The 92,886-nt window shown below is 69.7% G+C and carries 81 protein-coding genes and 4 pseudogenes (1 of these 85 cut by a window edge); 32 read left to right on the top strand and 53 right to left on the bottom strand.

What is annotated here, in order from left to right:
- Positions 1-23 precede the first annotated feature (23 nt).
- The 4 genes from HBB12_RS32535 to HBB12_RS32520 are packed head-to-tail and all read left to right on the top strand — an operon-like array spanning position 24 to position 5,881.
- Positions 24-1,706 carry a hypothetical protein gene (locus HBB12_RS32535; protein WP_236993210.1) on the top strand — a complete coding sequence of 561 codons (1,683 nt, stop codon included), beginning with the start codon at positions 24-26 and terminating at the stop codon, positions 1,704-1,706.
- Positions 1,703-3,028, top strand: a complete 1,326-nt coding sequence (locus HBB12_RS32530; RefSeq protein WP_236993209.1) for a radical SAM/SPASM domain-containing protein — start codon at positions 1,703-1,705, stop codon at positions 3,026-3,028. Before HBB12_RS32535 ends, HBB12_RS32530 begins: the two co-directional genes overlap by 4 nt.
- Before the next feature lie 15 nt (positions 3,029-3,043).
- Positions 3,044-4,822 carry a ferritin-like domain-containing protein gene (locus HBB12_RS32525; protein WP_236993208.1) on the top strand — a complete coding sequence of 593 codons (1,779 nt, stop codon included), beginning with the start codon at positions 3,044-3,046 and terminating at the stop codon, positions 4,820-4,822.
- Between the two features lie 9 nt (positions 4,823-4,831).
- Positions 4,832-5,881 carry an FAD-dependent oxidoreductase gene (locus HBB12_RS32520; protein WP_236993207.1) on the top strand — a complete coding sequence of 350 codons (1,050 nt, stop codon included), beginning with the start codon at positions 4,832-4,834 and terminating at the stop codon, positions 5,879-5,881.
- Between the two features lie 153 nt (positions 5,882-6,034).
- Here the strand turns inward: HBB12_RS32520 and HBB12_RS34590 are convergent, their stop codons facing one another.
- From HBB12_RS34590 to HBB12_RS32495, 6 genes and pseudogenes are all read right to left on the bottom strand, one after another.
- Positions 6,035-6,733 (bottom strand): ABC transporter ATP-binding protein, encoded by a 699-nt coding sequence (locus tag HBB12_RS34590; RefSeq protein WP_442919391.1) that lies wholly within the window; start codon positions 6,731-6,733, stop codon positions 6,035-6,037.
- 103 nt (positions 6,734-6,836) lie between these two features.
- A pseudogene (locus HBB12_RS34585) lies at positions 6,837-7,109 on the bottom strand (ATP-binding cassette domain-containing protein); the annotation flags it as partial.
- A 23-nt stretch (positions 7,110-7,132) separates the two neighbouring features.
- Entirely contained in the window at positions 7,133-8,176 is a 1,044-nt protein-coding gene (locus HBB12_RS32510) for an ABC transporter substrate-binding protein (protein WP_236993206.1), read from the bottom strand.
- 43 nt (positions 8,177-8,219) lie between these two features.
- Positions 8,220-8,405 (bottom strand): annotated as a pseudogene (locus tag HBB12_RS32505) (peptide ABC transporter substrate-binding protein); the annotation flags it as partial.
- Between the two features lie 28 nt (positions 8,406-8,433).
- Positions 8,434-9,280, bottom strand: a pseudogene (locus tag HBB12_RS32500) (ATP-binding cassette domain-containing protein); the annotation flags it as partial.
- Between the two features lie 886 nt (positions 9,281-10,166).
- Complete coding sequence (locus HBB12_RS32495; RefSeq protein WP_236993205.1) at positions 10,167-10,841, bottom strand: beta/alpha barrel domain-containing protein; 675 nt, start codon at positions 10,839-10,841, stop codon at positions 10,167-10,169.
- Positions 10,842-11,965: 1,124 nt separating this feature from the next.
- On the opposite strand from HBB12_RS32495, the gene HBB12_RS32490 reads away from it, so the two are divergent.
- Positions 11,966-12,538, top strand: coding sequence for a helix-turn-helix domain-containing protein (locus tag HBB12_RS32490; protein ID WP_236990882.1), 573 nt, complete (start codon positions 11,966-11,968; stop codon positions 12,536-12,538).
- The gene (locus HBB12_RS32485; RefSeq protein WP_236993204.1) at positions 12,514-13,041 is read left to right on the top strand and encodes an IS630 family transposase; all 528 of its coding nucleotides are present in this window, start codon (positions 12,514-12,516) and stop codon (positions 13,039-13,041) included. Before HBB12_RS32490 ends, HBB12_RS32485 begins: the two co-directional genes overlap by 25 nt.
- Before the next feature lie 252 nt (positions 13,042-13,293).
- Here HBB12_RS32485 and HBB12_RS32480 read toward each other — a convergent pair whose 3' ends face one another.
- The 9 genes from HBB12_RS32480 to HBB12_RS32440 form a co-directional block, all read right to left on the bottom strand.
- Positions 13,294-14,232, bottom strand: coding sequence for a dihydrodipicolinate synthase family protein (locus HBB12_RS32480; RefSeq protein ID WP_236993203.1), 939 nt, complete (start codon positions 14,230-14,232; stop codon positions 13,294-13,296).
- The gene (locus tag HBB12_RS32475; RefSeq protein WP_236993202.1) at positions 14,232-15,677 is read right to left on the bottom strand and encodes an FAD-binding oxidoreductase; all 1,446 of its coding nucleotides are present in this window, start codon (positions 15,675-15,677) and stop codon (positions 14,232-14,234) included. The genes HBB12_RS32480 and HBB12_RS32475 overlap by 1 nt, the downstream gene beginning before the upstream one ends.
- Positions 15,678-16,316: 639 nt before the next feature.
- Positions 16,317-17,792, bottom strand: coding sequence for a dihydropyrimidinase (hydA, locus tag HBB12_RS32470; protein WP_236993201.1), 1,476 nt, complete (start codon positions 17,790-17,792; stop codon positions 16,317-16,319).
- A gap of 16 nt (positions 17,793-17,808) precedes the next feature.
- Positions 17,809-18,468 carry an aspartate/glutamate racemase family protein gene (locus HBB12_RS32465; protein ID WP_236993200.1) on the bottom strand — a complete coding sequence of 220 codons (660 nt, stop codon included), beginning with the start codon at positions 18,466-18,468 and terminating at the stop codon, positions 17,809-17,811.
- Positions 18,469-18,516: 48 nt separating this feature from the next.
- Positions 18,517-19,830, bottom strand: coding sequence for a hydantoinase/carbamoylase family amidase (locus HBB12_RS32460; protein WP_236993199.1), 1,314 nt, complete (start codon positions 19,828-19,830; stop codon positions 18,517-18,519).
- 62 nt (positions 19,831-19,892) lie between these two features.
- Complete coding sequence (locus HBB12_RS32455; RefSeq protein WP_236993198.1) at positions 19,893-20,558, bottom strand: amino acid ABC transporter permease; 666 nt, start codon at positions 20,556-20,558, stop codon at positions 19,893-19,895.
- Positions 20,558-21,232 (bottom strand): amino acid ABC transporter permease, encoded by a 675-nt coding sequence (locus HBB12_RS32450; protein ID WP_236993197.1) that lies wholly within the window; start codon positions 21,230-21,232, stop codon positions 20,558-20,560. The genes HBB12_RS32455 and HBB12_RS32450 overlap by 1 nt, the downstream gene beginning before the upstream one ends.
- A gap of 10 nt (positions 21,233-21,242) precedes the next feature.
- Entirely contained in the window at positions 21,243-22,040 is a 798-nt protein-coding gene (locus tag HBB12_RS32445; RefSeq protein WP_236993196.1) for an amino acid ABC transporter ATP-binding protein, read from the bottom strand.
- Position 22,041: 1 nt separating this feature from the next.
- The gene (locus HBB12_RS32440; RefSeq protein WP_236993195.1) at positions 22,042-22,875 is read right to left on the bottom strand and encodes a transporter substrate-binding domain-containing protein; all 834 of its coding nucleotides are present in this window, start codon (positions 22,873-22,875) and stop codon (positions 22,042-22,044) included.
- A 133-nt stretch (positions 22,876-23,008) separates the two neighbouring features.
- Here HBB12_RS32440 and HBB12_RS32435 point away from each other — a divergent pair, with 133 nt between their 5' ends.
- Positions 23,009-23,896 (top strand): LysR family transcriptional regulator, encoded by an 888-nt coding sequence (locus HBB12_RS32435; protein ID WP_236993194.1) that lies wholly within the window; start codon positions 23,009-23,011, stop codon positions 23,894-23,896.
- Positions 23,897-24,199: 303 nt separating this feature from the next.
- Here the strand turns inward: HBB12_RS32435 and HBB12_RS32430 are convergent, their stop codons facing one another.
- The 3 genes from HBB12_RS32430 to HBB12_RS32420 all read right to left on the bottom strand — a co-directional run bounded on the left by HBB12_RS32430 (position 24,200) and on the right by HBB12_RS32420 (position 26,892).
- Positions 24,200-24,553 carry a hypothetical protein gene (locus tag HBB12_RS32430; RefSeq protein ID WP_236993193.1) on the bottom strand — a complete coding sequence of 118 codons (354 nt, stop codon included), beginning with the start codon at positions 24,551-24,553 and terminating at the stop codon, positions 24,200-24,202.
- Positions 24,554-24,863: 310 nt separating this feature from the next.
- Positions 24,864-25,763, bottom strand: a complete 900-nt coding sequence (locus HBB12_RS32425; RefSeq protein WP_236993192.1) for a DMT family transporter — start codon at positions 25,761-25,763, stop codon at positions 24,864-24,866.
- 88 nt (positions 25,764-25,851) lie between these two features.
- A complete protein-coding gene (locus HBB12_RS32420) occupies positions 25,852-26,892 on the bottom strand; it encodes a hypothetical protein (protein WP_236993191.1) in 1,041 nt (346 codons plus the stop codon).
- Between the two features lie 263 nt (positions 26,893-27,155).
- Here HBB12_RS32420 and HBB12_RS32415 point away from each other — a divergent pair, with 263 nt between their 5' ends.
- On the top strand, positions 27,156-27,761 hold the full coding sequence (locus HBB12_RS32415; protein WP_236993190.1) for a TetR/AcrR family transcriptional regulator: 606 nt from the start codon (positions 27,156-27,158) through the stop codon (positions 27,759-27,761).
- Here HBB12_RS32415 and HBB12_RS32410 read toward each other — a convergent pair.
- From HBB12_RS32410 to HBB12_RS32375, 8 genes are all read right to left on the bottom strand, one after another.
- Positions 27,715-28,152, bottom strand: coding sequence for an acyl-CoA thioesterase (locus HBB12_RS32410; RefSeq protein ID WP_236993189.1), 438 nt, complete (start codon positions 28,150-28,152; stop codon positions 27,715-27,717). The genes HBB12_RS32415 and HBB12_RS32410 overlap by 47 nt on opposite strands.
- Positions 28,137-28,316, bottom strand: coding sequence for a glutathione S-transferase family protein (locus tag HBB12_RS32405; protein WP_236993188.1), 180 nt, complete (start codon positions 28,314-28,316; stop codon positions 28,137-28,139). The genes HBB12_RS32410 and HBB12_RS32405 overlap by 16 nt, the downstream gene beginning before the upstream one ends.
- 910 nt (positions 28,317-29,226) lie before the next feature.
- Positions 29,227-30,516: an LLM class flavin-dependent oxidoreductase gene (locus HBB12_RS32400; RefSeq protein ID WP_236993187.1), complete on the bottom strand. Its 1,290-nt coding sequence runs from the start codon at positions 30,514-30,516 to the stop codon at positions 29,227-29,229.
- Positions 30,513-31,268 carry an ABC transporter permease gene (locus HBB12_RS32395; RefSeq protein ID WP_236993186.1) on the bottom strand — a complete coding sequence of 252 codons (756 nt, stop codon included), beginning with the start codon at positions 31,266-31,268 and terminating at the stop codon, positions 30,513-30,515. The genes HBB12_RS32400 and HBB12_RS32395 overlap by 4 nt, the downstream gene beginning before the upstream one ends.
- Positions 31,265-32,062: an ABC transporter permease gene (locus HBB12_RS32390; RefSeq protein WP_236993185.1), complete on the bottom strand. Its 798-nt coding sequence runs from the start codon at positions 32,060-32,062 to the stop codon at positions 31,265-31,267. Before HBB12_RS32390 ends, HBB12_RS32395 begins: the two co-directional genes overlap by 4 nt.
- Positions 32,059-33,072: an ABC transporter substrate-binding protein gene (locus tag HBB12_RS32385; RefSeq protein ID WP_236993184.1), complete on the bottom strand. Its 1,014-nt coding sequence runs from the start codon at positions 33,070-33,072 to the stop codon at positions 32,059-32,061. The genes HBB12_RS32390 and HBB12_RS32385 overlap by 4 nt, the downstream gene beginning before the upstream one ends.
- Positions 33,073-33,087: 15 nt before the next feature.
- Positions 33,088-33,873 carry a class II aldolase/adducin family protein gene (locus HBB12_RS32380; protein WP_236993183.1) on the bottom strand — a complete coding sequence of 262 codons (786 nt, stop codon included), beginning with the start codon at positions 33,871-33,873 and terminating at the stop codon, positions 33,088-33,090.
- Complete coding sequence (locus HBB12_RS32375; RefSeq protein WP_236993182.1) at positions 33,870-34,706, bottom strand: ABC transporter ATP-binding protein; 837 nt, start codon at positions 34,704-34,706, stop codon at positions 33,870-33,872. Before HBB12_RS32375 ends, HBB12_RS32380 begins: the two co-directional genes overlap by 4 nt.
- A 234-nt stretch (positions 34,707-34,940) precedes the next feature.
- Between HBB12_RS32375 and HBB12_RS32370 the strand changes: the two genes are divergently transcribed.
- The 6 genes from HBB12_RS32370 (at position 34,941) to HBB12_RS32345 (ending at position 40,773) form a co-directional block, all read left to right on the top strand.
- Positions 34,941-35,660, top strand: a complete 720-nt coding sequence (locus tag HBB12_RS32370) for a GntR family transcriptional regulator (RefSeq protein WP_236993181.1) — start codon at positions 34,941-34,943, stop codon at positions 35,658-35,660.
- Positions 35,661-35,721: 61 nt separating this feature from the next.
- On the top strand, positions 35,722-36,501 hold the full coding sequence (locus tag HBB12_RS32365) for an SDR family oxidoreductase (RefSeq protein ID WP_236993180.1): 780 nt from the start codon (positions 35,722-35,724) through the stop codon (positions 36,499-36,501).
- Positions 36,501-37,637: a pyridoxal phosphate-dependent aminotransferase gene (locus HBB12_RS32360; RefSeq protein ID WP_236993179.1), complete on the top strand. Its 1,137-nt coding sequence runs from the start codon at positions 36,501-36,503 to the stop codon at positions 37,635-37,637. The genes HBB12_RS32365 and HBB12_RS32360 overlap by 1 nt, the downstream gene beginning before the upstream one ends.
- Positions 37,638-37,673: 36 nt before the next feature.
- A complete protein-coding gene (locus HBB12_RS32355) occupies positions 37,674-38,552 on the top strand; it encodes an alpha/beta fold hydrolase (RefSeq protein ID WP_236993178.1) in 879 nt (292 codons plus the stop codon).
- Positions 38,553-38,554: 2 nt separating this feature from the next.
- The gene (locus HBB12_RS32350; protein ID WP_236993177.1) at positions 38,555-39,817 is read left to right on the top strand and encodes a hydantoinase/carbamoylase family amidase; all 1,263 of its coding nucleotides are present in this window, start codon (positions 38,555-38,557) and stop codon (positions 39,815-39,817) included.
- On the top strand, positions 39,814-40,773 hold the full coding sequence (locus HBB12_RS32345) for a cupin domain-containing protein (protein WP_236993176.1): 960 nt from the start codon (positions 39,814-39,816) through the stop codon (positions 40,771-40,773). The genes HBB12_RS32350 and HBB12_RS32345 overlap by 4 nt, the downstream gene beginning before the upstream one ends.
- A 255-nt stretch (positions 40,774-41,028) precedes the next feature.
- On the opposite strand, the gene HBB12_RS32340 is transcribed toward HBB12_RS32345, so the two are convergent.
- Complete coding sequence (locus HBB12_RS32340; protein WP_236993175.1) at positions 41,029-41,673, bottom strand: hypothetical protein; 645 nt, start codon at positions 41,671-41,673, stop codon at positions 41,029-41,031.
- A 10-nt stretch (positions 41,674-41,683) separates the two neighbouring features.
- A complete protein-coding gene (locus HBB12_RS32335) occupies positions 41,684-42,310 on the bottom strand; it encodes a glycosyltransferase family 29 protein (protein ID WP_236993174.1) in 627 nt (208 codons plus the stop codon).
- Between the two features lie 199 nt (positions 42,311-42,509).
- Between HBB12_RS32335 and HBB12_RS32330 the strand changes: the two genes are divergently transcribed.
- Positions 42,510-43,508 carry a glycosyltransferase family protein gene (locus HBB12_RS32330; protein WP_236993173.1) on the top strand — a complete coding sequence of 333 codons (999 nt, stop codon included), beginning with the start codon at positions 42,510-42,512 and terminating at the stop codon, positions 43,506-43,508.
- 3 nt (positions 43,509-43,511) lie between these two features.
- Here the strand turns inward: HBB12_RS32330 and HBB12_RS32325 are convergent, their stop codons facing one another.
- Together HBB12_RS32325 and HBB12_RS32320 are read right to left on the bottom strand one after the other, a co-directional pair.
- Complete coding sequence (locus tag HBB12_RS32325; protein ID WP_236993172.1) at positions 43,512-44,696, bottom strand: glycosyltransferase family 4 protein; 1,185 nt, start codon at positions 44,694-44,696, stop codon at positions 43,512-43,514.
- A complete protein-coding gene (locus HBB12_RS32320) occupies positions 44,696-45,736 on the bottom strand; it encodes a glycosyltransferase family 4 protein (RefSeq protein WP_236993171.1) in 1,041 nt (346 codons plus the stop codon). Before HBB12_RS32320 ends, HBB12_RS32325 begins: the two co-directional genes overlap by 1 nt.
- A 60-nt stretch (positions 45,737-45,796) precedes the next feature.
- Here HBB12_RS32320 and HBB12_RS32315 point away from each other — a divergent pair, with 60 nt between their 5' ends.
- The 5 genes from HBB12_RS32315 to HBB12_RS32295 are packed head-to-tail and all read left to right on the top strand — an operon-like array spanning position 45,797 to position 52,013.
- Positions 45,797-47,848 (top strand): HAD-IIB family hydrolase, encoded by a 2,052-nt coding sequence (locus HBB12_RS32315; RefSeq protein WP_236993170.1) that lies wholly within the window; start codon positions 45,797-45,799, stop codon positions 47,846-47,848.
- The gene (locus HBB12_RS32310) at positions 47,838-48,722 is read left to right on the top strand and encodes a glycosyltransferase family 2 protein (RefSeq protein ID WP_236993169.1); all 885 of its coding nucleotides are present in this window, start codon (positions 47,838-47,840) and stop codon (positions 48,720-48,722) included. The genes HBB12_RS32315 and HBB12_RS32310 overlap by 11 nt, the downstream gene beginning before the upstream one ends.
- A gap of 8 nt (positions 48,723-48,730) precedes the next feature.
- Positions 48,731-49,930, top strand: coding sequence for a glycosyltransferase (locus HBB12_RS32305; RefSeq protein WP_236993168.1), 1,200 nt, complete (start codon positions 48,731-48,733; stop codon positions 49,928-49,930).
- Positions 49,931-49,974: 44 nt separating this feature from the next.
- A complete protein-coding gene (locus HBB12_RS32300; RefSeq protein WP_236993167.1) occupies positions 49,975-50,922 on the top strand; it encodes a galactosyltransferase-related protein in 948 nt (315 codons plus the stop codon).
- Positions 50,919-52,013: a glycosyltransferase gene (locus HBB12_RS32295; protein WP_236993166.1), complete on the top strand. Its 1,095-nt coding sequence runs from the start codon at positions 50,919-50,921 to the stop codon at positions 52,011-52,013. The genes HBB12_RS32300 and HBB12_RS32295 overlap by 4 nt, the downstream gene beginning before the upstream one ends.
- Here HBB12_RS32295 and HBB12_RS32290 read toward each other — a convergent pair.
- From HBB12_RS32290 to HBB12_RS32280, 3 genes and pseudogenes are all read right to left on the bottom strand, one after another.
- Complete coding sequence (locus tag HBB12_RS32290) at positions 51,950-53,188, bottom strand: iron-containing alcohol dehydrogenase (RefSeq protein ID WP_236993165.1); 1,239 nt, start codon at positions 53,186-53,188, stop codon at positions 51,950-51,952. The two genes, HBB12_RS32295 and HBB12_RS32290, sit on opposite strands and share 64 nt — an antisense overlap.
- 2 nt (positions 53,189-53,190) lie before the next feature.
- Positions 53,191-53,360, bottom strand: a pseudogene (locus tag HBB12_RS32285) (allophanate hydrolase); the annotation flags it as partial.
- A gap of 90 nt (positions 53,361-53,450) precedes the next feature.
- Positions 53,451-54,137, bottom strand: coding sequence for a GntR family transcriptional regulator (locus HBB12_RS32280; RefSeq protein WP_236993164.1), 687 nt, complete (start codon positions 54,135-54,137; stop codon positions 53,451-53,453).
- A 173-nt stretch (positions 54,138-54,310) separates the two neighbouring features.
- Here HBB12_RS32280 and HBB12_RS32275 point away from each other — a divergent pair, with 173 nt between their 5' ends.
- The 6 genes from HBB12_RS32275 (at position 54,311) to HBB12_RS32250 (ending at position 61,512) form a co-directional block, all read left to right on the top strand.
- A complete protein-coding gene (locus HBB12_RS32275; protein ID WP_236993163.1) occupies positions 54,311-55,345 on the top strand; it encodes a 4-hydroxythreonine-4-phosphate dehydrogenase PdxA in 1,035 nt (344 codons plus the stop codon).
- Between the two features lie 260 nt (positions 55,346-55,605).
- Positions 55,606-56,895 (top strand): MFS transporter, encoded by a 1,290-nt coding sequence (locus tag HBB12_RS32270; RefSeq protein WP_236993162.1) that lies wholly within the window; start codon positions 55,606-55,608, stop codon positions 56,893-56,895.
- 8 nt (positions 56,896-56,903) lie between these two features.
- A complete protein-coding gene (locus HBB12_RS32265; protein WP_236993161.1) occupies positions 56,904-57,836 on the top strand; it encodes an amidohydrolase family protein in 933 nt (310 codons plus the stop codon).
- A 62-nt stretch (positions 57,837-57,898) separates the two neighbouring features.
- Complete coding sequence (locus HBB12_RS32260; protein WP_236993160.1) at positions 57,899-59,203, top strand: MFS transporter; 1,305 nt, start codon at positions 57,899-57,901, stop codon at positions 59,201-59,203.
- A gap of 75 nt (positions 59,204-59,278) precedes the next feature.
- Positions 59,279-60,553, top strand: a complete 1,275-nt coding sequence (locus tag HBB12_RS32255) for an MFS transporter (protein WP_236993159.1) — start codon at positions 59,279-59,281, stop codon at positions 60,551-60,553.
- Positions 60,554-60,564: 11 nt separating this feature from the next.
- Positions 60,565-61,512: an amidohydrolase family protein gene (locus HBB12_RS32250; protein WP_236993158.1), complete on the top strand. Its 948-nt coding sequence runs from the start codon at positions 60,565-60,567 to the stop codon at positions 61,510-61,512.
- Between the two features lie 50 nt (positions 61,513-61,562).
- On the opposite strand, the gene pchP is transcribed toward HBB12_RS32250, so the two are convergent.
- From pchP to HBB12_RS32220, 6 genes are all read right to left on the bottom strand, one after another.
- Entirely contained in the window at positions 61,563-62,618 is a 1,056-nt protein-coding gene (pchP, locus tag HBB12_RS32245) for a phosphorylcholine phosphatase PcpP (RefSeq protein ID WP_236993157.1), read from the bottom strand.
- A 235-nt stretch (positions 62,619-62,853) separates the two neighbouring features.
- A complete protein-coding gene (gene betA / locus HBB12_RS32240; protein WP_236993156.1) occupies positions 62,854-64,548 on the bottom strand; it encodes a choline dehydrogenase in 1,695 nt (564 codons plus the stop codon).
- A 52-nt stretch (positions 64,549-64,600) separates the two neighbouring features.
- Positions 64,601-66,079 (bottom strand): betaine-aldehyde dehydrogenase, encoded by a 1,479-nt coding sequence (betB, locus tag HBB12_RS32235; RefSeq protein WP_236993530.1) that lies wholly within the window; start codon positions 66,077-66,079, stop codon positions 64,601-64,603.
- Positions 66,080-66,121: 42 nt separating this feature from the next.
- Positions 66,122-67,360, bottom strand: coding sequence for a choline ABC transporter ATP-binding protein (choV, locus tag HBB12_RS32230; protein WP_236993155.1), 1,239 nt, complete (start codon positions 67,358-67,360; stop codon positions 66,122-66,124).
- Between the two features lie 10 nt (positions 67,361-67,370).
- On the bottom strand, positions 67,371-68,228 hold the full coding sequence (gene choW / locus HBB12_RS32225; protein ID WP_236993154.1) for a choline ABC transporter permease subunit: 858 nt from the start codon (positions 68,226-68,228) through the stop codon (positions 67,371-67,373).
- A gap of 70 nt (positions 68,229-68,298) precedes the next feature.
- Positions 68,299-69,249, bottom strand: a complete 951-nt coding sequence (locus tag HBB12_RS32220; protein WP_442919390.1) for a choline ABC transporter substrate-binding protein — start codon at positions 69,247-69,249, stop codon at positions 68,299-68,301.
- A gap of 313 nt (positions 69,250-69,562) precedes the next feature.
- Here HBB12_RS32220 and betI point away from each other — a divergent pair, with 313 nt between their 5' ends.
- Complete coding sequence (betI, locus tag HBB12_RS32215; RefSeq protein WP_236993153.1) at positions 69,563-71,593, top strand: transcriptional regulator BetI; 2,031 nt, start codon at positions 69,563-69,565, stop codon at positions 71,591-71,593.
- 46 nt (positions 71,594-71,639) lie between these two features.
- On the opposite strand, the gene HBB12_RS32210 is transcribed toward betI, so the two are convergent.
- The 14 genes from HBB12_RS32210 to HBB12_RS32145 all read right to left on the bottom strand — a co-directional run bounded on the left by HBB12_RS32210 (position 71,640) and on the right by HBB12_RS32145 (position 84,955).
- Entirely contained in the window at positions 71,640-72,599 is a 960-nt protein-coding gene (locus tag HBB12_RS32210) for a TorF family putative porin (RefSeq protein WP_236993152.1), read from the bottom strand.
- Between the two features lie 422 nt (positions 72,600-73,021).
- Positions 73,022-73,360 (bottom strand): hypothetical protein, encoded by a 339-nt coding sequence (locus HBB12_RS32205; protein ID WP_236993151.1) that lies wholly within the window; start codon positions 73,358-73,360, stop codon positions 73,022-73,024.
- Positions 73,361-73,664: 304 nt separating this feature from the next.
- On the bottom strand, positions 73,665-74,408 hold the full coding sequence (locus HBB12_RS32200; RefSeq protein WP_236993150.1) for a Phenylacetic acid catabolic protein: 744 nt from the start codon (positions 74,406-74,408) through the stop codon (positions 73,665-73,667).
- Between the two features lie 31 nt (positions 74,409-74,439).
- Positions 74,440-75,516: a 1,2-phenylacetyl-CoA epoxidase subunit PaaE gene (gene paaE, locus HBB12_RS32195; protein ID WP_236993149.1), complete on the bottom strand. Its 1,077-nt coding sequence runs from the start codon at positions 75,514-75,516 to the stop codon at positions 74,440-74,442.
- A 120-nt stretch (positions 75,517-75,636) separates the two neighbouring features.
- Positions 75,637-76,161: a 1,2-phenylacetyl-CoA epoxidase subunit PaaD gene (paaD, locus tag HBB12_RS32190; protein WP_236993148.1), complete on the bottom strand. Its 525-nt coding sequence runs from the start codon at positions 76,159-76,161 to the stop codon at positions 75,637-75,639.
- Between the two features lie 6 nt (positions 76,162-76,167).
- On the bottom strand, positions 76,168-77,022 hold the full coding sequence (gene paaC, locus HBB12_RS32185; RefSeq protein WP_236993147.1) for a 1,2-phenylacetyl-CoA epoxidase subunit PaaC: 855 nt from the start codon (positions 77,020-77,022) through the stop codon (positions 76,168-76,170).
- Complete coding sequence (gene paaB / locus HBB12_RS32180) at positions 77,022-77,306, bottom strand: 1,2-phenylacetyl-CoA epoxidase subunit PaaB (protein ID WP_236993146.1); 285 nt, start codon at positions 77,304-77,306, stop codon at positions 77,022-77,024. The genes paaC and paaB overlap by 1 nt, the downstream gene beginning before the upstream one ends.
- Before the next feature lie 61 nt (positions 77,307-77,367).
- Positions 77,368-78,369: a 1,2-phenylacetyl-CoA epoxidase subunit PaaA gene (gene paaA / locus HBB12_RS32175; RefSeq protein WP_236993145.1), complete on the bottom strand. Its 1,002-nt coding sequence runs from the start codon at positions 78,367-78,369 to the stop codon at positions 77,368-77,370.
- A 201-nt stretch (positions 78,370-78,570) separates the two neighbouring features.
- Positions 78,571-79,500 (bottom strand): PaaX family transcriptional regulator C-terminal domain-containing protein, encoded by a 930-nt coding sequence (locus HBB12_RS32170; protein ID WP_236993144.1) that lies wholly within the window; start codon positions 79,498-79,500, stop codon positions 78,571-78,573.
- A 376-nt stretch (positions 79,501-79,876) separates the two neighbouring features.
- Positions 79,877-81,253: an amidohydrolase family protein gene (locus HBB12_RS32165; RefSeq protein ID WP_236993143.1), complete on the bottom strand. Its 1,377-nt coding sequence runs from the start codon at positions 81,251-81,253 to the stop codon at positions 79,877-79,879.
- Entirely contained in the window at positions 81,250-82,128 is an 879-nt protein-coding gene (locus HBB12_RS32160) for a polysaccharide deacetylase family protein (RefSeq protein WP_236993142.1), read from the bottom strand. Before HBB12_RS32160 ends, HBB12_RS32165 begins: the two co-directional genes overlap by 4 nt.
- A gap of 339 nt (positions 82,129-82,467) precedes the next feature.
- Positions 82,468-83,295, bottom strand: a complete 828-nt coding sequence (locus HBB12_RS32155) for an ABC transporter substrate-binding protein (RefSeq protein WP_442919389.1) — start codon at positions 83,293-83,295, stop codon at positions 82,468-82,470.
- A gap of 35 nt (positions 83,296-83,330) precedes the next feature.
- A complete protein-coding gene (locus tag HBB12_RS32150; protein ID WP_236993141.1) occupies positions 83,331-84,101 on the bottom strand; it encodes an amino acid ABC transporter ATP-binding protein in 771 nt (256 codons plus the stop codon).
- Positions 84,098-84,955 (bottom strand): amino acid ABC transporter permease, encoded by an 858-nt coding sequence (locus HBB12_RS32145; RefSeq protein WP_236993140.1) that lies wholly within the window; start codon positions 84,953-84,955, stop codon positions 84,098-84,100. Before HBB12_RS32145 ends, HBB12_RS32150 begins: the two co-directional genes overlap by 4 nt.
- Positions 84,956-85,255: 300 nt before the next feature.
- On the opposite strand from HBB12_RS32145, the gene HBB12_RS32140 reads away from it, so the two are divergent.
- From HBB12_RS32140 to HBB12_RS32120, 5 genes are all read left to right on the top strand, one after another.
- Entirely contained in the window at positions 85,256-86,146 is an 891-nt protein-coding gene (locus HBB12_RS32140; protein ID WP_236993139.1) for a LysR family transcriptional regulator, read from the top strand.
- A 258-nt stretch (positions 86,147-86,404) separates the two neighbouring features.
- A complete protein-coding gene (locus tag HBB12_RS32135) occupies positions 86,405-87,793 on the top strand; it encodes a hypothetical protein (protein ID WP_236993138.1) in 1,389 nt (462 codons plus the stop codon).
- Between the two features lie 12 nt (positions 87,794-87,805).
- The gene (locus HBB12_RS32130; RefSeq protein ID WP_236993137.1) at positions 87,806-89,134 is read left to right on the top strand and encodes a hypothetical protein; all 1,329 of its coding nucleotides are present in this window, start codon (positions 87,806-87,808) and stop codon (positions 89,132-89,134) included.
- A 41-nt stretch (positions 89,135-89,175) separates the two neighbouring features.
- Complete coding sequence (locus HBB12_RS32125; RefSeq protein ID WP_236993136.1) at positions 89,176-91,257, top strand: hypothetical protein; 2,082 nt, start codon at positions 89,176-89,178, stop codon at positions 91,255-91,257.
- A 94-nt stretch (positions 91,258-91,351) separates the two neighbouring features.
- Positions 91,352-92,886 carry the 5' portion of a peptidoglycan-binding protein gene (locus HBB12_RS32120; protein ID WP_236993135.1) on the top strand. Its footprint extends 556 nt past the window's final position, so only the first 1,535 of its 2,091 coding nucleotides appear in the window; its start codon is at positions 91,352-91,354; the stop codon falls past the right edge of the window.

Below are 92,886 nucleotides of genomic sequence, written 5' to 3'. Positions count from 1 at the left end.
CTCGAACGCGCGAGGCAACTCCGATGCCGGCTCGCATTCAGGCGCTCTTCGTCACGCCGGCGATTGCGTTCGCCCGATTGGGCGGCAGCACCGTTCCGGTGGATTGCTACAAGTGGGTGGACGTCGAGGAGCCGCGCTACGACGGCGAGACGACGCTTGCGCCGGATTGGACTCTCGCCGTCGAGCCCGATGCCAGTATCCGGCCCTTCATGCCCGATGCCGTCGTGTTCCGCGACGGCGAGCGGATCCGGCCGGTTGCGCCCTTCTTCGAGGTCTGGGCACGCCTGGGCGAGGACGGATCCGATCCGGGCACCTGGAGTGAGACCCCGCTCACGCCGGCCCTGATGCAGGCGGAGGGATTGGCGCCGACGGCCCTCACGCTTCAGGTCTCGGCGTTCAACCGCAAGGCGGCGCGACGCACCGGCAATCCCGCCCTCGCCTTCGGAACCTTCGCGCCGGTCATCGTGACGGCGGACGATCACACGAGGACCCCCATCGCGGCGACCAGTCCGCCCGGCACGCCGGTGCCGATGATCCCGCTGGATCGCAGCATCGCCATGGGCTCCGTGCAGTGGATGCGCAGCGTGCCGCAGCCGACCGACCGGGCGTGGTCGCAGGCGGTCGATATCGAGGTCATGCGCTTCCGCTACTGGCCGGCGCCGGGCGCCTTCTACGGGCCGCCGCAGGCCGCTGCCGCCGCGCCTGCCCAGGGGCGTCCGGCGCCCGCGGTACGCCCTGAAAATGCGTTCCTCGACGCCAATGCAGGATGGTTCAACGTGGGGGCCGACCTCGGTCGTTCGTCGTCCCCGGGCGACACCTACGACGTCGTCGATCAGCGGACCCCGGAGGGCCGGGTCGGTCCCTCGCTCGGCGTGGTCGACGACACCTGCGAGGTGCATTTCTCCGTCGTTCTCACGACCAGCATCGAGCGGAGCCTCGACGCGCGCGCCGTGGCTTTCGTCGGCCCGCCCGACTTCGCACCGGACCGGCGGCCCTTCCTGTCCGTGGCCGACGAGATCAACGACCGCTGCGGCGACGCCGCCACCCGCAACGCCGCGATGGACGAGGGCCAGCTCGACCGCTGGGTGGAGGACCTGTTCGAGCGCATCTACGAGACCGTCTCCCTGTTCAACGTCGACCTTTACCGTGCGGTCGGCACCCGGCCCAACCGCGCCGCCGAACTGCCGCAGGACGCGGATCATCGTCGCGACGAGGACATCGATGACGGGCAACGCCCGCTGCCCGACTACGCCATGGGCGGGCAGGACCGTCTGCGCGACCCGGACCGCAAAATTCCCGCCGCGACCCCGCCGAACCCGCTGCCCCTGAGCGAGCACGCGCGTGCGCGGCATCGCAACCTCTCCGACCTCCAGAACCTCGAGGATCTGGCGGCCCGTGCCCCCGGGCGGATCAGGGAGATCGTCCGGGAACCGTTCCAGGTGGAGCCCTTCGAGACTTCGAATGTGTCCTCGATGCGCATGCCTCCCTTCATGCGCCAGTCCAACGCGCTGCCGCTCACCGTCGCGGCCTGGCAGCACGACCTTCTGATGCGCTGGGTCGCCAAGACCGAGGCCAGGCGCGCCGGCCGGCCCGCGATGGCCGGCCTGGCGTTGGCACCGGGGGCGCCGCGCCCGCTCTCGGCATCCGCCGCGTCCCGGCGGCACGCGGTGCTGGCACGGCTCGACGCGGCGGGGCGCAGGCCATGATCCGGACCGTGGCGCGGGTCCCGCCGGATCCCGAGGCGCCGCTCTACAAGCGCTTCGCCTCCGCGCTCGGCGAGCACGTGCTCGTGGTGCCCTACAGCCGCGTCTTCGACCTGCCGCCGGACCTCGCGCGCGCCTGGGACGGCGACCCGGGGGAGGCACGGCGTCTGGCGCTCGCCCTGGCCGAACCGTCGTCCGGAGAGGGCGATCTCGACGCGGTCGCGCTGCCCTCCGCCCAAAGCCTGTCCCTCAACGTCTCCTCGTCCTGCAACCTCTCCTGCGGCTACTGCTATGCCGATCGCGGCCGCTTCGCCGGCGCCCAGGACCGCCGCATGACGCGCGAGACCGCGCTCGCCGCCATCGACCGGCTCCTCGCCGGCGCCGACCCGGGCGCGCCGGTGACCGTCGGCTTCCTCGGCGGGGAGCCGCTGACGAACCGCGCGCTCGTCCACGAGGTGGTCGGCTACGCGCGGGGAGCCGCCGCGCCGCGCGGCCTCGACCTGCGCTTCTCGATCACCACCAACGGCACCCTGCTCTCGCCCGCCGACATCGCCCTGATCCGCGCCGAGCGCTTCGCCGTCACCGTCAGCCTCGACGGCGATGCCGCGATCCAGGATCGCCAGCGGCCGGCCGCGCGCGGCACGGGCAGCTTCGCCGCACTCGCGCAAAGCCTCCGCCCGCTCCTGGCCGATCCGGGCCGGGCGAAGATCGCCGCCCGCATGACGGTGCGGGCCGATTGCCTCGACCTCGAAGCCCGGATCGCGGCGGTGCTGGCGCTCGGCTTCCCCGAGGTCGGCGTATCGCCGCTGCGGCGCGCGGCCGACGGCACCGCCCTGACCGACGCGCATTGGCCCGCCTATCTCGCCGCGCTGATCGCGGCGAGCCGGCGCGAGATCGCCCGGGCCTGCGCGGGCGGCACGATCCGCCTGACGAACCTCGCCGTCGCACTCAAGCAGATCCATGCCGGCGCCAGCATGCCCTATTCCTGCGGCGCGGGCGGGGGCTATTTCTCGGTCTCGGCCGACGGGCGCTGGTATGCCTGCCACCGGGCGGTGGGCGAGGCCGGGTTCGAGCTCGGCGATTCGGGCGGCCTCGACGAACGCCGCCGCCTGGACTTCCTCGCCGGACGCCACGTCCACGCCCAGGCTCCCTGCCGCACCTGCTGGGCACGCTACCTCTGCTCGGGCGGCTGCCACCAGGAAGCGCCGACGCGCTCGACGGCGGCCTGCGACTTCGTCCGCGATTGGCTGAGCTTCTGCCTGTCGGCCTATTGCGAGATCGACGCCCAGCGGCCCGATCTTCTGCGACCCGGAACCCCTCACTGACGCCAGGAGACTGCTATGCCGACGGATGCCGCGCCGAAGATCCTGGCCCGCAACGTGGCGGCCGTCCGGCGTTTCGCCGACCCGGCGCGGGTGGCGGCTTCGGTCACCGGCAATCCCGCCTCGACGCGGCTGGAATCGGGGGTGGGCAATTGCTTTCCGGGCCTCGAATGCGACCTGCGCAACCTCGAACGCCGCTTCCTGCCGTTTCTGGAGGTCGATATCCTCGACAGCGGGATCCGGCTCGTCGGGGTCGACACGGACGGCATCGACGCGGCCCGCAACGACGGCACCCTTTCGAGCGAGGAGGCCAAGGCCTACGACGATCTGGCGGCCGCGCTCGCGGCGGGTCTCGCGATCGTCGTGACCGATCTTGCCGGAACCTTCGGGATCCTGGGTCCGCTGTCGTTCGATCCGCGCACGCTGCCCGTGAGCGGCGTCAGTACGGGCGAGGGCCGGCTGCCGTCCGACACCTGGACGGCCGTGCGGCTGCTGACCGAGGGGACCGACGTCGAGGTCCGCTTCGAAATCTCCGTGGTCGGGACGTCGGTGACGGTGAAGACCAGGCGCGCGCGCTATCTCGACGACAACGGCGCGCTCTCGGCCGCCTTCCTGCCGGGCGAGCTCACCCAGTCGCTGTGCAGCCCCTGGACCCATGATTTCCGCGATTGCGGCTGCTTCTACTGGGCCACCAACCATCCCGACATCGTCCAGCCGGTCTATCCGGCGGCCGGGCCGCCCGCCGATCCGCAACCCTGGCAGGCCGCGGTCCCCTGGCAACGGCTCGATCGGAGCAGGCTGCCCGATCCGCCCCTGCCGGCCACCGGCGACGCCCGCCCGAGCGAACTGCGCCATTACGAGATCAACCAGCGCTGGGAGGAGCTGCATTTCGTCGTCGGCCGGCGCGAGATCACCGCGCCCTTCGTCGCCGAGGCCGTCAGGGGCGAGCCGTTTTCGAGCCTCGCCGTCCTCCTGGCTCAGCTGCATTACGCCGTGGGCGTCGAGCTGGCCGTTGCCCAGGAATACCTGTCGGCGGCCTACTCGCTCAAGGCCGACGACGACCCCACCCTGGGCGGGACACCCGGCCTGCGCGACGACGTGCGCGCGACCCGTGCGGAACTGATGCGCATCGCCATCGGCGAGATGCGCCACACCCGCGCGGTCAACGACGTGATCCGGGGGCTGATGCCGGCGGGAACCTACGCACCGGCGTTGCGGGTCGCCCGCGCGGTGCCCCATGCCGGTCCCGGCTCGTACCGGCCGGTGCAGCCACGCGCGGCAACGCGCCAAGCGATCACCGACTTCATCGAGATCGAGGCGCCCTCGGCCGGCGTCGACGGTCTCTACGTCGACATCCTGGAGACCCTGGTCAATCCGCCGGCCGATCTGCGCCCGGTCGCGATCCCGGAATGGTCCGAGGCGATCGGTTCCGTGATCGCGGAGGGCGAGGACCACTACCAGACCTTCCTCGACATCCAGGAGTGGCTCGGCGCGCATCCCGAGGCGACCTACCTGCGCGCCGTGAATCCGCCGCGCCCGACCCCGGGGCAACCGGAGCACGATGCGCTGCAGGGCAGCTATGCCGGCGTGCTGGAACTCCTCCATTCCGGCTACGCCAAAGGGCGCTTCGAGGGGGCAACGGAGATCAACGGGGCGCGAGCGGCGATGGTCAGGCCCGGCGGCCTCGACACGCTCGCCCATGCGGTCGCGCAGAAGGGCTTCCTCGTGGCCTTCGACGACATCGCCGACCCACGCTTCGCGCCGATCGATCCGCCGCCGGCCCCGCCCGTCGCCTGACGGCGCGCCGTGTCCGCTCGGCCGCCGCTCATCGTCCTCGGGGCGGGCCCGGTCGGGCTGGCCGCAGCTTTGGAGGCTCGGCGGCGCGGACGCGCCGTCGAGGTCTGGGCCGACCGGCTTCCCGCATGGGCCGATCCGCCGAGCATCGAATGCGTGCCCGCACAGGCCCTCGCGCTGCTGGTCGAGCTCGGCGTGCATCCGGGCATCCTGGGCGTCGATGCCCTGTTCGAAGGGCGGCGGGTGCAATGGGAGACGCCGCAGCCGACGCTCGTGAGCGGGCCGCGCGTCGCCCATCTCGGACGGCCCGGCCTCGACTGTGCGCTCCTCGGACTCGCCGAGCGGGCGGGCGTGCGATGGAAGGCCGGTACGCCGGTGACGCGGGACGCGCTTCGCGACCTCGATCCACGGGTAGCGATTCTCGACGCGACCGGCCGCGCGGCCGTCAGCGCGGCGCGGTGCGACCGGCCGAGGCCGCCGCTGGTGTCGCGCCTGTTCCATGTCGGCGGCCGCTTCCCCGAACCGGCCCGCGCCTTCGGGATCGCCGCCGGCCCGTCCGGCTACGCCTACCGCCTCGGGAACGCGCAGGGGCTCGTCCTCGGTGTCGTCGGGCGCGGCGAGTGGGTCCGGGCCGGAATCGATGCGGTCCTCGCAGGGTTGGCGGAGGTCGCACCCTGGATGGTCGCGGACGTTCCCGCAGGTGCGGTCGCCCCGGGCCGGTCCGGGGCCGCCTCGACCCAATGGGCCGTGCCCGGCGCGCGCGCCCTGCTTCTGGGCGACGCCGCCCTGGCGCGCGATGCTCTCGCCTCGCAGGGGCTGGCTGCCGGGCTGTGCGATGCGGTCCGCGCAGCGTCTCTCGTGTCCGGTGGGTCCGAGTCCGGTCCGCCGAAAGACCAGGCCACCCTGCCGACGGCCCACATCCGCCACGTGCTGCATGCCGTCGACTCGAGCCCCTTCCGGCAGTCGCCGGGATGGCGCGAGTATCGCGCATTCCTCTACGCCGTTTCAGCCGAGCCCTCTTCACCTGTGTCGCTGGATCAACGAAATTCAAACACCTTGTAGGTCATCCATTACCGATAGTCAGGATTTCGACGTTCGCCCTGTTACGCGCCAAGATGGAGGTGACGAGATCCGGGTTGCTGGCAACGACGTTCCGGGCGTCGCGGCAGGCCTCGACTTGGCCCCGCCGGGCGCGCCGAATCGGTCGCCCGACTGTCACGACGCGGCGGTGAGGCTTCGCCCCATCCTCGCGCCGATCAGGCGGCCTCCCGCAGCCAGTGCTCCGCAATGGCATCGCGGCGGGCGAACCACGTGCCCGCGCGGGCGGCCGCATGGGCGGTCGGGGCCGGCGAAGAACAGGTGGGCGCGGGCGCCCTGGAAGGCGACCTCGACGAGGGCGGCCTCGACCGTGTTCGGCCCGTCGCCACCGAGGCGGATCCGCTCGGGCCGCACGCCGAGGAGCACCGGGCTCCCCGGCAGGAAGCGTCTCGGCGCCCGCACCGTCCCGAGCGGGGTCTCGACCCGGAGCATCCCGCCGCCCTCCTCCCGCACGATGCCGGCAAGCCGGGTCGACAGGCCGACGAAGCCGAGCGCGAAGGCGGTGGCCGGCCGGCGGTAGAGCGTGACCGGATCGGCGAGCTGCTCGATCGCGCCGCGATTCATCACGGCGATCCGGTCGGACATGGTCAGCGCCTCGTCCTGGTCGTGGGTGACGAACAGGGCGGTGATGCCGAGCTCGCGCAGCAGGCGCTTCGGGTCGATCTGCATCGCCTCCCTGAGCTTGCGGTCGAGGGCCGAGAACGGCTCGTCGAGGAGCAGGAGCTTCGGCTGGACGGCCAGCGCCCGGGCCACCGCCACCCGCTGCTGCTGCCCGCCCGAAAGCGCCTGCGCGCGGCGGTCGGCGAAGGGCGCCATCTGGACGAGGTCGAGGAAGCGCGCGACGGTGCCGGCGATCCCGGCCCGGGGATGCCCCTTGGCCTTGAGCCCGAAGGGCGACGTTCTCGGCCACCGTGAGGTGCGGGAACAGGGCGTAGTTCTGGAAGACCACGCCGACGTCGCGCCGGTGCGGGGGGTTGCGGGTGATGTCGCGCCCGTCGAGCACGACCCGGCCGCGATCGGGGGCGACGAAGCCGGCGATGATGCGCAGCAGGGTCGTCTTTCCGCACCCGGAGGGGCCGAGCAGGGAGACGAACTCGCCGCGGGCGACCGCGAGGTCGACGCCGCCGAGCACCGTGCTCGCGCCGTAGCTTTTCCCGGCGCCGGAAATCGCCAGGAAGCCGGGATCCGACATGCTCGGATTCGCCATGGCGTGCCTCAGATCGCCATCTCGCGGTCCCAGCGCCTGATCCAGCCGTCGCGCTCGCGGGCGACATGGGCCCAGTCGATCTGGTGCACCACGAGATCCGCAGGCAGGCCCGCCGGGCGTGGCACCGCCCGGTTGGTCGGCAGCGAGAAGGTCGGGCCGACGAGGCGCTGCTGCAACTCGGCGCCGAGCAGCATGTCGACATAGGCGAAGGCGAGGTCCGCTTGAGGGCTGCCTTTCACCACGGCGACGCCCGACGGCATCGCGAACACGCCCTCCTTGGGCGCCGCGAGGTCGATCGGGGCGCCGGCGGCCTTGCGCTCCAGCGCGTAGGACGACATCGCGGACGAGATCATCCACGCCGCGCCCTGCTCCAGCAGGTTATAGGCCTGGGGCTGCTGGGTGTAGACCGTCAGCAGGTTCGGCTTGAGCGTCGCGAGCTTGCGGAAGCCCGGCTCGACGTCGCGTTGCGCCGCCTCGAGCGGATGGCCGGTGGCGAGGGCGGAAGCGACGAAGAGGTTGGGCAGCCCTTCCGTGTTCTGCAGCGAGGGCACGATCACCCGGCCCTTGTCCTTCGGATCGTAGGGGTCGGCCCAGGAGGTCGGGGCCCGGCGCATCGCTTCGGTGTTGTAGGCGATGCCGAGCCAGGGCTGGAGATAGTTCGCCCACATCCCCTCCATATGAACGGTCCCGGGGACGAGGGCGGCGAGGTTCGGCACCCGCGCCGGGGTCAGGGGATCGAGGAGGCCCTCCTTGACGGCCAGGATGATCACCGGGTCGTCCATCTGGACGACCGACAGGTAGGGCCGGTCGCGGTTCTTCTGCATCTTCTCGAGGTTCACGAGCGAGCGCGTGCCCTCGAAGATCACCTTGGCGCCGTGCTTGCGCTCGAAGGTCGGGACGACGATCTCCTCGACCCAGCCCTTGTGGCCGGCGGCCCCGCCGACGACGAGCTCGCGGGTCTGCGCCCGCAGGATGGCGGGCGCCGCCACCAGGGCGCCGAGCGTTGCCGCCCCGCGCAGCACCGAACGACGATCGGGAGAGAAGGACGGCATGGCGGGAAACCCTCCGGGCGGGGCGGACGACGCTCAGGAATACGGCCGCCATCTCGAGGACGTGCTTGGGAACGATGAAGGTCTCGGTCAGGAACGACAGGTAGGGCGAGAAGGGTTTTTCCATCCGCCAGGTGATCTCGGACGGCGACACCACGGTGATGTCGCGCACGAGCGAGTGGCCGGCGGTGCGCCAGGCGCGGAAATTCGGCTTGGTGATCAGCCGCACGGACCGACTTCTTCCGGCTGAGAAACCTGCCGGGCAGAACCCTGCTCAGCAGGTTTCTGCCGCCGCCATAGGTCTTCATCAGGCCTTCGCAGACGAGGACGGGCTCGCTCCGCGCGACGTCGATCGGCGCGCGGTCGGTGGCGGTCAGGTGCGGCACGGCGGCGATCAGCCGGCGGGTATAGGGATGCTGCGGCGATTTCAGCACCTGCCCGGCGGTGCCCTGCTCGACGATGTAGCCCTTCTCCATCACCACGACGTGGTCGGCGATCTCCGCCACCACGCCGAAATCGTGGGTGACGAAAACGATGCTCATCTCCTTGCGCCGCTGGATGTCGCGGATCAGCTTGAGGATCTGCGCCTGGGTCGTCACGTCGAGGGCGGTGGGTCGGCTCGTCGGCCAGCAGCACCGTCGGCTCGAGCGCCAGCGCCATGGCGATCATCACCCGCTGGCGCTGCCCGCCCGAGAGCTGGAACGGGTAGCGGTGCAGCATCTGCGCCGGGTCGGGCAGGCCGACCTCGGTGAGCAGTTCGAGGGAGCGGCTTCGGCGGGACGCGCGGGTGCCGACCTCGTGCGCCGTCGTGACCTCGTCGATCTGCGCGCCGACGGTCATCAGCGGGTTGAGGGCGGAGAGCGGGTCCTGGAAGATCATCGACACCGCCCGCCCGCGCAACGAGCGCAGGGTCTCGGCCGGCATTCCGACGATCTCGGCGTCGCCGAGGCGGATCTCGCCCGCCCGGACCGTGATCGCTTTCGGCAGCAGCCCCATGATGGCGTTGGCGGTGATGGACTTGCCCGACCCCGACTCTCCGATGATGCAGAGGATCGTGCCTTTCGGGAGATCGAAGGAGAGGCCCGTGACCGCGTTGGCACGCTCCATCCCCACCGGCAGGCCGATCTCAAGACCGCGAACGGAGAGTGCCGTCTGCCCGTCGGTGTCGGCGGGGGGCTGTCTGAGGAATTGGCTGACATCGGTATCCCTCGGGCGTTTCTCGAAGCGCAGTGGCAGGATGTCTCGGAAAGACATGGTCCTTGGCGATCTCAACACGACATCTTGCGGCAATCCGGGAGCGACCGAGAGAAATTCCGAATATTCGAGCAATCTGACTGGACGTATTTCTGCGCACCCGCAATGCGCACCGATCCCCGCCATGTGTCGACGCCGAAAAAATTCTTCCTAATGGCCAATGGATGCAACATTTAATACTATCCCTCTCATGATCCATCCGTATTGTCATAATATAAACTATTTCATATGGTATTACACAATATATAGAAAATCAAGATCTTAACTCAACGGGAAAATCTAGGCAGATGTTTGAGAAATTTGTTTAATTTTTTATCGCAACCGCACCGATTAAGCGCATCACTAAGAGCTGTACCACAATCACGATTCCCGCCCCGGGCGCAAATTGCCGTTTTTATATTGGGAACACTGCGCGATCATTGCCCTGCGAATATGCCGTTTCCATCGGCCGAGACGGCAGGATGTTGCGAGAACGGCCGGCAAGGAAGCCGAACAGGGTCGCCGAAGCGCGGCATCCATGGAAAGGGACGCAGCCCGTTCCGGTCCCTCCCTCGCAGTCACCGCGCAGGGTCCTCCTCGGAGGTTGCCGGCCGTGATCCATGGCGCTTTGCGTCCGACGACGGATCGGACGGGTCATCGCTGCGCCCGGCCCCGACGCCCGCGCCGCCTCGGGCGGATCGTCCCCGGATGCGGGCGCGCTCGCGGATCGCCCGCGCCACCGCCGCATCGGACAGACTCCTCATGCGGCCGCCGTTTCGATCGCTTGAAGCTGCAGATCGAGTGTCGGGCCTGCGGCCGGGAATCGACCGTCGAGGGCGGAGGTCCCGATCGTGAAGGCGGCGGCACCGGCCTGCCGGATCAGCCTCACCTGTTCCGGGCTGTCGACCGAACCCGCCACGACGACCGGCTTCGGCACCGCCCGGCAGACCGCGGCGATGAGCGCCGGGACGTCGAGCGACGATCGGTAGGCCAGGAGGTCGAGACCGGCGACGCCCTCGCGCGATGCGAGCGCGACGGCACTCGCGACGATCTCGCCTTCCGTCCCTTCGAGCCGGCTCGGATGGCCGACGATCCGTCCCGGGAACGGGTAGTAGCGGATGCCGGTCCCGGCCAGGAGCGGCAGGACATCGTCGACGCGGGTGCCGCCGAGCAGGTAGTCGACACCGAGCTCGACCGCAGCCTTCACCGAGCGGATCTCGCTGTCCCGGTCGAGGGAGACGACCTCCAGGTAGGTCGCCGCGCCGCCGCCCCGGATCCGGCGGGCGAGGTCGTCCAGGGCCTCGAAGGGCAGGCCGATATCCTTGAAGCCGATGTGCCGGATCCCGGCGGCGAGAGCCGTCGCGACGTGCACGGCGGCATCCGTCACCGTGCGGTCGTTCCGGGTCAGCATGAAGATGAAGTCGAACGAGGTCATGAGGTGCGGCTCTCCACTGGAATACGCCTCGACGGCATCGACGATGATCGCCGGGTGAGAGTGCGGCCTGATCAAAGGGAAACGGTGGCGTCTGCCGATCGCAGGCCCCCGCGCGGCCCGCCGGTGCGGCTGGCGATCAGCCGTTCGGCATAGTCGAAGGCGGTGCCGTGATCCGGAGATCGACATCCATCTGTCCACCGGAGGCGGGAGCCTGGATTTCGGGCGAGGGCGTGACGCCGGCGATACGACGCCTCGATTTCACGCTCGACCCGGCCTGGACCGTGCGCGAACTCATGCCCGAACGGGTCGGCCCCGTCATGGCTCCGAGCCTGCAGGGCCGCTTTGCGCTCGTGGACTACGTGGCGCCGGGATCGCGCACCCGTCCGAAGGCCTGGTCCGCCTGGCACGATGCGCATCCGGATGTCCCGCGCGCCCCGGAGCATGTAGATCCTCGACCACCATCTTCTGATGACGGAAGCCGCTCTCGGAGGCCTCGGCGTCGCGCTCGCCATCGTAGTGATCGTGAGCCATGACGTGGATCTCGGCAAGCTTGTGGCGCCCTATGGGTTCGCCCCGGACGGAGCCCGATACGGCGTGATCCACCCCAATTCCTATGTGCCGACCGGATCGGCAGAGACCGTTTGCACTTGGCTGGAGAATATCGTTATTACGGATAATAGTCATACAATATAACAATTATTTATAATTTTCTCTCAACAAGTTCGATTAGCTCCTAGTATCCACCCGTTAAACCAAGCACGGACATGACAGCGAATTCTTACTCATAATTCGAGATTCGCGCCCGATTATTACCGCATTTATTGACACATCCCCATCCTCATTCCGGGCGCTGATGCGCGGCCCCGAAATGGACACGGTAGGCTTGAAATCTGCACGGACCAATCAAACAGACTCTCATACGGTTTCCGATTGATCGCTTCGCGATGCGGAAACCGGCTTCGCTCAGGCGCCGCGCGGGCTGATGATACGGCGTCCGGAAGGAATCTTCCGGAAGCCGTATCAGACGTTTGATACGATTTCCGTATGATTCGATCAGCTTAGCTGTGAACTGACGGGTGTGCTGGCGCATTGGTCGGGCATGCTGTTTGTCGAAGGAGGCGGCGATGGCTGGCCCGGTAGCCCACCTGAGCGTGTCGGAGTTGGCGGAGCGCTTCACGGCCTGCCGTGACGCGCGCACCGCCCGCCAGACCCAGGCGATCTGGCTTCTGGCCAAGGGCCACAGTTTCGCAGAAGCCGCCGCGGCGACCGCCTTCAGCGAACGCTGGGTGCGCCGTTTGTGCGAGCGCTACAACGCTGAGGGGGTCGAGGCGCTGGGTGATCGGCGCCGCCACAACGGGGCCGCGGCCAGCCTCCTGACGCCAGATGTCCTCGAGCGATTGCGTCAGCGCCTGGCCGAGCCGCCGCCGGACGGGGGCGTGTGGACGAGCCGCACGGTGGCGGACGTCCTGGCCCAGGACCTGGGGCGCGAGCAGGTGGCGGTGCAGCGCGGCTGGGAGGCGCTCAAGGCGCTGGGCTGGTCGCTGCAACGGCCGCGCCCGCGCAACCCGCGCGCGGCCACGCCCGAGGCTGCGCAGGCTTTTAAAAAAAGTTGGCGCAGGCCGTCGACGAGGAGGAGGCCCGTGAGCCGCGCCTGCCGGTCGTCGTCTACGCGATGGACGAGCACCGCCTCGGCCTGAAGCCGGTCACGCGACGGGTCTGGGCGCCGGCGGGAGAGCGGCCGGTGGCGCTGGGCCAGCATCGCTTCAAGTGGCTGCACGTCACCGCCTTCGTGGCGCCGGCCATGGGCGAGACGGTGTGGTACCTCTCCAACGGCCTGTCCAAGCCGTTCTTCGAGCGACTCTTGGCCGACTTCGCGCGCGAGGTCGGAGCCGGCACGCGCTGCCGGGCGGTGGTGATGCTCGACAATGCCGGCTGGCACACGCAGCCCAATCTAAGCGTGCCCGAGGGTGTGCGGCTCGTCTACCTGCCGCCCTATACGCCCGAACTGCAGCCGGCCGAGACGTTGTGGCCGCTGGTCGATGAGCCGGTGGTCAACCGGTACATCGCCAACCTGGATGAGTTGGAACGCGTGGTCGAGCAGCGGTGCGCGACCTTAAGCGAGCAGCCCGACCTCATCAGCTCACGCACAAGCTTCCACTGGCTACCCAAAACCGCAAAGCCAAAGCCCAAGCTGGCCTAATCAACCGGAAAGCGTATGAGAGCCTGTTCGATTTGCGAGGCCGGCATCACGACGAATTTTCTTCCAATCCACGACCTCATCCTGAGGTGCGACCGAAGGGAGCCTCGAAGGAGGGCTCCAGATGTCGTCGTGATCTCTGGAGCCCTCCTTCGAGATCGGTCGATCTTGAATCGACTGACACCTCAGGATGAGGTTGTGAGTGGAACAGATTACCGCAATCGGTTGAACAGGCTCCGAGACTTCAGTCGAGGCCTACAAACCCCGATCGAGCTCGCTCAATCGGCGCTCCTGACGCGCAATCAGCACGTCGATCTCGGCGATGTCGGCCTGCGACAGCCCAGAGGCCGGCTTCCGGGCCGCCGCCGACGCGATGGCGCCGCGCCTGGCCAGGATGTGCTTCCTGATCGCCAGGCCGTGGCCCGGTTGCTGCTCGTACCGGGCGAGGGGCAGATACGCATCGAAGATGTCGCGGGCTTTGTCCGCATCGCCCGCCGCGAAAGCCTTGCAGACCTCGATCATCATCTCAGGATAACCGAAGCCGGTCATCGCACCGTCGGCGCCGCGCCCAAGCTCTTCCGTGAGGAAGAGGCCGCCATTCCCGGCGAGGATCGCGATGCGGCGGGATCCGGCGGCGCTCGCGTTGCGCAGGGCCGTGATCTTCGCCAGCCCCGGCCAATCCTCGTGCTTGAGCATCACGCAGGTGGGGTGAGTCTCGACGATCTTCAGGATGACGCCGGGCGAGATCTGCACCGTGGTCGAGAGAGGGAAGTCCTGTAGGACGAACGGCGTGTCGGGTCCGAGGGTCTCGGCGACCATGCCGTAATAGGAGACGATCTGATCGTCCGTCCGTACCGTCGAGGGGGGCGCCACCATCACGCCGGATGCGCCGTCGCCCATGACGCTCGCGCTCAGTTCCCCCATCGCGGCGAAACCCGGGGCGGAGACGCCGACGACGACCGGCACGCGGCCGTCGACGCGAGCCAGCACCCTGCGGACGAAGGTGCGCGATTCCTCCGCCGTCAGCTTCGGCGCCTCGCCCATCATCCCGAGGATGGTCAGCCCAGAGGCCCCCTTGTCGAGGTAGAAATCGACCATCCGGTCGGTGCTGGGCAGGTCGAGCGCGCCGTTCTCCGCGAACGGGGTCACCGCGATGACATAGACGCCCTTGGCGGCTTCGGTCAGACGCGACATCAGTTTGCTCCTCTTGCAAGATCGGTGGTCGTGCGGGTCCCCGGCAGCAGCTTGCCGGGATTCAATCGTCCGCGCGGGTCGAGCAGGGCCTTGATCGACGCCATGAGGTCGAGTTCGATCGGGGACTTGCAGCGTTCCATCTCGGAGACGCGAAGCTGACCGATGCCGTGTTCCGCGCTGATCGAACCGCGCTGGCGGCGCGTCTCGTCGTGGACCAGCCGGGTGAGGGCCGGCATCTCGGCGATCCACCGTCCCTTGTCGAGGGCCAGGGGGGGCAGCAGGTTGTAGTGGAGGTTGCCGTCGCCGAGATGCCCGAACACGATCGGTCGCACGCCGGGCAGCGCGGCCTTCACCCCGGCATCGGCCAGCGCCACGAACGTGCCCAGGGCCGCCGTCGGCACCGAGACGTCGTGTTTCGCCGCCACCCCCTCCCGGACGAGGGCCTCGGACACGCCTTCGCGGATCCGCCAGAAGGCCTTGGATTGCGTGCCGTCCTGCGCCAGCGCGCCGTCCAGCACGAGGCCCGACTCGATCGTGCTCGCCAGGACCTCCTCCAGGCGCCCGATCAGGGCCGCCTCGTCGTCGGTGTCGGACAATTCCATCAGGACGGCGGCGGGCGGCAGAGTGTCGAGCGGCAGGCGCGCGCCCGGCACGTGCTTGAGGATCAACGCGAGCGTGTCGCCGGTCATGAACTCGAATGCCGTGAGGCGGTCGCCGCCCCTGGCTCTCACGATGGAGAGAAGGGCGAGCGCCGCATCGACGTCCTGCACCGCCACGAAGGCGGTCGCGCGGGCGCGCGGCGCCGGAAACAGCTTCAGCACCGCGCCGGTGATGACGCCGAGGGTGCCTTCCGAGCCGATGAACAGGTCGCGCAGCGCGTAGCCGGTGTTGTCCTTGCGCAGGGCGGTCAATCCGTCCCACACCCGCCCGTCGGACAGGACGACCTCCAGCCCGAGCGTCAATTCTCGCATCGTCCCGTAGCGCAGGACGGCGACGCCGCCGGCATTGGCCGCCAGGTTTCCGCCGATCGTGCAGCTTCCCTCGGCGCCGAGGCTCAAGGGAAAGAAGCGGTCGGCCGCGCTCGCGGCGCCATGGACGTTCGCCAGGACGATCCCGGCATCGACCGTGATGGTGTTCCCGACCGGGTCGACCGCCCTTACCCGGTTCATCCGGGCCAGGGACAGCACCACGGCCTCCCCCGTCCGGTCCGGGGTCGCGCCGCCCGACAGGCTGGTATTGCCTCCTTGGGGAACGACCGGAACGTCCCGTTCGGCGCAAAGCGCCATGACGGCGGACACCTCGTCGACCGATCCCGGCCGCACGACGGCAAGCGCGCTCCCCCGGTACTTGCCGAGCCAGTCGGTGAGGAACGGTGCCTGCTCCTCCCCGAGTATGACATTGTGCTCGCCGACGATGGCAGCGAGCCGCGCGATCACGTCACTCACGGTATTGTCTCCTTGGACCATGTTATGATGCAAAATGTGCGAGAGAATTCATTGAATAATTATGGGCAATACGCTCGACAGATCTGCATCGATCGCGCAATTATTACCACGCAAAGATGATATGCGTGTTGTACTTTTTACCGCAAGACCGGAATCGGCCGCCGAAAGATCGTTTCAGGCCTCACGCTATACAGGACAGTCCAGGGGAAGACATCGCACAGGCTTCCCCCCTCCCCCCTGCGCATGGCTGTCCGGGGAAAATCAATGGCGCGGGTCCCTCCTCTCCCCGCGGGCGGGGCTATCGCATTCACACATCTCGGTTCGAGAGCATTCTCCGTTTAAAGGCAGCGCGCCTCCCCTCCCCCTTGCGGGGAGGGGCTGGGGGTTGAGGGTGGTGCCGGACAAAGCTCGCGCTCTCCGCGGCACCACCCCCACGCGGGATCTTCGATCCCCATAACCCCTCCCCACAACTTGCAGCGATACCGGGCAAGCCCGGGATCGCCGGGGGGAGGGGAAAGCGCACACCTTTTCAGAGAGTTAGTACTCGAAGGAGATGCGTGACTCCGCCAAGCGGGCGGGGAGAAGGGGAAACCGGCATCTCGTTCTTTCCCCGGACGGCCCTTCACGCTGTGGGGTCTGTCACAGCAGCTCGGCCCCGAAGTTTCGGCGGGGGTCCATGTCGGCGACGAGCCGGCCGGTCGGCTCGGCCGCCCAGCCGCCCCGGCGGCCGAGCCACCGGCCGGATCCGGGGGCGGCCTTGCAGGCGCCGTCGGCGACGATCTCCTCGCCGCGCCGCAGGACCCGCTCCGGCCAGCCGCGGACGACCGTGCCGGAAAAGGGGGTGAATCCCGTGCGGTCGTGCATCAGGTCGTCGCTGATCGTGACGGTCCGCTCCGGATCCCAGATGGCGATGTCCGCATCGTAGCCCGGGAGCAGGGCGCCCTTTCCCGGCAGGTTGTAGATGGAGGCCGGCGCGGTGGCGGTCAGCTGGACGAAGCTCTCGAGCCCCCTCCCCTCGAATTCGGGCCGGCCGCGGGACACGAGCGCGTCGAAGAGCAGCGGCAGCCGCGTCTCGAGCCCGGGCATGCCGTTCGCGATCTGCTTGAAGGTCGGGTTCGGCCCGGCCGCGAGCTTTCCGGTCTCGTCGAGGCGGTAGGGGGCATGATCGGAGGTGACGGTCTGGAGGTCGCCGAGCGCCAGCGCCTGCCAGAGCGCATCCTGGTCGGCCGCCTCGCGCGTCGGCGGCGAGCACATCCACTTCGCCCCCTCGATGCCGGGCCGGTCGAGATCGTCCTTCGTCATGAACAGGTATTGCGGGCAGGTCTCGGCGAAGACCTTCAGCCCGCGCCCGCGGGCCTGGCGGATGACGGCGGCGCCTTCCGCCGTCGAGACGTGGAAGACCATGATCGGCTGATCGAGCAGCTCGGCCGCGGTGATGAGCCGGTTGATGGCCTCGGCCTCCGATCCGCGGGGATGGCTGATCGCATGGTATTTCGGCGCCGTGTACCCCTTCTCGACCAGCCGTTTCCCCATCCAGGCGATCATCCCGTGGTTCTCGGCATGGACGCAGACCAGGGCGCGGTTCTGCCGCGCGGTGAGGAGCAGGTCGAGCAACGGCTCGTCGTCGACCTTGATGAGGTCGTAGGTCATGAAGACCTTGATCGAGGCGTGCCCCTCGCGGATCAGCGCCGGCAGGTCGGTCTCGATGGTCTTGCGGTCGGGATTGGCGACGATCAGGTGGAAGGCGTAGTCGATCAGGGCACCGCGCCGGCCGAGCGCCGCGTAGTCGTCGACGACCTTGCGCAGGTCGAGGCCCCGGTGCTGCGCGGCGAAGGCGATCAGCGTCGTATTGCCGCCGAAGGCGGCCGAGGTCGTGGCGCTCTCGAAGGTGTCGGCGTTCAAGAGGCCGTTGGCGGAGACCTGCTCGACATGGGCATGGGTGTCGATGCCGCCGGGCAGGACGAACTTGCCGGTGGCGTCGATCTCGCGGGCACCGGCCGGCAACCCGAGGCCGACCGCCGCGATCCGGCCGTCCTTGACGGCGACGTCGGCCGGGAAGGAGGCGGTCGCGGTCCCCACGGTGCCGCCGCGAATGACAAGGTCGTAATCGGACATCGTTGTTCCCCCTTCCTCAGGACACCGACACGGTCCCGACGGCCATGGCGACGGCCGCCTGGGTCGGGTCGATCACCGGCACGCCGAGCGCGTCTTCCAGCGGGCGGCGGTGGCGGGCCATGCCGGCGCACCCCATGACGATGACGCCGGCGCCATCGCGGTCCTTCAACTCGGTGCCGACCTCGATCATCCGGGCCAGCGTTCCTTCGCCGGACGCGCTCTCGGCGACCGACATCTCGAGCGGACGTTCTCCGGCCAGGCGATCGACCAGACCCATCTGGCGCAGGTAGCGGATATGGCGCGGGATCGAGCCCGACTTGATCGCGATCACGCCGAACCGGTCGGCGCGGGTCAGGGCGGTCAGCACGCCGCATTCCGCGATGCCGAAGACGGGCTTCGCCGTTCCCTCGCGCGCCACATGCAATCCGGGATCGGAGTAGCACGCGATCACAAAGGCATCGACGCCGGTGGCGGCCTCGATCCGGCGGCGCAGCGGCAGGGCGACGCCGTCGACATGCGCCTGCGTCTCGATTCCGGGGGGGCCGTCCGGCAGGCTCTCGCACACGATCTCCGGTCCTTGCGCGAAGGACAGCGGCAGCAGGGCCTGGCGCAACCCCTCGGTCACGACCTCGTTGGAATTCGGGTTGATCACCAGGATCCGGCGACGGCTCGACATCGTCACGTCCTTCATTGGAATGCGTTCACGGATGGAGGAGTCGCACGATCAGCCGATCTCGCGCGACACCCAATCCGCGAGGACCGTGCAGGCCGCCAGGAAATCGTCGGTCTCCATGGCCTCGTCCGGATTGTGGCTGCCGTGCTCGTTGCGCACGAAGAGCATCGCGATCGGGATGCCGGCCGCCGCGAAGGCCGCGGCATCGTGCGAGGCCGGGCTGCCGAGCGGCATCGTGCGGATTTCCAGGCGCTCGGCACCGGCCGCGAGGGCGGAGGAGATCGCGGGATCGACCGGTCCGACCGCCGCGCTCGCCCGCGTCCCCAGTTCGAAGCGCACGTTCCGACGCGCCTCGATCTCGCCGATCCGCGCCAGCATGGCCGCCTCGAGCCGCGCGAGCACGTCGGGATCGTAGGCGCGCATGTCGAGGCTGAAGTGGAAGCTGCCGGGCACGGTGGTGAGCCCGTGCATCGCCGGGTCGGTGTGAAAGCGGCCGAAGGTGATCGCCATCGGGATCCCGGCTTCCTCCTCGCGCGCCCACAGGTCGTCGAGCGACGCGGCGAGGTCGATGGCGGCCATGGCGGCGTCGCGTCGGAAGCGGCGCGGCGTGCCGACGTGATCGTGGCGGCCGACCACGCGCGCCTCGGGGTAGCGGACATTGCCCGGCACGCCGGTGCAGATCGCGACGGGAATACCGGATTCGACGAGCGTGGCGGCCTGCTCGATATGGACTTCGACGAAGGCCCGGATGGTGGCGGGATCGAGATGGCGTGCGCCGGCCCGGATCGCCTCCGGATTACCACCCGCCGCCGCGATGTGATCGGCCAGGGTCCGGTCGCCGTCGATGCGCAGCGCCGCGAGCGCCGCCGCCGGCAGCGTGCCGAGGGCCGAGCGGCTTCCGATGTAGGAGACCTGGAACCAGACGCTCTCCTCCGCCCGGATGCCCATCACGGTGAGGTCGCAGCGCGGCGTGATGCCGAGCCGGCTCAACACCTCGATGGCGACGAGACCCGCCACGACCCCGGCGGCCCCGTCGTAGTTGCCGCCATGCGGGACGCTGTCGAGATGCGAGCCGATCACCAGGCGCGGCGCCGTCCGGTCGCGGCCCGGCAGCGTGACGTAGGTGTTCGCCGCAAGGTCCCGCTCCACGAGGAGGCCGCGGGCCCGGCCATGCTCGGCGAGCAGGCGATGGGCGAAGTCCTCGCCCGGACCGTAGGTGTCGCGGGTGATCCCGGGATCGCCGCCGGTGGCGAGGGCGAGGGCGTTGAAGAACGCCTCGACGAGCCCTCGCTGCGCCTGGACCGCCGCGACGAGGTCCGAATCGGCAGGGGCAGCCCGGGGGATCGATGATCGTGTGGATGGCATCGTGAATTCCAGGTTGCGGCCGGAGCCCTCCGACCCGTTTTGGCTCGTACGGCTGGCGACGGTCATTTCGCCGAAGCGTTCTCCAGCCGGCTCACCAGTCGCACGACGGGCCACAGCAGGACGATGTAGAGAAGGGCGGCGAGGACCAGGGGAGAATTGTTGAAGGTCAGGGATCGCGCCATGTCGGCCGAGTAGAGCATCTCCTGCAAGGACACGACGCTCGCGAGCGAGGTCAGCTTCACGACCTCGACCGTGTTGGAGATCAGATCCGGCAGGACGTTTCTCAAGGCCTGGGGAAGGACGACCCAGGTGAAGGTCTGATCGGCCCGCAGCCCGGTCGATCGCGCCGCCTCCCACTGCCCGTTGGGGACGCTCTCGATCCCGGCCCGGATGACCTCGCCGTAATACGCCGCATTGTTGAGGAAGAACGCGATCGAGACGGCGATCAGGGGCGACAGCTTGAGCCCGAGGAACGGCAGGCCGGAATAGATCAGGATCAGCAGGACGAGGGGCGGCAGCGCGCGCATCAGATCGACCATGAGCCCCAGCCCCCGGCGCAGGATGACGCTGCGGGCCATGCTGCCGATCGCCACCAGGATTCCGCCCAGGATCCCGAGCGGGATCACCAGCACGCAGATTAGCAGCGTGGTCTTCAGTCCCTGCAGGATCAGCGGCAGGGCCTTCGCCATGATGTCGAGGTTGAAGAATTGCTGCGCGAGGATGTCCATCAGTGACGCCTCCAGGCGAACCGCCCCTCGACCCAGCGGCCGAAGCCGATGATCGGGATGAAGAGGACGAGATAGGCGACGGCGCCCATCATGAGTGGCGTCGCGTTGCCGGAGAACGAGACGGCGGTGGTGGCCTGGTTGATGATCTCGGGCACGCCGATGACGGTTCCGAGCGCCGTGTTCTTGGTGATCGAGATGGTTCTGTTGGTCAGCGGCGGAATGGCGAGCCGCAGGGCCTGGGGCAGGACGACGTGGAGCAGGGCCTGGATTTCGGTCAGCCCGGTCGATCGCGCGGCCTCGCGCTGCCCCTTCTTGACGGAGATGAGGCCCGCCCAGACGATCTCCTCGACGAAGGCCGTCAGCACGGCGGACAGCACGAGCCAGATGACGGCGAAGCCCGGGATGTCGATGCCGACGCTCGGCAGGCCGAAATACACCAGGAGAACGAGGACGAGGGGCGGGACGGCCCGGGCGATATCGACGAAGACCAGCAGCGGCCACTTGATCCAGCGGCCGCCGATCCAGCGAAGGACCGCGAGACCGATCCCCGCGGTGATCCCCGTGACGACGACGAGCGCCGCGATCTCCAGCGTGACCACCGCGCCGGTGAGAATCGCGGGCCAGGTCGCCAGGATCTGCTGGGGATTGAAGAAGGTATCGATGAAGCGATCCATCGGCGATCCTTCAGCGGTCTTCGTTCGAGACGAAGGCGCGCGTGCGGGCTTGAGCGTCCGGCCCGAAGATCCGGCTCGGCGGACCCTGCTCGACGACGACCCCGCCCTCCATGAAGACCACCCGGTCGGCCGCCTCGCGGGCGAACCACATCTCGTGGCTCACGACCAGCATGGTCATGCCCGCCTCCCGCATGCTGCGCATCGTCGCCAGCACGCTGCCCACCAGTTCCGGGTCGAGCGCGGAGGTCGGCTCGTCGAAGAGCATCATCTTCGGCTCCAGCGCCAAGCCCCGGGCGATTGCGACGCGCTGCTGCTGCCCGCCGGAGAGCTCGGCGGGATAGGCGCCGGCCTTGTGCGCCAGGCCCACCCGTTCGAGTGCCGCCATGGCGATCGCCTTCGAGTCCGACCGCGACTTCCCCAGCACCTTGCGCAGCGCGAGCGTCACGTTCGACAGCGCGGTCATGTGGGGATAGAGATTGAAGGACTGGAACACCATCCCGATGCGCCGCCGCAGGGCGTTCACGTCGAGCGCGGGGTCCAGCACCTCCGACCCGTCGAACCGGATCGAGCCGCTCGTCGCCTCCTCGAGGCGGTTGCAGCAGCGCAGCAGCGTGCTCTTGCCGGAGCCGGACGGCCCGATCAGGAAGACGAGCTCGCCCGGAGCGACGTCGACGTTGATGCGCTTGAGAACCTCGAGGCTCCCGAACTTCTTCGACACGTCGCGGATCCGCAGGAGCGGCTCGCCGCGCCAAGACTCGGCTGCCGCATCCGGAGCGCGGATCGGGCTGAACGGCTCGACGCTCTGCATGTCAGCCTCGGCACGCCGCGGCGTGGGGCGTGGAATCGTAGTTCGGCATGCCCGGAACGCCGTAGCCCGGGTCGACCGTGACGGCCACCGAGCCGGCCGCGGGCTTGATGCCGAACCACTTCTCGTGGAGCGCCGCAATGGTGCCGTCGGCCTTCAGGCATTCGAGGGCCTGGTCGAGATCCTTGCGCAAAGCGACCTCGTCCTTGCGCAGGGCGATCGACCAGACGAAACCGGTCGAGTGAAGCAGCGAGAGCTGGATCTGCGGGTTGTTCTTCGCGGCCCATTGCAGGACGGTGCTGCCGGCGACGTTGGCGAAGGCCCGGTTCGCCAGCACGGCCTGGACGGCATCGGTCTGGGTCCCGTACGACTCGACCTTCCAGCCGATCTTGTCGGCCATCTCGCGGGCCCAGCTGTCGTACGACGACCCCTTGTTCACCGCGACGACCTTGCCGCGAAGGTCCTCGAGCTTCGTGATCGGGGGCGCGCCCTTCTTGATCACGAACTGGAAATCGCTGTTCAGGTAGCCTTCGGTAAACAGGAGGTTCTCGGCACGCTCCTTGTTCACCGTCACGGGGGCGACGAGAAAGTCGTAGGTGCCGGCCTGGAGCGCCGGGATCAGGCCGGAGAACTGGGCGGTGTCGACCGTGACCGGCCGTCCCAGCGTCTTGCCCAGGGCCTCCGCCAGATCGACGTTGAAACCCTCGATCCCGCCCGACAGCTTCGGCATCGCATGCGGCGCGAAGGTGCCGTCGACGGCGGTTCTCAGAGGGGTCTGGGCCACCGCAGCCTGTGCGGCCAGCATCGCGAAACCAGCGGCCGCCAGCATGCTTCTCATCGCAACTCTCCGTGTTGTCTCTCGCGAGGATTGAGCCGCGATCCGAGTTCGTGCAACCGCCTCACTATAAAGAAACTTGCGTTTCTATAGCCCCTAGCTATAGTCGGCTAAATTCAAGGCATGTGCTGATAAAATGCTCAACCTGCGACAGCTCCAAATTTTTCGCGAGCTGATACAATGTCAGACGACTGTATCGGTTGCGCAAAGCCTCGGATTATCCCAGCCGACGGTCAGCAATGCGATCAAGCACATGGAGAGCCAGCTCGGATTCGCGCTTTTCGAGCGGAGCGGCAACCGGCTGGTTCCGACGCAGGAGGCGATGGATATCTATCGGGACAGCGAACCGATATTCAAGATGATGCTGTCTTTCTCCAGAAGACTTGCCGATGTCCGCGATACTCGCGTCGGCTCCTTGCGCCTGCTGGCGACACCTCCGATCGCGAACGCCGTCGTTCCGTCAGCGCTGAGAAGCTTCAAGAGCACGCGCCCGGATGTCAGCGTGACATTCGACGTCCATCGCACCGATGGGGTGATCGACGGTGTCGAGAGCGGTCGTGCCGATCTCGGGGTTTCACTCGAGCCCTACATGCGGCCCGGCCTGGAATTCGAGCTGATCGGGACCGGGCAGATGGTGTGTGCCTTCCAGCCCGGGCACCCCATCGGAGCCAATCACGAAATATCCGAGGACGTGATCAGGTCGTATCCGCTCATCTGCTACGCGTCGGATACCCGTTTCGGCTCCCTTCTGCGGAGAGAATTCTTCAACGAGCCGCCTTCGGAGGGCTCCATCGAGGTCCAATACTCGTATACGGCCTGCCTGCTCGCGGAAGCCGGGCTCGGCGTCGCGCTGGTCGACTCGTTCACCAGCATCCATGGCAGCCGATACAAGATCGACGTCCGGCCGCTGCGACCCGGCGTCAGTGTCGATGCCTACGTGATCTATCAGAAGTCGCGTGCTCCGAAGCGGCTGGTCCGCGCCTTCATCGATCAGCTCAAACTGGCGATCGCGGAACTGGCATGACGCCGTGAGCGAGAGGCGCACCGGGCTCGCATCGGGGCAGGTCGCGAAGACGACCATGCGCCACCTGGTCCGCCACTGAAAGCAGATCCCAGCGGGAGCGGAGGATTGCGTCCGTATTATCTGCTATCGCAGACTTATGCAGGCCTATGATCGACATAAATACAGGCATTTATCGTTTAATTGATACTCTATTGGGCAAAATACTAGATGTAATATCGATAAATTCCAATTTTTGTACAGTAATATCCATATTATGCCATGCCATGCTATGGCCGTCTGACATCCCGAAAATTGGAATGTAATTCATTCGACGAATTCCCTGTTCTTCGAATACTCCGAGCGATGCTGCGGCGCCATAGCGTCCTGCGTGATCGCCGGTTTCGGGGTGATCGTCTTCGGGGATTCGTACGGATCAAGGCTGCACGCACGAAACAAGCGTATCAGCAACGCCTCGAACCGGTCGTCCGGGAATTGACGATGATAGATCTCGACGATGCCGGCGGCCTCACCGAAGCTCAGCGGCGTCTCGACCGAGGAGAGGAAGCATTCGCATCCCCGCGTCGGCGTGAACCGGCAGTTGCCCTCGAGCCCAGGAGCGTCATCGCTCGCAGGAAACACGAGAAGCCGGGCCACGAGCATGGCGGACCAGAGGTTCATTGCCGGCATTCCTCAAGCACAGGAGAATTCCGTCCAACCGAGCTGCCGTGGTGAGCTTCACGCTGCGACGATTTTCGCGATCGGGCTCATGCCGATGACCGCCGGAAGGGCAGAAAGATGAGAGGATGGAGCCGTCAGCAGGGATCCGACCGTCTTCCGCGGTCGTCCGGCGCAGTGACGCCCGTCGGTGTCGCGCACCTACGATCGAACGGCATGACCTTCGTCGGGCCCGGAGCTGCGAGCCGGATCGCGCCTCCGCCATGAGGACGGGGGAGAGGATCGTCGGCGGGAGCCCGGTCCAAGTGGCGGATCAGGTGGCGGATGCGGCCGGTCGGGACGCTTCGGTCGATCGCGAGGGCGCGAGCAGGACGGCCCCGATCCCGAGCGTCGACATGCCGAGTCCCAGCGCCGAAACGGGGGACGGCACTTCACCGAGCAGGAGAAGCCCCCCGACCATGGCCATGGCGGGCACCAAGGCCGCGAAGCATGCCCCGATCGACGCCCCCAGCAGCAGGACGGCCTTGCTGTAGCAGAACAAGGCCACCACCGAGACGAGAGCCCCCTGGTACAGCGCCTGGACGACGAGGCCCTGCCAGGGATGATCCAGGAACGCAAATCCTCGAATCGTCAGGTAGGGCAGCCCATAGGCGACCATCGACGTGGCGGAGACGGCCGCCGTCGCAACCCAGGCATTGAGGCCCGCCCCCTTCGCCACGACCGTGTAGAGCGCCCAGAGAGCCCCTCCCGCGATGAACAATCCCAGTGCGGACGAACTGCCGCGAAACCCGGTCAGGGCCGTCGCGGCGATCGTGCTGCCGATGCAGATCGCCGCGATACCGCCGAGTTGCCAGCGACCCAGGCGATCGCCGAGGGCCCACGACCCCAGGCAGGCGGAGAACAGCACCATGCTCGTGGGGGTCAGAACCGCGAACAGGGCCACCGGTGCCCGGGCCAGGCCATCCGACACCACGAGGATGTAGGGAGCACCGATGCCGAGGGTGAGCAGGCCCGTCACCCTCCAGTCGGGCCATCGTCCCTTGACCAGAACCGGGAAGGTCAGGAGCGAGGCGACGGCGAACCGGATGAAGGTCACGTCGTACATGTCGAGGCCGGAATTGGTCACCCCGAACCGGGTGACGACCGGGAAGCCTCCCCAGATCACCGCCGCGCCGAGGCCGTAGAGCAAGCCGGCCAAGCGTTCCGACTTCATGCAGCCTCCCCTTCCTGGTTGACGAAAGATCGACGAGGACCATCCGAGCCCCGGCCGATGCCCGCACGGCATCGGCCGGGGCTCGGCATCAGAGATGGCCGATCGAGATCGTGTCGGTCCGCCCGCGGCGACGCAGATAGGCGTACTCGATGTCGTTGAGGATCATCTGCGCCCGCGGAGCGCTCCGCGACGCGTAGCTGATGCTGGTCAGGAAGTGAGCCAGTTCCTCGTTGCCCTCGCCTTCGACCTTCGAGAGATCGAGGTTGGAGCGGTCGCGCAGCGAGTCGAGGTAGCTCGTATCGATGACCCGGAACGCCGCCCCGAGCGTGAAGCCGCGCGCGTTGAGCACCTTGTGCCACTCGAAGGGTGGGTTGATGAGGACGTCGCCGGGCGTGATGTACATGATGTCGCTGTCGAACTGCCCAGCCGGCGCTTCGCGGCCGCTGCTCGTATCGAACATCTTGTCGAAGTCGCGATACTGGTCGCCGGGGTGGGGAGGCCGTGTGTACCAGCGCTTCACCCCGGCGATCATCACGAAGATGTTCAGCGTCGGGAACATGTGCCAGTCGCTTCCGACGGCCCCGTGGCTCGGCTCACCGAATTCCTGGGTGCTGTTGCCGAGGAACATGTGGCCTGTCACGGACCAGTTCGGGATCGCGAGCCAGCCGCTGTCGAACACGTCGGCCCTGATCTTGCGGAAGGCCGACTTCCCCCACTCGTAAGGGTCGTTGTAGCCCGACGAGATCGTCCCGAGATGCGAATAGACGTCGAGCTTGTGTTCGAAGATATCGTCCAGGAACTCCTTGCCCGTCCCGGTGCGACCGGTCACGTAGTTGTAGTCGGACTTGCCGTCCTTGGAGCGCATCGAGACCGCATGGTCGGTCGTCTTGACCCGCCACTGCAGGGACTGCGACGGATCGATCGCATCGAAATAGGCGCGCGAGGCGAAGCGATCGTCGATCGGAGCCAGCGACTTGAACAATGCAGGCTTCGAGAAGTCGTCGGTCTCGCGGACGACCGTGTCGAAGGTCAGCTTTCCGCCATGCCGGCCGGGCGGTACGATGTTGACGTAGCGGTTTGGCAGGATGTCGCTCGGAACGATCTGTGCCCGCTGGAGAACACTCGACATGATAACCTCCCACTGCTGATGAGGATGGGTTCGATCCGGCCGATCCTTGGACTTGCAGGTCAGGTTGGTGTCCGCGAGGAAATAGCCTGGATGCCGGTTGGGCGCGCGGATCCGGCCAGGGCCGGACCCCGACATGTCGTCTTTGCGCCAAGTTTTCGAGCTGACTGTCCCGTGCCTCGCGAGGGGCCGAGGATCGTGTTATGTTCGACATGGTTGTCAAACTTGACGCAGATGTCAATCATGAATTTTGCAGGTCATAGAAAATGGTCGGCGTTCGGCAGTTCGATGAGCAGGCGGTCCTCGAAAAGGCGCTCGATTTGTTCTGGCAGCAAGGGCCTGCGGCGACGTCCATGCCGGCTCTCGCCCAGGCAACGGCCGTGCAGCGCGGATCGCTCTACAATGCCTACGGCGCCAAGGAGACCCTGTTCCTCAAGGCGTTCGAGCTCTATACGTCCCGGTTCCTCGGCGCGGTCCGGATCAGTCTCGCCGGCACGGGTGCAGGCGAAATCCTGACCCGCTTTTTTGACACGGCGATCGCCAACATGACCTCGGGCTCACCCTCGCGAGGGTGCCTGACGACCAAGACCGCCAGCGACGGCAGCCTGGCCGAGCCGGCCATCCGCGCGCAGGTGCAGCGGCTGATCCTGGACCTCGAAACCCTGATCGCCGACGCGCTCGCACCGTTCGAGAGCGAGCTGAGCCTGTCGAGGGCCGAAACGGCGAACCTCGTCGTTGCCGTGACGCGCGGCCTGGCGGTCATGGAGCGCATCCACGGTGATCCGCAGCAGTTGCGGGCGACGGCCTCGTCACTCGTTCGCTCGGTCACACGTCCGCGGCCGGACCCGGCCCGAAAGCGGAAAGCCGGGTGACCGCCGCGGTCGATAACGGCCGCGAGCGGCGCGTCGCTTCATCCATCAGCACGATCACGGTCCGGGCGAGCGCCGCGCACCGATCGTTCTGGAACAGCGCCTGCCGCAGTTCGATCGAGCTGCGCCCGATCGATTCGACCCGGGTTCCGATCGCGATCTCCCCAGGCCACGTGATCTCGCTGCGGAAGTCCAGTTCGAGGCGGGCGATCACGAAGGCCGAGCCGGGCTCGGCCAGCGGCAGGCCGGGATCGTAGAGCACGGCGACGCGGCCGGTCTCGAGGAAAGTTGCAAAGAGTGCATTGTTGACGTGCCCCTGCCGGTCCGTATCGGCATACCGAACCTTGTCGGTGGTCCGCAGCGGAAAATCTGTCAGGATTACGGGCTGGTCCATCGGCGCTCATCTTTCCCCTGGTGAGCCGTCGGCGCGTTTCGGGCGAGACCGTCGAAGGCGTCGAGAAGGCGTTCGCGCCAGCCGAACACGGGGTCGTCCTCCTCCACGAGTTCGACGCTGCCGACCCGGCGCGCCCACATGAACAGGCCGAAACCCGCAGTCATCGGCGTTGGCCGGCTCTGCGCCGGACAAGAACGGGCGATCATCGCGGGCGAGGCGCAGAGGTGCGGTTGCGTGGCGCCAGTCGGCGACGTGTCCGGATCGTCCGACCACGAACTCCTTGAGACGGACGCCGGACCGCGCCTCGCGCGAAGTCCGGACGTACGGCTGATCGTCCGGTGCCAGACGACGGTAGACGGTCAGGGCGGTCACGATGTCCTCCCGCCGGCATGAGCGACCAGCCAGTTGAACCAATACAGTCGTGCGAGGCGTCGCATCCAGGCTGCGGAGCAGCACTGTCTGACGTAAGAGGAGGATCCTGGCTTTGACAGAGATGTCAATGATCCGGATGCGCCCGACAGGACCATTCGATGACGGCCGCGACGTGCCGTTTGGATGGTGCGGCGCGGTCGGCCGCCGACGATGCAGGCGAGGTGACGGTTGATCCGCCCGTGCGGCTGCGCCGCGGAGGTGCGGACGTCGCTCGACCCTGGCCGAGGCCGCTTCTTTACTCAATAATATTATTTTTGTGATTGAAATAGACCGGCGTGAGATCGAAACCGTCCCATCTGAGCCGGAGGCGGAATCGCCCCCTCCCCCGTCACGCGGGAGGTCGCGATGGGAGGGGCCCGACGGCATGCGTGATACGGCGTCCGGAAGATTCCTTCCGGACGCCGTATCACCAGCCCGCGCGGTGAAGCCGTAGGCTTCACACGCCTGAGCGAAGCCGGTTTCCGCATCGCGAGGCGATCAATCGGAAGCCGTATGAGACGTACCGGGTCGGCCGGTACCGGCAGATCCTCGCTGCAAGGCGCTGCCGGTCAGGCCCCGGAATCCCTGCGAGCGTCTCCCGGTCGAGGATCGGCGGGCCGTCGCGGATCGTCGGCGTGAGCGAGTCGGAACCGGCGGCCCTCGTCAGCGCGCCGGCCGGGCAAGGCCGAGGCGGTCGCGAAGGGTCCTGCCATGGTAGTCGCGGCGAAAAAGCCCGCGCTCCTGCAGCAGCGGCACGACGAGGTCGACGAAGTCGATGAAGCCGTCGTGGAAATAGGGCGGCATCACGTTGAAGCCGTCGGCGGCACCGGTCTCGAACCAGTGCTGGAGCGTGTCTGCGATCGTCTCGGCCGACCCGCACAAAACCCAGTGGCCGCGGGCCGCGGCGGTGAGGTTGTAGAGGTCGCGCAAGGTCATGCCGTCGCGGCGGGCTTTCGACAGCATCACCCGGGCGAAACTGTGATAGCTGTCCGGCAGGGCGATGTCGGGCACCGGCCCGTCGAGGTCGTAAGCCGACATGTCCTGCCCGAGCCGGTCGGAGAGCAGCGCCAGGGCGTTCTCGTTGCCGACGAAGCCCTGGAGCGTCGCCAGCTTGTCGAACGCCTCGCGGTCCGTGCGCCCGACCACCGGCATCACGCCCGGCAGCACGCTGACATCGTCGGGGCGCCGGCCATGGGCAGCGAGCCGGCCCTTCAGGCTCGCATAGGCGGCACGGGCCTCGTCGATGTCCTGCACCACCGAGAAGACCACGTCGGCGGTGCGCGCGGCGAGATCCTGGCCGGCCTCCGAGCCGCCGGCCTGGAGCACCACCGGCCGCCCTTGCGGGCTGCGGCCGATATTGAGCGGGCCCTTCACCGTGAAGAAGGGGCCGTCATGGTCGAGGGCGCGCAAGCGAGTGGGATCGATGTAGAGGCCGCTCGCCCGGTCGGCCACCACCGCGTCGTCGGCCCAGCCGTCCCACAGGCCGGCGACCACGTCGAGGAACTCGCCCGCCCGCTCGTAGCGCCTTGCGTGGTCCGGATGGATCGTGCCGAAATTCGCGGCGGTCGCCGGGCTCGCCGTCGTCACGGCGTTCCAGGCGGCGCGGCCGCCGCTGATATGATCGAGGGAGGCGAAGGCGCGGGCGACCGTGAACGGATCGCTGTAGGTGGTCGAGACCGTGGCGCCGAGGCCGATATGGCGGGTGAGCGGGGCGAGCGCCGCGAGCAGCGTCAGGGGTTCGAGGCGCAGGGTATAGGAGGGGTGCGCGGCCGGATCGGCATAGAGGTTGTCGCCGATGAAGATCAGGTCGAAGCAGCCGCGCTCCGCGGTGCGGGCGATCTCCTGAATCGCCGAAAAGTCCTGGAAGCTGTCGACCGCGCCGGGCATGCGCCAGCCGGCGACGTGGCTGCCGGTGCCGAGGAGGAACAGGCCGAGATGCATCTGCCGGATCATGACGCCTTCCAGAACAGGAGCCGGCGCTCGGCGAGGCCGACGAGACCGAAGAACAGGAGGCTCGCCGCCGAGGCGACGACGATCGCCGACCAGACCTGGACGAAATCGATCTGGAGCACCGCCTGGTAGATCACCCAGCCGAGCCCGCCATAGGCGCCCAGCATCTCGGTGACGATCGCCACGATGATGCTGCGCACCGTCGAGACGCGAAGCCCGGCGAGGATCAGCGGCAGGGCGGTCGGCAGGCGCAGGCGCCACAGGAGGGCGAGGCGCCCGGCGCCGAAGCTGCGCATCAGGTCGATGCTGCGGCGGTCGACCCGGTCGAGGCCGCTGAGCGTCGAGAGGAACAGGGTGAAGCTGACGGCGAGCGCCACCATCACCACCTTCGAGGCGATGCCGATGCCGAACCACAGCAGGATCAGGGGCGAGTAGGCTACCACCGGGACCGAGTTCACCGCCGTCACCGCGGTCACGACGACGCCGCGGGCCCGCGGCAGCAGGGTCAGCGCGACGGCGAGCCCGATGCCGAGGAGCGCCCCGAGAGCGTAGCCGAGGAGCGCCTCGGAGAGGGTGTAGGCGGCCGCCTCGGCGAGCATCGCGCGCTGACCCCACACGCCGAGGAGCACGTCGCTCATCGCCGGCAGAACGTAGGCCGGCAGGGAGAAGCCGCGGGCGACGCCCTCCCAGAGCCCGATCAGCACCAGCGCGCCGAGGATGCCGCGCTGCACGGCGAGGGATTTTTGCCCCGTCACTGCTCGGCCCCCCAGAAGACGAGGCGGCGTTCGAGGAAGGCGACGGCCGCGTAGAAGCCGGTGCCGAGAAGCGCGCAGACCAGGAGCGCGGCCCAGATTGCGACGACGTTCTCGTTGTACATCGCCTGCAGCAGGAGCACGCCGAGCCCGGTCGTGTCGCCGAACCACTCGCCGACGATGGCACCCACGAGGCTGAGCGAGGCGGCGAGCCGCAACGCCACGAAGGTCTGCGGCAGGGCGCTCGGCAACTGGAGACGCAGCAGGATCTGGCGCGGCGAGGCGCCGAAGCTGCGCATCAGGGCGATCTGGCGCGGGTCGACCGATTCGAGGCCGATGAGCGCGTTCACGGTGACGGGGAAGAAGGTGAGGTAGAAGGCGATGACGGCCTTGGCGATCAGCGTGTTGCCGAACCACAGCACGACCAGCGCCCCGAAGGCGATGACGGGAATGGTCTGCGACACCACGAAGAGCGGGAAGACCATCTCGCGCAACGCCCGCAGCCGCAGGAACGCCACGGCGACCGCGATCCCGAAGGCGCCCCCGGCGACGAAGCCGATCAGGGTCTCGGTCAGCGTGCGCAGGAACCCGGCGGCATAGGCACCGGGCGTCGCCAGGATGGCCGCCAGGACCGCCGAGAGCCGCGGCAGGTAGAACGGCCGGATCCCCAGCAGGAGCACCAGCCCCTCCCAGGCGAGCGCCACGGCCAGCAGCGCGAGGATCCGCAGGCCGATCCGGCGGGCGAGGCCGGCGGCGCGGGGCGCGGCCGGCGTGGACTCGGCGAGCGCCGCGCTCACAGCTGGCGGTCCGCGCTCGACAGGGCATCGAGCGGCCGGGAATCGAAGGCGCTGTCGAGGTCGACGGGCTTTGCGATCACCTTGGCCTGGAGCAGCAGGTCGTGCGCCTTGGCGATGGCCGCCGGGTCGATCGCGAACAGGCCCCGCTCCTTGGCGGCGCCGGCCGTCATCAGGCGCTTGACCTCCGCCAGCATGAACTCCTGGTGTGCCCGGTCGAGGGTCGGGGCGATCGCCATCACGGTATCGATTGCGGCCTTCGGATCCGCGAAGGCGTCGCGCCAGCCGCGGATCGAGGCGCGCAGGAAGCCCTTCACCAGCTCGGGCTTGTCCTTCAGCACCGGCTCGGACACGATCAAGGTGTCGCGCGGGAAGGTGATGCCGTAATCCTCGGCGACGAAGGTGCGTAAGTTGTCTTTCCCCATCCGGCTCTGGATGGCGTAAAGTTCGTTGTAGTAGGTGGCCGTGGCGACATCGACGGCGCCGTCGACGAACGGCGTGACGCTGACCTGCTGCGGCTGGATCTTCACCTCGCCGGGCTGGATGCCCTCCTTGGCCAGGACGGCGTTGAGGACGTGGTTGGCGCCGGTGAACCAGGTCGTGACGGTGCGGCCCTTGAAGTCGGCGAGCGTCTTCACCGGTCCGTCCTTGCGGGTGACGAAGACGAACGGGGTGACCTGGTGCGAGACGCCGATGCAGACCACCGGCAGGCCCTTGTCGCGGGCGGCGAGCACGCTGTCGCTGCCGCCCGAGAGGCCGAACGTGTCGGCGCCGGTGGCGACGAGGTTCTCGGCGAGCAGGTTCGGCCCGCCCGGGTTGATCGTCAGGTCGATCCCTTCCGCCTTGTAGTAGCCCTTCTGCACGGCGACGTAGAACCCGGCGAACTGCGCCTGCGGCAGCCATTTCAGGCGCAACGAGGCTTTCACCGGCTCGGCGGCGGCGGCACCGGCGAGGGCAGGACCGGCGAGGGTGAGGGCGGCGAGGGCGGCGAGGAGGTGGCGGCGCTTGAGCATCGGGGGCCTTCGCGTTCAGTGGCGGTAGGACGGGTCGGTGCGGTCGAGCCGGCGCATCAGCGCCGGCCATTCGCGCTCGCCGGGGATCAGGATGTCGCCCTGCAGCTCCCAGAACTGCCGTGCGGCGCGCTCGCAGACCTCGTGGGGCGGGATCACCAGGGCGGCGCCGGCGGCGGCCGCCGCCTGCATGTCGAGCTGGATGCGTGCGGCGCGCTCGAAGTAGTAGAGCAGCATGAACGCCTCGCCGGGCGTGCGGCCGACGGTCAGGATGCCGTGGTTGCGCATCAGCATGACCTTGTGGGGCCCGAGATCGCGCACGAGGCGCCCCTGCTCGTCGAGGTCGATCGCCACGCCCTCGTAATCGTGGAAGGCCTGCCGGTCGTAGAACCGCATCGCGAACTGGCTCAGCGGCAACAGGCCCTTCTCCTGGCCGGAGACGGCGACGCTGGCATCCGAATGGGTGTGCAGCACGCAGGCCGCGTCGTGGCTCGTCTTGTGGATCGCCGCGTGGATCACGAAGGCGGCGAGGTTCACCGTGTGGGGCGTGTCGTCGAGGACGGTGCCGTCGAGGTCGATCTTGACGAGGCTCGACGCGGTGATCTCGTCGAAGAGCAGGCCGTAGGGGTTGATCAGGAATTCGTTGTCGCGCCCGGGAATGCGGGCCGAGATGTGGTTGTAGATCAGGTCGTCCATGCCGAGCTGCGCCACCATGCGGTAGCAGGCGGCGAGCGCGACGCGGGCCTCCCACTCGGCGGGATCGACGCGGCCTGCGGGGGTCTCGGCGCTCATGCGGGCGTTCATGGAGCCTTCTCCTCGGCGATCTGGAACGACTTCAGGCTCTCCTCCTCGATCGCCTCGAGGAGCGTGCGCTTGAGCCGGATGAATTCGGGGGCGGTGACGAGGTCGGGCCGGCGCGGCCGCGGCAGGTCGATGCGCTGCTCGAGCTTCACCGCGCCCGGCCGGGCGGTCATCACCAGCACCCGGTCGCCGAGGAAGATCGCCTCGTCGACGTCGTGGGTGATGAACAGGATCGTGCGCCGGTGGCGCTGCCAGACGTCGAGGAGCCACCGCTGCATCAGCGTGCGGGTCAGCGCGTCCAGCGCCCCGAACGGCTCGTCGAGCAGCATCAGGTCGCGCTCGAACAGGAAGGTGCGCATCAAGGCCACCCGCTGGCGCATGCCGCCGGAGAGCTGGTGCGGGTACTGTGCCTCGAAACCGGACAGCCCGAATTCGGGCAGCATCCGGAGCGCTTCCGAACGGGCTTCCTTGCGCGGCCTTCCCTCGATCTCCAGCGCCAGGATCGCGTTGTCGATCACGGTGCGCCAGGGCAGCAGCAGGTCGCGCTGGGGCATGAACGAGACCCGGCCGAGCAGGTCGGCGGCGTGGCAGCTCCGCCCCTCGAAGCGCAGGGCCCCGCCGGGATCGGGCTCCTCCAGCCCGGCCACGATGTTGAAGAGCGTGCTCTTGCCGCAGCCGCTCGGGCCGACGACGGTGACGAACTCGCCCCGCCCGATCCGGGCCGAGAACCCCGACAGGGCCTTGACCGGCCCGAACGTCTTGCCGACGCCCTTGAACTCGATCAGCGGCGCGGGATCCGCCGTCGTCGCGGGAGCGTCGTCCTGGTGTCGCAGCATCGCCCGCAAGAGACGTCCTTTCGGGTTCTTGTATAACGAGGGCCGCCTCTGGCATGCCTGAGCGCCGGCCGCGATGGGCGGATCTCTGCAACGGATGTGCCAGACGGCTCCGAAGCGGCGTGAACGCAACGGCATCGCGTTTGCCTCGGCCCTGGCGAGTGCTGCGCGAAGGTGCCGGCCGGGTCGAACTGGGCGAGGCGGCAGGGGTGATGTACACAAATATGGAATTTATGAATGCATAAGATGGTGGCAGGCGCACAAAACGGCGTCATCGGGATCGATGCGGGGCGTGCCCCGGTCTCCCCTGCCCCCGGCCTAACCCTGGCGGAGGGGTTGCGCCAACAGCTCGAAGCGGCGATCGCCGCCGGCCATCTCGAACCCGGCAGCCGCCTGGACGAACAGGAGATCGCACTGCGCTACGGCGTGTCGCGAACCCCCGTCCGCGAGGCGTTCCGGCTGCTCGCCGCCAGCCACCTCGTCGAGCTGCGCGGGCGCCAGGGCGCGGTGGTGCGCAGCATCGGCCCGCACGCCCTGATCGAGATGTTCCAGGTGATGGCGGAACTCGAAGGCCTGTGTGCGCGGCTCGCCGCGCGGCGCGTCCCGCTGACCTGGCGGGCGACGATCGAGCCGATCCACCAGCGCCTCGTCGACCTCGTCGACGGCGGCGACGCCGACGCCTTCTACGACGTGAACCAGGATTTCCACGAGGCGATCTACGAGGCCGCCCGCAACGGCTTCCTGGCCGACCAGACCCGGCGCCTGCGCAACCAGGTCGCCGCCTATCGCCGCCGCGTCACCCGGATGCCGAACCGGATGAGCGACACGATCCGCGAGCACGAGGCGATCCTGAGGGCGATCCTCGCCCACGACCCGGAGGGCGCGCACCGGGCGATGCGCGACCACGTCGCGCTGCTCGGCGACAACCTGCTCGACTTCCTGGCCGCGTTCGAGTGAGACCGCGTCTGGTATGCAACTTGCTGCACGATGCATACCTTTTGCCCGTCAGGAGTGCCCCGTGCAGCTCGACCTCACCGACAAGACCGCCCTGATCACCGGTGCCTCGAAGGGCATCGGCCTCGCCGTGGCCCGCACCTTCGCGGCGGAAGGCTGCCACCTGCATCTCGCCGCCCGCAACGGCGCGGCGATGGAGGAGGCCAGGCGCGAACTGGAGGCCGAGTACGGCGTCCGCGTCACCGTCCATGCCCTCGACCTGTCGAGCACCGCCGCGATGGAGCGGCTCGCCGCGGCGGCAGGCGACATCGACATCCTGGTCAACAATGCCGGCGACATCCCGGCCGGCTCGATCGAGGTGCTGGAGGAGGAGGACTGGCGCCGGGGCTTCGACCTCAAGGTGTTCGGCTACATCACCCTGTCGCGCCTCTACTATCCGCGCCTGAAGGGCCGCGGCGGCGTGATCGTCAACGTCATCGGCAATTCGGGCGAGAACTGGGACGCGAGCTACATCGCGGGCTCGACCGGCAACGCCGCGCTGATGTCCTTCACCAAGGCGCTCGGCGGCCGCAGCCTCGACCACGGCGTGCGCGTGGTCGCGATCAATCCCGGCCCGGTCGCCACCGACCGCATGCTCAAGATCATGAAGCGCAAGGCGATCGACATGCTCGGCGACGAGGCGCGCTGGCAGGAACTGTTCGACAAGTATCCGGGCAAGCGCCCCGCCACCTCGGAGGAGGTCGCCGATCTCTGCGCCTTCCTGGCCTCGCCGCGGGCCGGCTACATCACCGGCACGGTCGTCACCATCGACGGCGGCATCGCCTCGCGCGGCTCGGTGATCTGATGGCCTCCCCTGCGCTGACCCGCAACCGCTACTTCGACGACCTCTCGGCGACGCCGGACCTGATCTGGCTCGGCCAGAACACCAACCACATCGAGGCGCATCCGGCGGTGCGCGCGGCGATGATCCGGGCGGTCGAGGACAACGCCTTCAACGCCTACGCGCCGCCGCTCGGCTTCGAACGTTTACGCGCCGCGATCACCGCCGATCTCGGCACGCCGGGCGCCGAGGCGCTCGTGACCGAGGGCGGCGTCAATGCGCTGGCGATGGTCTGCCGCGCCCGTTGCCGGCCCGGCACCACCTTCGTCACCACCGACCCGACCTGGAAGTGGCCGTGCCTGTTCGCCGAACAAGCCGGCGCGACGGTGATCGAGATCCCGATCTACGATCCCGCCTGCGGGTATCGGCTGACCCCGGAGGCCCTGCGCGCCCATGTCGACGCGCGAACGGCGATCATCTACCTCGTCGATCCCAACAACCCGCTGGGCATCCGCTACACGCGGGCCGAGATCGAGGCGTTCGCTGCCATCGCCCGGGAGTGCGGCGCGCTCCTCGTCCATGACTGCACCTACCGCGACTTCGCCGACGACCATTACCCGGCGCTCCTCGCCGACCCTGAGAACACGGTCGTCTCGCTGAGCTTCTCGAAGTGGCTCGGTCTTGCGGGGTTGCGCATCGGCGCGCTCGTCGCCTCGCCCGCCCTGTTCGAGGAGATGGCCGCGCGCACCACCAGCGTGCTCGGCGCCAGCGTGATCGCGCAGCGGGCCGCCGAGGCCGGGCTGTCGGTCAAGCCCGCCTGGATGGCGGAGGTCCGCCGGATCGACCGGGCCAACAAGGCGATGATCGCCGAGGCCGCGGGCCGGGTCGAGGGGTTGGCGCTGCCGATCTTCCCCTCGCACGGCAACTTCCTGGTGCTGGAGACGATCGGCGCCGGCATCCGGCCGGAGGCCCTGGTCGAGTGCTACCGCCGGCGGGGAATCATGATCCGCCAGGGCACCTACCACACCGCCCGCTTCGGCGACCGCTTCGTCAAGGTCTCGACCTCGGTGCCGACGCCGTGGGTGCAGCGGTTCTGCGACCTGCTGCCGGCCCTGGCGGAGGAAGCGCGCACGCTGAACGACCTGCCGCCGCAATTCTGAGCCCCTGCCCAGGACGATCCATCGGGACAGCCCATCATGACGATCACGACCCGTGACGGCGTAAACCTCCACGTCGAAGAGGCAGGAATCGGCACCCCGATCCTGTTCATCCACGAATTCGGCGGCAACCACGCTTCCTGGGAGCCGCAGATGCAGTTCTTCAGCCGCCGCCACCGCTGCATCACCTACGCGGCGCGGGGCTATCCGCCGTCCGACGTGCCCGACGGCCTCGATTCCTATTCCCAAAGTCTTGCCGCCGACGATGCGGTGGCCGTGCTGGACGGGCTCGGGATCGAGAAGGCCCACATCGTCGGACTGTCGATGGGCGGGTTCTGCACCGTGCATGTCGGCCTGCGATACCCCGAGCGCGCGCTGTCGCTGACGGTGGCGGGCGCCGGCTATGGCTGCGAGAAGGAGTTCGAGGAGTATTTTCGCGGCGTCTCCCTCGAAGTGGCCGACAACTTCGAGACCAAGGGCGCGCGGGAATTCTCCAAGATCTATGCTCTCGGCGCCAGCCGGGTGCAGTTCCAGAGCAAGGACCCGCGCGGCTGGCAGGTCTTCGCCGACCGGCTCGCCACCCATTCGGACAAGGGCGCCGCGATGACGATGCGGGGCGTGCAGGCCCGCCGGCCGTCCTTCTACGATCTCGAGGAGGAGCTGAGGCGGATGGCGGTGCCGACCCTGGTGGTGGTCGGCGACGAGGACGACCATTGCCTCCAGCCCGGCCTCTTCCTCAAGAAGACGATTCCCGCCTGCGGGCTCTCGGTCTTCCCGAAGACCGGCCACACCCTGAACCTGGAGGAGCCCGCCGCCTTCAACGCGCTGCTGGCCGAGTTCATCGCCCAGGTCGAGGCCGGGCGCTGGCTGCCCCGCGATCCGCGGGCGCTGCCGGGCCAGATCATGCGGACGATGTGACGATGGCCGGCCCCGCTTCCGGCCGGCTCTGGCGCCGGCTGATGGCGCTCGCCGAGATCGGCGCCATCCCGGGCGGAGGCGTCGACCGGCAGGCCCTGACCGCGGGCGAGGCCGAGGCCTGGCACCTCGTCATCGGCTGGGGCCGCGAGGCCGGGCTCGCGCCCCAGACCGACGAGGCCGGCAACCTGTTCCTGGTCCTGGCCGGCCGCGACCGGGCGGCTCCGCCGGTCCTGCTCGGCAGCCATCTCGACACCCAGCCGACCGGCGGGCGCTTCGACGGGGCGGCAGGCGTGCTCGCCGCCCTCGATGCCGTGACGGATCTCGCCGCGGGCGGGCGGGTGCCGGAGCGCGACTGTATCGTCGTCGCCTGGATGAACGAGGAAGGCAGCCGCTTCGCCCCCGGCATGATGGGATCGGAGGCGTTCTGCGGGTTGCGCGGCCTCGCGGCGATCCGGGCCGTCCGGGATGCGGACGGGATCGGCGCCGGCGACGCCCTCGACCGCTTCCACGCCTGGTTTCCCGACCTGCCGCGCCGGCCCCTCGGCGGTCCGGTCGCCACCTATCTGGAACTGCATATCGAGCAGGGCCCGGTGCTGGAGGCGGCGGGGTGCCCGGTCGGGATCGTCACCGGCATCCAGGGCAAGAAGACCTTTTCCGTGTGCGTCTCCGGCGTGGAGGGCCATGCCGGCACCCTCGCCATGTCCGAGCGCCGCGACGCGGTGGCGGCCTTCGCGCGCTGCGCCGCCGCGCTCCACGGGGCGATCGGCGGCCTCGATCCGGCGATCAAGTTCACCATCGGGCGGGTCACGGTCGCGCCGAACGCCCCCTCGGTGATCGCCCGGGAGGTCCGTTTCAGCATCGATTTGCGCCACCCCGACAACACGGTGCTGAATGCGGCCGGCGCGTGGATCGAGCCCTTATGCCGGGCCGAGGCGGGCCCTTGCGCGGTCGCGGTGACGCCCCTCGTCGCCGCACCCTCGAACGCCTTCGATCCCGTGCTCCGGGACCGGATCGCGCGGGCGGCGGCGGAACTCGGGATCCGGGCGATGCCGCTCCTCTCGGCCGCCGGCCACGACGCCCGCCACCTCGCCTCCTCGTGCCCGAGCGCGATGATCTTCGTCCCCTGCCGGGCCGGGATCAGCCACGCCCCGGCCGAATGGGCCGAGCCCGCCGACCTCGCCGCCGGCGCAGGCGTCCTCGCCCGGGTGCTCCACGACCTCGCCTTCGCCGACGCCCTGCCCCTCGCACGAGGAGACGCCCGATGACCGACATGACCCCGATCGACATGACCTCGATCGACATGACCCCGATCGACATGGCGAACCTGCCGGTCCAGCACCCGCGGGACCCGGGCAGCCCGGCCGGGGCGCGGGCGCGCTTCTTCAATTCCGGCAACGCCTTCAACATCAAGCTGCCGGCGGTGCCCGCCCGTGTCTTCACGGACGAGGCCGCCCGGGCGCTCGCCCCGGACGCGCCGACGGGCTTCGTTCCGTGCGACCAGGCCGGGGCGATGGCCTGCCCGTTCCCGGCCACCACCCCGTTGATGCTGGCGCGCTACGCCGCCATCGCGGCGGGCGAACGCCTTGCCTGCGACCTCGCGGCGACCGGCTCGATCTGGTTCGTCATCGCCGGCACCGGTGAGACGAAGGCCGGGGGCGAGACCCTGCGCTGGGGCCCCGGCGACGTGATGCTGCTGCCCGGCGGCGCGGTCGCGCATGCGGCGGAGAGCCGGGCGGTCCTATGGAGCGTCAGCAACGAGCCGCAGCTCGCCCACGACGCCTCGCGCCCGCCCTCGATTCCGGTCGCCGCCGTGCATTATCCGGCGGCCGAGATCGAGCGCCAGCTCGCGGTGATCGCGGCGGCCGGCACCAACGCGGCGACCTCGGGCCTCGCCCTGATCTTCTCCTCGGACGGGCTCGAGGCGAGCCGCAACATCCTGCCGACCCTGACCCTTTCGCTCAACACCCTGCCGCCCGGCACCGATCAGCGCGCCCACCGCCACAACTCGGCGGCGGTGACCCTCGTGGTTGCCGGGGAAAGCTGCTTCTCCACCGTCGACGGCGCCCGCTGCGACTGGACCCTTTGGGCGACCCTGGTGACCCCGCCCGGCGCGCCGCACTCCCACCACAACGACGGCGGCGATCGAGCCCGCTTCCTGATCGTGCAGGATGGCGGCCTGCACTACCACGCCCGCACCATGGGTTTCGCGTTCCTGACGTGAGGCCACGGATGCGTGGCCCCCTCGCGCTCGGTGAGGGCACGATGCCGATCGATGCCGCTTTCGAAGCGTCGGTCGGATCGAAGGGACGCCCGGACAGGCGACCCGATCGGCTTGTCCGCCCCTACGCCGCCGTGCCGGGCCCGTCCGACCTCTTGCGGGCATCCACCCGTCACCGGGAAGGTCCGTCATCGAGCGAAATCCGGACGCAACCTGCGCCGCCCTGCCGAAAAGGGCGGTCGCAGGGGTCGTCGTCCGTCAGGCTCCGAGCCAGGCCTCGTGAACGGAACCGCGGGCCGTGTCCGGCTTCGCATCGCCGATGAAGATCACGACCGGGCCATGCCTGTCGCGTCGGGGGTCGTAGAAGTCGAGCAAGGCGGGATACCGATGCTGGAAGAAGGGCGGCTTGCGACCCTCACGCGCGAGCAAGTGGTCGATGACGACCTGGTCGCCATGGACGGCGTTCGGCACCGGGCCGCAGGATCCCGGCCTCATCCAGCGCCCGGGCTCGGCCGCGAAGGCGGCATACAGGGGAGCGAGGTCGTCGCCGTGCCAGCGCAGCAGCGCGCTGGAGACGCGGCCCTTGTGGAAATAGTCCTCCATCGCCGCGAGGCCGGGTTCGGCGAGGGTGCCGGCCGGTCCGGTCAGGACGGTGTCGAGGTCGCACAGCAAAGCCGTCCCCTCGACGAGGCCGGGGCGGAACGCCTCCATCTTCGCCCACCAGGCCGGCCAGTCGTGCCGAAGCGCCACCCGCTCGACCCCGTCGATCGCGAGCGGAAGGTCGGTGAGGCAGAGGATCCGCTCGAAGGCCGGGGCGTGGCGGCGGATGCCGGCGGCCAGGCGCGCGACCCAAGGTCCGTCGTAGCGGCCGCCGCTCTTCAGGACGGTGATCAGGGTTGCCATCGTGCAGGAATCATCCGTCGGTCGGGGGAGGATGCAGCCGCAGCCGCCCGGCCGCGTTAGCCGCGGCGAACCAGGCACGCTCGGCCGCCCAGGGGTGGCCGGACCAACCGGCAAAGCCGAATCCATAGGCCTCGATCGCCGGAGACCCGGCCGGCCGCCCCAGGAGGAGGGCGAGCGCGACCAGGAAGCCGGTGCTCGGGTTCGGCCGGCCCTCGGTGCGGGCGCCGAGCACGCGCCGGGCTTCGCCGTGCAGCGCCTCGGGCAGGACGTGGACCGGCTTGCCGAGCGGGCGCAGCAGCGCCAGCACCTCGCGGGTGAAGCAGATCGGCTCAGGGACGTTCTGTGCTTCGGGCAGCATCGGGAACGGCAGCACGAAGGCCTGCGCCTGGCGGACGACCGGGCGGTCGAGGAAATCCGGATCGGCCAGCCACTCGCGCATCTGCCCGCCGCGGTTGACGAGAGCGAGATGCGTGACCCGCGACCCGGCCCGGCCGCCGAAATTCGGGGCGTTGTTGAAGCGCACGACGTTTTCCGCCGCATCCGCCGCTGCGGCCTCGGTTCCGGGCGCGTTGCCGACGAGGGAGATCGAGGCGAGATCGAAACAGGCTGCGCGGAGGGGGTCGACGGCGTCGGGCAAGCGAGGCACAGGTCTCGTCGGGGGCGTCATGGAAGCCCCGGGGAAGTATGGCGCTCGTGCCCCGCGACTAGCCCTGGAGCATCGTCCGACGAAGCGGATTCCGGTTCGTCGAAGAAAATCCTGCAAAATCAAAAGCTTATAGCAGCGTCCGATGGCAACGCGACCGGGCGCCGCTCTCGCCGGAACGGGACCTTCGTCGATGATTCTCGAGAGAGAACGGAGCCGCCGCTGCTTCGTCTGCGCCGCCGCCATGCTGGCGCCGAGCGACCGCCGCCTGATCGATGCCCGCGGGCGCGAGCGCGCCTTCCCGATGGCCTGCCACTCCTGCGGCGTCCTGACCGAGCGGGACGCGGACCCGGCGGGGAACTGGCGCGACCTCGCCGGGCGCCTCGCCGCGCCGACCTTCGTCCCCGACCCGGACGGTGCTTACGGCCTCGACATCTACACCCTGCGTACCGCCGCGACCCGCCTCGGCCGCGGCCTGCGCCCGCTTGGCCCCGACGATCGTGCGGCGCTCCTGGCGCCTCACAGCCCGCTCGCGGCGCGGGCCGAACTCTACGATCTCGCGGACGGGCCGCCCGTCTCGCTGGGCCTCCTCTGCCGTCCGGCCGAACTCGACGCGGTGCTCGCCGGCCTCGCCTCGCAGGCCGGCTGGACCGACGACGTCGCGATCCTCCTCGACGGCGAGGCCGCGCCGCTGCGGGCGATCCCGGTCGCGGGCTTCGCGGAGGGCGCGGTGCGGATGGCTGTCCGTCCCCTCGCGGGCGACTTCGCCGCGCAGCGCAACGCCCTCCAGGATCTCGCCCGCCACGCCTGGATGCTGCAGCTCGACGCCGACGAGACGCTCGCTCCCGAAACCGGCCGCCTCCTGCCGGCCCTCGCGGCCCTCGCCGAGGACGGCGACGTCTTCTCGGTCGGCCTGCCCCGGTGCAACCGCGTCGACGGAATCATGTCGGATGTCTATCCGGACGTGCAGTACCGGCTGAACCGGGTTCCGGTGCGCTATGCCGGCCGCGTCCACGAGCGCCCGGCCCTCGACGGCGGCTGGCGTCGCAGCCTCATCGCCCTGCACGGCGCGATCGAGCACCGCTTGAGCCGCGACCATGTCCGCGCCCGCTCCCGGGCCTACGAGGCCCTCGATCCCGGGCGCGGCCGGTTGGAGGAGGAGGAGACGCTGTTGCGGCCCTACCGCGCATGAGGTTCACCCACCCCGCGCCGCCGCGATGGCCCGCCCGTACAGATCGAGCGTCGCGCGCGCGAGGCTTCCCCGGGTGAAGCGCCCGGCCGCCGCGAGCGCCCGGGCGCGGTAGGCCCGGCGCAAGCCGGGATCGCGCAGGAGCGGGCGAAGGGCGTCGGCGAGCGCCGGACCGGTGGCCGCCGCCGCGAGCGGGCCGGCCTCGGGCGCGCCGACGAAGGCGCGGGCGCTCGCATCCTCGGCGCAGGCCACCACCGGCCGACCGTAGGCCAGGGCTTCCTGGTAGACGAGGCCGAAGCTCTCGTAGCGCGACGGGGCGAGAACCGCGTGGGCCTCCGCGTAGGCCTCGGCCAAAGCCCCGGCGCCGATCCGGCCGCGGGCGTGGAGGCGCGCCCGGGCCGCGTCGGAGAGATCCGCCGGCAGGTCGCCGGGCGGCACCCCGACGAGGTCGAGCCGGAACGGCGGCAGGGCGCCCCGCTCCGCCTCCGCCGCGAGGATCGCCAGGGCGCCCATCAGCGCGTCGAAGCCTTTTCGCAGTTCCGCCCGCCCGACGAAGAGCAGGCGCAAAGGCGCGTCCGCCTCCGGATAGGCAGCGTCCCGGGCGCGGCCCGCGACCTCCGGCGGCAGGCTCAGCCCGATCACCGCGTCGGGCTGGCGGCCCGACAGGCGATAGGCCTGCCCGATCACCGCCCCGTGCGCCGCGGTGTTGGCGATGAGGCCGGCACTTCCCCGCGCCTGACGCCGCTCCAGGGCGTCGGCGGTCCCGCCGTCGAGGCGGTCGCGCAAGGACGGGGCCGGCCCGCGGGTGAAGGCCGCCGGGGTCGAGGAGCGAGTCACCAGCGGCAGGTCGCGGCGGCCGGCGAGCAGCACGGCGGGCGCGTACCAGTTCGTCGCCTCGATCACGTCGAACGGGCTGCCGGCATGCGCGGCCAGCACCGCGCGCCGGAACGCCAGCGGGGCGGCGAGGTGGCCGACCGATCCCCAGCGGCGTAAACTCGCGAGGCCCCCGGCAGGCGGCAGGGAGATCCCGGCGACCGTCACGCCCCCGACCCGCTCGATGACGGCGCGATCGAGGGTGAACACCGTCACGTCGGCACCGGCCTCGGACAGGCTCTCGGCGATCTCCCGGGCCGCGGTCGAGAGGCCGCTCGGGGCCGGCGGGTAGTCCCAGGCGAGGAGGGCAGTGCGCATCAGGCGGCCAGGAGGCGACGGTAGAGGGCGAGGTAGTCCCGGGCCATGCGCTCGGCGGTGAACCGCTCCTCGAAGCGGCGGCGCACCCCCGCCCGGTCGATCTCGCCGATCCGGGCGAGCGCCGCCACGGCCTCGTCCTCGGAGGCGACGACGAAGCCCGTCACCCCGTCCTCGACGATCTCCGGCACCGAGCCGCGGTTCCAGGCGATCACCGGGGTGCCGCAGGCCATCGCCTCGATCATCACGAGGCCGAACGGCTCCGGCCAGTCGATCGGGAACAGCAGCGCGCGGGCGCCGCGGAGGAGCGCGCCCTTGGCCTGATCGTCCACCGGGCCGAGATAGACCGCGTCGTCGGCGAGCAAGGGGCGGACCTCGCGGTCGAAATAGCCCGGATTGCCGACATCGATCGTGCCGCCGAGCCGGATCGGCAGGCCGGCCTCCCGCGCCACCCGGATCGCGGTGTCGGGCCGCTTCTGGTCGGTCATCCGCCCGACGAAGGCGAGGTGGTCGCCAGCCTCGAGCGACGCCTGGTAGCGGTCGCGGTCGATGCCGTGATGCACGACCCCGGCCCGGTTCGCCGCCGGTATGCCGGCCGCTTGCGCCGCCGAGATCGCCGCGACGGGGAGATCGGGAAAGCCTTCGAAGAACAAAGCCCGGTCGAGCTCGTCGACCCGCCAGTGGATCGTCGTCAGGCTGTGCCGCCTGCGCTCCCCGAGGAGGGCGGCGTGCGCGAACTCGCCGTGGCCATGGACGATGTCGAAGTCGTCGAGGCGCCGGCGCAGGGCCTCGAGCTGCAGGGCGTCGAGGGCGGCCGGCACCCCGGGCGCGACCCGGCCGTAGCGACGCTCCAGGGCCGCGAGGCTCGGATAGCTACCGATACGGGGTAAGTGTGTCGCACTGTCCGTGGGGGCGAACAGCGTTACCTCCACGCCCAAGCTTCTCAGCGCCGTGGCGAGGTCGTGGATGACCCGCTCCGTGCCGCCGTGATGCTCCGGGGGAATGGGAAAGATGTTCGGAGCGATTTGGGCGACGCGGATCACGACATATACCTCACTCGAATCGACCTGTTCTCGGATTTTGTCCGCTGCGGCGGCGGAGTGATGTTCGTTCTGCATGTCGCCCTGCAGGGCTGCCTGCGCGGCCGGGACGTGGTCTATGGGCTCACCGCCGATACCGGCGGCCATATCCGCTACCTGCTCGATCTCGTCGCCGCCTCGGCGCAGGATTCCGATATCGGCCGGATCGTGGTGGCGACGCGCCGGTTCTCCGGCGCGCCCGGCCCCGACTACGCCGTGCCCGAAGAGCGCCTCGGCGACAAGGCCACGCTCGTGCGGCTGTCGAGCGCGTCTCCGGGCTACCGCACCAAGGAGGAGATGCACGCGGAGGTCGCGAGCTTCGCCGAGAGCCTGATCGCCTGGATCGGCGCGCAAGCGCGGGCTCCCGACCTGATCCACGCCCATTACGCCGACGCCGCCGCCGTCGCGGAGATCGTCGAGGACCGGCTCGGGATCCCGTTCGTCTTCACCGCCCACTCGCTCGGCCGGGTCAAGGCGGCGATGCTCGGCAAGGCGGCGGGGCAGCCCGACCTCGCCGGCCGGATCGCCACCGAGGAGCGGGCGCTCGCCCGCGCCAGCCTCGTCATCGCCTCCTCGCGCGACGAGGCGGAGGTGCAGTATGCCGGCTACGACGCCTACGATCCGGGCCGGATCCGCGTCCTGCCGCCGGGCAGCGACCTCGCCCGCTTCGCCGACAGCCGCCCCGATCCGCGGGTCGACGCGACGCTCGCGCGCTTCCTGCACGACCCCGGCAAGCCGGTGCTGCTGGCGCTGGCCCGCCCGGTGGCGCGCAAGAACCTCGCCGCCCTGGTGCGGGCCTACGGCGAGAATCCAGGCCTGCAGGCACGTGCGAACCTCGTCCTGATCGCCGGGACCCGCCAGGACATCGACGCCCTCGACGGCGAGATGGCCGAGACGCTACGCGACCTCCTGGTGCTCATCGACCGCTACGACCTCTACGGCCGGGTCGCCTACCCGAAGAGCCACCGGCCCGAGGACGTGCCGGCGCTCTACGCCCATGCCCGGGTGCGGGGCGGCCTGTTCGTCAACCCGGCCCTCAACGAGCCGTTCGGCCTGACCCTGCTCGAGGCTTCCGCCGCCGGCCTGCCCCTCGTCGCGACCGACAGCGGCGGCCCAAACGACATCGTCGAGACCTGCGGCAACGGCATCCTCGTGGATCCTCGCCGGCCCGACGCCATCGCGGCGGCGGCCCTGCGCCTCCTCGACGATCCCGCCCTCTACACCCGATGCGTCGCCGGCGGCGCGCGGGCGGCGGCAGCTTACGACTGGGACCGGCACGCCGCGCGCTACCACGCCCTGCTACGCGCACTCGTGACGCCGGTACCGCCCGTGGAGGCGCCGCGCCAGCTCCTGATCTGCGACATCGACAACACGCTGGTCGGGTGCGAGGCGGCTCTCGGCATCTTCCGGCGCTGGCACAGCCGGCAGGCGTCGCTGGCCTTCGGGGTCGCGACCGGGCGCTCGTTCCACAGCGCGATGGCGGTGCTGGAGCAGCAGGACAGCCCGCGGCCGCAGGTGATGATCACCTCGGTCGGCTCCGAGATCCACCACCTCGACGAGAACGGCGTGACCTACACGGCGGATTCCGTCTGGCGCGCGGCGATTCTGCCCGGATGGGAGCGGGAGGCGATCCGCGCCGCGCTCGTCGGCCTCGCCGACCTGGCGCCCCAGGGGCCGCTGGAGCAGCGCGCGCTCAAGCTCAGCTATTTCGGCGGTGCGGCAGCGGCGGCGCAGGTCCGGGCCCGCCTGGGCCAGGCGGGCCTGCGGGCCTCGGTGATCCACAGCCACGGCCGCTACCTCGACGTCCTGCCCGAGCGGGCCTCGAAGGGCAGCGCGGTCGACCACGTGCGCGCCCTCTACCGCCTGCCCGAGCGGGCCGTGTTCGTGGCGGGTGATTCCGGCAACGACGTCGAGATGCTGCGCGCGCGGGTGCAGGCGATCATCGTGGCGAACTATTCCGACGGGCTGGCCGCCCACGCCGCCCTGCAGCACTCCTACGTCGCCCGGGCCTCGCATGCCCGCGGCATCATCGAGGGCGTCGGCCATTTCCGCCGGATGTTCGCGCATGCGACCTGAGGCCTCGCGACCCGAGTCCCCTGCCGCGAGCGTGCTCACCCTGGTGCGCGGGCGCGACGCGTGCCTGCGCCACCTGATGCGGGGTCTCGCCCGCCAGAGCACGCGCCCGCGCGAACTGGTGATCGCCTGGATGCAGGCGGAGCCCGCGCCAGACCTGCCCGATCCCGGCTGCCCGGTGCGCCACCTCCACGTGCCGGGCGAGCCGATGCCGCTCGCGGCCGCCCGCAACCGGGCGGCGGAGGCGGCGGACGGCGACCTGCTGATCTTCCTCGACGTCGATTGCATCCCGGGTGCCGGCCTCGTGTCCGCCTACGCGCAGGCGGCCGCGGAAGGCGACGGCCTGTTCCTCGGCGAGGTCCTGTACCTGCCGCCGGGCGTCGCGCACCTCGACGAGGCCGATCTCGACCGGCTCGGCCGCGCCCACCCGGCCCGCCCTCCGGTGCCGGAAACCGGCCTCCGCCCCGAGCCCGATGCCGGCCAGCTCTGGGGCCTGTCCTTCGCGCTGCCGGCGCGGGCCTGGCGCGCGGTCGGCGGCATGGACGAGACCTTTGCCGGCTATGGCGGCGAGGAGACCGATCTCGCCGCCCGCCTGAGCGCGAGCGGTCTTCCGACCTTCTGGGTCGGGGGCGCGCGGGCCTATCACCAGCATCACCCGGTCCACGTGCCGCCGCTCCAGCATTTCGACCCGATCCTCGCCAATGCCGCGCGCTTCCGGGCCCGGCACGGGCGCTGGTGCATGACCTACTGGCTCGGCCAGTTCCGCGACGCCGGCCTGATCGCCTGGGACGAGGGCGCGGACGACATCCGCCTCCTGCGCCCCCCGACCCCGCCGGAGATCGCCGCCGCCTTGCGGCCCGATGCCCTTTTTTCTTGAGAGATTTCATGAAGAAGCCGATCGCGTTCTTCGTCCACCACCAGGGACGGGGCCATGCCCGCCGCACGATGGCGGTGGCGGCCGAGTTCGCCCGCGACCGCCCGGTCTCGGTGCTGACCGCCGGCCCGCACCTGTTCGACGGATTCTCCCGCGACATCGAGATCGTGGCGCTGCCGAACATGATCGGCGCCGCGGTGCCGACCCCGCGCCTCCACGCCGAGCCGACGCCGCAGGTGATGCATTGCGTGCCCCTCGGGCTCCCCGAGATGCGCCGGACGATGCGCCGGATCCTCGACCACCTCGACGACCGCGGCATCGGCCTCTTCGTCGTCGATGTCTCGGCGGAGATCGCGCTGTTGTCGCGCATCGCCAGCGTGCCGGCGGTGCAGATCCGCATGCACGGCGACCGCCAGGATATCGGCCATGTCGGATCCTACGAGGCCTGCGTCGGGATGCTGGCGCCCTTCGACGCCAAACTCGAACAGGACGACTATCCGGCGCATCTTCGCGCCAGGACCTTCTACAGCGGCGGGCTGTGCACCAGCATCGACCGGGTGCCGGACCGGGCCGAGGCGCGGGCGAGCCTCGGCCTCGATCCCGACCGCGAGATCGTCGTGGCGGTGACCGGCGGCGGGGGCAGCGGCACGCCCTACGCGCCCCTCACGGTCGCGGCCCGCGCCGCGCCCGACGCCCTGTGGCTCACCCTCGGGCCGACCCACCGCGAGGGCCACGAGACCGATTTTTCGAACCTGCGCGAACTCGGCTGGGTGCCCTCGGTCACCGATTACCTGGCGGCGGCCGACATCGTGGTGGCCTCGGCCGGCGACAACACGGTGCACGAGGTCGCCCGGGTCGGCGGTCGCCTGATCGTGATGCCGGAATGGCGCTATTTCGGCGAGCAGACCCGCAAGGCCGAGGCCCTGGTGCGCCTGGGCGCCGCCGTCCAGGCGCCGATCTGGCCCGGCGACCTCCAGGGCTGGCGCGACCTCCTCGCCCGGGCGCGAGCCCTCGACGGCGAGGCCCTGCGCAGCCTCTACGCGCCGGACGCGGCGTCCCGTGCCGCCGGCTGGCTCGAAGGGCTGACCGACGCGCTCTGGCAAGGCGCCGCCGAGCCTTTGCCAGGCGCCGCCGAGCCTTTGCCGGGCGCCGTCGAGCCTTTGCCAAGCGCCGCCGAGCCGGGCGCGCTTCGCGTCGTCGCCGCCGGCTGACGAACCCCATCCTCCTCCTGCTTGCCGGAAAGCTCAGCGCCCGCATGTCCTCCGTGTCCGTCGTCACCCTGGCCAAGGGTCGTCCCGCCCACCTCGCGAACGTGCTCCGCGGCCTGGAACGCCAGACCCGGAAACCCGCCGAGTTCATCGTCGCGGTGATGCAGGACGACCTCTACGACCTGCCCGACGCCTCGTTCCCGGTGCACCAGTTCCGGCTCCCGGGCGAGGCGCTGCCGCTCGCCGCCGCGCGCAACCGCGGCGTCGCGCTCGCCACCGGGGACGCGGTCGTGTTCCTCGACGTCGATTGCATCCCCGCGCCCGACCTCGTCGCCGATTACGCCGCCGGGCTCGCCACCCTCGACGGCCTGCTGATGGGCGAGGTGCTGCACCTGCCCGAGCACGCGACCGCGGGGGACTGGGCCTACGCGGATCTGGCCCGGGTCGCCGAGAAGCATTCCGATCGCCGCGGCCCGCCGGCCGCCGGCCTCGAGATCTGCCACGATTACCGCTGCTTCTGGTCGCTCAACTTCGCGATCCGGCGCGCCACCTTCCTCGCCACCGGCGGCTTCGACGAGCGCTATACCGGCTATGGCGGCGAGGATACCGACTTCGGCAAGCTCCTCGACCGGCGCGGCCTGCCGATCGCCTGGATGAAGGGCGGCCTTGCCTATCACCAGTACCACCCGCACCACATGCCGCCGGTCCACCACCTCGACAGTGTCGTGCGCAATGCCGAATTGTTCGAGGCCAAGTGGGGCTACCGCACCATGGGGCACTGGCTCCATGCCTTCCGGGTGATGGGGCTGATCGACGACACGCCGGACCGGCCGATCCGCATCCTGCGCCGCCCCGATGCCGGCGACCTCGCGCTCACCGGGCAGCAGGGCCACCAGCCCTACACCAACTCGGCCTCGGTCATCCGCGCCATCGAGGCCAGGGAGATCGAGGCCAGGGAGATCGAGATTCGGAAGCAGGCCCCGGTGCCGGCGTGAGGATCGCGCTCCTTGCCCACCTGCGCCACCCGATCGCGCCGCCCTTCGCGGGCGGCCTGGAGGCCTATTGCTGGCACCTGGCGGACGGGCTGACCGCCCGGGGCCACGCGGTGGTGCTGTTCGCCTCCGGCGACAGCGACCCGCGCTTCACCCTCGACCCGGTGATCCCGGTCCACCACGAGAAGAGCTTCCCGGGCCTCGAGCACCGGGGCGATCCCGGCCTCAAGGCCCATGTCGATGCCGGCTACGCCGCCGCCTGCGACCGGATCGCGGCGGGCGGGTTCGACGTCGTGCACAACAACTCCCTGAGCCGCTTGGCCCTGGAGCGGCGGCGCACGGAGGCCGTTCCCACGCTCACCTCCCTGCACGCGCCGCCCTACGACGCCTTGCGCTGGTTCGTGCACGACAGCCCGGCACCCGGGCACCGCATCACCGCGACCTCGGCCGCGCATCTGCGGGCCTGGTGGCCCGACGGCGCCCCGCCGGAGGCGGGCGTCCTGCACAACGGCATCGATCCCGCGGCCTGGCCCTACCGCGACGGCGGCGACGGCTCCGCCGTCTGGAGCGGGCGCATCGCTCGCGTGAAGGGCCCGCACCACGCGATCGCGGCCGCGCGGCGCGCCGGCCTGCCCCTGACCCTGTTCGGCCCGATCGAGGAGCCGGATCACTGGGAGACCGACATCCTCCCGCATCTCGGCGGGCCGATCCGCTATGGCGGCCACCTCGCCGGGCCGGCGCTCGCCGCGGAGATCGCCCGCGCCTCGGTCTTCCTGTTCACCCCGTGCTGGGACGAGCCGTTCGGGCTCGCGGCGATCGAGGCGATGGCCTGCGGCCTTCCCGTCGCGGGCTTTGCCCGGGGCGCGGCGGAGGAGGTCGTCGGCGAGGCCGGATGCCTGGTCCCGTCCGGGAACGACGCCGCCCTGGCCGGGGCCATCCCCCGGGCGCTGGCGATCCCGCGCCGCGTCCCGCGCGAGCGGGTGCTGCGCCTGTTCACCCGCGAAAGCTGGCTCGACGCGTGCGAGGCCCTCTACGCGGAGGTCCGCGCCGGCGCAGCGCGTCCCCCGTCATCCGTGTTCCGGGCCGCTCCATGACCCGCCGGACGATCGGCGCCGTGCCAAACCTCTTCGTAGAGCGCGACGATCGCCTCGAGGTCGGGCACGACCGGATTGTTGGACGGTGACCCCGAGGCGAGGGCTTGGCGCGCCATCGTGGGGAGCAACGTCGTCCAGGTTGCCGGATCGACGCCGTAAGCCTCCGGTGACGGGACGGCGAGATCGGCGTTGATGGCGCGCAGCTCGGCCACGAGCGCCTGGGCCGCCGCGGCATCGTCCCGGCCGGCGGCGAGCCCCATCGCGCGGGCACATTCGGCGTACCGCGCCTCGGCGCCGGGTATGCTGTAGGCGGTGATCGTGGGCAGCAGCATGGCGTTGGACAGGCCGTGCGGAATGTGGAAGTGGGCGCCGATCGGTCGGCTCATGCCATGGACGAGGGCGACGGAGCTGTTGGAGAACGCGATCCCGGCCTGCGTCGCGCCCAGCATCAATGCCTCTCGGGCGCAGCGATCGGTTCCGTCGGCGTAGGCGCGTCGCAGATGCGGGGCGATGTTCCGGATCGCCGCCAGGGCGAAGCCATCCGAGATCGCGTTGGCGCGACGCGAAACGTAGGCCTCGATCGCATGCGTCAAGGCATCGATCCCGGTGTCGGCGGTCAACCTCGGGGGCTTGCTCAGCGTCAATTCGTAATCGACGACGGCGGCGACGGGCAGAAACGACAAACCGGCGCAGAGCATCTTCTCGGAGGTGTCGGCATCCGTCACCACCGTGAAGCGCGTGACCTCGGAGCCGGTTCCGGCCGTCGTCGGGATCGCGATGACGGGGAGCGCGGGTCCGTTTGCCTGGTGCGGAGCCTTGTAGTCGCGCATCGCGCCGCCCTGGACGCACAGGACGGCGACGGCCTTCGCGGTGTCGATCGGGCTGCCGCCGCCGAGGCCGATCAGGCAATCGAAGCGGCCCGCCTCGACTGCGGCCAGAACGGCGGCGACCGTCCGGGTGTCGGGCTCCGGGATCGTGTCGGAAAAAACGTCCGATTCGATGTCGGCCGAGGCGAGCGTGGCCTGGAGGCGATCGGCGGTCCCGTTTCTCACCATCGTCGCGTCCGTCACGATGAGCGGCTTTGCCAGTCGCAAGGTCCTCACTATCTCGGCCGTCTCGGCGATGGCGCCCTGGCCGATGCGAATGATGCGCGGCAGCGTGATTTGATAGCTCATCGAATTTCCCCCGATCGGAACAGGATCATGACGTCGCGCAGGTCGACGATGGTTTGCGCCGGATCGTAGATCGGCATCGGGGTGACGCCGAACATCTGGCAGCCGCCGGCCCCCGCACCGAATCGATCGCCCCGAACCAGCCGCCATGGCCGACGGTCGGCTTCGGCGTGTCGAAAGCGCGGGGGAGGGCCGCCGACCTGCCGATCCATGGCGTGTTACCGGCGGACCGGACGGGTGCCGGACCCACACGACACGGCCGCGGTCAGATCACGTCCTGCACGCGGATCCAGGTCGCCTCGAGATGGCGGGCGATCACCGCCGCGAGGCGGTCGGCGTCGCGGGCCTCGAGGGCCTGCACCATCTCCTCGTGCTCGGCCACCGCGCCGGCCCACTTGTCCGGCGCGTCGCTGCCCACGAAGCGGATCCGGCGCAGGCGCGACTGGATCCCCTCGTGGGTGGCGGCCAGGAACGCATTGCCCGACAGGGTGGCGAGACCGGCATGGAACGCCTGGTTGCGCTTGAAGTATTCGAGCCGGGTGCGGGTCGCGTAGTAGGTCATCATCTCGTCGTGCAGCCGGCGCAGAGCCGCGATCTCGGCGTCGCTCGCCCGTCGGCAGGCGAGGCGGGCCGCCGTCGTCTCCAGGGCGGCCAGCACGTCCAGCATGTCGCGCACGTCGCGGGGCGTGAGGCGGCGCACCACGGCGCCGCGCCCGGGCACCAGCTCGATCAGGCCCTCGCTCGCGAGGAACTTCAGCGCCTCGCGCAACGGGGTGCGCGATACCCCGAGGGCCTGCCCGAGCTGTCCTTCGTGGATGCGGCTCTCGGGGGCGAGGTGACCCTCGATGATGAGGTCGCGGATGCGCCCGACGAGTTCGTCGTGGAGGGTCCGCCGGCTGACCGGCACCATCGGGTCGAGGGCCGACAGCCCCTCGTTGCTCACGTCCATCATACGCCTCTCAGCCGTCGGCCCTCCTAGCATGAGGCTCCGTCTCCCTCCACTCGCGACCTGTCATAGGCCCACAAACACCGTCGCATCCTGTATTCCTGCATACAGCATTCTTGCGTGCAGGACATCGCGGATCTATAGAACGGGTCGATCCGAGCAAAAGCCAGGTCTCCCGCATGCCCGACTCGTCCGCCGACCCGCTGCGCCCCGTCCTCGCCGTCGCCATCGGCGATCCGGCGGGGATCGGACCCGAGCTCGCCGCCAAGGTCGCGGCCGATCCGGAGATCCGCTCCGCCGCCCGCCTGCTGATCGTCGGCGATGCCCGCGTCCTGGAACGCGGCGCGGCGCAGGCCGGCCTGTCCCTCGACGTCGAGGTGCGGCGGCCGGGCCAGGATCCGACGCCCGGCGAGCGTCCGGTGCTGCTCGATCTCGGCCATCTCGACCCCGACGGGATCACGCTGGGCGAGGTGCAGCGGGAGGGCGGCGCCTTCGCGCTGCGCAACTTCCGCGAGGCGATCGGCCTCGCCGCCTCGGGCGTCGCGGGCGCGGTCTGCTTCACCCCGTTCAACAAGGCGGCGATGCGCCTCGCTCACCCGCCCTACGACGACGAGATCGGCTTCACCGCCGAGGTGCTGGGGCTCGCGGATGTCCCGGCCAAGGAGTTCAACATCCTCGAAGGATTGTGGAACGCCCGCATCACCTCGCACGTGCCGCTCTCGGCGGTGGCCTCGCTCATCACCTACGATGCCGTGCTGGAAGGCCTGCGGCTCACCGATCGCTCGCTCAAGGACAGCGGATTTCCCGCGCCGCGCATCGCGGTGGCGGGCCTCAACCCGCATGCCGGCGACGGCGGCAATTTCGGCCACGAGGACGACGCGATCATCGCGCCCGCCGTCGCGGCCGGCCGGCGGGAGGGCATCGACGCGCAGGGGCCGTTTCCGCCCGACACCGTCTTCCTGCGGGCCACCAAGGGAGCCTTCGACGCGGTGCTGACGATGTACCACGACCAGGGCCAGATCGCCATGAAGCTCATCGGCTTCGACCGCGGCGTGACCCTGCTCGGCGGCTTCCCCTTCCCGATCTGCACTCCCGCCCACGGCTCGGCCTACGACATCGCCGGCCAGGGCATCGCCAATCCCGGCGCCAGCCGGGCTGCCCTGCTGCTCGCCGCCCGGATGGCCGGCAGGGGCGCGGTGCGGCAGGCGGCGTGAGCGCCTGACCGGCGCAATCTGCGCGACGACGTCACCGGTACCCCACTCGCGACCTCATCCTGAGGTGCTGCTGCTTGCAGCAGCCTCGAAGGAGGGCTTCAGCCAAAGCTGCGGCTTCTGGAGGCCTCCTTCGAGGTCAGTCGATCGCTGATCGACCGACACCTCAGGATGAGGTCGAGGGCGAGGCGAAGCAGACAATCGATAAAAATCAAAACAAGAAACCGCACGATCATGAAAAACCATGACGACGGGAGGAAATCATGTTCGGGTATCGCCGCGGAGGCGCGCCGCTCAACGTCCTGATCCTGCTCTCCACGATGTCGTTCCTGCTCTACGTCGACCGGGTCAACCTGTCGACGGCGGCCTCCTCGATCCAGGCCGAGCTGGGGATGACCAACACCCAGCTCGGCATCGCCTTCTCGGCCTTCGCCTATTCCTACGCGGTGTTCCAGGTGATCGGCGGCTGGATCGCCGACCGGATCGGCTCGCGGGTGACGCTGCTGGTCTGCGGCCTGATCTGGGTTCTGACCACGATCGGCACCGGGCTCGTCGGCAGCTTTGCGGCCTTGCTCGCCGTGCGCTTCGTCCTCGGCATCGGCGAGGGCGCGACGCTCCCCGCCGCCGGCCGGGCCCTCACCAACTGGACGCCGCGCGCCCGGCGCGGCTTCGCGCAGGGGATCACCCATTCCTGCTCGCGCCTGGGCAACGCGGTCACCCCGCCGCTCGTCGCCCTCCTCATCCTCACCCTGTCGTGGCGGATGTCGTTCGTGGTGCTGGGCGCGGTCACCGCCGTCTGGGTCGCGGCCTGGTGGCGCTACTTCCGGGACGATCCGCGCACCCATCGCGGCGTGATCGCCGACGACCTCGCCGACGTGCCGCCCTACGACTTGAGCAAGGGCAAGGCCGACGCGGTGCCGTGGGGACCGCTCCTGCGCCGCATGGCCCCGACCATGATGGTCTATTTCTGCTACGGCTGGACCGGCTGGCTGTTCTTCACCTGGCTGCCGGTATTCTTCAAGCACGGCTACGATCTCGACATCAAGAACTCGGCGATCCTGTCCTCCGGCGTGTTCTTCGCCGGCGTCGTCGGCGACACCGTCGGCGGGGTGATCTGCGACTGGGTCTACCGCCGCACCGGCAGCCTGGAGGCGGCGCGCGCCCGGGTCATCCTGGTCAGCTTCCTGGGCGCCGCCGCCTTCCTGGTCCCGGTCCTGTTCGTGCGCGACCTCACCGCCATCGCGCTCCTGCTCAGCGGCGCGTTCTTCATGATCGAATTGACGATCGGGCCGATCTGGGCCGTGCCGATGGACGTGGCGCCGCGCCACGCCGGCACCGCGAGCGGGCTGATGAATGCGGGCTCGGCGGTGGCCGGCATCCTCTCGCCGATCCTGTTCGGCCTCATCATCGACGCCACCGGGAACTGGACCCTGCCCTTCGCCGGCTCGATCGGCCTGCTCCTCGTCGGCGCCGCCGCGACCTTCCGGATCAAGCCCCAGGTGCAGGTCGCGGGCTCAGCCCCGGCCGTCGCCCACACGGTCCCGGCCGAGTGAGCGCCGCCATGGCCGATCCCATCTCCTTCCTGAACGAGATCCTGCCCGAGGGAATCGTCGACGCCCATCACCACCTCTGGGCCTTGCAGGACGGCCATTATCCCTGGCTCCAGGAGGGCTATGCCGGCGCGGCGTTCTTCCTCGGCCCCTACGAAGCCTTGCGCCGCGACTACGCGGTCGCCGACCTGCGGCGGGATTGCCGGCCGCTCCGCCTCGCCGCGACCGTCCATGTCGAGGCGGAGCGCGCCCGCGACGAGCAGGTGGCGGAGACCCGCTTTCTCGACGCCGTGCGGGCCCGCGACGGCCTGCCGGGCGTCACGGTCGGCCACGTCTCGTTCCTCCAGCACGACCTCGATGCGGTGCTGGCCGCGCATCGCCGGAGCCCCGCCTTCCGGGGCGTCCGCTCGAAGCCGGTCACCGCCGCGGCACCCGGCCTGTCGGTCGCCGGCGAGGCGGGCTCGCTCCAGGACGAGATCTGGCGTGCGGGCCTCGCGCGCCTCCCCGCGCACGGCCTGTCCTGGGATTTGCGGGTGCCGTTCTGGCACCTGACGGAGGCCGCCGCGGTCGTGGCCGGGCTGCCGGGCTTGTCCGTCGTGCTCAACCATTGCGGCCTGCCGCTCGACCGCTCCGAGGCCGGGCTGTCCGCCTGGCGCCGGGGCATGGAGGCCCTGGCGGCCTTGCCGCAGGTCAGCGTCAAGCTCTCCGAGTTCGGCCTGCGCGGCGGGCGCTTCGACGAGGCCAGCACCGTGCGGGTGGTCGCCGAGACGGTCGCGCTCTTCGGCGACGACCGCGTGATGTTCGCCAGCAACCTGCCGGTCAGCGGCCTCTCGGCCGACGTGCCCAGGATCGTCACGGCGGTGATGCGCGGCCTCGGCACCCGCGATCCGGAGCGGCTGCGCAAGGTGTTCTCGGAGACCGCCCGGCGCGTCTACCGGATGTGATCGACACGCGACGACCAACAACAACCCCCGCAACGCCAGACAATTCGTGGGAGGAAACCGTTATGTCCACCATCGCCATGCCGGCCGCGAGCGCCGGCCTCTCGATCCGGGATTCGGCCTACAGGAAGGCGACGGCGCGCATCGTGCCGCTGCTGATCCTGGCCTTCCTCGCGGCCTATCTCGACAGGGTCAATGTCGGCTTCGCCAAGCTCCAGATGGCCTCCGACCTGCAATTCAGCGACGCGGTCTACGGCGCCGGCGCCGGCATCTTCTTTCTCGGCTACTTCCTGTTCGAGTTGCCGAGCAACCTGATCCTGCACCGGGTCGGCGCCCGCACCTGGCTCGCCCGGATCATGGTGACGTGGGGCCTGATCTCGGCCGCGACGATGCTGGTGCAGACCGCCTGGCAGTTCTACGCCGTGCGCTTCGCCCTCGGTCTCGCCGAGGCCGGCTTCATGCCCGGCGTGATCTATTACCTGAGCGCCTGGTTCCCGGCCGAGCGCCGGGGCCGGGTCGTCGGCCTGTTCTTCATCGGGCTCGGCGTCGCCGGGCTGATCGGCGGCCCGGTCTCGGGCCTGATCCTCGGAAGGATGTCGGGTGTGCTCGGCTATGCCGGCTGGCAGTGGCTGTTCCTGCTCGAATCGCTGCCGAGCGTCGTCATCGGCATCGCCCTGCTGCTGCTGCTCGAGGACCGGGTCGAGCAGGCGCGCTGGCTCGACGCGCCGGAGAAGGCGGCGATCGCCGAGGACCTCGCCGCGGAGCGGGCGGCCAAGCCCGCGCTGACCCTGCGTGCCGCGTTGACCAACCGCTACCTGATCCTGATGACCGGGATCTTCTTCATCTGCAACCTGTGCCTCTACGGCCTGAACTTCTGGCTGCCGACGCTCATCACCAATATGGGCGTCAAGGATCCGGCGATGGTCGGATTGGTCTCAGCCCTGCCGAGCCTGTGCGCCATCGCCTCGATGGTGCTCGTCAGCCGCAGCTCCGACCGGTTCCGCGAGCGCCGCTGGCACCTCGCCGGGCTCTACCTGACGGGCGCGGTCGGCCTCGGGCTCTCGGTGCTGTGGCAGAGCCAGCCGGTCCTCGGCGTGTTCGCGCTCTGCATCGCCACCGCGGGCATCCTCGCCATCCCGCCGCTGTTCTGGAACCTGCCGACCGCCATGCTCTCGGGCGTCGCCGCGGCGGGCGGGCTCGCGGTGCTGAACTCGTTTGCCAACCTCTCGGGCTTCTTCGGCCCGGCCATCGTCGGCTGGACCTCGCAGGCGACCGGCAAGACCGAGCTCTCGATCCTGTTCCTCGCCGCGACCCTGGTGCTGGCCGCGGGCCTGATCTTCCTGATCCCGGCCCGGCTGGTGAACCGCTGAGCAGGGCGCCGCCGCAACCATCACCGCCCAAGGGGCCGGGAGAGCCCCGGGGCGGACCAATGGAGGAAACACCCCATGGACGCCACCATCGCCGGATCCGGCGCCGTCGCGAGCGCCGCCGCCACGCGGGTGCGCTGGCGCATCTTCGCGGTCGTGTTCGCGCTCGTCGTCATCAACCTGATCGACCGCACCGCCCTGTCGATCGCGATGCCGACCATCGCCCGCGAGTTCGACCTCTCGCCGACGATGCAGGGCGTGATCCTTTCGGCCTTCTTCTGGACCTACGCGCTGCTCCAGGTGCCGGGCGGCTGGCTCATCGACCGCTACGGCCCGCGCCGCCTGATGGCGGGCGCCACCCTCGCCTGGGGGCTGTTCCAGTCGCTGGCCGCCTTCGCGACCGGCGGGCTGTCGCTCCTCCTGACCCGGCTCGGCCTCGGCGCGGCGGAAGCGCCGCTGTTTCCCGCCGGCGCCAAGCTCAACGCGATCTGGCTGTCGCCGCAGGAGCGGGGCCGGGGCGCGGTGCTGATGGATTCGGGCTCGCCCCTCGGGGCCGCCTTCGGCGGCGTCATCATCTCGTTCCTGATCCTCGCCCTCGATTCCTGGCGCCTCGCTTTCCTGGCCGCCGGCCTCGGCACCATCGCCCTCGGGGCGCTGGCCTGGCGCATCCTGCGCGACGATCCCGCGATGCATCCGCAGGTCAACGCCGCCGAACTCGCCGCCATCCGGGCCGTGCCGGAGGGCGGGCGCGCCTCGGAAGCTCCGTCCCGGATCACCGCCCGCTCGCTCGCCGGCCTGATGCTCGGCCGGATGGCCTGGGCGATGATCAATTTCGGCCTGCTCACCTGGGGCCCGAGCTACCTTGCCCAGGCCCGCGGCTTCGACCTCAAGCAGATGGGCGCGGCGACCTTCGTGATCTTCCTCGCCGGCATGTCGGGCTCGCTGTTTGCCGGCTTCACCGCCGACGCCCTGTTCGCCCGCGGCTGGTCGCGGGCTGCCGTCTACCGGGGCATGCTGGGCGTCTCCGGCCTCGCCGTCTTCGCGACCTTCGTCGCCCTGCCGCAGGTGGCCGATCCGGTCGGCGCGGTGGCGCTCCTCTCGGTGACGCTCTTCTTTCTCTACTGGGGCAGCCTCTACTGGAGCCTGCCGCCGCTGCTCGCGCCCAGGGACAAGGTCGGCCTCGTCGGCGGGATCATGAACTTCGCGGGCTCGGCCAGCGGCATCGCGGTGCCGATCCTCACCGGGCTGATCCTGCAGGCCACCGGCGCCTACCTGGCGGTGCTGATGTTCTTTGCCGCCTGCGCCCTCGTCTACGTCGCCGGCACGATGTTGATCGCTTACCCGAAAGCCTGAACGAGGCGCCGATGTCCCGCTACGACGGCCCGATCCTCGACGCGCACCAGCATTTCTGGGAGCCCGACCGCAACCCCCATCCCTGGCTGAAGCCCGGCGTGCGAATCCCGTTCCGCTACGGCGACTACGAGGCGATCAAGCGGCGCTACCTGCCGGACGAGTACCGCCGCGACGCCGGCCCGCACGACATCGTCGCCAGCGTCTATGTCGAGACCGAGTGGGACCCGGGCGACCCGCTCGGCGAGACCGCCTATGCCGCGGGGCTGTCCGCCGAATGGGGCCTTCCCAACGCGATCGTCGCGCAGGCCTGGCTCGACCGCGCCGACGTCGCGACGGTGCTGGCGGGACAGGCCGCCTGCCCGCTGGTGCGCAGCGTGCGCCACAAGCCGGGCGGCCCGGCCGCGCCCGACGAGGTCGGGACGTGCCGGACCCTGATGTCGGACGAGATCTGGCGCGCCGGCTACGCGCTCCTGTGCGGTCACGGCCTGTGCTTCGACCTGCAGACGCCGTGGTGGAACCTCGACGAGGCCGTCGAACTCGCCCGCGACTTCCCCGACACCACGATCATTCTCAACCATGCCGGCCTGCCGTCGCGCCGCGATCCCGATAGCCTCGGGCTCTGGCGCGATGCGATGGCCCGCTTCGCCGCCCGCCCGAACGTCGCCGTCAAGGCCTCGGGCCTCGGCCAGCCGGGCCGGGCCTGGACGCCGGAGCTGAACGGGCCGGTGGTGCGGACCCTGATCGATCTGTTCGGGGCGGACCGGGTGATGTTCGGCTCGAACTTCCCGGTCGACAGCCTGTGCGCGGAACTCGCCCCGATGATCGACGGCGTCAAGGCGATCGTCGCGGCCCTGCCCCCGGCGGAGCAGGAAGCCTTCTTCCTCGGCACGGCGGGGCGGATCTACGGCGTCGTGCCGCAGGCTCGAGTCCCGTCGTCGCCGGCGCCCGTCCGGGCTTGAGCCGGCCCGGTCGAACGCGTCCCCCGCCCCTTCCGGAAGGCGTATCGACCCTACTGAATATCGTCCGGCTTGACCACGATCCAGTTCTTGTCCGCCGTTCCCGGCAGGCCGTTCTTGGCCTGATCCGCCGCCGCGGCCTTCTGCATCCCGTCGATCTCGGTGCGGTACTTGGCTTTCCGGTCGACCCAGACGCGCAGGCCGCCCTTCGTGGTATCGACACCGTGAAGCAGCATGTAGCCGTCGCTTTTCGGCGTGTCGCCCGCGACCAGGACGGCCTTCTTCCACGGCGCGATGTAGGTCAGGATCGCCGCGTACTTACCGGCGAACCAGGTCGCCGGCGTCCAGAGGTACGGCGTGATCTCGAGCGGCATGTTGGCCTTCGGGTCGTAATGCCCCTCGGCGATCTGCTTGCGCGCCGTCGTCAGGGCGCCGGTGGCGCGGTCCTTGAGGAGCGTCGTGACGCCGATCACGTTCTGCGGCTTGACGTTGTAGCCGTAGCGCGGATCGGAGGCGACCATGCGCACCAGTTCCTCGTGCGCCGCCGTCATGACGTAGACCTCGATCCCGTTCTCCATCAGCTTGGCATACAGTTCCTGCATGCCGCGGAAGAGTTGGGGAATCTTGACCTCGGTCTTCTTCAGAATGTCGCCGTCGTAGTAGGTCGTCGGGATCGGCTTGGCCGAACTCATCATCTCGTCGAGGTGGACCTTGAGCTGCGCCAGGGTGAGCCCGGAGAACGACTGGGCGATCCAGGGATAGCAGACCAGGTCGTCGATCTCGCACAGCCGGTTGTAGTAGCTGTACAGGCTCTCCTTCTGCCCGTCCTTGTCCTTGAACGGGACCAGCTTGAGCGAGGGATCGAGGTTTTCGCGAGTCAGCACGCCCTTCATCTCGAGGTACGGCAGAAGGGCCTCGGTCAGGTCGTTGCGGTAGGTCGTGTTGTCCATGTCAAACACCGCGTAGGCGCCTGTATTGGCATTCGCGGCGATCATCGCGTCGATCCGGCTGGCGGCCTCCTTGGGCCAGTGCGTCAGCTCGGCCGCGTCGGCCTGACCTGACAGGCCGAGAAAGGCGAGGCCGAGGAGCCAGCCGAACGAGCGCTTCATGGATAAACCTCCTGGTGGGGGCTGCGAAAAGAGCCCGCCCCGCGGCGGTTGAGTGCGGGTCGGGTATCCTGGCGAGAATTCGGGACGGTCGCGCGACGAAACGAATTTGTCTGCGTGCTGATCAGTCGACGGCGCGAGCGGCGAACCGTTAAGCTAGAGGCATTACGCTCGTATGACACACGCGGTCCATGCGAACCTTACGCAAGCTGGCTCCGTGTCCGGTGCCGGCCGGCCTTCAGGCCGCCCGGGCGGGGAGGCGTCGGACCGGGGCATCGCCCGCCACGTGGTAGGGCGCGTCGCTGCGCGGCAGCGGAGCGCGGCCCCGGATCCGGTCGGCGATCTTCTCGGCCATCATGATGGTCGGCGCGTTGAGGTTGCCGGTGACGATCAGCGGCATGATCGAGGCGTCCACCACCCGTAAGGCCTCGAGACCGTGCACGCGGCCCTCCGCGTCGACCACCGCCATCGCGTCGGTGCCCATCTTGCACGAGCACGAGGGATGATAGGCGGTCTCGCCGTGGGCACGCACGAAGGCGTCGATCTCGGCATCGCTGCGCAGGGCCGGTCCCGGGCTGATCTCGCGGCCGCGATACGGGTCGAGCGCCGGCTGCGCCATGATCTCGCGGGTGATGCGGATCGCGTCCCGGAACTCGCGCCAATCCTGCTCCGTCGACATGTAGTTGAACAGGATGCTCGGATGATCGTCGGGATCGCGGGAGGTGAGCCGCACCCGCCCGCGGCTCGGCGAGCGCATCGAGCCGACATGCGCCTGGAAGCCGTGGGTCTCGATCGCGTTGCTGCCGTTGTAATTGATGGCGAGCGGCAGGAAGTGGTACTGAAGGTTCGGCCAGCCGAAATCGTCGCTCGACCGGATGAAGCCCCCCGCCTCGAACTGGTTGCTGGCGCCGATGCCGGTGCCAGTAAACAGCCATTGCGCCCCGATCAGGGGCTGGTTGTAGACTTTCAGCGCCGGCGCCAGCGAGACCGGCTTCAGGCACTCGTACTGGACGTAGATCTCCAGGTGATCCTGGAGGTTCTCGCCCACCCCCGGAAGATCCTGCACGACCGGGATGTCGAGGCCGCGCAGGAGGTCGGCCGGGCCGACGCCCGAGCGTTGCAGGATCTGCGGCGAGGCGATCGCCCCGGAGCAGACCAGCACCTCGCGGCGCGCCCGCGCCGTCGTCGATCCGCCCTTGCGCCGATAGGCGACCGCGACCGCGCGGCGCCCCTCGAACAGGATCCGGTCGGTCAGCGCGTGGGTGACGATGGTGAGGTTCGGCCGTCCCCGCGCCTGGTCGAGATAGCCGCGGGCGGTGCTGGAGCGGCGCCCCGCCGGGGTCACGCTCCGGTCCATCGGCCCGAAGCCCTCCTGCTGCCGGCCGTTCAGGTCGGTGGTGCGGGGATAGCCCGCCTGCACCCCGGCCTCGACCATCGCCTCGAACAGGACGTTGCGGCCGGGTTTCGCCGTGGTGACGCTCAAGGGGCCGTCGCCGCCGTGATACGGGTCGGGCCCGATGTCGCGGCTCTCCGCCTTGCGGAAATAGGGCAGGCAATCGTGGTAGGACCACTCGGCGAGGCCGGGCAGCTGCGCCCAGCCGTCGTAGTCGAGGGCGTTGCCCCGGATGTAGCACATGCCGTTGATGAGCGAGGAGCCGCCGAGCCCCTTGCCGCGGCCGCACTCCATCCGGCGCCCGTTCATGTGCGGCTCGGGATCGGTGAGATAGGCCCAGTTGTAGCGCCGCCCCTGGAGCGGATAGGCGAGCGCAGCCGGCATCTGCGTGCGGAAGTCGAGCCGGTAATCCGGCCCGCCGGCCTCCAGCAGCAGCACGCTCGTGCCGGGATCCTCGGTGAGCCGGGTCGCGAGCACGTTGCCGGCGGATCCCGCTCCGACGATGATGAAGTCGTACTCGCTCACGCGCGTCTCGGGCATGGTGTCCGTGTCCGTTCTCGTGTCGATCTCGTCTCGGTCGCCGCATCCGTTCTCAGAACTGCGGAGCGAACTCGCCCAATTCGACCTGGATCGACTTGGTGCGGGTGTAGCGGTCGAGGGCCTCGACGCCGTTCTCCCGGCCGATCCCCGATTGCTTGAACCCGCCCACCGGCATCTCGGGAGGCGATTCGCCCCAGGTGTTGATCCAGCAGATGCCGGCCTGGAGGCCATGCACGATCCGGTGTGCCCGGACGAGGTCGCGGGTGACCACCCCGGCGGCGAGGCCGTAGCGGGTGGCGTTGGCGCGGGCGAGGGCTTGCGCCTCGTCGTCGTAGGCGAGCAGCGTCATCACCGGGCCGAAGATCTCCTCGCGGACGATCTCCATGTCGTCCCGGCAGGCCGTGAACACCGTCGGGGCGACGTAGGCCCCCGCCGCGAAGCGGCCCCCGACCGCCTCGCCGCCGGTCAGCAGCCGGGCGCCCTCCTCCACGCCGGAGCGGATGAAGGCCAGGACCTTGTCCCGGTGGGCGTGGCTCGCCAGCGGGCCGAAATTGGTGCTCTCGTCGAGCGGGTCGCCGAGGCGGATGCGCGCGACCCGCGACAGCACCCGCTCCTCGAACGCCGCCATGAGGTGATGCGGGACGAAGACCCGCGTGCCGTTGGTGCAGACCTGGCCCGAACTGAAGAAGTTCGCCGCCACCGCGATGTCGGCGGCGCGGTCGAGGTCGGCGTCGTCGAGGACGAGGAGCGGCGACTTGCCGCCGAGCTCCATCGTCACCTCCTTGAGGGTCGAGCCCGCGGCCCCGGCCATGACCTTGGCCCCGGTCTCGGTGCCGCCGGTGAACGACACCTTCGCCACCGCCGGATGCCCGGTGAGCCAGGCCCCGATCTCGCCGCCGAGCCCCGGCAGGACGCTGAACACGCCGTCGGGCAGGCCGGCCTCCGTGTAGATCTCGGCCAGGACCAGCGCGCTCAGCGGCGTCACCTCGCTCGGCTTGAACAGCATGGCGTTGCCCGCCGCCAGCGCCGGGGCCGACTTCCAGAGCGCGATCTGGATCGGGTAGTTCCAGGCGCCGATGCCCGCGACGATCCCGAGCGGCTCCCGGCGCGTATAGGCGAAGGAGGTCTCCCGCAGGGGGATCTGGCGGCCCTCGATGGCGGCAGCCAAGCCGGCGTAATATTCGAGGACGTCGGCGCCCGTGGCGATGTCGACCGCCCGGGTCTCGGCGATCGGCTTGCCGGTGTCGAGGCTCTCGAGATGGGCGAGCGCGTCGTTGCGCTCCCGCAGGAGCGCGACGGCGCGCATCATCACCCGGCCGCGCTCGCGCGCCGGCAGGGCGGCCCAGACGGCCTGGCCCCGCGCGGCGGCGGCGATGGCCGCCTCGAGGTCGTCGCGGGTGGCGTGCTCGACCTCGGCCAGCACCGCCCCGGTCGCCGGGTTGATCGACGGGAAGGTGCGGCGGCCGGCCTCGGCGGCGGGGCGCCCGTCGATGAAGGGGCGGCGGATCGCCGGGGTGAGCGGATCGGGCATGGTCATGACGGCGTCCTCGCGTGACGGGGCGGGCGGGGGCGATCAGGTGTTCTGGAGCAGGCCGCGATAGATCTCCGTGTGGTCGCACAGGCCGGCGAGGCGGCCGAGCTCGTCCACGAAGACGATCGGGTAGGGCGAGCGCAGGCGCAGGTCGATCGCCGCCCGCAACGGCAGGGCCATCGGGGCGACGACGACCCGGCCGGCATCGCCGCAGGCCCCCGCCCGGTCGGCCTGCGCCAGGGTTTCCCGGCGATCCCCGATCTGCGCCATGACCGGGCGCTCGTCGGCGCCGAGATGGATCCGCACGGTGCCGCCCCGGTCGAGGAGCACCGTGTTGCCCTCCCGCCGCAGCGCCGAGACGGGGGTCATCACCGTGCCGCTGTCGAGCACTTCGAGCGGGTTCATGTGCTTGACGAACTCGGCCACGTAGGCGTTGGCCGGCTTGAGGACGATGTCGGTCGGGGTGCCGAACTGGACGACGTGGCCGCCCTCCATGATGGCGATGCGGTTGCCGAGCTTCAGCGCCTCGCCGAGGTCGTGGCTGACGAACACGATCGTCCGGTTGAGCTTGCGCTGGAGTTCCAGGAGGTCGTCCTGCAACTTGTCGCGGATCAGCGGATCGAGGGCCGAGAACGGCTCGTCCATCAGCAGGATCTCGGCATCCGTCGCGAAGGCGCGGGCGAGGCCGACCCGCTGCTGCATGCCGCCGGACAATTCCTGGACCGCCTTGTCGGCCCAGGCTCCCAGCCCGACCATCTCGAGCTTCTCGTCGACGACCCGCCGCCGCTCCGCGACGGGCATGCCGCGCAGCTCGAGGCCGAAGCCGACATTGTCGCGCACGCTGCGCCAGGGCAGCAGGCCGAATTGCTGGAACACCATCGAGACGGTGTTCAGCCGCACGTCCCGCAGGACGGAGGACCGGCACCGGGTCAGGTCCACCGCCTCGCCGCGGTGCTGGACGAGCACGCTGCCGCGCGCCACCCGGTTGAGGCCGTTGATCGCCCGCAGGACGGTGGACTTGCCCGAGCCGGACAGGCCCATCAGCACGCAGATCTCGCCCCGCTTCACGTCGAGGTTGACCTTGAAGGTCCCCATCAGGGTGTCGACCTGCCGGCGGATCTCCTCCCGGCTGGCGCCCTGGTCGGACAGGGCCAGGGCGGCCTTGACGTTGCGCCCGAACACGATGTCGACGTCGCGAAGCTCGACGGCGTTCTGCGCGGCGGCGGGGCTCGCCGGCACGGGGATGGCGGGGGCGAAGGATTTCACGTCGACGATGCTCATGGGACGGTCCTCACGGCGCTGTCCCCCGGCCGCGCGGCGCGGGCCGCTTGCACACGCGGTCGAGGATGATCGCCAGCACCACGATGGCGAGGCCCGCCTCGAAGCCCATGGCGATGTTGACGGTGTTGAGGGCCCGCACCACCGGCTTGCCGAGGCCGTCCGCGCCGACGAGCGCGGCGATCACCACCATCGACAGGCTCAGCATGATGCACTGGGTGACGCCGGCCAGGATGGTCGGCATCGCGCTCGGCAGCTCGACCTTGACGAGCATCTGCCAGCGCGTCGCCCCGTAGGCCAGAGCCGCCTCCCGCAGGCTCGGGGGGACCGAGGCGATGCCGAGCTGGGTCAGGCGGATCGGCGCCGGGAGGGCGAAGATCACCGTGGAGATGATGCCCGGCACGGTTCCGAGCCCGAACAGCACCAGGGTCGGGATCAGGTAGACGAAGGTCGGGATCGTCTGCATCAGGTCGAGGAACGGGCGGATCGCCGCGTAGAACATCGGCCGGTGCGCCGCCAGGATCCCGACCGGCACGCCGATCAGCACGCAGGTCGCCGTCGACCAGATCACCAGCGACAGGGTCTCCATCGTGGCTTCCCAGTAGCCCAGATTCACCACGAGCAGCAGGGAGGCGACGATGAACAGGGCAAGCCCCACCGAGCGGTGGAGAAGGTAGGCGCCCGCCGCAAAGATCCCGATCAGGGCGAGCGCCGGCACCGCCAGGAGCCCGTCGGTGAGGCCCTGCACCATCGCGCCGAGCACGGTCGAGATCAGGTCGAAGACCGACTGGGCGTGACGGTTCAGGAAGTCGACGCCGTACTTGAGCCAGATCCCGAGCGAGATCTTGTGGGAGACGATCCAGTCGTACATGCACATCCCTCCGCCGGGCGACGTCGCGGGAGCGCCGCCGGCACGCGCCGGCAGCGCGGGGGTCGGAGCCTCACTTCACGCCGAGCGAGGCCTCTTCGGCCGGCAGGCCGGGCTTGCCGTCGACGGTCTCGACGCCGGCCAGCCAGCGCTTCCACGCCTCGGGATTGGCCTTCAGCCACTTGTCCGCGGCCTTGTCGGGATCGAGCCCGTCGAACAGGATCGAGCCCATGACCACGTTCTCCATGTTGAGATCGAAGGTCAGGTTCTTGAAGAACCGGCCGAGGTTCGGACACTCGGCCGCGTAGCCGGCGCGCAGGTTGGTGAAGATCTCGGCGCCGCCGTAATTCGGCCCGAAGGTGTCGTCGCCGCCCGACAGGTAGCGGATCGGGAACTTGGTGTTCATCGGGTGGGGCTCCCAGCCGAGGAACAGGATCGGCTCCTTGCGCTGGATCGCCCGGTCGACCTGGGCGAGCATGCCCTGCTCGCTCGATTCGACCAGGTCGAAATTGCCGAGGCCGTAGGTGTTGTCCTTGATGATCGTCAGGATCGTCCGGTTGCCGTCGTTGCCGGGCTCGATGCCGTAGATCTTGCCCTTGAGCTGGCGCCGAAACTTGGCGATGTCCGAAAAGCTCTTCAGGCCTTCGTTGTAGAGGTAGTCCGGCACCGCGAAGGTGTACTTCGCCCCGGTCAGGTTCGGGCCGATGACCTCGATCGCCTTCTTGTCGAGATAGGGCTTCCGGTCCGCCTCCATGGTGGGCATCCAGTTGCCGAGGAAGACGTCGATGGTCTTGGCGCCGAGCGAGGCGTAGGTGACCGGAACCGAGAGGGTCTGGGTCTTCGGGGTGTAGCCGAGGCCGACCAGGATGCGCGAGGCGAGCGCCGTCGTCGCGGTGATGTCGGTCCAGCCGACATCGGCGAACCGGACCGTCTTGCACGCGGCCGGGTCGGCCGCGGCCGCGGTCACGAAGGAGGACACCCCCAGCATGGCGCCGAGGACGGTTCCGGTCGCGAGACTGCGCATTGACACCCCCTTTGCAGCCGAGCCCCGTCTTCCCATATCGCGCCCGGTCCGTTGAACAGGCATTCAATACAACGTCAGCCAGCATGTCACGCATTATTTTTCGCCACTTGTGCTGCGATGCGGGCAGGGATGCGCTGCGATTGTGCGATGCAACGGACATAAGTACTTACAAATCAAGATGGCGTCTCGACGCGAGAGAGAGGGGTCGCGGTGACATGGCCGTTGCGCGCCGGACGGAATTGAATGATTGTTCAATCACGGGCCGGAGATCCGGCGGCACGAACGGACCGGACGTTCCGGCGCAAGGACGGCGATGACCCAGCCGAAGCCCCTCCAGACCAGCCCCCTTCACGCCAGCCCGATGCAGACACGCCCGCTGCAGGCCTTCGAAGCGGCGCGCCGCCGCCACCTCGTCGAGGCGACGATCGAGACGCTCGCGGAGGTCGGCTTCAAGGCCGCCTCGCTCAGCGAGATCGCCCGGCGGGCGAACGTCTCGGCGGGCCTGTTCGCGCATTACTTCGGCGACAAGGACGGGCTGCTCGAGGCGACTTTGCGCTTCATGGCGGGGCGCCTCGCCGGGGCGACCGCGGGCAAGCTCGCGGCGTCCCGGACCGGGCGCGAGCGGCTCTACGCCGTCTGCGACGCCGCCCTGGCCGACGAGGAGTTCGATCGGCGCACCAGCGCCGTGTGGCTCGCCTTCTGGGGCCAGATGGCCCATTCGCGGCGCTACCAGCGCGTACAGGCGATCTACCAGCGGCGGATGATCACCAACCTGCGCCACGGCCTGCGCGGCCTGGTGCCCGATGCGTGCGTCGCGCTCCATGCCACGATGATCGCCGCGATGATCGACGGCCTCTGGCTGCGCTCCCATGTGACGAACGCGACGCCCGGCGAGGCCGGGGCGGACGGGGCGGCGGCCCGCGCGGTGGTGCACGCCTTCATCGACGGCCTGCTCGCCGGATCGGGTCTTCCGGCCGCCCCGGATGCGAGGGACGGGATGCGGCCGATCCGCGTCGCGGCGCCCGGCGCGGCGCGGGGGGCTGTCCGGCATGTCAGCCCGGTCACCGGGGAGGAGATCGCCCGGTTCCTGCCGGCCGGCGAGGCGGAGATCCGCCTGGCCGTCCACGAGGCCCGGACCGGCCTCGCCGCCTGGCGCGAGACCGGCGGCCCGGGCCGGGCCCGGATCCTGGCCCGCTGCGCCGACCTCCTGCGGGCCGAGGGGCCGGACCTCGCGCGCCTGGAGACCCGCGAGACGGGGCGCCCGGTCCGGCAGACCGCCGGCCTCGACCTTCCGCGGGCGATCCGCCTGCTCGACCACGCCGCCTGTCTCGCCGATGGGGCGGGGGCCACGCTGGTGGAACTCGGTCGGGATCGGCTCGGCCGCCGGGTCCGGGAGCCGCTGGGTCTCGTCGCCGCCGCGGGACATTGGAGCAACGCGCTTCTCGGCCTGTGCGAGCAGGCTCCCGCCCTGGCCCACGGCAACGCGCTGGTCTACCTCGCCGATCCGGGCGCGACCCGGACGAGCGCGGCGCTGGCCTCGCTCTTTGGCAGGGCGGGCCTCCCGGACGGGGCGCTGACGATGCTGTGCGGCGACCGCGAGAGCGCGCGCCTCCTGCGGGGGGAGCCCGATCTGATCATCGAGCGGTGCGCCGTGACGGACGATCTCGACCTCGGCGCAGGTCTCGGGGACGCCAAGACCGCGACCATCGTGCTGCCGGGGGCCGATCTCCACCGGGCCGCCGCGGCCATCCTGCACGGCACCGGCTCCTGGCTGCGATCGACCTTCGCGGGCCAGACCCGCGTGCATGTCCATGCCGATGCGCGGGACGCCCTGCGCGAAGCGCTCGCCGCCGTCGCCGCCGCGATGCGCGTCGGCGATCCCCTCGATCCCGCGACCCAGGTCGGCCCGGCGCATTCCCCGGCCCACGCGGCCGGGCTGGACGAGGCCCGGCGGGACGCCCTTTCGGCGGGCGCGGAACTGGTCTTCGGGGGAGAGGGACCGCTCGTCCTCGATCATTGCCGGGACGCCATGGCCCTCGTGCGCGGGCACAGCTTCGCGCCGGTCGTGACCCTGGAGCCGTTCGACGATGAGGCCGCCCTCGTCCCGGCGCTCGGGAGCCCCACGCTCCGCGCCGGGATCTTCGCCGGAGATCCCGAGCGGGGCTGGCGGATGGCGCGGGCCCTCGGGGCCGCCTTCTGCGCCATCAACGCCGACGACGACCCGCGCGACGGGGCGGCGCCCGGGGGGGCATCCTCCACCTTCGCCGACTGGACGGGCGGAGCGGATCGCAGCCTGTCGCGAATCGCCCGGATCGTCGGCCCGGGGCGTCCGCCCGGCACGTGACGCCAGGCGATCCAATCCCAGGCCAGGCTCGACTCGCGATGGGTGCCTACCGGGTCGCCGGCTTCTCCGCATCGCTCGTGCGGGCCGGGACCGACGGGCCGGTCGCGTCGTCCTTGGCGAAGATGCCGGGATCCTTGGACGTCACGTCGAAGGACAGGGTCGCGATGAAGGCCGCGCCGCACCAGTTGGACTGGAATGATCCGTTGGCGATGCCGCGCGGCTGCGCGGTGATCGTGCCGCACTGCGTCTTCGTCAGCGTCGTGTCGTGGTAGCGCAGGTCCAGGGTGACGTTCTTCACCGTGTAGGCGATGCCGACGTTGCCGTAGGTGTAGTTTGGCAGGTTGAAGCGCCCGAAGGAGGCGTTGGTCGTCCCGAGGAAGTAGTGCCCGACCTCCGACGACAGCATCAGCCCGCTCGGGAGGACGCCGAAGGTGCCCGCGGGAATGGAATACTTCATGATTCCCGAGACGTAGGTGCCCGGGGCGTGGGTGCCGAAATAGCTCGGCGAGGTGTAGACGTTGGCGCCCAGGGTGAGGGCGTCGTTCACCGCGTAGGCCGCCTTGGCGACGAACTCGTAGTAATCGGCGTTGTTGGCGGTGTAGATCGTCCCGTCCGGCCCGCGCAGCGCGCGCTCGTTCGGATAGTTGTAGAACAGATAGCCCAGATCGAAGCTCCAGGCGCCGAAGGTCGGCCGGATGCCGGCGGAGAAGTCCATCTCCATGAACGGGCGGTTCGGCAGCGTCACCGACTCGCCGGCGATGCCCGCATAGACGAGGCCGTCGAGCGCCTGCATCTCCAGGTAGCCCTGCACCCCGGGATTGCGGTTGGTCTGGGAAATGCCGCGTGAATTGTAATCCGTGACGGCCCGGAAGCCGAACGACGCGGACACGGCCTGCGGATCGACGACCGGCAGCACCGGGACCGGCACTGGCGCATCGGCGGCATGGCCGAGGGCCGGCGCCAGCCCCGTAAGCAGCAATGCAAGGTGCAGGCACCGAGAAGGCATGAACAACTCCTCTTGCGTGTAAGTTCTTGGCAAAGTTTTCTGCCAATTTGATGATTTTATCGAATGACAGACGGCATATGAAGATCCAGCCGACCCTTCATAGGCAGGCATTATCGCCGGTCCGTCGTCGCCGTCTCTGCGGAATGGAGCATCCGGACGGTCTGATTGTCACGCATTCAACGGTACGATCGTACGATCACATCGCGCCTGATGCTAAAATACGTCACTCACTTGGTCATGCAGTCTAGCAGGGTCAAATATGTGGGCGAATTGATCATAAGCGTCTGATCTACAAAATAATAAAAAATATATTCTTTTGAACGAAGTTTTATACTTATATGTAGTATTTATCCTTTTTGTCTATTTCGGATTTTTTGATGCAATTGCTTAATATAAGATCAATGTATATTATAAAATTGTCTTCAATCGTCTATTGCTTTATGAAAATTCCGTTTTGGGTCTGTAAGTTTTTTAATTCCGTGATGCTTCGATAAATTTATGATTTGACATGATTTCATTTGAATTTGCAGATGAATTCGGGAAAATCCGATAGATTCGTTGCGTGCTGTCGTGTCGGTCTCGACCTCTTTGCTGCCGAGCACCGATTGCGGCCCGCCGCGTGGTGGAACGCGGCCACGACCGAGACGGGGTGGCGCGACGCCGTTGCCGTCATGGCCGCCTTCGGGCTCTTCGCCACCGCACTCGCGGCGCCCCGCACCGAGGCGGCCTCGAAGGGGGGCTCGACCGTCGGTCACGGCCATGACGAGGTTCGTCGACGAGCACCGGGGAGTTTGCACGACGCCGGGTGCCTGCCCGGAGGGGGAATCGAACCACCGGTCGGCAGCGTCAGCAGGCCCATGTCGGCGACCGACCCCAGCCGCCTGCCCCAAGGCAAGCAGCTTCCGTAAAACCCGGCGCGGCTCACATTATACCAACAGTCCAAGAGGCTGACGCGTCGGACTGTTGACCCATCTCGAATTTTCGACACCAAGCCAGAGGCTTGGCGAAAATCCGAGAACAGAACCAAAGGTCGTTTTCAACGACCGTTGGTATGACACGGCGCGATCAGCCCAGGCCGAATGTCGGCAGACGAGCGTCCATTTCCGCGGTCCAGGTTGCCAGGAGCTCCTGGTTCGTACGGTGGCGCAGGCCGAAGCGCCGGAGGGTGTCGAACCGGGTGGAATCCTCGCGGCCGAAGCTCGCGGCGACCCGGGGCCGCCAGAAGGCGACGCTGCACCGCGCCGCCGCGCGCCCGTCCTCGGTGGCGACGATGCGGGTGAGGCCCTCCTCGCCGAGTTCGGCGTGCCGCGCCTCGCGCGGGGCGATCGCGCGAAAAACGTCCGCCAGCGGCGCATACGACACGCGCGAGAATTCCTGCAGCTGGATGCCGACCGCCCGGCCCATGAGCACGTTCATCACCACGGCGTCGATCCAGCCCTGCAGCGGGGAGTGGAACACCGAGAGCCGCATGTCCGAGCCTCGGCGCGACGCCCCGATCTCGGCGTCGCGCGTGAGGCGGGCCGCCCAGGGGTGATGGACGGCGTAGCGGGCGGTATCGGCCCCGAAGGTGCCCATCAGGTCGAGCACGCGCTCGGCGTGATCGGTCTTCTCGAGCACGATCCGCGAGGCCGCGATCCGCGCCTTGAGGCTGGGAGCGTCGTTGATCACCTCGGCGAACCCCGCCGAGCCGGCCAGCTCGCTGTCGACGAAGGTCGCCATCAGCCGCAGCAGCTCGCCGCGGTAGCGCGGGGGCGCATTGGACGGAGTGGTCAGGATGCCGCCCTGCGCCAGGTAATCGTCGATCGTCATCGTCTCCGACACCATCCCCTCCCCGCCGCCCCTATTGATCGTAGCTGACGACCAGCTTGTCCGTCGTCGGGTAGCACTGGCAGGTCAGGACGTAGCCCTGACGCACCTCGTAATCCTCCAGCGCGTGGTTGGTGATCATCTCGGCCTCGCCTTCCAGGACCTTGGCGCGGCAGGTCGAGCAGACGCCGGCCTTGCAGGCGTAAGGCGCATCCATGCTGTTGGCGAGCGCCGCATCGAGCAGACTCGCGCCCTGCTTCGGCATCTTAAAGGTGCGCGTCGCGCCGTCGAGCGTCACCGTCGCCTCGCATTGCGCGTCCGCGGCGGAGGCCGAGGTCGACACCGCTCGCGCCCTGGCCCGGCCCGGCTGGCCCGAGGCGAAGAGCTCGAACTTGATCTGCGCGTCCGTCAGGCCGTGCTCGCGCAAGGAGGCCGCGATGCCGAGCATCATCGGCTCCGGCCCGCAGATGAAGGCGGTGTCGACCGACCCGACATCGACCCAGAGGCGGAACAGCGCGGCGCATTTCTCCGCGTCGATGCGCCCGGTGAACAGGTCGATGTCCTGCGTCTCGCTCTCCAGGACGTGGACGATCGCCAGCCGGCCGAGATGGGTGCTCTTGAGGTCGTCCAGTTCCTCGCGGAACATGATCGAGGAAATCTGGCGGTTGGCGTAGACCAGCGTGAAGCGCGAGCGCGGCTCGCGGGCGAGCACCGTCTTGAGGATCGACAGCAGGGGCGTGATGCCGCTGCCGCCGGCAAATCCGAGATAATGCTTGGCGGCCTCCGGCTCGATCGGCGTGTGGAACGCCCCCATCGGCGGCATCGCCTCCAGCACATCGCCGGCTTTAAGCTCCTGGTTGGCCCAGGTCGAGAATGCGCCCCCCTCGACGCGCTTGATGCCGACCCGTAGCGCGCCCTCGTCCCGGCCGGCGCAGATCGAGTACGAGCGGCGCAGCTCGACGCCGTCGAAGGCGCGCCGGAAGGTCAGGTACTGGCCTTGCGTGAAGGCGAAAGCGTCGGCATCGCCGTCGCGGGGCTTCAGGGTGAGCACCACCGCGTCCCGGGTTTCACGCCGGATCTCCGCGACGTCGAGGGGATAGAAGCGTGCCATGACCGCCGGTCGTCCCAGGTTGGAGCATTCCGCGACGAAGTCGACACCGGTTCGTCGAAGAAAATGCGGCAAATAAAAGGCCCGGAGAGCTTCGCGAGTGCAATGCGATCGTGACGCTCTCTAGATGCACTTGAAGTAGTCGAACGGTTCGAGGCAGTCCGTGCAACGCCAGCTCGCCTTGCAGGGGGTCGAGCCGAACTGGCTGACCCGCTCGGTCCGGTTCGAGCCGCAACGCGGGCAGGCCACGGCAAGGTTCGAAGCCCCGGTGAGCCGGCCGATCCGCCCGAGCAGCCGGCCATCCGCCGCCGTCCCGTCGATCGGCGGGGCGATGCCGTAGGCCCGCAGCGTCTCGCGGGCGGCCTCCCCGATCCAGTCGCTGGTCCAGGGCGGCGTCAGCGAGCGCTCGATCCGCAGGCGCTCGATCCCGCGGGCGCGCAACGCCTCCTCGATGGCGAGGTTGATCACAGCCGTCGCGGGGCACCCCGAATAGGTCGGCGTCACCGTGACCACCAGGGTGTCGCCGTCCCAGGCGAGGTCGCGGACGATGCCGAGATCGACCACCGAGATCACCGGAATCTCGGGATCCGGCACCTCGGCGAGCCAGCCGCGGATCTCGTCGGGCGCGGGCCGGGCGTGAGCCTCCATGGCGCCCTACCAGGTCGCGCCGGGATAGGCGCGCTGCAGGAACTGCATCTCGGCCAGCATCCGTCCCAGATGCTCGGTGTGGATGCCCCGCCGGCCGCCTTTCTGAGCGAATGGGCTTGCCGGGACCGCGAGCGTCGCCTCGGCGAGGATCGGCAGCACCGTGGCGTCGAAGCCTGAGCGGAGGCTCGCCGGATCGGGCGCGATGCCGGCCTCCGTGAGGGCCGCGTCGGTGGCGTCGCTCAGGAAGAACTCGCCCGCATAGGGCCACAGCAGGTCGAGGGCGGCCTGCATCCGGCGGTGGCTCTCCTCGGTGCCGTCGCCGAGCCGCACGACCAGGTCGGCGGATTTCTCGAGGTGGTAATGCGCCTCCTTGATCGCCTTCCCGGCGATCTCGGCCACGCGCGGCTCCGACGACGAGGTCAGCGCCCGCAGCATCGCGACGTGCCAGGCATCGAACAGGAACTGGCGCATGATCGTCTGGCCGAAATCGCCGTTCGGCAGCTCGACCAGGAGGACGTTGCGAAAGTCCCAGACGTCGCGCAGGAAGGCGAGGTCGTCGGCGTTACGCCCCCTCCCCTCGATCTCGCCGGCCAGCCCGAGCCAGAACCGGGTCTGGCCGATCAGGTCGAGGGCGATGTTGGCGACCCCGATATCCTCCTCCAGCACCGGGCCGTGGCCGCACCATTCCGACAGGCGGTGCCCGAGCACGAGGGTGGTGTCGCCCATCCGGGTCAGGAACTCGAACAGGGCGGCGCGGGCGGGCGCGTCCTTCTCCGCATCGCGGACAGGCTGGCTCCCGGCCGCGGCCGCCGCGGCCAGCGCAGCGGCATCCGGCGTCATCACGTCGGGCAGGGACGGCATCACATGTGCCCCACTTCGTCCGGGATGTCGTAGAAGGTCGGGTGCCGGTAGACCTTGCTGTTCGCCGGCTCGAACAGCGGGCCCTTGTCGCTCGGGCTCGAGGCCACGATGTCGCTCGACCGCACCGCCCAGATGCTCACGCCCTCGTTGCGGCGGGTATAGACGTCGCGGGCGTTCTTGATCGCAAGCTCCGCGTCGGGCGCGTGCAGGCTGCCGACATGGCGGTGGTTCAGCCCGTGCTGACCGCGGATGAAGATCTCCCATAACGGCCATTCGCTGGACATGCGCGATCCTCCCGGGATGCTTGTGTCTCGGGCAGGCCGGGGGCCGCCCATTGTTCCCCGATCACTCGGCGGCGACGGCCATGGCGGAGCGGCGCGCCGCCTTGTCCGCATGGGCCTTCAGCCCGTCGCGGAACCAGGCGCCGTCCTCCCAGGCCTTCACCCGCGCTCCCAGCCGCTCGCGGTTGCACGGCCCGTTGCCGGCGATGACGTCGAAAAACTCGCTCCAGTCGGGCTCGGAGAAGTCGTAGCCGCCCTTCTCCTCGTTCCAGCGCAAGTTCTCGTCCGGGACCGTCAGGCCGAGATGCTCGGCCTGCGGCACGGTCTGGTCGACGAATTTCTGGCGCAGCTCGTCGTTGGTGTTCATCTTGATCCTCCAGGCCATCGACTGGGCCGAATGGACCGAATCCTTGTCGGAGGGCCCGAACATCATCAGCGCCGGGTACCAGAACCGATTGAGGGCGTCCTGCGCCATGTGCTTCTGCGCTCGCGTGCCGCGCGCCATCGTCCTCATGAGGTCGTAGCCCTGGCGCTGGTGGAAGCTCTCCTCCTTGCAGATCCGGATCATCGCCCGGCTGTAGGGCCCGTAGGACGTCCGCTGCAGCGGCACCTGGTTCATGATCGCCGCGCCGTCGACCAGCCAGCCGACCGCGCCCATGTCGGCCCAGGTCAGGGTCGGGTAGTTGAAGATCGACGAATACTTCATCTTGCCGGCGTGGAGCCGTTCCATCAGCTCGTCGCGGCTGACGCCGAGGGTCTCGGCGGCGCAGTAGAGGTAGAGCCCGTGGCCGGCCTCGTCCTGGACCTTGGCGAGCAGGATCGCCTTGCGCTCCAGCGTCGGCGCCCGGGTGATCCAGTTGCCCTCCGGCAATTGCCCGACGATTTCCGAATGGGCATGCTGGCCGATCTGCCGGATCAGGGTCTTGCGGTAGCCCTCGGGCATCCACTCCTTCGGCTCGATCTTCTCGCCGCGGTCGATCCGTTCCTGGAACGCGCGCTCCTCGGCCGACATCTCGTCGAGCCCGCGGACACGGGTGCCGTCCGTCTTCACCAGCTGCGCATACATGCGACACCCTCCCGTCGGAACGCGGACCCCGCCCCCTGGCACCGCCACCCTTTTCTCATTCGGGCAGCGACCGTGACGGCCGGTCCGAGCATTTGCCCGATTGTCTACCATCGAAAGCATCACACTGCAACGCCATTTTTTGGATTTGATGTGATGTCTCGATCCGACGCCGCCCGCCCGCGGACGAGCCCCGGCGGTGGGTCAGGCCTCGTCGCGGATCCGGCTGAGGGAGGCCGTCCGGCCGACCGTCTCCGCCGTCTGCGCCGGCAGCCGCTCGTCGCCGGCCAGGAAGTGGTGCCCGACATGGCGGTCGGCGGCGGGCGAGAGGCGCAGGTAGAGGTCGGCAAACAGCCGGCGGGCGCGGTGCCCGCTCCAGTCGGGCGGCAAGGTCGCGGCGGGCAGCCGCGCATCCCGGAGCGCCGCGTGACGATAGGCATGGACGAGCAGCAGCCGCAATTGCAGCGCTTCCTCGTCCGTCGGTCGGGCCCCGGCATCGAGCGCATCCGCGATTCCCGTGAAGGCCGCCAGGAAGGCGTCGTAGGCCGCCGCGAAGACGGCGAGGTCCCAATGCGCGGCGACGAGGTCCGCGAGCCTCGGGCTCGGCGCGGTGCCGGCCTCAAAGACCACGAGGGCGGGATCCGCCGGCCGGTGACGGGCCGGTCCGAGCAGCCAGTGCGGCCCGAGCCGGACGAACCCCGCCCGTTCCAGCGACGGCCCGGCCTCGCCGGCCTGGTCGAGCCCGAGCCAGACGAACAGCCACCCGGGCTCGGATTGCGGCGCGAACAGGGTCCGGGCGGCGGACAGGAACTCGCGCCGCGCCGCCTCGGTGAGCCGGTAGAAGCTGCGCCGGCCCTGGCGCTCGCCGGTGAGCTGCCCGGCCGCCACGAGCCGCGACACGGCGGTTCGCACCAGCGTCTCGCTGATGCCGACCATCCGGCCGATCTCGACGATGTTGCCCATCCACAGCCGGCCGCCGCGCGGCTCGACCACGTCGCCGTAGAGGGTCACGATGAAGCCGCCGGAGCGCAGCGGCAGCCTGTCCAGGAGGTGCGCGATCAAGCCGCGTGAGGTCGGGGCCTCTCCCCGGGCCTCGCCGTTGCGATCCGCCGAGGACCCGCGCGCGTCGCTCACGAAGGCCCCCCATCCTCGACCGAAGCGGAAACGAGCCCAGCGCCTTACGTCGAAACCCCTGGCCGCACAACCGGGCGGCCGGGCGGGCCATCACACGTGCCGACGCGTACTGCTCGACTCGTTCGACGAGAACAGACCAAGAGAACATTTTTCATTAAATACGTGAGATAAGGCGGAAAAAACTCTATCATCTCACCCCATCCTGAGGCGTCAGTCGATTGTAGATCGACTGCCCTCGAAGGAGGGCCCTAGAAGTCACATGGCCATCTGGAGCCCTCCTTCGAGGATCACTCCGTTCGCACCTCAGGATGAGGTCAATGGGCAGGATTTCTATTATTTCTAATTCTTGATTATCATCTTGCTCTCAAGCAGGCCCTCACTCCTCCTCGAACGCCGCGCGGGCCTCCGGCAGGTCCCAGATCCGCGCGACCGCCGCCGCCCCCTCGCGGACGATGCGCGCCTCGTCGCCGTGGCGGTAGCGGCCCTCGTCGACGAGGATCCGGCCGTCGACCATCACCTGGGCGATGTCGGCGCGGTTGGCCAGCGCGATCAGGCCGCGCAGGGGATCGTGCAGCGGCTGGAGGTGCGGGTGCATCATGTCGACCACCGTCAGGTCGGCGGCGGCGCCGGGCGCGATCACCCCGAGGTCGGGGCGCCGGATCGCCGCGGCGGCTTCTCCGGTCACGGCGTCGATCAGGGTGGCGGAATCCGCGACATCGGCCCGGCCGGCGGCGATCTTCGAGATCAGCGAGGCGGCGTTCAGCTCGCCGAGCAGATCCATGTTGTAGCCGTCGGTGCCGACCAGCGTGCGGATGCCATGGGCGGCGAAGCGACCGAGCGCGGCGGTGCGGCCGGCCCGGGCGAAGACCCGCGGGCAGTTCAGCACCGTGGCGCCCCGCGCCGCCATCAGGCGCAGGTCGTCGTCGGTACTGGCGATGCAATGGGCGGCGAGCAGGTCCGGCGCCAGGAGGCCCAGCCAGTCGAGGTACTCGGCGGGGCTGCGCCCGTCGTGGCGCGCACGAATCGTCGCGACCTCGTCGTCGCTCTGGGCGAGGTGGGTGGTGATCGGCACGCCGAGTTCCCGCGCCCGGGCGGCGCAGGCGCGCAGCAGGTCCGGGCCGCAGGTATCGGTGGCGTGCGGGCTCATGGCGAGCCGGATGCGGCCCTCTCCCCTGCCCTCCCAGCGGGCGTGGAGCGCGTTCCAGGCGGCGAGGTCGGCCTCGCCGTCGTCGCCGGCGTAAGTCACGCGGCCATCCGGCCCGGCCTTGGCGTCGGCGGTCGAGAACAGGTAGGGCGCGCCGTAGAAGCGCAAGCCCATCTCCTCGGCCGCCTCGAACATCTCAGGCAGGCCGTTGCGGAACGGCTCCATCACCGTGGTGGCGCCCCCCTTGAGGAGCTGCAGGATGCCGAGCTGGGCGATGCTCAGGCGCTCCTGCGGCGACAGCAGGGTGAGCGCGGTCTTCGAGAGCGGCAGCAGCACCGTGTAGACGATGCTCCTGCCGCCTTTTCGGCCTCGGCCGTCCTCGGTGTGGGAGCGGGCGATCGCCTCGCTGAAGCAGTGGTTGTGCAGGTTGAGGAGGCCCGGCAGCACGAAGCGGCCGGGCCGGTCGAAGGTCTCGTCGGCGGCCGGCCGGTCCGGCGTGACCGCGGCGATGCGGTTGCCTTCGACCAGGACCCAGCGGTCGCGCACGACATGGGGACGGCCGTCCCGGCGGGTCAGGACCCAGGCGCCGAAGATCGCGACCGTCGTCACGCCGCCCTCTCGTGCGTCAGGAAGTTCCCGGCGATCGCCTCGCCGGTGGTGATCCAGAGATCGGGGCAGCCTTGGGCGTAGGTCAGGAACTCGCGCAGCAGGCGCAGCCGCATCGGCCGGCCGCTGCATTGGGGATGCAGCACCGTCGTCACCATCGCACCCCAGTCGCGCACCTCGTCGAGCTCGTCCTTCCACAGCGACAGGACGTGCTCCTTGGGAAAGATCGAGCGCGGGCTGAACCGGGTCGAGAGCCCGTGCATCCAGTCGTCGTAGCTCGCCGTCACCGGTAATTCGATCGGGCCGGGCGTGCCGTCACGCAGCACGTGGCGGTAGGGCCGCACGTCGTCGCGGAACGACGAAGTATAGACGATGCCGTGCTTCACCAGAATCTTGCGCAAGCCTTCCGTGAACTCGCCGTAGGGGGCGCGGTAGCCCGTCGGCACCACGCCGAGGCGCCGCTTCAGGGTCTCGAAGCCGCGCTCCACCTCCTCCTCCATGAAGGGCGCGCCCGGATCGGGCATCAGGTGGTGGTAGCCGTGATGGCCGATCTCGTGGCCCCCCCTCAGGATCGCCTCGGCCATCGCCGGATAGGCATCGACCGCCCAGCCGGTGATGAAGAACGTGCCCTTGAGGCCGAGCTGGTCGAGGAGTTCGAGGAGCTTGGGCGTTCCGACCCGGGCCTCGTAGGCGCCGTAGCTCATGGTGACGAGGCGCTCGGCATGGCCCGCATCCTTGCTGGTCCAGGCGCTCTCGGCATCGACGTCGAAGGAGAGGAACATCGCCGACCGGTACGGGGTGGGCCAGGGATAGTCCGGGGCCGGCGGGGCGAGGTTGGCGGGGGCGACCGGGATGCTGTCGAGGGCGGCGCGGTTCATGGGCGGTCTCGTGGGGGTGGCGTGTTTCAGAGCACCGGCGTCGAAAGGTTCGCGGTCTCCGGTGCGGCAGGGCTGTCCGGGCTTGGAGGCGCAGGCTTCTCCTCTCCCCGCGGGCGGGGAGAGGGCCGTGTCTCTGTTCAAGAGACACGGCAAGCGGAGGCGAAGCCGGAGCGAGGGTGAGGGGGTCTCGACGAGCGAGACTCCTCCGACACCACCCCCTCACCCTCGCCCTACGGGCTTGCCGCTCCCCCTGGACGGGGGATCAGCCCTCTCCCCGCCCGCGGGGAGAGGGGAAACCCGCGCTCTATCGTGTGGGAGACATTCGGTGATCGTGAGCGGCTACTTCGCCCCGTTGATCACCGCCTTGTCGACGCCGTTCGCCGTGAGCTTCCATTTCTCCAGGAGCGCCTTGTACGCCCCGTCGGCGATCAGCGCGTCGAGGGCGCCGGCCATCGCCTGCTGCAAGCCGGTCTCCTTCACCGGAATCGCGATACCGGTATATTGAGAGGCGATCGGCGTGCCGATGGCCATGTAGGTGTCGGGCTCGAGCCCCATCACGTAGGGCAGCGTCTCGTTACCCTGCACGGCGGCGTCGATGCGGCCCTGCTTGAGCTGGGTGCGGGCATCGGCCGAGCCTTCCGTGCCGACGAACACCACCGGATTGTCCTTGCAGTGCTGCTCGCTCCAGGCGGCGATCTCGCGCGGGAACGAGGTGCGCCGGCTCGCTCCGGCCTTCTTGCCGCAGAGCGAGGACATGTCCTTGAACTCGGCCTCGCGGGCCTTGCGGACGAAGAATTGCGGGCCGCTGCGCAGGTAATCGACGAAGGTCGCGGTGTCGTGCCGGGTGGGTAAGTCGGTCATGCCCGACAGGATCGCGTCGACCCGGCCCGTGCTCAGCGCCGGCATCATCTGGTCGAAGCTCGTCTCCTGCCAGGCGAGCTTCACCCCGAGCTTCTTCGCCAGGGCGTCGCCGAGATCGACGTCGAAGCCGGTGAGCTGGCCGGTCTCGGGGCTCTTGAACTCCATCGGCGGGTAGTTCGGCACGATCGCGACCTTGAGCTTGCCGCTCTTGACCACGTCGGGCGGCAGGGCGGCCTTGGGGGCGTCCTGCGCCGCGGCCACAGTGGCGGACAGGCTCATGAGACCGATCGCGATCAGGCGCTTCACAAAAAATCTCCTCGTGAACTCGAAAAAACGGACTCTCAGCCGATGACCGCCGAGAGGAAGCTGCGGGTGCGGGCTTCGCGGGGACCGCCCAGGACCTCCGCCGGCGTGCCCACCTCCACGATGCCGCCCTGGTCCATGTAGACCACGGTATCGGCGACCTCGCGGGCGAAGCCCAGCTCGTGGGTGACGACCATCATGGTCATGCCCGACCGGGCGAGCTCGCGCATCACCGCCAGCACCTCGCCGACGAGTTCGGGGTCGAGGGCCGAGGTGGGCTCGTCGAACAGCATCAGCCGCGGCTTCATGGCGAGCGCCCGGGCAATCGCCACGCGCTGCTGCTGCCCGCCCGACAGCTGGGAGGGATAGTTGCCCGCCTTGGCGGCGAGGCCGACGCGGGCGAGCAGCGCCACCGCCTCGTCCCGCACCTCCGCCGGCCGGCGGCCCTGGACCTGGATCGGCCCCTCGGTGACGTTCTCCAGCGCCGTCTTGTGCGGGAAGAGGTTGAAGCGCTGGAACACCATGCCGGTCCTGAGGCGCTGGCGCGCCACCTCGCGCTCGCTCAAGGCGTGGAGCCGGCCGCCGGATTCGCGCATGCCGAGCAAGTCGCCGTCGAGCCAGATGCCGCCGGCATCGATCCGGGTGAGCTGGTTGACGCAGCGCAGGAGCGTGGTCTTGCCCGAGCCCGAGGCACCGATCAGGCACATCACCTCGCCGGAGCGGACATCGAGGGAGACGTCGTCGAGGGCCTTGAACGTGCCGAACGTCTTCGAGACGCGGCGGATGGCGACGAGGGGTGGCGCGCTCATCGGGCGATCCTCGCAGCACCGCGGGAAAAGCGGCGCTCCAGCAGCATCTGCAGCGGCGTCAGGACCGAGACCACCAGCAGGTACCACAGGCCGGCGACGATCAAGAGTTCGATGACCCGGGAATTGGCGTAGTAGATGTTCTCGGCGGCGTGCAGCACCTCCGGATACTGGATCACGCTGGCGAGCGAGGTCGCCTTGACGAGGCCGATGAACTCGTTGCCGAGCGGCGGTAGCACCACCCGCATCGCCTGGGGCAGGATGATGCGATGAAGCGCCTTCAGCCGGCCCATGCCGATCGCCTGCGCCGCCTCGTACTGTCCGGCATCGACCGAGAGCAGGCCGGCGCGCATCACCTCCGAGGTATAGGCGCCCTGATTGAGCCCTAAGCCCAGCAGGGCGGCAAGGAACGGCGTCATCACCTCGACCGACTTGACCGTCCACAGGCCCGGGATCCCGATCACGGGGAAGACGAGGGCCAGGTTGAACCACAGGAGCAGCTGCAGGATCAGCGGCGTGCCGCGAAACAGCCAGGCATAACCGGCGGCCACGCCCTTCAGCACCGGGTTGGGCGAGAGCCGCATCACCGCGACGACGAGGCCGAGCGCGATGCCGAGGCCCATCGCCAGCACCGCCATCACCAGGGTGTTGACGATGCCGTGCAGGATCACCGGAACGGTGAGGAAGCGGCCGACGTAAGCCCACTCGATCTGGCCTTGCGCGAAGGCGCGCCCGATCAGCGCCAGGACCGCCAGGATCAGCGCGGCGGCGATCCAGCGGCCCCAATGGGTCCGCCGCGCGGTCGGCAGGCCGGTGAGGTCGGGAAAGCCCTCGGCGAGACTGCGTCCGCTCGTCATCGATCCTCCGTCGTCGCTTGCACGCTTCCAAGCCCTGCCTTGATCGAGCCCTGCCAGGATCATGCCGGCTCGATCACGCCGGCCCGGAAGGCCGGGACGCCGGTCCGGTGCGTTGGGCCTGTCCCATCCGGGCTGCCGCTTCGGTGACGGGACATCGTGACCTCTGAGTGGGCATTACGATTAATTTATAAGCATTAAACTATTCCGTCCGACCTTCGGAACCCAATCATGCATATTCCTTACGCCTCCACAATTGCAAGGCTTATGATAAATTCCGCGCAACTATAATGTGGAGTGATGATGAACCTGCGGCAGCTCGAGATCCTGCGGGCGGTGGTCCGGCATCGCACCACCCTGGCGGCGGCCGAGGAGCTGGCGGTGTCGCAGCCGGCGGTGAGCAACGCCCTCAAGGCGATGGAGGCGCAGGTCGGCTTCCCGCTGTTCGACCGCATCAACAACCGGCTGTTTCCCACCGCCGAGGCGATGACGCTCTACAAGGAGAGCGAGGCGATCTTCGCCCTCCACGCCAAGCTCGAAGGCCGCCTGCGCGACCTGCGCGAGAACCGGCACGGGCATCTCGCCCTCATGGCGACGCCGCCGCTGGCCTACGGCCTCCTGCCCCGCGCGCTCGCCGCCTTCGTGCGCGCCCGGCCGCAGACGCGGCTGTTCTTCGACGTGCGCCGCTACGAAGGCGTGATCGAGGGCGTGACCGGCCGAGTCGCGGAACTCGGCTTCGCGCTTGGCCTGTCGAACCATGTCGGCCTCGCCCACGAGGTGGTGCACCGGGGCGAGATGGTCTGCGTCATGGCCCCCGACCATCCCTTGAGCCGCGAGGCCGCCGTCACGCCGGACGACCTCGCGCGCCACCCCTTCATCGGGCTGGAGCGCGGCACCCGCCTCGGCGAGGCGGTGCGGGACAGCTTTTCCCGCGCCGGGGTACCGTTCGGCGCGACCGTCGAGGTCCGCTACTGCAACACCGCCTGCGTGCTGGCCGGGGCGGGCGTCGGCGTCGCGGTGGTCGATCCGTTCTCGCCCTCGCAAGGGGGAGCGCACCCGGTGGTGGTGCGCCCGTTCGTGCCGCGAACGCCGGTGGAGGCCTTCATGCTGTGGTCGGAGGCCGAGCCGCTGTCGCGGCTGGCGCAGGCCTTCCTGGCCGAGGTGCGGGCGGCGGCGCGCGGGCCCTCATCCTGACGCTCGGCCCGCAGGTCCGGGCCGTCTTGCCGGCCACCTCCGATCGCGACTCATCCAGCAGATCGGGCTGCGTCCGGCTGGACCGGCCGGCGAAGGGCGCTTCGGTGACGGCTCCGATCGGCGAAGCAGACTTCACCCCGGACATCGCCCCTCTGCATAAAAATCCTTTTAAATCAGATATTTGACCAATGGCACAGCGCTTGCGCAAGCCCTCTCGACCACCGCCGGCCCCGCGGCGGAAGGTCGGGAGACTGGCCCATGGCAAGCCGCCTTCTCGCCTACGACCCGGAACTCGAGACCTTCGAGGGCGAGACCGCCGCTCCGCCGCCATCCGGCCACGGGCACTTGCGCGAGATGGCGCGGGCGACGGCGCTTCTGGAGCTGCGCGACGCCCCGGCCCTCCACTCCTTCCTGCACGAGGCCGCCCGTGAAGCGGCCCGAGCGGAGAGGATGGCGGGGTCGCCCGACGCGCTCGCCGCCGCGGTCCGGCAGATCGAGGCCATGCTCGTCGCCGCGCTGCGGGCGACGCCGCCGCGCCAGCGCCTCGGACCGTTCGGCGCCACGCTGGGCAGCCGCCTCGTCGCGCTGGCGGGCTCCCGCTTCGGCCTGGAGATGGAAGGCCTGAGCCGCGAGGACCAGGAATTCCAGATCGCCCGGCGCCTCGTGCGCTTCGTCGCGGCGGCCTTGCGCGGCGCGGCGCGCGATGTCGGGCCCGATCCCGAGGCAGCCGCGCGCCGGGCGCTCGCCGCCGCGGCGGCGCGGCTCGCCCCAGGCCTGGTCCACTCCCTCACCCCTCCCCTTGCCTCTCCCCCGCCGGGGCTCCCGGGCCGCGCCCCGGCACCCGCGCGGACGATCGGCGTCCCGCCCGCACCACCCGGGCGCCCTTCCCTTTCCCACCGCCCGCCGCCGGCGAGGCGATCATCGCAGGAGGCTGACATGCACAACATCGACCGCAACATGCTGGAGTTCGGCCACGAAGGCGAGACCTTCGAATCCGAGCAGTTCGAGTGGCCGCAGGGAGAGACGGAGTACGGCCAGGCCGAAGGCTGGTTTGGCGAGTACCAAGGCGAAGGCGAAGGCGAAGGCGAAGGCGAAGGCGAGTGGGGCTACGAGGTCTTCTCCGAACAGGAAATGATGGAGCTCGCCGGCGAGCTGCTCGAAGTCCAGAGCGAGGAGGAGCTCGACCAGTTCCTCGGCAAGCTCATCCGGAAGGCCGGCCAGGCGGTCGGCAGCGCCATCCGGTCCCCGATCGGCCGCGCCCTCGGCGGCGTGCTCAAGGGCGTGGCGAAGAAGGCCCTGCCGCTCGCCGGCACCGCGCTGGGCACCGCGGTCGGCGGCCCGCTCGGCGGCATGATCGGGCGGGGGCTTGCCAGCGCCGCCGGCTCGGCCCTCGGCCTCGAACAGGAGATGATGGCGCAGGAGGATCGGGAATTCGCCGGCGCGACGCAGTTCGTCAAGCTCGCCGGCCAGACCGTGCAGCAGGCGGTGGATGGCGGCGGCGACCCGCGCCAGGTCGCGCAGGCCGCGGCGCGCGAGGCGGCGCGCCGGCACGCACCGGGCCTTCTCGCGGCGCGGCGCAGCGCGGGCGGCGGCCAGTCCGGCCGCTGGATCCGGCGCGGCACCCGCATCGTCCTTCTCGGCGTGTAGGCGGGCACCGCCATGGCCTTCGCGCCTCCCCTTGCGCCGCCCCTTGCCCCCTTGGCCCGCGCGATGCTGCGCCAGGAGGCCCGAGCCCTGCTCGGGCGCCTGGCGCGGATCAAGCCCTTCGCGCTCCAGGAGACGATGCTGCCGGCGGCGGCGTTGCTGCCCCGCGCGCAGAGCGCCGTCGAGCGGTTCCTCGTCGCGGGGCGGCGCGAGCTGCGCAGCCTGATCGAGGGCTACCTCGCCTGGATCGACGGGCCGGCGGGGGGCGCGGCGACGACCGAGGAGGCGCATCGGCGCTTCGTGATGCTGCGGCTGCGCTTCAACGTCGTGCTGACGCAGTTCGACCTGTTCGCGGACGTCATCACCCAGCGCAGCGAGGCGGAGACCGGCGTGTGGCTCGGCGGCCTCGACGTCCTGGCGGGCGACGCCCTCGCCTTGCCGGGCGCCTACGAGGCGCCGCCGATCATCTGCTACCTCGACCGCGACGTCGGCGCCGCCATCCGGCGCGCCCGCACCCGCCTGCCCGGCGGGGGCGACAACCCGGTGGCGATCGTGCGCATGCCGCGCGAGCGCATGGTGGGCAGCGGCATCGCCTCGTCGCTGGTCCATGAGGTCGGCCACCAGGCCGCCGCGCTCCTCGATCTCGTGCCCTCGCTGCGGACGGCGCTGCAGCACAGGCAGCGGGGCGCCGAGGCCGAGCGCCTCGCCTGGGGAATGTGGGAGCGCTGGATCTCCGAGATCGTCGCCGACCTCTGGTCGGTGGCGCGGGTGGGGGTCGTGTCGACCATGGGCCTGATGGGGGTGGTGGCCCTGCCGCGTCCCTTCGTCTTCCGGCTCAACCTCGACGATCCGCATCCGATGCCTTGGCTGCGCGTCAAGCTCAGCGCGGCGATGGGCGAGGCGCTCTACCCCCACCCGCAATGGCGGCGCCTCGCCGCCCTGTGGGAGGGCTATTATCCGCGGGCGGGCGTGCCGCCCCAGATCGGCGCCGTGATCGCCGCGGCCGAGAGCACCATGCCGGCCTTCGTCGCGCTGCTCGCCGATCACCGCCCGCCCCGCCTGCGCGGCGCGTCCCTGCGCGAGGCGCTGGACCTCGGGCCGCGCCAGCCCGCGCGGCTCGCCGCACTCTGGCGGGCCTGGAACGCCGCGCCGGCGGGCCTCTACCGCGCCCGGCCGGCCCTCGTCCTCGCCGTGCTCGGCCAGGCCCGCGCCGACGGCCGGCTCGACCCCGAGGACGAGGCGGCACTGATCGCCAAGCTGCTCACCTTCTGGACCCTGCGGGCGACCGTGAACACCGCGGCCCTGTGCGCCGGGACCGCCGCGCCGCCCGCCCGCGCCGCCTGACCCCGAGATGCTGCGACGAGATCCCGCGAGAGGAGATGACGATGGCCAAGCAGACGTCCACACCGAACTTCCGCTTCCTCTTCCGTAACGAGGAGGCACAGAACCAGCTTGTCGCACCGGGGGACACGCTGCCGGTCACCGTGGAGTTCACTCCGGCGGACAACGTCCCGTCCAGGGACTGGACGCTGACGCTCGAAGCGAAGACCGATCAGGACATCTCGATTTTTCCGTCGTCGAATGACACCAGGGATGACGGAAAAATCGTCTCAAGCACGATATTCCTGACGTTTCCGAAAACGAGCAACCCGACGCCGATCGAGATCATCGCCATCGCGACGCCGAGCGACGGCAATCCCATCAGCCGGTCTCGCCCGGTCTACCTGGTGAACGGCCTCTACGAGGCGCTGCAAGTGACGCAGATCGACGACGCGACGCGCGACGATCTCGGGCTTCCTGCCGGCGGCGCCTATGTCCGGCTTCGCCACCCCGGATTCGCCGGCGGGTTCAAGGCCTTCGATCTGCAGCCCGCATGGACCGATCCCAATCATCGACCCGTCGACCTGGTGAACCCGGCCGTCGAGACCGACGACTTCTTCATGCCGGCACCGGCAAAACCCGTGCAGGTCACGCTCTCCCTCACCAGGGAGGTCAAGATCCTCGGCGCCGGGAAGCGGGCCGAACCGCTCTACTTCCGGGGCGACAGCCTGTTCGCGGCCTCGGCGTGGATCGAGCCGCCGAGGGCGTCGCAGCCGCCCGACCCGGTCGTGCGGGTGGCGCTTCAGCGGACCGGCGCCGTGATGACCCGGGACGCGATCGTCAACAACGCGATCCGGGCCTCCGCCCAGGCGATGTCGAGCGGCCGGTACTTCCAGTTCATCGACCGCGTGTTCTGCGGCGAACACCCCCAACCGCCGCATCTCATGGAACTGCGCCAGCAGGCCCGTCATCCCCACGCCTTCGTCGGCGGGGTCAACGCCTACGAGATGCTGAAGACCGCCACGCAGGTCTTCCTGCTGACGCATTGCGGCGTCGCCCGCGATCCCGACGCGTTCCGCGACACGGCGGAGGAGGACGGCTCCCGGCTCGGCGAATATGTCTCCCCCGAGGAGCTGTCGTCGCGGATCACGAGCTACCTCGATCTGTCGAGCGGCCGCCTGCCCTACATCCAGCGGATCATCGACACGGCCTTCGCGGACCGCGAAGGGACCAGCCGCGGCCTCCTGTGCCACGGCCTCATCGCCGCGCGCATCGACGCGCCCTGCCTCGTCGAGCTGATCTGGTCGTACTGGCACGAGGAGGGCATGCTCGTGCAGACCCTCAACGCGATCAGCCGGCGCTTCCAGAACGTGCGGGCGCCGGGCGGGCGCGACCCGCTCGCGCATCTCGAGATCGATCCGCTGCGGCCCCTCAACGGCGTGCTGTGGGGCTACATCCAGGACGAGTGGAACCGCCTCTCGGTCCAGCGCCGGGCCTACGAGTACGACCACCAGTACGGGCTGCCGATCTACGGCCGCGCCGTGCCCGGCCTGCGCCCCGCCGACAGCCGCTCCAAGTTCCTGGAGGCGTTCCACAACCTCCTGCACCGCACCTACGTCTTCTACAAGGAGGACAGCGACACGACGGTGATCGCCGACGGCTATCCCCTGCTCAACTCGCTCAAGGAGGTGCACCTCCTCCTGGCCCAGGGCGCCCACAACCAGTTCGGCGACCTGCCCTGGACGGCCCGGGTCGAGATGCTGATGCAGCAATGGATCCTGGCGCGCCCGGAGATGCGCGACTTCCTCCAGAGCCGGCCGATGGTGCCCTATACCGAGCGCTGGATGCCCGCCGTCGACACGATGAAGACCCTCCAGGGCTGGTCCGACGTCACGGTGACGCATTTCCGCGATCTCGGCGTCTACGGCGAGCAGGTCCTGCTCTCGGTGCGCTGGAACGACTGGATCGGCATCAACGACGAGAACGCGGCCAAGAACTGGGCCCGCTACTGGCGCCCGGAGATCCAGAGCTACATCCACGCCTACCGCGCCGTGACGGGGGCGGATCTCAGCAACCCCGAGGGCGTCGACGTCACGCCGCCCTCCTGGCACCTGCGCAAGCGGCTCGCGCTCCAGCGCGCCCGCTGACCCGCCTCCGGCGGGTCCCTTTGCCCGCCGCCCGTTCCCTCCTGAATCCGGCTCGCCCGCAGGGGCTCGCAGCCGCACCGGACGAGGTTGCGCCATGGCCACCATCGATCAGTTCGAGACGATCCCCTTCCTGGGTGAGACGGAGAGCGAGGGCGAATGGCTGCCCGAGTTCCACGAGGAGGGCGAAGTCCGCCGCGTCCCGCCCCGGTCGCCGGCCTGGCGGGGGCCGAGCCCGCACCAGGCCCGCCGGCCGGCCGCCCTTGCAAAGCCGGCGCGAGCCCCGAGGGCGCCGGCTCTCCGGATGCGGGTCCCGCATCCCCCTGGCGGGCCGTCGCGAATCAAGCCGCCGACATTCCGGCCGCCCCTCATTCGCTCTCCCTGGCGGCCCTATCCGGGACCGGCCTGGATCGACGGCATCTCCCCCACCATCGTCGGAGGCGAGGGGCCGAGCGAGCTGGCGCGCTGGACGCAGAGCTGCCTCAACCGTGCTCTCGGCCTGTCCCTGCCGATCACCGGATTCCTGGATCCGGCGACCCGCGACGCGGTGCGCCGCTTCCAGGCGCGGGAGAATCTGCCGGTCGACGGGATCATGGGGCCGCCGACCCAAGCGGCGCTCGGGGCCGCCTGCGCCCGCGGACCCGGCGGCGCGCCGGCCGAGGGCGGCGGCGAGCCCCCGCCGGAGGGCGCAGGCGACACGTCCCCCGGCGACGCTCCGCCGGAGCAGGGCGAACTGACCCGCGGCGGCTGCGGCTGCGCGGCCTGCCGCGAGCGGGACAACGAGGGCGAGTTCGCCTTTGTCGGCGAGGGCGAGACCTTCGAGGCGATGCCCCTCGGCGAGGCCTTCGAGAACGAGCTGTTCGAAGGCGAGGTCTTCGAGGGCGAAGCGTTCGAGGGAGAGGCGTTCGAGGGCGAACTCTTCGAAGGGGAAGCATTCGAAGGCGAGGCTTGGCAAGGCGAGAACTGGCAAGGCGAGAACTGGCAAGGCGAGAACTGGCAGGGCGAGGCGCCCCGCACCCCCTCTCGCTCCGGCGCGTCGAAGCCCTGCGCGGTGATCAACGTCGATTGTCCGCCGCCCGGGCGGCCCGCCCTGGTGCTCGACCGCTTCCGCTTCGACGCCAGCGCCCTCGACCGTGCCCGGCACGGGCCGCCAATCCGGGCGCTCGCCGCGCGCATCCTCGCCTCGCAGCGCGCAGGGAGGCCGATCCGGTCGGTGACCATCGCCGGCCATACGGACGCGGCCGGGGACGACGACTACAATTTCGCCCTGGCGCGCCGCCGCGCCCAGGCGGTCGCCCAGGCCCTCTGCGCCGCCCTCGAAGCGGGACGGCGCGGCGCGACGCGCGGCTTCACCGTGCGCCTGACCTCCTGCGGCGAGCGCCAGACCAAGCCGACCCCCGACCAGAGCCGGCGCGTCGAGATCTTCCTGCCGGGCCATCATCCGGGACCGGGCCGGCGCAACCCGCCCGACACCACGACCTGCGGCGTGCCCCGCGGCGGCGTCCGGAGCGAGCTGGCGGCGGAGGGCGAGTGGTCCGGCGAGGTGCCCGTCCCGCCGCGCCGGCCGGGCACCGCCCCGGCGATCGCGCCGGCCCTGTGCTTCTTCCAGAATGCGAGCTTGGCCGCGCACCG

It is taken from the genome of Methylobacterium sp. SyP6R (assembly GCF_019216885.1).
GTDB lineage: Bacteria > Pseudomonadota > Alphaproteobacteria > Rhizobiales > Beijerinckiaceae > Methylobacterium.
Note: the sequence above shows the minus strand (reverse complement) of the source record. Positions and strands in the feature narration are given on the sequence as shown.

Excerpts from the sequence above, each read along its gene's own strand:
- HBB12_RS32530 (WP_236993209.1), top strand. The coding sequence starts at position 1,703 with ATGATCCGGACCGTGGCGCGGGTCCCGCCGGATCCCGAGGCGCCGCTC.
- paaE (WP_236993149.1), bottom strand. The coding sequence starts at position 75,516 with ATGGCACGCTTCTATCCCCTCGACGTCGCGGAGATCCGGCGTGAAACC.
- paaC (WP_236993147.1), bottom strand. The coding sequence starts at position 77,022 with ATGCCGTCCCTGCCCGACGTGATGACGCCGGATGCCGCTGCGCTGGCC.
- HBB12_RS32350 (WP_236993177.1), top strand. The coding sequence starts at position 38,555 with ATGGCCGGCCCCGCTTCCGGCCGGCTCTGGCGCCGGCTGATGGCGCTC.
- HBB12_RS32345 (WP_236993176.1), top strand. The coding sequence starts at position 39,814 with ATGACCGACATGACCCCGATCGACATGACCTCGATCGACATGACCCCG.
- HBB12_RS32145 (WP_236993140.1), bottom strand. The coding sequence starts at position 84,955 with ATGACGAGCGGACGCAGTCTCGCCGAGGGCTTTCCCGACCTCACCGGC.
- HBB12_RS32140 (WP_236993139.1), top strand. The coding sequence starts at position 85,256 with ATGAACCTGCGGCAGCTCGAGATCCTGCGGGCGGTGGTCCGGCATCGC.
- choV (WP_236993155.1), bottom strand. The coding sequence starts at position 67,360 with ATGAGCATCGTCGACGTGAAATCCTTCGCCCCCGCCATCCCCGTGCCG.
- HBB12_RS32450 (WP_236993197.1), bottom strand. The coding sequence starts at position 21,232 with ATGGATCGCTTCATCGATACCTTCTTCAATCCCCAGCAGATCCTGGCG.
- HBB12_RS32410 (WP_236993189.1), bottom strand. The coding sequence starts at position 28,152 with ATGGACCAGCCCGTAATCCTGACAGATTTTCCGCTGCGGACCACCGAC.
- paaA (WP_236993145.1), bottom strand. The coding sequence starts at position 78,369 with ATGTATGCGCAGCTGGTGAAGACGGACGGCACCCGTGTCCGCGGGCTC.
- HBB12_RS32435 (WP_236993194.1), top strand. The coding sequence starts at position 23,009 with ATGCTCAACCTGCGACAGCTCCAAATTTTTCGCGAGCTGATACAATGT.
- HBB12_RS32210 (WP_236993152.1), bottom strand. The coding sequence starts at position 72,599 with ATGCCTTCTCGGTGCCTGCACCTTGCATTGCTGCTTACGGGGCTGGCG.
- HBB12_RS32205 (WP_236993151.1), bottom strand. The coding sequence starts at position 73,360 with ATGGCCGTGACCGACGGTCGAGCCCCCCTTCGAGGCCGCCTCGGTGCG.
- HBB12_RS32375 (WP_236993182.1), bottom strand. The coding sequence starts at position 34,706 with ATGCTGCGACACCAGGACGACGCTCCCGCGACGACGGCGGATCCCGCG.
- betB (WP_236993530.1), bottom strand. The coding sequence starts at position 66,079 with ATGCCCGATCCGCTCACCCCGGCGATCCGCCGCCCCTTCATCGACGGG.
- HBB12_RS32275 (WP_236993163.1), top strand. The coding sequence starts at position 54,311 with ATGCCCGACTCGTCCGCCGACCCGCTGCGCCCCGTCCTCGCCGTCGCC.
- HBB12_RS32385 (WP_236993184.1), bottom strand. The coding sequence starts at position 33,072 with ATGCTCAAGCGCCGCCACCTCCTCGCCGCCCTCGCCGCCCTCACCCTC.
- HBB12_RS32440 (WP_236993195.1), bottom strand. The coding sequence starts at position 22,875 with ATGAGAAGCATGCTGGCGGCCGCTGGTTTCGCGATGCTGGCCGCACAG.
- pchP (WP_236993157.1), bottom strand. The coding sequence starts at position 62,618 with ATGAAGCGCTCGTTCGGCTGGCTCCTCGGCCTCGCCTTTCTCGGCCTG.
- HBB12_RS32370 (WP_236993181.1), top strand. The coding sequence starts at position 34,941 with ATGCATAAGATGGTGGCAGGCGCACAAAACGGCGTCATCGGGATCGAT.
- HBB12_RS32510 (WP_236993206.1), bottom strand. The coding sequence starts at position 8,176 with ATGCCGTCCTTCTCTCCCGATCGTCGTTCGGTGCTGCGCGGGGCGGCA.
- HBB12_RS32380 (WP_236993183.1), bottom strand. The coding sequence starts at position 33,873 with ATGAACGCCCGCATGAGCGCCGAGACCCCCGCAGGCCGCGTCGATCCC.
- HBB12_RS32480 (WP_236993203.1), bottom strand. The coding sequence starts at position 14,232 with ATGTCGCGTCTGACCGAAGCCGCCAAGGGCGTCTATGTCATCGCGGTG.
- HBB12_RS32400 (WP_236993187.1), bottom strand. The coding sequence starts at position 30,516 with ATGATCCGGCAGATGCATCTCGGCCTGTTCCTCCTCGGCACCGGCAGC.
- HBB12_RS32420 (WP_236993191.1), bottom strand. The coding sequence starts at position 26,892 with ATGTCGAGTGTTCTCCAGCGGGCACAGATCGTTCCGAGCGACATCCTG.
- HBB12_RS32310 (WP_236993169.1), top strand. The coding sequence starts at position 47,838 with ATGCGACCTGAGGCCTCGCGACCCGAGTCCCCTGCCGCGAGCGTGCTC.
- HBB12_RS32490 (WP_236990882.1), top strand. The coding sequence starts at position 11,966 with ATGGCTGGCCCGGTAGCCCACCTGAGCGTGTCGGAGTTGGCGGAGCGC.
- HBB12_RS32290 (WP_236993165.1), bottom strand. The coding sequence starts at position 53,188 with ATGAGCTATCAAATCACGCTGCCGCGCATCATTCGCATCGGCCAGGGC.
- betI (WP_236993153.1), top strand. The coding sequence starts at position 69,563 with ATGACCCAGCCGAAGCCCCTCCAGACCAGCCCCCTTCACGCCAGCCCG.
- HBB12_RS32280 (WP_236993164.1), bottom strand. The coding sequence starts at position 54,137 with ATGATGGACGTGAGCAACGAGGGGCTGTCGGCCCTCGACCCGATGGTG.
- hydA (WP_236993201.1), bottom strand. The coding sequence starts at position 17,792 with ATGTCCGATTACGACCTTGTCATTCGCGGCGGCACCGTGGGGACCGCG.
- HBB12_RS32305 (WP_236993168.1), top strand. The coding sequence starts at position 48,731 with ATGAAGAAGCCGATCGCGTTCTTCGTCCACCACCAGGGACGGGGCCAT.
- choW (WP_236993154.1), bottom strand. The coding sequence starts at position 68,228 with ATGTACGACTGGATCGTCTCCCACAAGATCTCGCTCGGGATCTGGCTC.
- HBB12_RS32535 (WP_236993210.1), top strand. The coding sequence starts at position 24 with ATGCCGGCTCGCATTCAGGCGCTCTTCGTCACGCCGGCGATTGCGTTC.
- HBB12_RS32255 (WP_236993159.1), top strand. The coding sequence starts at position 59,279 with ATGGACGCCACCATCGCCGGATCCGGCGCCGTCGCGAGCGCCGCCGCC.
- paaB (WP_236993146.1), bottom strand. The coding sequence starts at position 77,306 with ATGTCCAGCGAATGGCCGTTATGGGAGATCTTCATCCGCGGTCAGCAC.
- HBB12_RS32330 (WP_236993173.1), top strand. The coding sequence starts at position 42,510 with ATGATTCTCGAGAGAGAACGGAGCCGCCGCTGCTTCGTCTGCGCCGCC.
- HBB12_RS32460 (WP_236993199.1), bottom strand. The coding sequence starts at position 19,830 with ATGCCATCCACACGATCATCGATCCCCCGGGCTGCCCCTGCCGATTCG.
- HBB12_RS32270 (WP_236993162.1), top strand. The coding sequence starts at position 55,606 with ATGTTCGGGTATCGCCGCGGAGGCGCGCCGCTCAACGTCCTGATCCTG.
- HBB12_RS32135 (WP_236993138.1), top strand. The coding sequence starts at position 86,405 with ATGGCAAGCCGCCTTCTCGCCTACGACCCGGAACTCGAGACCTTCGAG.
- HBB12_RS32160 (WP_236993142.1), bottom strand. The coding sequence starts at position 82,128 with ATGAACCGCGCCGCCCTCGACAGCATCCCGGTCGCCCCCGCCAACCTC.
- HBB12_RS32360 (WP_236993179.1), top strand. The coding sequence starts at position 36,501 with ATGGCCTCCCCTGCGCTGACCCGCAACCGCTACTTCGACGACCTCTCG.
- HBB12_RS32250 (WP_236993158.1), top strand. The coding sequence starts at position 60,565 with ATGTCCCGCTACGACGGCCCGATCCTCGACGCGCACCAGCATTTCTGG.
- HBB12_RS32125 (WP_236993136.1), top strand. The coding sequence starts at position 89,176 with ATGGCCAAGCAGACGTCCACACCGAACTTCCGCTTCCTCTTCCGTAAC.
- HBB12_RS32455 (WP_236993198.1), bottom strand. The coding sequence starts at position 20,558 with ATGGACATCCTCGCGCAGCAATTCTTCAACCTCGACATCATGGCGAAG.
- HBB12_RS32220 (WP_442919390.1), bottom strand. The coding sequence starts at position 69,249 with ATGCGCAGTCTCGCGACCGGAACCGTCCTCGGCGCCATGCTGGGGGTG.
- HBB12_RS32445 (WP_236993196.1), bottom strand. The coding sequence starts at position 22,040 with ATGCAGAGCGTCGAGCCGTTCAGCCCGATCCGCGCTCCGGATGCGGCA.
- HBB12_RS34590 (WP_442919391.1), bottom strand. The coding sequence starts at position 6,733 with ATGGCGCCCTTCGCCGACCGCCGCGCGCAGGCGCTTTCGGGCGGGCAG.
- HBB12_RS32340 (WP_236993175.1), bottom strand. The coding sequence starts at position 41,673 with ATGGCAACCCTGATCACCGTCCTGAAGAGCGGCGGCCGCTACGACGGA.
- betA (WP_236993156.1), bottom strand. The coding sequence starts at position 64,548 with ATGCCCGAGACGCGCGTGAGCGAGTACGACTTCATCATCGTCGGAGCG.
- HBB12_RS32425 (WP_236993192.1), bottom strand. The coding sequence starts at position 25,763 with ATGAAGTCGGAACGCTTGGCCGGCTTGCTCTACGGCCTCGGCGCGGCG.
- HBB12_RS32300 (WP_236993167.1), top strand. The coding sequence starts at position 49,975 with ATGTCCTCCGTGTCCGTCGTCACCCTGGCCAAGGGTCGTCCCGCCCAC.
- HBB12_RS32405 (WP_236993188.1), bottom strand. The coding sequence starts at position 28,316 with ATGACTGCGGGTTTCGGCCTGTTCATGTGGGCGCGCCGGGTCGGCAGC.
- HBB12_RS32495 (WP_236993205.1), bottom strand. The coding sequence starts at position 10,841 with ATGACCTCGTTCGACTTCATCTTCATGCTGACCCGGAACGACCGCACG.
- HBB12_RS32525 (WP_236993208.1), top strand. The coding sequence starts at position 3,044 with ATGCCGACGGATGCCGCGCCGAAGATCCTGGCCCGCAACGTGGCGGCC.
- HBB12_RS32200 (WP_236993150.1), bottom strand. The coding sequence starts at position 74,408 with ATGACGATCGACGATTACCTGGCGCAGGGCGGCATCCTGACCACTCCG.
- HBB12_RS32130 (WP_236993137.1), top strand. The coding sequence starts at position 87,806 with ATGGCCTTCGCGCCTCCCCTTGCGCCGCCCCTTGCCCCCTTGGCCCGC.
- HBB12_RS32150 (WP_236993141.1), bottom strand. The coding sequence starts at position 84,101 with ATGAGCGCGCCACCCCTCGTCGCCATCCGCCGCGTCTCGAAGACGTTC.
- HBB12_RS32465 (WP_236993200.1), bottom strand. The coding sequence starts at position 18,468 with ATGTCGAGCCGTCGCCGGATCCTGGTGATCAACCCGAATTCCAACGAG.
- HBB12_RS32485 (WP_236993204.1), top strand. The coding sequence starts at position 12,514 with ATGGACGAGCACCGCCTCGGCCTGAAGCCGGTCACGCGACGGGTCTGG.
- HBB12_RS32315 (WP_236993170.1), top strand. The coding sequence starts at position 45,797 with ATGTTCGTTCTGCATGTCGCCCTGCAGGGCTGCCTGCGCGGCCGGGAC.
- HBB12_RS32430 (WP_236993193.1), bottom strand. The coding sequence starts at position 24,553 with ATGAACCTCTGGTCCGCCATGCTCGTGGCCCGGCTTCTCGTGTTTCCT.
- HBB12_RS32325 (WP_236993172.1), bottom strand. The coding sequence starts at position 44,696 with ATGCGCACTGCCCTCCTCGCCTGGGACTACCCGCCGGCCCCGAGCGGC.
- paaD (WP_236993148.1), bottom strand. The coding sequence starts at position 76,161 with ATGGAGGCTCACGCCCGGCCCGCGCCCGACGAGATCCGCGGCTGGCTC.
- HBB12_RS32265 (WP_236993161.1), top strand. The coding sequence starts at position 56,904 with ATGGCCGATCCCATCTCCTTCCTGAACGAGATCCTGCCCGAGGGAATC.
- HBB12_RS32415 (WP_236993190.1), top strand. The coding sequence starts at position 27,156 with ATGGTCGGCGTTCGGCAGTTCGATGAGCAGGCGGTCCTCGAAAAGGCG.
- HBB12_RS32260 (WP_236993160.1), top strand. The coding sequence starts at position 57,899 with ATGTCCACCATCGCCATGCCGGCCGCGAGCGCCGGCCTCTCGATCCGG.
- HBB12_RS32355 (WP_236993178.1), top strand. The coding sequence starts at position 37,674 with ATGACGATCACGACCCGTGACGGCGTAAACCTCCACGTCGAAGAGGCA.